The organism is Rhizobium metallidurans, assembly GCF_014196505.1.
In the GTDB taxonomy this organism is placed as follows: Bacteria; Pseudomonadota; Alphaproteobacteria; order Rhizobiales; family Rhizobiaceae; genus Rhizobium; species Rhizobium metallidurans.
Genome location: NZ_JACIDW010000002.1, coordinates 55,220 through 167,287 on the forward strand (window position 1 = coordinate 55,220; position 112,068 = coordinate 167,287).

At 62.4% G+C, this 112,068-nt stretch carries 110 protein-coding genes, 4 tRNA genes, 1 pseudogene and 2 riboswitches (2 of these 117 only partly in view); of the genes and pseudogenes, 34 read left to right on the forward strand and 81 right to left on the reverse strand.

The window, feature by feature from the left end; all coding sequences use genetic code 11:
* A protein-coding gene (locus GGQ67_RS04155) for a fumarylacetoacetate hydrolase family protein (RefSeq protein WP_183898942.1) crosses the window boundary here: on the forward strand, positions 1-672 show its 3' portion. Its footprint begins 48 nt before the window's first position; only the last 672 of its 720 coding nucleotides appear in the window; the start codon falls outside the window, past its left edge; the stop codon is at positions 670-672.
* Positions 673-684: 12 nt separating this feature from the next.
* Positions 685-1,215 carry a gamma carbonic anhydrase family protein gene (locus GGQ67_RS04160; protein ID WP_183898943.1) on the forward strand — a complete coding sequence of 177 codons (531 nt, stop codon included), beginning with the start codon at positions 685-687 and terminating at the stop codon, positions 1,213-1,215.
* 4 nt (positions 1,216-1,219) lie between these two features.
* Here GGQ67_RS04160 and GGQ67_RS04165 read toward each other — a convergent pair whose 3' ends face one another.
* The 3 genes from GGQ67_RS04165 to GGQ67_RS04175 are packed head-to-tail and all read right to left on the reverse strand — an operon-like array spanning position 1,220 to position 3,382.
* Positions 1,220-1,618: a Fur family transcriptional regulator gene (locus GGQ67_RS04165; RefSeq protein WP_183898944.1), complete on the reverse strand. Its 399-nt coding sequence runs from the start codon at positions 1,616-1,618 to the stop codon at positions 1,220-1,222.
* Complete coding sequence (locus GGQ67_RS04170) at positions 1,615-2,433, reverse strand: metal ABC transporter permease (RefSeq protein WP_183898945.1); 819 nt, start codon at positions 2,431-2,433, stop codon at positions 1,615-1,617. Before GGQ67_RS04170 ends, GGQ67_RS04165 begins: the two co-directional genes overlap by 4 nt.
* Entirely contained in the window at positions 2,426-3,382 is a 957-nt protein-coding gene (locus GGQ67_RS04175) for an ATP-binding cassette domain-containing protein (RefSeq protein ID WP_183898946.1), read from the reverse strand. The genes GGQ67_RS04170 and GGQ67_RS04175 overlap by 8 nt, the downstream gene beginning before the upstream one ends.
* 101 nt (positions 3,383-3,483) lie before the next feature.
* Here GGQ67_RS04175 and GGQ67_RS04180 point away from each other — a divergent pair, with 101 nt between their 5' ends.
* The gene (locus tag GGQ67_RS04180) at positions 3,484-4,440 is read left to right on the forward strand and encodes a zinc ABC transporter substrate-binding protein (RefSeq protein WP_183898947.1); all 957 of its coding nucleotides are present in this window, start codon (positions 3,484-3,486) and stop codon (positions 4,438-4,440) included.
* Between the two features lie 144 nt (positions 4,441-4,584).
* Here the strand turns inward: GGQ67_RS04180 and GGQ67_RS04185 are convergent, their stop codons facing one another.
* The 12 genes from GGQ67_RS04185 to GGQ67_RS04240 all read right to left on the reverse strand — a co-directional run bounded on the left by GGQ67_RS04185 (position 4,585) and on the right by GGQ67_RS04240 (position 18,835).
* Positions 4,585-5,955: an IS1182 family transposase gene (locus GGQ67_RS04185; protein WP_183898948.1), complete on the reverse strand. Its 1,371-nt coding sequence runs from the start codon at positions 5,953-5,955 to the stop codon at positions 4,585-4,587.
* Between the two features lie 108 nt (positions 5,956-6,063).
* Complete coding sequence (locus GGQ67_RS04190) at positions 6,064-6,432, reverse strand: RcnB family protein (protein WP_183898949.1); 369 nt, start codon at positions 6,430-6,432, stop codon at positions 6,064-6,066.
* Positions 6,433-6,541: 109 nt separating this feature from the next.
* A complete protein-coding gene (locus GGQ67_RS04195) occupies positions 6,542-7,045 on the reverse strand; it encodes a GNAT family N-acetyltransferase (protein WP_183898950.1) in 504 nt (167 codons plus the stop codon).
* A gap of 10 nt (positions 7,046-7,055) precedes the next feature.
* Positions 7,056-8,669, reverse strand: a complete 1,614-nt coding sequence (locus GGQ67_RS04200) for a glycoside hydrolase family 43 protein (protein WP_183898951.1) — start codon at positions 8,667-8,669, stop codon at positions 7,056-7,058.
* 94 nt (positions 8,670-8,763) lie between these two features.
* Complete coding sequence (gene mgrA, locus GGQ67_RS04205; RefSeq protein WP_183898952.1) at positions 8,764-9,795, reverse strand: L-glyceraldehyde 3-phosphate reductase; 1,032 nt, start codon at positions 9,793-9,795, stop codon at positions 8,764-8,766.
* Between the two features lie 122 nt (positions 9,796-9,917).
* The gene (locus tag GGQ67_RS04210) at positions 9,918-11,051 is read right to left on the reverse strand and encodes a Gfo/Idh/MocA family protein (protein WP_183898953.1); all 1,134 of its coding nucleotides are present in this window, start codon (positions 11,049-11,051) and stop codon (positions 9,918-9,920) included.
* Positions 11,052-11,059: 8 nt separating this feature from the next.
* Entirely contained in the window at positions 11,060-11,821 is a 762-nt protein-coding gene (locus tag GGQ67_RS04215) for a sugar phosphate isomerase/epimerase family protein (protein WP_183898954.1), read from the reverse strand.
* A gap of 42 nt (positions 11,822-11,863) precedes the next feature.
* Positions 11,864-14,329: a beta-mannosidase gene (locus tag GGQ67_RS04220; protein ID WP_183898955.1), complete on the reverse strand. Its 2,466-nt coding sequence runs from the start codon at positions 14,327-14,329 to the stop codon at positions 11,864-11,866.
* 126 nt (positions 14,330-14,455) lie between these two features.
* Entirely contained in the window at positions 14,456-15,541 is a 1,086-nt protein-coding gene (locus tag GGQ67_RS04225) for an ABC transporter ATP-binding protein (RefSeq protein ID WP_183898956.1), read from the reverse strand.
* A 3-nt stretch (positions 15,542-15,544) separates the two neighbouring features.
* A complete protein-coding gene (locus tag GGQ67_RS04230; RefSeq protein ID WP_183898957.1) occupies positions 15,545-16,483 on the reverse strand; it encodes a carbohydrate ABC transporter permease in 939 nt (312 codons plus the stop codon).
* Entirely contained in the window at positions 16,476-17,381 is a 906-nt protein-coding gene (locus tag GGQ67_RS04235) for a carbohydrate ABC transporter permease (RefSeq protein ID WP_183898958.1), read from the reverse strand. The genes GGQ67_RS04230 and GGQ67_RS04235 overlap by 8 nt, the downstream gene beginning before the upstream one ends.
* 218 nt (positions 17,382-17,599) lie before the next feature.
* Positions 17,600-18,835, reverse strand: coding sequence for an ABC transporter substrate-binding protein (locus GGQ67_RS04240; protein WP_183898959.1), 1,236 nt, complete (start codon positions 18,833-18,835; stop codon positions 17,600-17,602).
* Positions 18,836-19,288: 453 nt separating this feature from the next.
* Between GGQ67_RS04240 and GGQ67_RS04245 the strand changes: the two genes are divergently transcribed.
* The gene (locus tag GGQ67_RS04245; protein WP_183898960.1) at positions 19,289-20,320 is read left to right on the forward strand and encodes a LacI family transcriptional regulator; all 1,032 of its coding nucleotides are present in this window, start codon (positions 19,289-19,291) and stop codon (positions 20,318-20,320) included.
* Between the two features lie 111 nt (positions 20,321-20,431).
* On the opposite strand, the gene gndA is transcribed toward GGQ67_RS04245, so the two are convergent.
* The gene (gndA, locus tag GGQ67_RS04250; RefSeq protein ID WP_183898961.1) at positions 20,432-21,862 is read right to left on the reverse strand and encodes an NADP-dependent phosphogluconate dehydrogenase; all 1,431 of its coding nucleotides are present in this window, start codon (positions 21,860-21,862) and stop codon (positions 20,432-20,434) included.
* Positions 21,863-22,197: 335 nt separating this feature from the next.
* Here gndA and GGQ67_RS04255 point away from each other — a divergent pair, with 335 nt between their 5' ends.
* Together GGQ67_RS04255 and GGQ67_RS04260 are read left to right on the forward strand one after the other, a co-directional pair.
* The gene (locus GGQ67_RS04255) at positions 22,198-22,596 is read left to right on the forward strand and encodes an SRPBCC family protein (protein WP_183898962.1); all 399 of its coding nucleotides are present in this window, start codon (positions 22,198-22,200) and stop codon (positions 22,594-22,596) included.
* A gap of 13 nt (positions 22,597-22,609) precedes the next feature.
* On the forward strand, positions 22,610-22,963 hold the full coding sequence (locus tag GGQ67_RS04260; protein WP_183898963.1) for a VOC family protein: 354 nt from the start codon (positions 22,610-22,612) through the stop codon (positions 22,961-22,963).
* Here the strand turns inward: GGQ67_RS04260 and GGQ67_RS04265 are convergent, their stop codons facing one another.
* From GGQ67_RS04265 to GGQ67_RS04325, 13 genes are all read right to left on the reverse strand, one after another.
* Positions 22,964-23,692, reverse strand: a complete 729-nt coding sequence (locus GGQ67_RS04265) for a PAS domain-containing protein (RefSeq protein WP_183898964.1) — start codon at positions 23,690-23,692, stop codon at positions 22,964-22,966.
* Positions 23,693-23,861: 169 nt separating this feature from the next.
* Positions 23,862-24,794, reverse strand: coding sequence for a lipid A biosynthesis lauroyl acyltransferase (locus GGQ67_RS04270; RefSeq protein WP_183898965.1), 933 nt, complete (start codon positions 24,792-24,794; stop codon positions 23,862-23,864).
* A 4-nt stretch (positions 24,795-24,798) separates the two neighbouring features.
* Positions 24,799-25,827, reverse strand: a complete 1,029-nt coding sequence (locus tag GGQ67_RS04275) for a zinc-binding dehydrogenase (RefSeq protein ID WP_183898966.1) — start codon at positions 25,825-25,827, stop codon at positions 24,799-24,801.
* Between the two features lie 171 nt (positions 25,828-25,998).
* On the reverse strand, positions 25,999-27,285 hold the full coding sequence (locus tag GGQ67_RS04280; protein WP_047505454.1) for a beta-ketoacyl-ACP synthase: 1,287 nt from the start codon (positions 27,283-27,285) through the stop codon (positions 25,999-26,001).
* A gap of 11 nt (positions 27,286-27,296) precedes the next feature.
* Complete coding sequence (locus GGQ67_RS04285) at positions 27,297-28,493, reverse strand: beta-ketoacyl-ACP synthase (protein WP_183898967.1); 1,197 nt, start codon at positions 28,491-28,493, stop codon at positions 27,297-27,299.
* Positions 28,490-28,972: a 3-hydroxyacyl-ACP dehydratase FabZ family protein gene (locus GGQ67_RS04290; RefSeq protein WP_183898968.1), complete on the reverse strand. Its 483-nt coding sequence runs from the start codon at positions 28,970-28,972 to the stop codon at positions 28,490-28,492. The genes GGQ67_RS04285 and GGQ67_RS04290 overlap by 4 nt, the downstream gene beginning before the upstream one ends.
* 222 nt (positions 28,973-29,194) lie before the next feature.
* Entirely contained in the window at positions 29,195-29,473 is a 279-nt protein-coding gene (locus GGQ67_RS04295) for an acyl carrier protein (protein WP_018900650.1), read from the reverse strand.
* 273 nt (positions 29,474-29,746) lie between these two features.
* The gene (gene cbiB, locus GGQ67_RS04300; protein WP_183898969.1) at positions 29,747-30,727 is read right to left on the reverse strand and encodes an adenosylcobinamide-phosphate synthase CbiB; all 981 of its coding nucleotides are present in this window, start codon (positions 30,725-30,727) and stop codon (positions 29,747-29,749) included.
* On the reverse strand, positions 30,724-31,725 hold the full coding sequence (gene cobD / locus GGQ67_RS04305; protein WP_183898970.1) for a threonine-phosphate decarboxylase CobD: 1,002 nt from the start codon (positions 31,723-31,725) through the stop codon (positions 30,724-30,726). Before cobD ends, cbiB begins: the two co-directional genes overlap by 4 nt.
* Positions 31,722-33,062, reverse strand: a complete 1,341-nt coding sequence (locus tag GGQ67_RS04310) for a cobyrinic acid a,c-diamide synthase CobB (protein ID WP_183898971.1) — start codon at positions 33,060-33,062, stop codon at positions 31,722-31,724. Before GGQ67_RS04310 ends, cobD begins: the two co-directional genes overlap by 4 nt.
* On the reverse strand, positions 33,059-33,901 hold the full coding sequence (cobA, locus tag GGQ67_RS04315) for a uroporphyrinogen-III C-methyltransferase (RefSeq protein ID WP_183898972.1): 843 nt from the start codon (positions 33,899-33,901) through the stop codon (positions 33,059-33,061). Before cobA ends, GGQ67_RS04310 begins: the two co-directional genes overlap by 4 nt.
* Positions 33,902-34,078: 177 nt before the next feature.
* Entirely contained in the window at positions 34,079-35,029 is a 951-nt protein-coding gene (locus tag GGQ67_RS04320) for a nucleoside hydrolase (RefSeq protein ID WP_183898973.1), read from the reverse strand.
* Between the two features lie 54 nt (positions 35,030-35,083).
* On the reverse strand, positions 35,084-35,503 hold the full coding sequence (locus GGQ67_RS04325; RefSeq protein WP_183898974.1) for a cobalamin biosynthesis protein: 420 nt from the start codon (positions 35,501-35,503) through the stop codon (positions 35,084-35,086).
* Between the two features lie 107 nt (positions 35,504-35,610).
* Between GGQ67_RS04325 and GGQ67_RS04330 the strand changes: the two genes are divergently transcribed.
* Positions 35,611-36,396 carry a TSUP family transporter gene (locus tag GGQ67_RS04330; protein WP_183898975.1) on the forward strand — a complete coding sequence of 262 codons (786 nt, stop codon included), beginning with the start codon at positions 35,611-35,613 and terminating at the stop codon, positions 36,394-36,396.
* A 3-nt stretch (positions 36,397-36,399) separates the two neighbouring features.
* On the opposite strand, the gene GGQ67_RS04335 is transcribed toward GGQ67_RS04330, so the two are convergent.
* From GGQ67_RS04335 to GGQ67_RS25645, 6 genes and pseudogenes are all read right to left on the reverse strand, one after another.
* A complete protein-coding gene (locus tag GGQ67_RS04335; protein ID WP_183898976.1) occupies positions 36,400-36,825 on the reverse strand; it encodes an EamA family transporter in 426 nt (141 codons plus the stop codon).
* Positions 36,825-37,469 (reverse strand): cob(I)yrinic acid a,c-diamide adenosyltransferase, encoded by a 645-nt coding sequence (gene cobO / locus GGQ67_RS04340; protein WP_183898977.1) that lies wholly within the window; start codon positions 37,467-37,469, stop codon positions 36,825-36,827. The genes GGQ67_RS04335 and cobO overlap by 1 nt, the downstream gene beginning before the upstream one ends.
* Before the next feature lie 4 nt (positions 37,470-37,473).
* Entirely contained in the window at positions 37,474-41,460 is a 3,987-nt protein-coding gene (gene cobN / locus GGQ67_RS04345; protein WP_183898978.1) for a cobaltochelatase subunit CobN, read from the reverse strand.
* A 223-nt stretch (positions 41,461-41,683) separates the two neighbouring features.
* Entirely contained in the window at positions 41,684-42,733 is a 1,050-nt protein-coding gene (gene cobW / locus GGQ67_RS04350; RefSeq protein WP_183898979.1) for a cobalamin biosynthesis protein CobW, read from the reverse strand.
* Positions 42,734-42,738: 5 nt separating this feature from the next.
* Positions 42,739-43,257 (reverse strand): bifunctional adenosylcobinamide kinase/adenosylcobinamide-phosphate guanylyltransferase, encoded by a 519-nt coding sequence (cobU, locus tag GGQ67_RS04355; protein ID WP_183898980.1) that lies wholly within the window; start codon positions 43,255-43,257, stop codon positions 42,739-42,741.
* A gap of 35 nt (positions 43,258-43,292) precedes the next feature.
* A pseudogene (locus tag GGQ67_RS25645) lies at positions 43,293-43,463 on the reverse strand (tRNA lysidine(34) synthetase TilS); the annotation flags it as partial.
* Positions 43,464-43,568: 105 nt separating this feature from the next.
* Positions 43,569-43,961, reverse strand: a riboswitch (cobalamin riboswitch).
* Between the two features lie 244 nt (positions 43,962-44,205).
* Between GGQ67_RS25645 and GGQ67_RS04360 the strand changes: the two are divergent.
* The gene (locus tag GGQ67_RS04360; RefSeq protein ID WP_183898981.1) at positions 44,206-45,996 is read left to right on the forward strand and encodes a chloride channel protein; all 1,791 of its coding nucleotides are present in this window, start codon (positions 44,206-44,208) and stop codon (positions 45,994-45,996) included.
* On the opposite strand, the gene GGQ67_RS04365 is transcribed toward GGQ67_RS04360, so the two are convergent.
* Positions 45,993-47,456 (reverse strand): cobyric acid synthase, encoded by a 1,464-nt coding sequence (locus GGQ67_RS04365; RefSeq protein ID WP_183898982.1) that lies wholly within the window; start codon positions 47,454-47,456, stop codon positions 45,993-45,995. The genes GGQ67_RS04360 and GGQ67_RS04365 overlap by 4 nt on opposite strands.
* A gap of 424 nt (positions 47,457-47,880) precedes the next feature.
* Here GGQ67_RS04365 and GGQ67_RS04370 point away from each other — a divergent pair, with 424 nt between their 5' ends.
* Positions 47,881-48,228 carry a hypothetical protein gene (locus GGQ67_RS04370; RefSeq protein ID WP_183898983.1) on the forward strand — a complete coding sequence of 116 codons (348 nt, stop codon included), beginning with the start codon at positions 47,881-47,883 and terminating at the stop codon, positions 48,226-48,228.
* A gap of 6 nt (positions 48,229-48,234) precedes the next feature.
* Here GGQ67_RS04370 and GGQ67_RS04375 read toward each other — a convergent pair whose 3' ends face one another.
* Both GGQ67_RS04375 and GGQ67_RS04380 read right to left on the reverse strand, forming a co-directional pair.
* Positions 48,235-48,390: an entericidin domain-containing protein gene (locus tag GGQ67_RS04375; RefSeq protein WP_183898984.1), complete on the reverse strand. Its 156-nt coding sequence runs from the start codon at positions 48,388-48,390 to the stop codon at positions 48,235-48,237.
* Between the two features lie 150 nt (positions 48,391-48,540).
* Complete coding sequence (locus tag GGQ67_RS04380; RefSeq protein ID WP_183898985.1) at positions 48,541-49,482, reverse strand: LysR family transcriptional regulator; 942 nt, start codon at positions 49,480-49,482, stop codon at positions 48,541-48,543.
* Positions 49,483-49,552: 70 nt separating this feature from the next.
* Here GGQ67_RS04380 and GGQ67_RS04385 point away from each other — a divergent pair, with 70 nt between their 5' ends.
* A complete protein-coding gene (locus GGQ67_RS04385) occupies positions 49,553-49,807 on the forward strand; it encodes a hypothetical protein (protein ID WP_183898986.1) in 255 nt (84 codons plus the stop codon).
* 78 nt (positions 49,808-49,885) lie between these two features.
* Positions 49,886-50,086: a hypothetical protein gene (locus GGQ67_RS04390; protein WP_183898987.1), complete on the forward strand. Its 201-nt coding sequence runs from the start codon at positions 49,886-49,888 to the stop codon at positions 50,084-50,086.
* Positions 50,087-50,167: 81 nt separating this feature from the next.
* Here GGQ67_RS04390 and GGQ67_RS04395 read toward each other — a convergent pair whose 3' ends face one another.
* Positions 50,168-50,368 (reverse strand): hypothetical protein, encoded by a 201-nt coding sequence (locus tag GGQ67_RS04395; RefSeq protein ID WP_183898988.1) that lies wholly within the window; start codon positions 50,366-50,368, stop codon positions 50,168-50,170.
* Positions 50,369-50,379: 11 nt separating this feature from the next.
* Between GGQ67_RS04395 and GGQ67_RS04400 the strand changes: the two genes are divergently transcribed.
* Entirely contained in the window at positions 50,380-51,399 is a 1,020-nt protein-coding gene (locus GGQ67_RS04400; RefSeq protein WP_183898989.1) for a GlxA family transcriptional regulator, read from the forward strand.
* Positions 51,400-51,463: 64 nt separating this feature from the next.
* Here the strand turns inward: GGQ67_RS04400 and GGQ67_RS04405 are convergent, their stop codons facing one another.
* The 5 genes from GGQ67_RS04405 to GGQ67_RS04425 all read right to left on the reverse strand — a co-directional run bounded on the left by GGQ67_RS04405 (position 51,464) and on the right by GGQ67_RS04425 (position 59,530).
* Entirely contained in the window at positions 51,464-52,792 is a 1,329-nt protein-coding gene (locus GGQ67_RS04405) for a diguanylate cyclase (protein ID WP_183898990.1), read from the reverse strand.
* Between the two features lie 189 nt (positions 52,793-52,981).
* Positions 52,982-53,812: a response regulator gene (locus GGQ67_RS04410; RefSeq protein WP_183898991.1), complete on the reverse strand. Its 831-nt coding sequence runs from the start codon at positions 53,810-53,812 to the stop codon at positions 52,982-52,984.
* Between the two features lie 196 nt (positions 53,813-54,008).
* The gene (locus GGQ67_RS04415; protein WP_183898992.1) at positions 54,009-56,558 is read right to left on the reverse strand and encodes a mechanosensitive ion channel family protein; all 2,550 of its coding nucleotides are present in this window, start codon (positions 56,556-56,558) and stop codon (positions 54,009-54,011) included.
* 205 nt (positions 56,559-56,763) lie between these two features.
* Positions 56,764-58,203: an MFS transporter gene (locus GGQ67_RS04420; protein ID WP_183898993.1), complete on the reverse strand. Its 1,440-nt coding sequence runs from the start codon at positions 58,201-58,203 to the stop codon at positions 56,764-56,766.
* 172 nt (positions 58,204-58,375) lie between these two features.
* Positions 58,376-59,530 carry an amidohydrolase gene (locus GGQ67_RS04425; RefSeq protein WP_183898994.1) on the reverse strand — a complete coding sequence of 385 codons (1,155 nt, stop codon included), beginning with the start codon at positions 59,528-59,530 and terminating at the stop codon, positions 58,376-58,378.
* Between the two features lie 167 nt (positions 59,531-59,697).
* On the opposite strand from GGQ67_RS04425, the gene GGQ67_RS04430 reads away from it, so the two are divergent.
* Positions 59,698-60,483 carry an IclR family transcriptional regulator gene (locus GGQ67_RS04430; RefSeq protein ID WP_183898995.1) on the forward strand — a complete coding sequence of 262 codons (786 nt, stop codon included), beginning with the start codon at positions 59,698-59,700 and terminating at the stop codon, positions 60,481-60,483.
* 33 nt (positions 60,484-60,516) lie between these two features.
* On the opposite strand, the gene glpD is transcribed toward GGQ67_RS04430, so the two are convergent.
* Positions 60,517-62,043: a glycerol-3-phosphate dehydrogenase gene (gene glpD / locus GGQ67_RS04435; RefSeq protein WP_183898996.1), complete on the reverse strand. Its 1,527-nt coding sequence runs from the start codon at positions 62,041-62,043 to the stop codon at positions 60,517-60,519.
* 169 nt (positions 62,044-62,212) lie between these two features.
* Positions 62,213-63,034: an AraC family transcriptional regulator gene (locus GGQ67_RS04440; protein ID WP_183898997.1), complete on the reverse strand. Its 822-nt coding sequence runs from the start codon at positions 63,032-63,034 to the stop codon at positions 62,213-62,215.
* A gap of 159 nt (positions 63,035-63,193) precedes the next feature.
* On the opposite strand from GGQ67_RS04440, the gene GGQ67_RS04445 reads away from it, so the two are divergent.
* Positions 63,194-64,354 (forward strand): MFS transporter, encoded by a 1,161-nt coding sequence (locus GGQ67_RS04445; RefSeq protein ID WP_210279549.1) that lies wholly within the window; start codon positions 63,194-63,196, stop codon positions 64,352-64,354.
* Between the two features lie 402 nt (positions 64,355-64,756).
* Here GGQ67_RS04445 and GGQ67_RS04450 read toward each other — a convergent pair.
* Together GGQ67_RS04450 and GGQ67_RS04455 are read right to left on the reverse strand one after the other, a co-directional pair.
* A tRNA-Arg gene (locus GGQ67_RS04450) sits at positions 64,757-64,833 on the reverse strand.
* Positions 64,834-64,894: 61 nt separating this feature from the next.
* Entirely contained in the window at positions 64,895-65,200 is a 306-nt protein-coding gene (locus tag GGQ67_RS04455; RefSeq protein ID WP_183898998.1) for an ETC complex I subunit, read from the reverse strand.
* Between the two features lie 360 nt (positions 65,201-65,560).
* Here GGQ67_RS04455 and GGQ67_RS04460 point away from each other — a divergent pair.
* Positions 65,561-65,637: transfer RNA gene (locus tag GGQ67_RS04460), tRNA-Pro, on the forward strand.
* Positions 65,638-65,811: 174 nt separating this feature from the next.
* Here the strand turns inward: GGQ67_RS04460 and GGQ67_RS04465 are convergent.
* Positions 65,812-66,378: a manganese efflux pump MntP gene (locus GGQ67_RS04465; protein WP_183898999.1), complete on the reverse strand. Its 567-nt coding sequence runs from the start codon at positions 66,376-66,378 to the stop codon at positions 65,812-65,814.
* A gap of 76 nt (positions 66,379-66,454) precedes the next feature.
* Positions 66,455-66,552, reverse strand: a riboswitch (yybP-ykoY riboswitch).
* A gap of 137 nt (positions 66,553-66,689) precedes the next feature.
* The gene (locus GGQ67_RS04470; RefSeq protein ID WP_183899000.1) at positions 66,690-66,887 is read right to left on the reverse strand and encodes a hypothetical protein; all 198 of its coding nucleotides are present in this window, start codon (positions 66,885-66,887) and stop codon (positions 66,690-66,692) included.
* Between the two features lie 197 nt (positions 66,888-67,084).
* Here GGQ67_RS04470 and GGQ67_RS04475 point away from each other — a divergent pair, with 197 nt between their 5' ends.
* Positions 67,085-67,429, forward strand: coding sequence for a TFIIB-type zinc ribbon-containing protein (locus GGQ67_RS04475; RefSeq protein ID WP_183899001.1), 345 nt, complete (start codon positions 67,085-67,087; stop codon positions 67,427-67,429).
* Between the two features lie 106 nt (positions 67,430-67,535).
* Here the strand turns inward: GGQ67_RS04475 and GGQ67_RS04480 are convergent, their stop codons facing one another.
* The 3 genes from GGQ67_RS04480 to GGQ67_RS04490 form a co-directional block, all read right to left on the reverse strand.
* Positions 67,536-67,775: a DUF2171 domain-containing protein gene (locus GGQ67_RS04480; protein ID WP_183899002.1), complete on the reverse strand. Its 240-nt coding sequence runs from the start codon at positions 67,773-67,775 to the stop codon at positions 67,536-67,538.
* 252 nt (positions 67,776-68,027) lie between these two features.
* Complete coding sequence (locus GGQ67_RS04485; RefSeq protein WP_183899003.1) at positions 68,028-68,450, reverse strand: MerR family transcriptional regulator; 423 nt, start codon at positions 68,448-68,450, stop codon at positions 68,028-68,030.
* Positions 68,451-68,523: 73 nt separating this feature from the next.
* Positions 68,524-68,709, reverse strand: coding sequence for a hypothetical protein (locus GGQ67_RS04490; RefSeq protein ID WP_183899004.1), 186 nt, complete (start codon positions 68,707-68,709; stop codon positions 68,524-68,526).
* A 267-nt stretch (positions 68,710-68,976) separates the two neighbouring features.
* Between GGQ67_RS04490 and GGQ67_RS04495 the strand changes: the two genes are divergently transcribed.
* Positions 68,977-69,330, forward strand: coding sequence for a peptidylprolyl isomerase (locus GGQ67_RS04495; protein WP_183899005.1), 354 nt, complete (start codon positions 68,977-68,979; stop codon positions 69,328-69,330).
* A 114-nt stretch (positions 69,331-69,444) separates the two neighbouring features.
* Positions 69,445-70,476: a L,D-transpeptidase family protein gene (locus GGQ67_RS04500; protein ID WP_183899006.1), complete on the forward strand. Its 1,032-nt coding sequence runs from the start codon at positions 69,445-69,447 to the stop codon at positions 70,474-70,476.
* Between the two features lie 25 nt (positions 70,477-70,501).
* Here GGQ67_RS04500 and GGQ67_RS04505 read toward each other — a convergent pair whose 3' ends face one another.
* Complete coding sequence (locus tag GGQ67_RS04505) at positions 70,502-71,107, reverse strand: transglutaminase-like cysteine peptidase (protein ID WP_183899007.1); 606 nt, start codon at positions 71,105-71,107, stop codon at positions 70,502-70,504.
* 256 nt (positions 71,108-71,363) lie between these two features.
* Positions 71,364-72,236: a flagellar motor stator protein MotA gene (gene motA / locus GGQ67_RS04510; RefSeq protein WP_183899008.1), complete on the reverse strand. Its 873-nt coding sequence runs from the start codon at positions 72,234-72,236 to the stop codon at positions 71,364-71,366.
* A 228-nt stretch (positions 72,237-72,464) separates the two neighbouring features.
* Here motA and GGQ67_RS04515 point away from each other — a divergent pair, with 228 nt between their 5' ends.
* Positions 72,465-72,749 carry a hypothetical protein gene (locus GGQ67_RS04515; RefSeq protein ID WP_183899009.1) on the forward strand — a complete coding sequence of 95 codons (285 nt, stop codon included), beginning with the start codon at positions 72,465-72,467 and terminating at the stop codon, positions 72,747-72,749.
* A gap of 120 nt (positions 72,750-72,869) precedes the next feature.
* On the opposite strand, the gene GGQ67_RS04520 is transcribed toward GGQ67_RS04515, so the two are convergent.
* A complete protein-coding gene (locus GGQ67_RS04520; protein ID WP_183899010.1) occupies positions 72,870-73,184 on the reverse strand; it encodes a hypothetical protein in 315 nt (104 codons plus the stop codon).
* Positions 73,185-73,209: 25 nt separating this feature from the next.
* Entirely contained in the window at positions 73,210-73,521 is a 312-nt protein-coding gene (locus tag GGQ67_RS04525; protein WP_343056470.1) for a hypothetical protein, read from the reverse strand.
* A 75-nt stretch (positions 73,522-73,596) separates the two neighbouring features.
* Between GGQ67_RS04525 and GGQ67_RS04530 the strand changes: the two genes are divergently transcribed.
* From GGQ67_RS04530 to GGQ67_RS04545, 4 genes are all read left to right on the forward strand, one after another.
* Positions 73,597-74,289 (forward strand): response regulator transcription factor, encoded by a 693-nt coding sequence (locus tag GGQ67_RS04530; protein ID WP_183899011.1) that lies wholly within the window; start codon positions 73,597-73,599, stop codon positions 74,287-74,289.
* Complete coding sequence (locus GGQ67_RS04535) at positions 74,276-75,583, forward strand: sensor histidine kinase (RefSeq protein WP_183899012.1); 1,308 nt, start codon at positions 74,276-74,278, stop codon at positions 75,581-75,583. Before GGQ67_RS04530 ends, GGQ67_RS04535 begins: the two co-directional genes overlap by 14 nt.
* A 511-nt stretch (positions 75,584-76,094) precedes the next feature.
* Positions 76,095-76,556 carry a signal peptidase II gene (gene lspA, locus GGQ67_RS04540; RefSeq protein WP_183899013.1) on the forward strand — a complete coding sequence of 154 codons (462 nt, stop codon included), beginning with the start codon at positions 76,095-76,097 and terminating at the stop codon, positions 76,554-76,556.
* A 10-nt stretch (positions 76,557-76,566) separates the two neighbouring features.
* Positions 76,567-76,743 carry a hypothetical protein gene (locus GGQ67_RS04545; protein ID WP_183899014.1) on the forward strand — a complete coding sequence of 59 codons (177 nt, stop codon included), beginning with the start codon at positions 76,567-76,569 and terminating at the stop codon, positions 76,741-76,743.
* Between the two features lie 243 nt (positions 76,744-76,986).
* Here the strand turns inward: GGQ67_RS04545 and GGQ67_RS04550 are convergent, their stop codons facing one another.
* The 4 genes from GGQ67_RS04550 to GGQ67_RS04565 form a co-directional block, all read right to left on the reverse strand.
* Complete coding sequence (locus GGQ67_RS04550; RefSeq protein ID WP_183899394.1) at positions 76,987-77,838, reverse strand: cation diffusion facilitator family transporter; 852 nt, start codon at positions 77,836-77,838, stop codon at positions 76,987-76,989.
* Positions 77,839-77,918: 80 nt separating this feature from the next.
* The gene (locus tag GGQ67_RS04555; RefSeq protein WP_183899015.1) at positions 77,919-79,832 is read right to left on the reverse strand and encodes a peptidoglycan DD-metalloendopeptidase family protein; all 1,914 of its coding nucleotides are present in this window, start codon (positions 79,830-79,832) and stop codon (positions 77,919-77,921) included.
* 72 nt (positions 79,833-79,904) lie between these two features.
* Entirely contained in the window at positions 79,905-80,618 is a 714-nt protein-coding gene (locus GGQ67_RS04560) for a L,D-transpeptidase (RefSeq protein WP_183899016.1), read from the reverse strand.
* Between the two features lie 101 nt (positions 80,619-80,719).
* Positions 80,720-83,539, reverse strand: coding sequence for a heavy metal translocating P-type ATPase (locus GGQ67_RS04565; protein WP_183899017.1), 2,820 nt, complete (start codon positions 83,537-83,539; stop codon positions 80,720-80,722).
* A gap of 176 nt (positions 83,540-83,715) precedes the next feature.
* On the opposite strand from GGQ67_RS04565, the gene GGQ67_RS04570 reads away from it, so the two are divergent.
* Positions 83,716-83,991 (forward strand): metal-sensing transcriptional repressor, encoded by a 276-nt coding sequence (locus GGQ67_RS04570; RefSeq protein WP_183899018.1) that lies wholly within the window; start codon positions 83,716-83,718, stop codon positions 83,989-83,991.
* Positions 83,992-84,008: 17 nt separating this feature from the next.
* Entirely contained in the window at positions 84,009-85,331 is a 1,323-nt protein-coding gene (locus GGQ67_RS04575) for an MFS transporter (RefSeq protein ID WP_183899019.1), read from the forward strand.
* A gap of 121 nt (positions 85,332-85,452) precedes the next feature.
* Here the strand turns inward: GGQ67_RS04575 and fdhD are convergent, their stop codons facing one another.
* Both fdhD and msrA read right to left on the reverse strand, forming a co-directional pair.
* Positions 85,453-86,274, reverse strand: coding sequence for a formate dehydrogenase accessory sulfurtransferase FdhD (fdhD, locus tag GGQ67_RS04580; protein ID WP_183899020.1), 822 nt, complete (start codon positions 86,272-86,274; stop codon positions 85,453-85,455).
* Between the two features lie 157 nt (positions 86,275-86,431).
* Positions 86,432-86,944, reverse strand: coding sequence for a peptide-methionine (S)-S-oxide reductase MsrA (gene msrA, locus GGQ67_RS04585; protein WP_183899021.1), 513 nt, complete (start codon positions 86,942-86,944; stop codon positions 86,432-86,434).
* Positions 86,945-87,342: 398 nt separating this feature from the next.
* On the opposite strand from msrA, the gene GGQ67_RS04590 reads away from it, so the two are divergent.
* Entirely contained in the window at positions 87,343-87,567 is a 225-nt protein-coding gene (locus GGQ67_RS04590) for an alkylphosphonate utilization protein (protein ID WP_183899022.1), read from the forward strand.
* Between the two features lie 187 nt (positions 87,568-87,754).
* On the opposite strand, the gene GGQ67_RS04595 is transcribed toward GGQ67_RS04590, so the two are convergent.
* Complete coding sequence (locus GGQ67_RS04595; protein ID WP_183899023.1) at positions 87,755-88,234, reverse strand: DUF192 domain-containing protein; 480 nt, start codon at positions 88,232-88,234, stop codon at positions 87,755-87,757.
* Positions 88,234-88,812: a cold-shock protein gene (locus GGQ67_RS04600; protein WP_183899024.1), complete on the reverse strand. Its 579-nt coding sequence runs from the start codon at positions 88,810-88,812 to the stop codon at positions 88,234-88,236. The genes GGQ67_RS04595 and GGQ67_RS04600 overlap by 1 nt, the downstream gene beginning before the upstream one ends.
* A 193-nt stretch (positions 88,813-89,005) precedes the next feature.
* Here GGQ67_RS04600 and GGQ67_RS04605 point away from each other — a divergent pair, with 193 nt between their 5' ends.
* The 3 genes from GGQ67_RS04605 (at position 89,006) to GGQ67_RS04615 (ending at position 90,971) form a co-directional block, all read left to right on the forward strand.
* Entirely contained in the window at positions 89,006-89,446 is a 441-nt protein-coding gene (locus tag GGQ67_RS04605) for a VOC family protein (RefSeq protein WP_183899025.1), read from the forward strand.
* Positions 89,447-89,602: 156 nt separating this feature from the next.
* On the forward strand, positions 89,603-90,700 hold the full coding sequence (locus GGQ67_RS04610; RefSeq protein WP_183899026.1) for a YcbK family protein: 1,098 nt from the start codon (positions 89,603-89,605) through the stop codon (positions 90,698-90,700).
* Positions 90,701-90,896: 196 nt separating this feature from the next.
* Positions 90,897-90,971 (forward strand) — tRNA-Glu (locus tag GGQ67_RS04615).
* Positions 90,972-91,100: 129 nt separating this feature from the next.
* On the opposite strand, the gene GGQ67_RS04620 is transcribed toward GGQ67_RS04615, so the two are convergent.
* The 4 genes from GGQ67_RS04620 to GGQ67_RS04635 form a co-directional block, all read right to left on the reverse strand.
* Positions 91,101-91,505, reverse strand: a complete 405-nt coding sequence (locus GGQ67_RS04620; protein WP_183899027.1) for a hypothetical protein — start codon at positions 91,503-91,505, stop codon at positions 91,101-91,103.
* A gap of 144 nt (positions 91,506-91,649) precedes the next feature.
* On the reverse strand, positions 91,650-92,981 hold the full coding sequence (locus GGQ67_RS04625; RefSeq protein ID WP_183899028.1) for an NAD(P)/FAD-dependent oxidoreductase: 1,332 nt from the start codon (positions 92,979-92,981) through the stop codon (positions 91,650-91,652).
* Between the two features lie 164 nt (positions 92,982-93,145).
* Positions 93,146-94,372 carry an adenylate/guanylate cyclase domain-containing protein gene (locus GGQ67_RS04630; RefSeq protein ID WP_183899029.1) on the reverse strand — a complete coding sequence of 409 codons (1,227 nt, stop codon included), beginning with the start codon at positions 94,370-94,372 and terminating at the stop codon, positions 93,146-93,148.
* A gap of 145 nt (positions 94,373-94,517) precedes the next feature.
* Positions 94,518-95,282: a TIM barrel protein gene (locus GGQ67_RS04635; RefSeq protein WP_183899030.1), complete on the reverse strand. Its 765-nt coding sequence runs from the start codon at positions 95,280-95,282 to the stop codon at positions 94,518-94,520.
* A 253-nt stretch (positions 95,283-95,535) separates the two neighbouring features.
* Here GGQ67_RS04635 and GGQ67_RS04640 point away from each other — a divergent pair, with 253 nt between their 5' ends.
* A complete protein-coding gene (locus GGQ67_RS04640; RefSeq protein ID WP_183899031.1) occupies positions 95,536-96,720 on the forward strand; it encodes an MFS transporter in 1,185 nt (394 codons plus the stop codon).
* A gap of 279 nt (positions 96,721-96,999) precedes the next feature.
* Here GGQ67_RS04640 and GGQ67_RS04645 read toward each other — a convergent pair.
* The 7 genes from GGQ67_RS04645 to GGQ67_RS04675 all read right to left on the reverse strand — a co-directional run bounded on the left by GGQ67_RS04645 (position 97,000) and on the right by GGQ67_RS04675 (position 103,811).
* Positions 97,000-97,075 (reverse strand) — tRNA-Lys (locus tag GGQ67_RS04645).
* A gap of 123 nt (positions 97,076-97,198) precedes the next feature.
* Positions 97,199-98,110, reverse strand: coding sequence for a PhzF family phenazine biosynthesis isomerase (locus tag GGQ67_RS04650; protein ID WP_183899032.1), 912 nt, complete (start codon positions 98,108-98,110; stop codon positions 97,199-97,201).
* A 65-nt stretch (positions 98,111-98,175) separates the two neighbouring features.
* A complete protein-coding gene (locus GGQ67_RS04655) occupies positions 98,176-98,916 on the reverse strand; it encodes an NUDIX hydrolase (protein ID WP_425503752.1) in 741 nt (246 codons plus the stop codon).
* An 11-nt stretch (positions 98,917-98,927) separates the two neighbouring features.
* Complete coding sequence (locus GGQ67_RS04660) at positions 98,928-100,037, reverse strand: endonuclease/exonuclease/phosphatase family protein (RefSeq protein ID WP_183899034.1); 1,110 nt, start codon at positions 100,035-100,037, stop codon at positions 98,928-98,930.
* 70 nt (positions 100,038-100,107) lie between these two features.
* Positions 100,108-101,136, reverse strand: a complete 1,029-nt coding sequence (locus GGQ67_RS04665; protein WP_183899035.1) for an ATP-binding cassette domain-containing protein — start codon at positions 101,134-101,136, stop codon at positions 100,108-100,110.
* On the reverse strand, positions 101,124-102,818 hold the full coding sequence (locus GGQ67_RS04670; RefSeq protein ID WP_183899036.1) for an ABC transporter permease: 1,695 nt from the start codon (positions 102,816-102,818) through the stop codon (positions 101,124-101,126). The genes GGQ67_RS04665 and GGQ67_RS04670 overlap by 13 nt, the downstream gene beginning before the upstream one ends.
* Before the next feature lie 15 nt (positions 102,819-102,833).
* A complete protein-coding gene (locus GGQ67_RS04675) occupies positions 102,834-103,811 on the reverse strand; it encodes an ABC transporter substrate-binding protein (protein WP_183899037.1) in 978 nt (325 codons plus the stop codon).
* A 168-nt stretch (positions 103,812-103,979) separates the two neighbouring features.
* On the opposite strand from GGQ67_RS04675, the gene GGQ67_RS04680 reads away from it, so the two are divergent.
* Complete coding sequence (locus tag GGQ67_RS04680) at positions 103,980-105,038, forward strand: aldo/keto reductase (RefSeq protein ID WP_183899038.1); 1,059 nt, start codon at positions 103,980-103,982, stop codon at positions 105,036-105,038.
* A 20-nt stretch (positions 105,039-105,058) separates the two neighbouring features.
* Here the strand turns inward: GGQ67_RS04680 and GGQ67_RS04685 are convergent, their stop codons facing one another.
* Complete coding sequence (locus GGQ67_RS04685; RefSeq protein ID WP_183899039.1) at positions 105,059-106,282, reverse strand: aminotransferase-like domain-containing protein; 1,224 nt, start codon at positions 106,280-106,282, stop codon at positions 105,059-105,061.
* A 206-nt stretch (positions 106,283-106,488) separates the two neighbouring features.
* On the opposite strand from GGQ67_RS04685, the gene GGQ67_RS04690 reads away from it, so the two are divergent.
* A complete protein-coding gene (locus tag GGQ67_RS04690) occupies positions 106,489-107,589 on the forward strand; it encodes a branched-chain amino acid aminotransferase (protein WP_183899040.1) in 1,101 nt (366 codons plus the stop codon).
* Between the two features lie 75 nt (positions 107,590-107,664).
* Here the strand turns inward: GGQ67_RS04690 and GGQ67_RS04695 are convergent, their stop codons facing one another.
* Positions 107,665-108,156 carry a YidB family protein gene (locus tag GGQ67_RS04695; protein ID WP_183899041.1) on the reverse strand — a complete coding sequence of 164 codons (492 nt, stop codon included), beginning with the start codon at positions 108,154-108,156 and terminating at the stop codon, positions 107,665-107,667.
* 143 nt (positions 108,157-108,299) lie between these two features.
* On the opposite strand from GGQ67_RS04695, the gene GGQ67_RS04700 reads away from it, so the two are divergent.
* A complete protein-coding gene (locus GGQ67_RS04700) occupies positions 108,300-108,557 on the forward strand; it encodes a GlsB/YeaQ/YmgE family stress response membrane protein (protein ID WP_183899042.1) in 258 nt (85 codons plus the stop codon).
* A 74-nt stretch (positions 108,558-108,631) separates the two neighbouring features.
* On the opposite strand, the gene ilvC is transcribed toward GGQ67_RS04700, so the two are convergent.
* From ilvC to GGQ67_RS04715, 3 genes are all read right to left on the reverse strand, one after another.
* Positions 108,632-109,651 carry a ketol-acid reductoisomerase gene (gene ilvC / locus GGQ67_RS04705; RefSeq protein ID WP_018900336.1) on the reverse strand — a complete coding sequence of 340 codons (1,020 nt, stop codon included), beginning with the start codon at positions 109,649-109,651 and terminating at the stop codon, positions 108,632-108,634.
* 57 nt (positions 109,652-109,708) lie between these two features.
* A complete protein-coding gene (locus tag GGQ67_RS04710; RefSeq protein ID WP_183899043.1) occupies positions 109,709-110,362 on the reverse strand; it encodes a TetR/AcrR family transcriptional regulator C-terminal domain-containing protein in 654 nt (217 codons plus the stop codon).
* Between the two features lie 118 nt (positions 110,363-110,480).
* On the reverse strand, positions 110,481-111,383 hold the full coding sequence (locus GGQ67_RS04715) for an AraC family transcriptional regulator (RefSeq protein ID WP_183899044.1): 903 nt from the start codon (positions 111,381-111,383) through the stop codon (positions 110,481-110,483).
* A 219-nt stretch (positions 111,384-111,602) separates the two neighbouring features.
* On the opposite strand from GGQ67_RS04715, the gene GGQ67_RS04720 reads away from it, so the two are divergent.
* A protein-coding gene (locus tag GGQ67_RS04720; protein WP_183899045.1) for an NAD(P)-dependent alcohol dehydrogenase crosses the window boundary here: on the forward strand, positions 111,603-112,068 show its 5' end (the start). It continues 581 nt past the right edge of the window; the window shows 466 of its 1,047 coding nt (coding positions 1-466); the start codon lies at positions 111,603-111,605; the stop codon falls past the right edge of the window.

Genomic DNA, 112,068 nt, shown 5'->3' on the forward strand with positions numbered 1-112,068 from the left:
CCGCTTCCCGCGCCCGTCCTCATCCCCGTCGAAGGCACGTCCGATCGATTTCCGGTCCGCCGCGTTTATTGCGTCGGCCGCAACTATGCCGACCATGCCATCGAGATGGGCCATGATCCGAGCCGCGAGCCGCCCTTCTTCTTCCAGAAGAACGCCGACAATCTGCTCGCCGACGGCAAGGACTTCCCCTACCCGCCGCTGTCGAACGACGTCCATTTCGAGGTCGAATGCGTGCTGACGCTGAAGGCGGGCGGCAAGGATATCGCGATCGAGAACGCGCTCGATTGCGTCTACGGCTATGCCGTCGGCATCGATTTCACCCGCCGCGACCTGCAGGCGGAAGCCAAGAAGCTCGGCCGCCCGTGGGAACTGGCGAAGGCTTTCGAACATTCCGCTCCCGTCTCGGCGATCGTCCCGGCGGCAAAGCTCGGCCACCCCGACGCCGGCCGCGTGTGGCTCGATCTCAATAACAAGCGCGTGCAGGATGGCGATCTCAACCAGATGATCTGGAAGGTGCCTGAAATCATCGCCGAACTGTCGAAGCTGTTCGAACTCGCGCCCGGCGATGTGATCATGACCGGCACGCCTGCCGGAGTCGGCGCGGTGAAGCGCGGCGACCATATCGATTGCGGCATCGACGGCATCGCCAAGCTGTCCATCGACGTCGCCTAAGGAGAAACGACCATGCCGATCTATGCGCTCTCGGGCCACGAACCGGATTTGCCACCGTCAGGCACATACTGGATCGCGCCGGATGCGCATGTGATCGGCAAGGTCACACTCGGCACCGATGTCGGCGTCTGGTTCGGCGCGGTGCTGCGTGGAGACAACGAGCCGATCACGGTCGGCGCGGCGACCAATATCCAGGAAGGCGCCATGCTGCATACCGATCCCAGTTATCCCCTCACCATCGGCGAAGGCTGCACTATCGGCCATCATGCCATTGTCCACGGCTGCTCAATCGGAAACAATTCGCTTGTTGGCATGGGCGCCACGGTGCTGAACAGCGCCAGGATCGGCAACAACTGCCTCGTCGGCGCCAATGCTCTGGTGACGGAAGGCAAGGAATTCCCCGACAACTCCCTGATCGTCGGCTCCCCCGCCCGCGCCATCCGCACCCTCGACGACAATGCGATCGAGGCGCTCAGGCGCTCTGCGGAAAAATACGTCGCCAACTGGCAGCGTTTCGCCCGCGATCTCAAGCGGCTGGATTAATGGATCAAGCCGCGCAGGCCTCGCAAAGCCCGCGCATCTCGATCGTCGTCTTCTCGGCCTTGAACTTCCTGGCCTTGGTCCAGTCCGTCAGGCGATTGTCGACCTCGTGGTCGTGGAACTCCATCACCTGGCCGCAGCTCTCGCAGATGGCGAAGGCGACGATGCCGTGCTTGTGGCAGTTCTCGCCGGGATGGGCACAGGCGACGAAGGAATTGATGCTCTCCAGCCGGTGCACGACGCCGTATTCGAGCAGCTTTTCCAAAGCCCGGTAGACCTGCAGCGGCGCACGAAAGCCGTGGTCGCGCAGCTTGTCGAGAATGGTATAGGCGCTGAGCGGGCCGTCGGCCTTTTCGAGGACGTCGAAGACAAGCGCCTGATTCTTGGTCAATGCGGGTGCGCTCATGAGCCTTGTCCTTCCGTGACCGCTTGGCCCCGCCCGAGCTTGGGCAGCAGGCTGAAAATGAAGAGAATGAGAGCCGCGACCACGATCGACGGGCCAGAAGGCGTATCGTAAGTCAGTGAGCCGAACAACCCGCCGACGACGGCAATCGCCCCGATCAGCGAGGCGAAAACCGCCATGACCTCCGGCGTCGAGGCAAAGCGACGGGCGGCGGCGGCCGGAATGATCAAAAGCGATGTGATCAGCATGATACCGACGATCTTCATGGCGATGGCGATGACGACGGCCATCAGGAGCATGAAGAACAGCCGTGCCCGCTCCGGCTTCAGCCCTTCGGCCTCGGCAAGCTCGGGATTGACGGTCGAGGCGAGCAGCGGCCGCCACAGCCATGCGATCGCACCAAGCACCAGAATGCCGCCGCCCCAGATGAAGGCGATATCGGCCTTGGAGACCGCGAGGATATCGCCGAACAGGAAGGCGATGAGGTCGATGCGCACCCACGTCATGAAGGCGACCATCACCAGTCCGATCGCCAGCGTCGCGTGCGAGAGAATGCCGAGCAGCGCATCGGCCGACAGCGCCTGCCGCTTCTGCAGCAGGAGCAGCAGGATCGAGACACCGGCCGCCACCACGAACACCGAGAGCGTCAGGTTGAACTGCATCAGCAGCGACAGCGCCACGCCGAGCAGCGCCGAATGCGAGATCGTATCGCCGAAATAGGCCATGCGCCGCCAGATGATGAAGCAGCCGAGCGGCCCCGTGGTCAGCGCCAGACCGATACCGGCAATGATGGCGCGTATGAAGAAATCGTCAAACATGGCGCGCTCCCGCCGGATGCTTATGCCCGTGCCCGTCATCGGCCGTATGATGGTGAGCGTGGTCATGGCCAGCATGCTCGTGATCATGATGGGCATGATCACGTGAGTGGCTTGAATGATCATGACCAGCGTGATCATGGCCATAGTGATGGCCATCTTCAGGGTGGCAATGATCCGTCACCGAGCCATCCGCATGCAGAACGCGGCCGTCGGGGAGATGCGTATGATCGTGATCGTGACTATAGACGGCAAGCGACTGCGCCGCGCGGCTGCCGAAGAGGCGCACATATTCGGCACTCTGCGTCACCGCCTGCGGCGTGCCCCGGCAGCAGATATGGCCGTTGAGGCAGATGACGGTATCGGTCGCCGCCATCACCACATGCAGGTCGTGCGAAATCAGCAGGATGCCGCATCCCGTCGTGTTGCGGATCGTCTTCATCAGGTCGTAGATGGCGATCTCGCCGGAAAAATCGACGCCCTGCACCGGCTCGTCGAGAACCAGCAGATCGGGCTTGCGGGCCATGGCGCGCGCCATCAGCGCTCGCTGGAACTCGCCGCCGGAGAGATGCTGCACCTCGGCGTCGCGCATATGGGAGAGACCGACGGCACCGAGCGCCTCCTTCATGTCGCTGTCCGACAGCGGTCCCGTCAGCGTCATCAGCCGGCGAACGGTGAGCGGCAGCGTCCAGTCGATAGCGAGCTTCTGCGGGACGTAGCCGACCTTCAGGCCGGATGCGCGCGTCACCTTGCCCTCGTCGGGCCTGATCACGCCGATCGCGGTCTTCACCGTCGTCGACTTGCCGGACCCATTGGGGCCGATCAGCGTCACGATCTCGCCGCGCGAGACCGAAAAGTCGACGCCGCGAACCAGCCAGCGGCCGCTTCTGCGGACACCGACATTGGAAAGCGAGACAAGCGGCCTCGCCTCGGAAGTTGCGGGTAATGGCATCGTTTTTCCGAAAGTGCTGTTGGGGGTTGCTATCGCACACGTTATAGCATAACGCAATTGATGTAATAACATTACACATGTAAATCAAGCGGAGCAGATACATGAAGCTTTCAAGCGCCCTTGGCCTGACACTCCCGGCCCTCCTCCTTGCCGGCACGGCGCACGGCGCGGACGCGCCCGTCGTCGTCACCTCGATCAAACCGGTGCATTCGCTCGTCTCCGCCATCATGCAGGGCGTCGGCACGCCGGAGCTGATCGTCGATGGCGCCGCCTCCCCGCACACCTATTCGATGAAGCCGTCCAACGCGCGCGCGCTGCAGAACGCCAAGGTCGTCTTCTGGGTCGGCCCGGGCCTCGAGGTCTTCCTGGCAAAGCCGCTGGAAGCGCTCGGCACCGATGCCAGCATTGTCGAACTCGACAAGGCGCCGGGCCTGACCAGGCTCGCGTTCCGTCAAGGCGGCGCCTTCGAGGCTCATGACGATGGCGACGACGATGATGGCGATGAGAGCGGAACCGACCATGATCACGGCCATGGCGGCTTCGACACCCATCTCTGGCTCGACCCCGTCAATGCCAAGGCGATGGCCGCCGAGATCACCACGACGCTCGTCGCCGCCGATCCCGCCAATGCCCTTGCCTACCAGGGCAATGCCGAGGCGCTGAACGCCAGGCTCGATGCGCTCGACAAGGAAATTTCAGGCATCGTGTCACCAGTGAAGGATAAGCCCTTCATCGTCTTCCACGACGCCTATCAGTATTTCGAGCACCGCTATCATGTGCGCGTCGCGGGCTCGATCACCGTCAGCCCGGAAACCATTCCCGGTGCGGAGCGGATCGCCAAGATCCACAAGAAGGTGGCCGACCTCGGCGCCACCTGCGTCTTCGCCGAACCGCAGTTTCAGCCGCGCCTCGTCGACGTCGTGCTCGAGGGCACGAAGGCCAAGGCTGGTGTGCTCGATCCCGAAGCCGGTACGCTCGATGCCGGCCCGGACCTCTATTTCACGCTCATGCGCGCGATCGCCAACAATCTGAAGGATTGCCTGTCACGCGAAAGCTGAGACCGGCCCACCGCATAGGAAAAGGGCGGCCGAAGCCGCCCTCAGACTGCTGACAAACCCCGTCATTTTTTGGCGGGGTTTATTTTGTTCTGAGTTGCGCGCTGGATCGGCTGTTTTGAACGAGGCTTTCGGATGGCCGCTTGCTCATGCTGGGCTCGGTTGGCTGGCCTTGGTGAGGGCGATTGCGATCTTCTTGATGTTCTGGGCGGTTGCGGCCATCAGGCACTGGCATTGGACCCGAACGAGACTTCGGAACCGTGCGTAGCGGTGGCCATGCAGTTGTTTGGCGTCGGCGAAGGATCGCTCGACCGTCTCCTTGCGCCGTTTATAGACCGCCTTGCCCCAGGGCTTGAGCCGGTTGGCATCGGTGCGCTCGCGGGCATCGGCCCAGACATGGCGGGTGATAGTGCGCACCGCCTTGCCGTTTGTGGTGCACGACGCCAGTAGCGGGCAATCGCGGCAGATCGCCGGGTCTGACGTGTAGTGGCGATAGCCGTTGCGGTCGGTGGTGGCGTAGGTAAGCAACTGGCCTTCGGGGCAACGGTAGCCATCCACCTCGGCGTCATGGACGAACTTCGACTTGCGCATCATGCCGGCTTTCGGCGGGGTCGGATTGCGGTAGCCGGTGACGCCGAGGATGGCGCGATCCTCCAGGCCGTTGGCGATGCCTGAAGTCGCATATCCGGCATCCAGGCCCACCGCCTTCACATCGAATGAGAAGCGCTCGCGCTGGCGGTCCAGCCGGTCGAGGTAGACGATGCTGTCATGCACGTTGGCCGGCGTCGCATGGGTGTCGGTGATGATCGCATGACGGCCATCGACGGTGCGATGATCGAGATAGAAGAAGCCCTTGGGCTTGCCGTCGCGCACCATGTAGCCGCTGTCGGGATCGGTGCGGCTGACCTTGGTCTGCTTGATCTCGGGCTCGCGCTCCTTCTCCTTCAAGGGCTTCTGGCCATGCAGCGCCCGCTCGGCCTCGATCGCCCTGTCGAGATCGGCCCAGTAGTCGGAACGCGACTTGGCGACCATCTCGAGATCGTACTTGCCCTTGTTGGCATTGGCCTTCAGATGCGTGCTGTCGGTATAAAGAACGGTGCCGTCGACCAGGCCATGGCCGATCGCCTGCTCAACGATGTGGTCGAAGATGTCCTGGGCGACCGACGTATCGTTGAAGCGCCGCCGCCGATTCTGGCTGAGCGTCGAGGCATCGAACACCCCGTCCGTCAGCTTCATCCGCAGAAACCAGCGATAGGCGACATTGACCTCGATCTCGCGCACCAGCTGACGCTCCGAGCGGATGCCGAACAGGTAGCCGATGAACAGCGCCTTGAACATCAAGGTCGGATCGAGCGGCGGTCGGCCGTTGTCGGCGCAATAAAGCCCGGCAACGCGATCATGGATAAAGGTGAAGTCGATCACCGCATCGATCTTGCGAAGCAGGTGATCCTTGGGAACCAGACTGTCGAGCGTCACCATCTCGAGAGCCGTCTGTTCGGGAGCAGGTTTCTTCAACATGTCCCAGTGAATCACAAACCCCCAGCCAGAGCCAGGGGTTTGTCAGCAGTCTGAGGGCGGCCGAAGCCGCCCTTTCCCGATCAATACCCGATCAAGCCCATCGGCCGATCAGCGGCCGCTGATGATGTTCGAGATCACATTGCCGGCAATGCTGATCATCAGATAGTCGTTGTCGACCCGGACCCAGCGATAGCCGCGCGGCGGCGCCGACAGGCGGTAGCGGCGATAATCACGCACGTCCTGCATCCTGCGGCGCTCCGCAGCGCTCATGCGCTGGCCACGGTTCCACTTGTACTTGGTGACCCTGACCTCGCGCTCCACGACGACGGGACGACGGTAGTCCTGCCCGACGGCCGGTCGGCGGTGATCCTGCGTGGCGGCTGGTCGGCGGTGATCCTGCGCACTCGCCTGCGTGGCGGCCACCAGCGGCGCGGCCAGGAAAGAAGCGGACAGGAGAACGGCGAAGATCTTTTTCATTGGGGGTTCCTCGTGTTGAACACACCCCATACCTAGCCCCGAAATAATGAACCGAAACTGAAAGTTTGATTAAATTCCCGTAATCCTCACAATGCCTTATTAAAATATCCTAATATTCGTATAGAACGAACGCCATCGCAATCACATCAAGGAAACGCCCGTCGATGCGTACCGCTTGCCTGCCAATTCCTTCGCGAGCGAAACCGACACGTTCATAGAGACGAATGGCGCGGGCGTTATCGGCGTGAACGCTGAGCTCGATACGAACCAGTCCCTTTGCCAATGCATCGTCGATTGTCACCCTGATCAGTCGCTCCCCCAGCCCCTGCCCACGAAAGCTCGGAAGAATGCCCATGCCGAGCGCGCCGCCATGCGCATGAACCGGCTGAGAGTGCCGGCGAATGTCGCACCAGCCGACGACCGCGCCTTTCGTCGTCGCCACGAACTGCGAGTGTCCATGGGCAATCATGTCCCGGACGAAGTCACGCGTGCTCTCGAGCGGCGGCGCTTCCAGAAAGGTCAGGTAGCGGCGCTCGCGGGCAACCGTGTCGAGCGCGTGGTGAAAGCTCTCGATGTGCCGATCCGCGATCGGCTCGATGATGATCTCGCTCATGCCACTCCGCTTAAAGCTCCTCGTAGTTGAACCAGTCGAAATCGGCCGTCTTTGCTCGACCCGACGTGTCGAAGGCGAAGACGCCGGTGAATGCGCCAGTAAACGAGCCATGCTCGCCGCGCCCGCCTTCGTCCGAAACCACGCCGGCGTCGAGCACCGGCCCGATTGGCCGCCAAGCGCCCATGCCTTCCGTCTGCCAGAAGAATTGCAGGTCGTTGTCGCGGATTTCCATGGAGAGCTGGACACGGCCGCTGGCGGGAAGCGCCTCGCCGCTGCCGGCGGGAAAGCTCAGCCGGCCGTTCGGATAGTCGCCTTCGCAGGACAGGATCGTCACGCAGCGTCCGAGCGTTTCGTGCAGCGTCACCGCCACCGCATGGAACTTGTGCCTGTTGTAATAATGCGTCAGCCCCGCCACCTGCTGGTAGGTGGCGGGATCGAATTCGACGACCGTCTCGGCCCGGAAGCTGTGATGCTCCTGCCGCCGCGCCACCAGCGCCTGCTCGAACCAGGAGCCGATGCTCTCGCGGGCGATCAGCCTGATATGGCCGGGCCGTTCCGTGAGGTTGAATATCCGCTCCGGCCTCGGCGTGCGCAGCCACTGAAAGGCGGAGGGAAGCGCGTCGCCGTCGAAGCTGTATTCGCTGCGCGTCGGCTTCTCGACCGGCACCGCGCCATCAAGTCCCGGAACGCTGACATCCGGAACCACCGTGCCGTTTTCGAGATAGAGCCAGCCGTCGTCCTTCCACACACATTTCTGCAGGCTGGTTTCGCGCCCCAGCGTGCAGCGTCGCTTCGGCGGCATCGGCCGGCCGCAGAGATGGGTGTGATAGACCTGACCGTCGGGCGTTTCGACATATTGCCCATGCCCTGCCCGCTGCAGAATGGCTTCCGGATGATCCTTCGAGGTGATCAGGTGCGTGTTCGGGTGCATCTCGTAGGGGCCGCCTATGTCGCGCGACCGCGCCATCGTCACCGCGTGATTGTAGCCGGTGCCGCCCTCGGCGGTCGTCAGATAATAATAGCCGTTGCGCTTGAAGAGATGTGGCCCCTCGACGAGCCCGAGCGAACTGCCGGCGAAGATGTTCCTGATCGGCCCCTTCAGCGATTGCGTTTCAGCATCCCACTCCTGCAACAGGATGCCGTCGAAAGCCGGAGACTTCGGCGCGCCGCCGAAGCTCTCGGTGCGGTGGTTCCACTGCATGTTGAGAAACCATTTGCGGCCGTCCTCGTCATGAAACAGCGATGGGTCGAAGCCGGAGGAATTGACGTAGACGGGCTCCGACCATTCGCCTTCGATCGTTGGCGAGGTCACGATGTAGTTATGCGCATCCTTGAAGTTGCCATCGAAGCGCTTCACGTCGGTATAGACAAGCCAGAAAAGCCCGTCGGAATGGGAGAGACAGGGCGCCCAGACGCCGCAACTATCGGGATTGCCACGCATGTCGAGCTGCGAGGCCCGCTCCAGCGGCCGCCGTACCAGCGTCCAGTTCACCAGATCGCGCGAGTGGTGGATCTGCACGCCGGGATACCACTCGAAGGTCGAGGTCGCGATATAGTAATCGTCGCCGACACGGCAGATCGACGGGTCCGGATTGAAGCCCGGCAGGATCGGATTGCGGATCATGGTGACGTCTCCTCCCAGACGCGCGCACTTTCTGCGGCACGTACATCACATCGGACATGAAAAACGCCCGGAAGATCGTTCCGGGCGCCTCTGCTTATTCGCGTTCGGCGGACTTCGCCCAGAGATTGATGTCGGCCTCGCGGGCGTAGCCATCGATCTCCTTCAGCTCCTCGGCGGTAAACTCCAGATTGTCGAGCGCCTTGACGCAATCGACGATCTGCGACGAGCGGCTGGCGCCGATCAGCGCCGAGGTCACGCGGTCGCCGCGCAGCACCCAGGCAATCGCCATCTGCGCCAGCGTCTGGCCGCGGCGTTCGGCGATCTCGTTGAGCTTGCGGATGTTGTCGATGATCTGCGGGCGGATGAAGTCCTTCTTCAGGAAGTGGTTCTGCGCCGCGCGGCTATCCTCGGGGATACCGCCGAGATACTTCGTCGTCAGCATGCCCTGTGCCAGCGGCGAGAACACGATCGAGCCCATGCCGACCTCGTCGAGCGTATCGAGCAGCTTGTCGTCCTCGACCCAGCGGTTGAGCATGGAATAGCTCGGCTGGTGGATCAGGCACGGCGTGCCGAGATCCTTGAGGATGGCGGCGGCTTCGCGGGTGCGCTGCGAATTGTAGGACGAGATGCCGACATAGAGCGCGCGGCCGGAGCGCACGATATGGTCGAGCGCGCCGCAGGTCTCCTCCAGCGGCGTATCCGGGTCGAAGCGGTGCGAATAGAAGATATCGACATAGTCGAGACCCATGCGCTTCAGACTCTGGTCGCAGGAGGCGATCAGATACTTGCGGCTGCCCCACTCGCCGTAAGGACCCGGCCACATGTCGTAGCCGGCCTTGGACGAAATGATCAGCTCGTCGCGCAGTCCGGAAAATTCGGTGCGCATGATCTCGCCGAAGGCGGTCTCGGCGCTGCCGGGAGGCGGGCCGTAATTGTTGGCGAGGTCGAAATGGGTGATGCCGAGATCAAACGCCGTGCGGCACATGTCGATCTTGCGGTCATGCGGCGTGTCGCCGCCGAAATTGTGCCAGAGGCCGAGCGAAACGGCCGGAAGCTTCAGGCCGGAACGGCCCGTGCGGTTGTACTTCATCTTCGAATAGCGGTCGGAAGCCGGTTGCCAGCTCATATGTCCTCATCCTCATGTAGAAACGGCGCGGGTTGGTCGCCCGCGCCGGACCATAGACCTTTAGGCACGTACTTCAAGAGCGCCTGTCACGTCATAAGTGCCAATCACTTCAAGAGAGCCAATCACTTCAGAAGCGCTTGGGCCTCTTCGATGCCGAGTGCGGCCGGCTGCGTGCAGGTCGTCGTCAGCTCGATGAAGCGACCTTCGTCACCCGACTTCAGGATCGAGGTCATGACATCGACGCCATGCAGCGTGCGATCGAGCGAGCAGCGCGCGTCGCGTCCCTCGATGATCGCCATCGCCATGTCGGCCAGACCCGCCGTGCGGTAGTTGGCGCGCGGTCCCTGCGGGCTCTCCTGGTTGAAGATACCGAAGGGATGCTCCCAGCCGTCGAGCGGCTTGATGTCCTTGTCGCGGCCGCTGGCCTCGACGACGCCGCCGAAGAAGTTCGGATCCGGCACGTAGAGCGAGCCCTCGGTGCCGTAGAGTTCCATGTTGGCGTGGCGATGCGACCAGACGTCCCAGCTGGCGGTCAGCGTGACTGTCGCGCCGTTGACGAATTCCAGGATCGCCTGGATCGTCGTCGGCGTTCTGACCGGGATAACCTCGCCGTTGCGCGGTTCGCTGGTGATCGTGCGGGTCGGCGATGCCATGGAGGTCATCGCGCCGACACGCTTCACCGGTCCGATCAGGTTGATCAGGTTGGCGATATAGTAGGGGCCGAGATCGAGGATAGGGCCGCCGCCGGGCAGGAAGAAGAAATCCGGGTTCGGATGCCACATCTCCATGCCCGGGCTCATGACGTAGCACGCGCCCGAGGTGACGCGGCCGATGCCCCCCTCGTCGATATACTTGCGGGCGAGCTGATGCGCGCCGCCGAGGAAAGTGTCGGGCGCGCAACCGACGGAGAGGTTCTTCTCCTTGGCGATGCGGCGCAGCTCCTCACCCTGCTCGAGGGTGAGGACCAGCGGCTTTTCCGAATAGACGTGCTTGCCGGAGAGAAGGATCGCCTTCGATACGGGGAAATGCGCATCCGGGATGGTCAGGTTGACGACGACGTCGACCTCCTCATCGGCGAGCAGTTCCTCGATCGTCTGCGCCTTGACGCCATATTCGGCGGCACGCGCCTCGGCCGCCTGCATGTTGAGGTCGGCGCAGGCGACGATCTTGAGCCCCTTGAAGAGCGGCGCCAGCGAAAAGTAGGTGGTGGAGATGTTGCCGCATCCGATGATGCCGACGCCAAGTTCCTTGGTCATGATAATCCTCAGTAGGTCTTGAAGGATGCGATCGAGCGGGTGATCAGGCGATCGATATCGGCAGGATTGTCATGCTCGACGACGTAGTGTCTGGTCTTGGTGCCCTTCAGCGCCGCGACGAGCTTCGCCCAATCGAGCGTGCCATGGCCGACATCCGCCCAGCCGTCCTCGTTCTTGTTTTCGCCAGCTGGCGCGATGTCCTTGACGTGCGCCGAGGTGATGCGCGAACCGAGCTTCTCGATCCATGCGAAAGGATCGGCGCCGCCGCGAACGACCCAGGCGATATCCGCTTCCCAGGAAATATCGGGCGCGCCTTCGAAGATGCGCTCGATCGGCAGCGAACCGTCGGCGAGCTCGACGAATTCGAAGTCGTGGTTGTGCCAGCCGAACTCGTAGCCCGCATCCTTGTAGGGCTTGCTCATTTCCTGCAGGCGCTTGCCGAAGGCCAGCCAGCCGGCGCCATCGGTCGGACGCTCATAGGCGGCAAGATGCGGCGCATAGATGGAATCCATGCCGAGGATCTTGGCAATGTTCAAAGACTTCTGCACTTCGCCATCGAGGAAGTCCGGGCTGAAATGGCCGCTCGCCATCGTGAGGCCGTTCTTGTCGAGCTCGGCGCGCAGGCTCTTCAGACCGGCATCGTCGAGATCGGCATAAATGCCGCCGAAGCCTTCGACTTCCTGATAGCCGGCCTTGCCGAGCTTTTCGAAGATCGCCGAATAGGGCTGGAAGTTGCGGGCGCTATAAAGCTGGAAGCTCAGTTTCGTCATAATATCCTCCTCGGGCCTCGTGCCCATTCATTTCAATCAGGATCAATCCACGGACTGGCAGGACTGCAGGTCGTAGAAACGGAATTCCGGCAGGGCGCCATCAGCAAGCGGCGCTGCCGGGGTGAAGGTGATGCGGCGCGTCTCGCCCGCCGCCAGATCGAAGGCATTGTCGGAATACTTGCCGTCGGCCTCGGTCTCGATCATCACGAAGAGCGCAAGTCCCCTCGCGGTGACGTTGAGGCAGACGGAACCGTCCTCCTCGACATATTCGTGCGTGACCATCAGGCCCGCGGGCTCGAGCTCCAGCGTTTTGTAGGTGCCGTGCACGTAATGTCCCTCGCCGCCCATGCCGTTCGACGCCGTGAAGCGCCAGGCAAGCAGCGTGCCCGAGGGAATCTCGGAGACCTCGATGCTAGCAGCCGTCACCGCCGCGTCAGGCGTGCAGACCGCCTGCACATCCTTCAGGTGCCTGCGCTCGCCCTTCATGTCAAGGACCGAGACCGACAGGTCGATACTGACGTCAACAAGGGTGTCGTTGACCAGCGAGAAGCGGATCTGCTTGCCGTCGTCGGATGGGATGGCGGCGACCGCGACCGGTTGGAAGAAGCGCTTGACCAGATAATGCATCGCCTTCCAGCGACCGCCGTAATCGAGGCTCGACCACGAGGCCACCGGCCAGGTGTCGTTGAGCTGCCAGTAGATCGTGCCCATGCAATGCGGCTTCAGCGACCGCCAGTATTCCACCGCCGTCTTGATCGCGAGACCCTGCTGGATCTGGCTGAGATAGACGAAATTCGGGAAATCCTTCGGGAAGCGGAAATAGCGGAACATCGTGCCGGCGATGCGCTCGTTGCCACCAGCATTCTTCTGGTGCAGCTCCATGACCGGTGACGCGACGTTCATGTCCTTGGCCTCGGCATAGGTCTTGATAACGGGCAGCGAGGTGTAGGACTGGAAACCGAATTCCGAGCAGAAGCGCGGGCGCACCGAGCGGTAATTGTCGAACGACTTGTTCTCGTGCCAGACCGACCAGTAGTGCATGTCGCCGGAGCCATCGGCATGCCAGGCATCGCCGAAATCGAGATAGCCCGACGCCGGGCTCGACGGCCACCAGATCGCATCCGGCGCCGCCTTCTTCATCGCCTGCTCGATCACCCGGTTTAGGCGATCGTAGGAGACGAGATAACGGTCGCGGTCCTTGCGCGATTCCTCGAACCATGTGAGCGCGCCCACCAGCTCGTTGTCGCCGCACCAGAGCGCGATCGAGGGGTGCGAATTCAGGCGACGAACCTGGTAGTCGACTTCGAGCGCGACATTGTCGAGGAAGTCCTCTGTCGAGGGATAAAGATTGCAGGCGAACATGAAGTCCTGCCAGACCATCAGGCCGAGCCGGTCGCAGAGGTCGTAGAAATGATCATGCTCGTAGAACCCGCCGCCCCAGACGCGGATCATGTTCATGTTGGCGGACTTGGCCGATTGCAGCAGGTCCTCGGTCTTCTCGGGTGACGACAGCGAAAACAGCGCGTCGGCCGGGATCCAGTTGGCGCCGCGGCAGAAGATTTCGCGGCCGTTGACCTTCAGCGCGAAGCGCGCGCCGGCGGCATCAGGCGTGGTGATGAGCTCGACCGTGCGCAGACCGATCTGCTTGGTGACGGCATCGGAAGGCAGATCGACGGTGAGCGCATAGAGCGCCTGCTCGCCGCTTCCCGCCGGCCACCAGAGGCGCGGCTTGGAGATCTCGAAGACATGATTGACGACGGTCTCACCGGCGCCGACGCCGACATCGAGACGCACCCGCTCGCCATCGAGCGAGAAATGCACGGGAACGATGCCGGGGTTCTTCGCAAACAGCGTCGCTGAGACCTTGAGATCGACGGAGCCGTCGAGATTGTGCACCTGCTGCGTCGTCACATGCTCGATACGGGCGGTGTCGAGCCGACGCAGCGCGATCGTGCCGTAAAGCCCGAGCGGCGCGATCGCGATGTTCCAGTCCCAGCCGAAATGGCACTGCGGCTTGCGCAGCATGTTGCCGTTGGGGATCGGCGAATTGCCGGTCGAATAGGGAATGTAGAAGGGCTGCTTGCCCTGCCGGTCGGCGCCCGCCGCGATGCTCGAATGAAGCACGATGCGGATGACGTTCTCGCCGGATTTCAGATGGCTGCTGACATCCGGCCGGTAGCGGCGGAAGCTGTTGTCGGCGACGAGCGCCGGCGCGCCGTTGATGAAGACGGCGGCCACCGTGTCGAGATAATCGATATCGAGGTACCAGTCGCCATCGGGCTCCGACACCGTGAAGCTGCGCTCGATCGACCAGTCGCGATGCGCCACCCACTGCACGACCTCTTCGTTGCGGCCGAAATAGGGGTCGGGGATCAGCCTGGCGGCATGCAGCGCCGAATGCACGTCGCCGGGAAGCGTGATCGGCGCGGTGATTTCACCATCCGTGGAGGTGAGCTTCCACGAGCCTGAGAGGTCGAGGTTGAACCCGTTGGTGGGCAAGGATGTCATAGCACTGTCCGATCAGGCCGCTCTTGGGAGAACCCGTCACCGGGCTGCGACCGAATGTGGTTGGCCGACAAGGCCGATTGTAAGAACGGGCGGAACCGCTGTAAGCCCCGCCCGCAGCGTAGTCGTCTAGAGGCGCAGTTCCGTTTCGGCGTCGAAGATCGATGCCAGCGACATGTCGAAGCCGAGCTTGACGGCGGTGCCGGGATTGAAGCGGCGGGCGCCGTTGATGCGCACCGACATCGTATGTCCGGCATGCTTCAGCCAGAGCAGGTTGTCGGCGCCCATCGGCTCCTCGATATCGACGGTCGCGTCATGAACCTCGGCGCCGAGGTTCTCGTTGACCTTGATATGCTCCGGCCGCACGCCGAGCGTCACCTTCCGGCCCGCCTGCAGCGGCGCGCTCGCCTCATAGGCATCGACGTTGAAATCGACGCCGTTGGCGGTGAACACGGTGGCATCGCCCCGCTTGGCGATCTCGCCGCGCAGGAAGTTCATCGACGGCGAGCCGATGAAGCCGGCGACGAACAGGCTGCCCGGCTTGTTATAGATGGTCGTCGGATCGGCAAGCTGCTGGATCTCGCCGTTCTTCATGATCGCGATGCGGTCGGCGAGCGTCAGCGCCTCGATCTGGTCGTGGGTGACGTAGATCATCGTGTTCTTCAGCGACTGGTGCAGCCGCTTGATCTCGACGCGCAGTTCCGAACGCAGCTTGGCGTCGAGGTTGGAGAGCGGCTCGTCGAACAGGAACACGTCGACATCGCGCACCAGCGCACGGCCGATCGCCACGCGCTGCCGCTGGCCGCCGGATAGCTCCGCCGGCTTGCGCTTCAGGAGCGGCTGGATCTGCAGGATCTCCGAGGCGCGGGCCACGCGCTTCTCGATATCGGCCTGCGGAATCTTGGCCACCTGCAGGCCGAAGGAGAGGTTCTTCTCCACGGTCATCTGCGGGTAGAGCGCGTAGGACTGGAACACCATGCCGATGCCGCGGTCCTTGGGTTCTTCCCAGGTGACGTTGCGGCCCTTGATGTGGATCTGTCCCTCGCTGATGTCGAGCAGGCCGGCAATGCAGTTGAGCAGGGTCGACTTGCCGCAGCCGGAAGAGCCGAGCAGCACGAGGAACTCGCCGTCGTTGATCTCGAGGTTGAGATCCTTGAGCACGCTGACCGCACCGAAGTTCAGCGAAAGGTCTTTGATGGAAACGCTTGAATTCATGGATCAGCCTTTCACTGCGCCTGCGGCGATACCGCGGACGAACAGACGTCCCGACACGAAATACACGATGAGCGGCACCAGACCCGTGAGGATGGTTGCGGCCATGTTGACGTTGTATTCCTTCACGCCCTGGACGGAATTGACGATGTTGTTGAGCTGCACGGTCATCGGATAGTATTCCGGCCGGGTGAAGACGACGCCGAACAGGAAGTCGTTCCAGATGCCGGTGACCTGCAGGATCATGGCGACGACGAAGATCGGCAGCGACATTGGCACCATGATCTTCAGGAATATCTGCCAGAAGCCGGCACCATCGACGCGGGCGGCCTTGAACAGCTCCTGCGGCAGCGATGCGAAATAGTTGCGGAAGAGCAGCGTCAGGATCGGCATGCCGAAGATCGAGTGCACGATGATCAGCCCCGTCAGCGTGCCGTAGATCCCCATTTCCCTGAGCACGATGACGATGGGATAGATCATCACCTGGTAGGGAATGAAGGCACCGATGACGAGGATCGAGAAGAACAGCTCCGAGCCCTTGAAGCGCCAGTTGGCGAGTGCGTAGCCGTTGACCGAGGCAATCGCGATGGAGACGATCACGGATGGCACGGTGATCCGCACCGAATTCCAGAAGCCGCGGGAAAGACCGTCGCAGTTGAGGCCCGTGCAGGCTGTCGCCCAGGCCTTCACCCAAGGCTCGAAGGTGATTTCCATCGGCGGCGAGAAGATGTTGCCCATGCGGATTTCGGGCATCCCCTTCAGCGACGTGACGATCATCACGTAGAGCGGCAGCAGGTAGTAGGCGGCGGCGACGAACAGCGTGCCGTAGAGCATGATGTTGCGTGGCGAGAGCACCCGCTTCGGCTTCGAGCCATTCGGTCCGTCGAAGGACTTTGCGGGTCCTAGTGCGACCTCGGCGGTCTTGAGAGCGATGGTATCAGGCACGTTTACGCCCTCCCCCGAATTCCAGATAAGCCCATGGAATGATGATGATCGCGACCGTGATCAGCATCATGGTCGAGGCGGCGAAGCCCTGCCCCAGGTTCTGCGCCTGAAACATGTAGTCGTAGACATATTTGGCCGGCACTTCCGACGAGATTCCGGGTCCACCGGACGTCTGCGCCACCACGAGGTCGTAGACCTTGACGATGCCGGACGCGATGATGACGAGCGTGGTGATGAAGACGGGACGCATCATCGGGATGACGATGAAGAGATAGGTCTTCCACATCGGAATGCCGTCGACGCGCGATGCCTTCCAGATGTCCTCGTCGATCCCGCGCAGGCCGGCGAGCATCAGGCACATGACGAGGCCCGTTCCCTGCCAGAGCGCTGCGATCAGCACGCCGTAGATCACGATGCTCGGCGTATAAAGCGGATCGAAGGTGAAGCTCGTCCAGCCGAGCGAACGCACCACCGACTGCACGCCGAATTCCGGATTGAGCACCCATTGCCAGACGAGGCCGGTGACGATGAAGGACAGCGCGAAGGGATAGAGAAAGATCGTCCGGAACGCATTCTCGAACCGGATCTTCTGATCCATCAGCGCCGCCAGCGTAAAGCCGATCACCAGGCTGAAGATCAGGGAAAAGATGCCGTAAAGGGCGAGGTTCTCGATGGACACGATCCATCGCGGCGCGGCCCAGAGCCGCTTGTACTGGTCGAAACCAACGAAGCTCATCCTTGGCAGGAGCTTCGAGTTGGTGAAGGAATAGAACACCGTCCAGAGCGTTCCGCCGAGAAAGATGACCACGGCGGTAAGGATCATCGGGATGGATGCGATTTTGGAATTCAGATTGCGCAGCAACTGATTTGGCCGGCCGGCTTTCGCTGGACCCGTCATTGTGTTTCCTCCTGACACGTACTTGCTTCTGTGACCGAGAGCAGCGGCCGTTGCCGGACACCGCTCCCGTCTCTTGCCCCGGATGGTTCCAGCCGCATTCTCGCGGCGGGAACGCATCGGGAAAGCACTGCCGCGAGCCCGCCGCCATCAGCGGCTAGGGCACATCCGGCTCTCCGTTCCTGGGCGGAAAGCCGGATCGCGGCAGCACGAGCAGACGATCAGTCGGCGGAGCCGATGATTTCAGCGAAACGCTTCTGCGCGTCTTCAGGCGTCATCGAGGCATTGGAGAAGAACTCCGAGAAGAGGTCTTCCTTCTGCTTCTGGCTGTCGGCCGAAAGCAGCTGGTCGGTGCCTTCGACCACATTGCCCTTGGCAAGGATGTCGAGACCCTTCTTCATGCAGTCGTTGGCGGCCGCGAGATCGACGTCACCGCGAACCGGCAGCGAGCCCTTCTTCAGGTTGAAGGCAACCTGGGTCTTGGGATCGAGAAGCGTCTTGGCGAGAACGTCCTGGGCCTTCGTCTTCTCGGCATCCTTGAGCACCGGGAAGTAGAACGCATCACCACCGGTGGAGATGATTTCGTTCACGCCCAGCCCCGGAAGGCAGGTGTAGTCGGTACCGGCTTTCTGGCCAGCCAGAGCGAATTCGCCCTGCGCCCAGTCACCCATGATCTGACCGCCGGCCTTGCCGGTGATGACGAGGTTGGTTGCCTGGTTCCAATCCTGGACATTGCTGCCCTTGGACATCTTGCGGGCGTCGTCGGCCGCCTTGAAGACCTTGGCGATCTCGGGACCGGCCGCGGTTTCCGCATCCTTGTCCTTGAACACCTTCAGGAACGTGTCCTTGCCGGCGATCGCCACCATCAGCGTATCGAAGGCGCCTGCAGCCTGCCATGGCTGGCCGCCGACGGCGAGCGGCACGATGCCGGCCTTTTCAAGCGCAGGAGCCGCCGCGACGAATTCATTCCAGTTCTTCGGCACTTCGATGCCGGCCTTCTTGAAGGCGGCATTGGAAAGCCACAGCCACTGCCAGGAATGGATGTTCACAGGTGCGCAATAGATCTTGCCGTCGATCGTGCAGCTGTCGAGCAGGCTCGCCGGACGGACGATGTCCTTCCAGCGCTCGGCGGTCGCGACATCGGTCAGGTCGCGCATAAGGCCGGACTGCACCAGTTCCTCGGCCTGGCGGCCGTGGTTGAACTGGGTGGCGCCCATCGGATCGCCGCCGGTGATACGGCTGACCATGATCGGACGCGCCGTGCCGCCGGACCCGGCGATAGCGCCGTCGACCCACTTGTTGCCGGTCGCGTCGAATGCCTTGGCGAGTTCCGCCACGGCGGCGGCTTCGCCACCCGAGGTCCACCAGTGCGTGACTTCGAGATCGGTGGCCTGTGCCGCACCGAGCGGCAGGGCGACGGATGCGCACAGCGCTGCCGCCATCAAACGAATATTCATGAGTTCTCCTCCCTCACTGAAACGTTGCCGGAAAAACTTAGTTCAATCGATATTGCCGCGCAACAGCCACCCCTTAAAATTTTCTTTTCGACCCTGCTTTGCTACCATTGCCTGTCTTTAAAGACCCTTCCCCGCAAGGCGCCGCAAGACCAACATCCGGCGATGTGCAATCGCACACACGCACTATCACTATGTTTAATAACGATATATTATACTGGTATCGTCACATGACTTCCGATTTTCGTTCGCAGGTGCAAAAAATTCGTGCAAAAACCATCGATTCAACCATTGAGAGCACACGAACCAGAACGATCGGAAAAATCGCTCGACATTTCTACTGCAACGTTACAGATTTTAAGGCCCGTGGGAGGGAACGACATTTGTGTATTCGTGCTTACAGCGCTGCGAAAAGCATCTATAAGCGAACCAAATCGCGTAGGACGGCCTAGAGGGATGAAAAACAAAGCGAATTTCGGGGCGACGGTGACCGAGCCATCTCGGGAGAGACCGACACTGAAGACGATTGCCTTCATGACCGGCCTCGGCATCACCACGGTTTCCCGAGCATTGAAGGATGCGCCTGATATCGGCGCGGAGACCAAGGAACGCGTGCGCATGGTGGCCAGCCAGCTCGGCTACCAGCCGAACCGCGCCGGCGTGCGTCTCAGGACCGGCAAGACCAACGTCATCGCTCTGGTTCTGAGCATTGACGAGGAGATCATGGGCTTCTCGAGCCAGCTGGTCTTCGGCATCTCCGAGGTCCTGACCGGCACACCCTACCACATCGTCGTCACCCCCCACTCGCACAGCAAGGACCCGATGCTGCCCGTCCGCTACATCCTGGAGACAGGTTCGGCCGACGGCGTCATCATCTCCCGCATCGAGCCCGACGATCCCCGTGTGCGGCTACTCAGCGAGCGCAACATGCCCTTCGCGACGCACGGACGCACCGATGCCGGGCTGATGCATCCCTTCCACGATTTCGACAACGAGGCTTTCGCCCACCAGGCGGTCGCCAAACTCGTCGCGCGCGGTCGCAGGCGCATCGCCCTCCTCCAGCCTCCGAGCAAGCTCACCTATTACACGCACACCCGCATCGGCTTCCAGACAGGCCTCCACGACTATGGCGCCGAGGAAGTGCCGCTGCGCGTCACCATCGACACGCCGCTGGACGAGATCCGCAACGCCGTCGAAACCATGATGCGCTCAGGCAACGCGCCCGATGGCATCGTCTGTCTCGCAGGCAGCGCCGCCATCGCCGTCAATGCCGGCATCGAAGCCGCCGGCAAGCGCCTCGGCCGGGACGTCGACATGGCCTCGAAGGAATCGGCTCCGATCCTCAACTGGATTCGTCCGGAGATCATCACCGCCTATGAAGACGTCCGCCATGCCGGGCGCGAGATGGCCAAGGCCGTCATCGCCCGCATCGACGGCGTCGAGCCCGAGTTGCTGCAGAGCATCAGCCAGCCCGTGTGGAAGGCGTAAGCCAGGCATTATTGGACGGCTGGCGAACCGGCCGTATCGACGCACCACATCAAGCAAAACAGCCGGGCATGGACCCGGCTGCTTATCGTCATGTCACTTCTTGTCCGCCGTTTAGAACGTCGCGGCGCCACTGCCCCACGGGCCGTGGTGGAAGTCCTTGCCGTCGAGACGATCGAAGCCGTGGGCGCCGAAGAAGTCGCGCTGTGCCTGGATCAGGTTGGCGGTGCCGCGGCCCTGGCGGTAAGCGTCGAAGTAGGTGAGCGCCGAGGTGAGCGCCGGAACCGGCAGGCCGGCCTGAAGAGCCGCACCAACGACGCGGCGAAGCGCCGGCAGCGATTCCTTGACCATATCCGAGAAGGCCGGCGTCACGATCAGGTTGGCCGCATCCGGCGCCTTGGTGAAGGCGGAGGTGATCTCGTCGAGGAACTGCGAACGGATGATGCAGCCGTCACGCCAGATCCTGGCAATGGTTGGCATCGGCAGCGACCACTTGAACTCGCGCGAGGCTTCCGCCATCACCGCGAAGCCCTGTGCGTAGGCACCGATCTTGGCGGCGAAGAGCGCCAGTTCCAGATCCTTGACGAGTTCGGGGCCGTAGGCGACCGGGAATTTGTACTCCGGCTTGCCGAAGATCTTCTCGGCGGCTTCGCGCTCGGTCTTCATCGACGACAGGCTACGGGCGGCAACGGCCGCTTCGATCGCCGTTGCCGGAATGCCCATGTTCTGCGCTTCGATCGCCGACCACTTGCCGGTGCCCTTCTGGCCGGCCTTGTCGAGGATCATGTCCACCATCGCGCCGCCGGAGATCGGATCGGTGGCGGCCAGCACCTTCTCGGAGATCTCGATGAGATAGGAGTTCAGGCGGCCCTTGTTCCAGTCGCCGAAGATGCCGGAGATGTCCTTGGCGTTCTTGCCGAGGCCGTCGCGCAGGATGCCGTAGATTTCGGCGATCATCTGCATGTCGGCATATTCGATGCCGTTGTGGATCGTCTTGACGAAGTGGCCGGCGCCGTCATTGCCGAGCCAGGCAACACAGGGGTCGCCCTTGTACTTGGCGGCGATCGAGGTCAACACCGGCTCGACCCGCTTCCAGCTATCCTCCGTGCCGCCGACCATGATCGACGGGCCGTGGCGCGCACCTTCCTCGCCACCGGAAACACCCATGCCGATGAAGGTCAGGTCGGTGTCCTTGAGGCGGTCGAAGCGGGCGATCGTGTCGCGGAAGTTGGCGTTGCCGGCATCGATCATGATATCGCCCTTGGAGAGATGCGGACGCAGCAGCTCCATCTGCTGATCGACCGGCTCACCGGCCTTGATCATGATGATGATCGGGCGTGGCGGGCGGATCGCTTCGACGAACTCCTCGATCGTCTTGCATGGAATGATCTGCTTCTTCAGATCGCCGGCGCTCTCGTAGAACTCGTCGGTCTTGTCGGGCGTACGGTTGAACACCGCAATCTTGTTGCCCTTTTCCGCGATGTTCAGAGCGAGGTTGGAACCCATGACCGCAAGGCCGATCAGCCCGATTTCTGCCTTTTCCACGTTAACTCTCCGGTTAGAGCATGTCGCGCAAAAATGTGAAGCGGCTTTGCGATAACGACATGCGGTAAAACAAAGATCTAGAGCGCAACGGGTGAATCTGGAAGATCGCGAGGCGCTTTAGCCAAATTGGACCGATGTTGTGGCACTCTCTGGCTCATCCGGCAAGTTCGATTCGCCCCGGATCGGTCGCGTATTGTTTCTGTCCCGAGCCGAACCCATATTGCCGACGAGGCCGCTCTGCGGGTGGCTTTGATGCCGCTGGCATCGTTGCGACAATGAGACAGGTCGGAAGACGACGTTAAGCCGCCCACGAACAGCGAAGGAGGCGCAAGCCCATGGCGACAATGCCGGCAAGAATCATTCATCGGTCGATCGAGAGAAACTGGCGGGACGTCTGGGCCTTCGCCGGCGCGCCCGAGAATATGCCGCTCTGGGCATCGGGTCTCGCCTCCGGCCTTGAAAAAAGTGGCGACGACTGGATCGCCAAGGGTGTCCTCGGCACGGTTCGCGTGAGCTTCGCACCCGACAACGAATTCGGTGTTCTCGACCATACCGTCACGATCGCGAACGGGTTGCGGGTCTATAACGCGCTCCGGATCATCACGAATGGCGACGGCTGCGAGGTGATGTTCACTTTGCTGCGGCTGCCGGATATGACCGACGCGCAGTTCGAGGCCGACGCGGCGCATGTGGCACGCGATCTCGAGGCGCTGAAGAAACTGATGGAAATCTAGAGGGGGGGGACCGATGACATCTACGAAAACCGAGCTCCGCATCGACTATGTCGAATTCAACGTCGCCGATATCGAGCGCTCCAAGGCGTTCTACGGCAAGGCTTTCGGTTGGCGCTTCACCGACTATGGCCCCAATTACTGCGAATTCGACGACGGACGTCTGAAGGGCGGCTTCACCAACGTCAAGGCACCTCGCCCCGGCGGCCCTCTCGTCATCCTCTATGCCGACGACCTGTCGGCGGCCTTGCAGGCGGTTGAAGGCGCCGGCGGCAAGATCGTTCGCCCGATCTTCGGCTTTCCGGGCGGCAGCCGTTTTCATTTCGCCGATCCCGATGGATACGAACTGGCGGTCTGGACAAAGGCCTGATCAGGCGGCGAGATTGGCCGCCGATGATCCGGCATCCTGCGAGACGACCAGCGCGCCGATGATATAGCCGGACGAATCACGCAGCGGCGACATGCGATATCGCGTCCTCTGCACGACGTTGTCCTCGCGACGTTCATAGGTGTGATCGCATGTCTCGCCCGCGAAACATGCGTCGAGCATGCCCTTCATGCAATCCACGAACCGCTTCTCGCCGAGAACCTCCTTCACATGCCGCCCGACCATCTCGAACGGCTTGCGCTTGGCGTAAGCGGAACTGGCGGCGTTGGCGTAGAGGTAGCGATAGTCCTTGGTCAGCACCGCCACCCGATCCGGCAGCGATTCGAGGATAGCCGAGTTCAGGAAATTGCCGTTATCGGTGTTGGGCACGTAGGCCGCGGGCGCGGACACGCGTTCGCGATCCATGCGCTCCAGCGGCGGCATCTGCCAGCGCGGCACCGTCGAACCCAGATACTGCTCCATCATGTAGGAGAGCAGCTTCACATGCTCGCGCACCGATTCGCTGTCTTCGGCATACTGATCGATCAGGCAGCCGACGAACTGCATCTGCATGTGCGCATAGAACAGATTGGTGGCGCGGTAGCCGAGAATCGTTTCGATAAGCGCGTCGATCGACCCGTCGAGGCTGCTCACCCGCGCATCGTCACCAAGCCTTATAGCCTCATCAATTTGCGAACACCGCAACGAGAATGCCTGAAAAAGCCCGAGCACCACGCCTCCCATGCCCATTCAGTGAGGGAATTGCTATGTTATACCGGATCATGAGCAGGCGACCATCGCCCCGTCATCCCGACTGTCAGAAATCGGTAACATGACGTCACTTCATGTTCAATGATGAAGCCATCCTGTTTTTCAATGACAAGATGTAATGGCAGGCATTCTAGATGAGCTGGCGCTTGATCTCCCACCGGTCATGATACCAGAGCCACTGTTCCGGATATTCCCGCACCCAGCTTTCCACCTTGTCGTTCAGCAGCTGCGCCGTGGCTGTCAGGTCGAGATTGCCGTTCGCATCGCGCGGCAATTCCACCTTCGGCTCGATTTCCAGCCGGTAGCGGTTGCCGGGGAGACGGATGCAGCGGGCCGGGTAGACCTCGCAGTTGAACTGGCGCACCAGCTTGCCGAGCAACGGGTTGGTCTTCACCGGCCGGCCGAAGAATTCGGTCTTCAATCCGCGGCCGAATTTCTGGTCGACAAGCACGCCGACCCCCTGCTCCGCTTCCAGCTGGCGGGCGAGCGCGAAGGACGATCCGGCATGCGACGGCACCAGCTTGCCCATGCGGGCGCTACGGAAGTCGAACACCTTCTGCGCCACGTAGGGATTGTTCGGCGGTCGGAAGAGAACGCTGACATAGAGCCCGAAGGCGGCGCCCGCCACGGGCAGCAGCTCGAAATTGCCGGTGTGGCCGGTAAAGACGATGAAGGGACGCGGGTTTTCCAGAAGATCGAGGAAGATCGGGATACCCGACACCTCCACCCTGCCCGGCTCGCTCTTTTCGGGATCGAAATCGAACAGACGGTCGAGAAACACGTATTCCGCCGCAAGCCGGCCCATGTTGGCCCAGCTCCCAAGCGCGATCTGGTTGATCTCCTCGTCGCTCTTTTCGGGAAAGGCGTTGCGGAGATTGGCAAGCATCAGCTTGTGGCGCTTCATCTTCGGGCCGATCTTGCGCATCAGCCAGTCGATGAAGTTGATCGCTCCGTCGGCCGGAAAGATCTTCAGGAAGTTCAGGAAGCCGAACATCACCTGCGCGATCAGCCACTGGCGAAAATGGTCCAGTTTCAGGACGATCCGGGTAATGAACAGCTCCAAGGGATCAATCCATCTTCAGGATGATCTTGCCGAAGATCTGGCGCGATTCCATGCGCTCCAGCGCCCGGTCGATATCGTCGAAGCCGACCTCGGTGTCGATGACGGGATGCACGAGACCGCGACCCATCTTCTGCATGGCGTCGGCCATGTTCTCCATGCGGCAGCCGAAGGAGCCGAGCAGCTTCAGTTGCTGTTGGAACAGCATCATCAGGTTCATGTCGGTCGAGACACCCGATGTCGAGCCGCAGGTGACGAGACGCCCGCCGCGCTTCAGGCAGAGCATCGAGCCCGCCCAGGTGTCCTTGCCCACATGTTCGAAGACGACGTCGACGCCCTTCTTCTTGGTGAGCTTGCGCACCACGCCCTCGAAACGGTCGGTGCGGTAGTTGATGACGTGATCGGCGCCGAGCGCCTTGGCCTTCTCGATCTTGTCGTCGGAGCCGACAGTGGTGATGACGGTGCAGCCGATCTTCTTGGCAAGCTGGATCGCAGCCGAGCCGATGCCGGACCCGCCGGCATGTACAAGGATGGTTTCGCCCGGCTCAAGTTTGGCGTTGTCGAACAGCATGTGCTCGACGGTGCCGAAAGTAACCGGTGCTACGGCGGCGCCAACGGCATCGACGCCGGGAGGTGCGGGAACGAGCAGGCGTGCCGGAAGGTTGACCTTCTCCTGCGCGAAGCCATCAAGATGGAAGCCGTGCACGCCCGAGACGTGTTCGCACAGATTGTCGCGACCCTCGCGGCACGGACGGCAGAGGCCGCAGGTACGCGCGCCATAGACGGCGACCAGCTGGCCCGGAAGCACGTTGGACACGCCGGGACCGATCGCCTCGACGACACCGGATGCTTCCGCACCGATGACGAGCGGCATCTTGCGCTTGGCGAACGCCATGCCGCGCCAGCCCCAGACATCGATATGGTTGAGCGCGACCGCCTTGACGCGCAGCGTCACTTCGCCGGCGCCGGGCGCATCGGGTTCAGGCAGATCGGTGATCTCGAGCTTGCGGTCGTCGATCAGTTGCAGAGCGCGCATAATGGATTTTCCTTTGGTCAGATACCTCATTCCTGTGCTCGTCACAGGAATCCAGCCACGCGAAGTCTTTCGCGTGAAAAGACTCGTCCGCGCTGCGGACGCAGCGCTGCTGGATCCCTGTGACATCGCCCGGACGAGTCTGGGCACAGGGATGAGGAGCAAGGCGGTTCTCTAAGCCGGTTCCAGCGCCATGACAAGGCTGGCGTTCTGGCCGCCGAAGCCGAAGGAGTTGGAAAGCACGGCATTCACCTGCGCATCCCGCTTCACATTCGGCACCACGTCGAGAACGATGGCGGGATCCGGGTTGGTGTAGTTGATGGTCGGCGGCAGCGTGCCGGTGCGCATCGTCTGCAGCGAGAACACCGCTTCCACGGCACCAGCCGCCGTCAGCGTATGGCCGATCATCGACTTGTTCGACGACAGCGGAATAGAGGCCATGCGATCACCGAAAACGGCGAGCATCGAGCCATATTCCATCTTGTCGTTCTCAGGCGTCGAGGTGCCGTGCGCGTTGATGTAGCCGATATCGCCTTCATCCATGCCGGCATCGGCAAGCGCCGCGCGGATCGTCGCGATCGCCGGGCCGCCATCGGGCGAGGACCGGGTGCGATGGAAGCTGTCGGCCTTTTCGCCAGCACCCTTCATGATGCCGAGAACCTTGGCGCCGCGCGCAATCGCCGATTCCAGCGATTCCAGCACCAGCGTCGCAGCGCCTTCGGCGATGACAAAGCCGTCGCGGTCCTTGCTGAACGGCTTGGAAGCCTTGGTCGGGTTGTCGTTCTGCGTCGACAGGGCCGAGAGCAGCGAGAAGCGGATCAGCGCCTCGGCACTGACCGAGCCGTCGGTCGCAACGGCAAGCGCCCGGTTCGTGCGGCCCTGGCGGATCGCCTCGATGCCGAGCTGGATCGCGGTCGCGCCCGAGGCACAGGCCGTCGATAGTGTCACCGGCAGGCCGCGCGTGCCAAAACGATCGGCAAGACGCTCCGAGATGGCGCCGAACAGCGCCGCCTCGTGGAAGGCCGGATCGGGACGCTGGCGCATCGCAGTCAGGAAGCGGTCGTAGGCATCGCCCGGCTGCGAGGGCGGCGGTGAACGATCGCCGAGTTCGAAGCGGGCAATCCACTCCGGCTCGATCGGCGGTGCGGCGAGAAACAGCGGGCCGTTGAAGTCGCCTGATATGTCGGCGTCAGCCAGTGCCTCGATCGTCGTCTCGCGAGCGAATGCGTAGGAGCGCTCGACGGCGTTCGGTGCTGGAACGTCGATGAAATCGACAGTGCCGGCGATGCGCGTCGAAAGACCGTCCGTCGGAAAGCGATTGATGTCGTGGATACCGGATTTGCCTGATATCAGCGCCGACCAGTTGTCCTTGAGGCCCTGCCCCAGCGAGGTCATGATGCCGACGCCGGTAACAGCCACGATCGGGCGGCCGAGATGATCCTTGTAAGCTTGATCCGTCATGTGCCTGCTCCTCACGCGTCCGCCGACAAAACGGCGACGCCTTCGCCACGCTGATGCCCGACCGTCGTGACGACCGCGGCCTTCGTGCCTGAACTCATGGATTTCTCATGTGCGCCGTCGAATGCCGGCACCTTGGCCTCACCGTCGATGGCAAGGGCGGCCAGCGCCAGCCCGAGGGTGAAGTGCGCTTCCAGCCCATGGCCGGTCACGCCGCCGAAGCCGCGGATGGCAGCACCGGGCAGCTGATGCTCCAGAACCGCCTTCTCGCGAGACGCGAGCTCAGGCATGCCCGAGGAGCCGGAAAAGATCGCGGTGCTTTCGGCAGGCAGGCCCTTGGCGGGCTCGAGCAGCCGCTCAAGGCGCTTTTCGAGATTGCCGGCGCCGCGATTGCCGCGATCGCCTTCGATGGACGAGATCGTGGAATAGATATGGGCGCCGCGCGCTTCGGCATGCGCCCGCGATTCGAGCACCAGGAACGCGCCGAGCGAACCGCTTGTGATGCCGCCATCCTTGCGCGACCACAAAGGCTGCCACTCGCCGCGCGAATGCGAGCCGATCGCCTCGAACAGCAGAACCATGTCGAGACGCTCGGCCGAAAACGCGCCGCCAACCAGCGCATGCGAGGATTCGCCCGACTTGATGCGGTAGAACGCGGTCTCGACGGCGGAAATGCCGGCCGATTCCTCACCCATGAAGGTGCGCGACGAGCCAGTGACCTTGTGGACGATCGAGATATTGCCGGCGAGCAGGTTGGAGAGCTGCGCAAGGAAGAGCGTCGGGCGAAGCTCGGTCGTCAGCTTCTCGTTCAAGAGCACTTCGCGGTCGTTGCGCTTCAGGCCTTCGTCGACGATCAGCGTGTCGACATTGATGTCGCGCTCGCCACCACCAGCCGCCACGATCATGTCCATCGTGCCGCAGGCTTCGACATTGTCCTTCAGGCCGGCGTCGTCGAGCGCAAGGCCCGCCGCGAACACGCCGATGCGCTGCCAGTTTTCCATCTGCCGCTGATCGCCTCGCTTGGCGATCTGCAGCGACCAGTCCACCTCGGGCAGCGGATGGATCGGATAGGGCTTGAACTTCTCGGTCTCGACAACTGTCTTCGGCGCGTCGGCTGCGTTGAGCAGCGCGATATGCGGCTCCTTGCCGACGCCCTGACAGGTTACGATACCGACGCCCGTGATGACGACATCATTCTGAGCCTTGCTCATCCATTCACTCCCTGCGCGGCGATTGCATCCATCAGGCCGATTTCGCTGGCGCGTTTCTTGACGATATCACCGAGCGGAATTTCGCTGAAAGGCATGGTGCGCAACTTCAGCTGCGCGTCGCAAACCTTCTTGCCGCCACTGGTGATCTTCGCCTTGGTGACCGCGAAGCCCGAGCCGTCATGCTCCAGAAACGCCTCGATATCGAGGACTGCCTCCGGCTCGACGAAGGTGCGCATCTTCGCGCCGTCGACCGACATCAGGAACGGCATGGCCGCGAAATCGGTCGCCGCCAGCACCAGCATGCCGGATGCCTGCGCCATGGTTTCAATGAGAAGCACGCCCGGGACAAGGGGCATGTCGGGAAAATGACCTTCGAACACCGGGCTTTTCGCCGGCACGACGGAACGTGCCTTGAGTGTCTTGGTCTGAAGGTCGACCGCCTCGACGCGATCGATCATCTGGAAGTATTCCAGGAGCATCGGATCCTCCGGCCGCACAGGCAACATGCCGTCGGCTAGAGCGCCGTGCGTCCGATTGGACGCACAAAGGACGCTCTATCATTTTTTAATCGACAGGACCGAGCCTTGCGAAAATCGGAGACGATTTCGCAAAGCGCGACCCTGTGGGCCTACTTAGTAACAAAACCGCCCGGCCGCCATGGTGAATGGCGACAGGGCGGAGAAAAAAATTGTGCGTATCGATCAGGCCTTGGCGGCGCGCAGTTCGTCGATCTTGGCGCAGAGGTTCTTCAGCACGAAGTATTCCGACGTGGAGACCTTGCCCTCGTTGACTTCCTGCGTCCACTTTTCGAGTGGGATCTTGATGCCGAATTCCTTGTCGATGGCGAACACGATATCGAGGAAGTCGAGGCTGTCGATACCGAGGTCGTCGATCGTATGGCTTTCCGGCGTGATCGTGTCACGATCGATCTCGCTGGTTTCTGCAATGATGTCGGCAACTTTATCGAATGTAGCGGTCACGCCTGTACCTCTTGGAAATGATAGTTTTCCCCCTCATAGGCAAATCCATTTCAAAAGCCAATGCTTTCGTCCAGCCCGACGCGCAATTTGCGACGGCACTGTTGCTTAAACAGCATGGAAGGAAAGGCAGCCGGCAACCGTTTCCGCGACCTTTCGTCCCGCTCGGCTGGTGACGGCGACCCTCGTGTTGACCAGCCTCATCATGTCGAAGAACCGCGCGGCATTGCCGGGAGGAGAATGGTAGTCAATGCCAATACTGGTATCGACGCTGATCTACAGAAGAAACAGGAAGACCACCAGAACGACGAAGGCAAGAACCGAGCAACTGGCGTTAAAGACGGACACGGCACTGTCGATATCCTCGATCACGGCGGTCTCCCTGCCGCCGCCATTGATCATCGGCTCCATGACCACCACGCCGGAATAGACGCGCGGCCCCGCGAGCTGCACGTTGAGCGCGCCCGCCATCGCCGCTTCCGGGCGTCCCGAGTTCGGCGAGCGATGCATGCCGCCGTCGCGCATCGCGATCTTGAACGCCTCGCGGCAGGCATCGCCGCCGCGTCTAAGCCACGCACCCGCCGCGATCAGCGCGATCGAAAGCCGCGCCGCCGGCCAGTTTGCGAGATCGTCGAGCTTCGCCGACGCCCAGCCGAAGTCGACATAGCGTTCCGACTTGTGGCCGATCATCGAATCCGCCGTGTTCAGCATCTTGTAGGCAAGCAGCCCCGGCAGGCCGAACACCAGATACCAAAGCGCCGGCGCGACGACGCCGTCGGAAAAATTCTCGGCAAGGCTCTCGATCGCCGCCCGGCAGACGGCCGGCTCGTCCAGTGTTTCCGGGTCGCGCCCGACGATCATCGACACCGCCTTCCGCCCGCCATCGAGACCACCCTGCCGAAGACCGGTCGCGACCGCCTCGACGTGATCGGCAAGGCTCTTCTGCGCCAGGAATACCGTGACGATGAGAACCTCGAGCAGAATGCCGGCGAGCCCGAAAAGCGTGAAGAAGAGATGCAGCGCAACGCCGGCGACGATGGCGACCAGAAGCAGGGCGGCGATGACGAGCATGCCGTTGCGCCTGCGGCTTTCGCCCGCCAGCTCAGTCCGGTTGAACAGCGTCTCCATCCGCGAGATCGCCTTGCCGAACAGGACGATCGGATGCGGCAGCCGCGCCCAGAGCACATCGGGATCACCGACGATCCTGTCGAGCATCAGGGCAAGCACCAGCACGAGAAGGTTCAGTTCAAAAATCATCGATCGAAGCTCAACAGGGCATCGGCGAGCCTGAGGTCGCCATTGGCATCCGCGGTCACGCCGAAGCGCAGCCAGGAAGGGGCATAATCGAACTTGCGGACCAGAATATGATGCACGCACAGATGTGCCTGCAACGCATCCGCCGCCTCGTCTTCGACCAGCAAGAACAGCGCGGTGCCGCCGCGAATGCGAAGCCCGCCCTTGGTCAGGACGTTACGCATCGCCTCGCTACGCTCAGCGATCGCGCGACGCAGCGGCTCGGTATCCGTGCGCAACAGGGACGCGGCGATCGACAGCGCCGGCCCGGAAACGGCCCAGGGGCCGAGCAGGCTCTCGATCCGATCGAGAATTTCCCTCGCCGCGATGACGAAGCCGAGCCGCAGACCGGCAAGACCGAAGAACTTGCCGAAGGAGCGAAAGACGATGAGATTGGCATGGTCCGCGACATGGGCGGCGACGCTGGCCTCGCGAACGGTGTCGCCGAATGCCTCGTCGACCACGAGAAGCCCGCCCCGCGCTGCCAGCCGGCGCGCAAGATCAAGCAGCGTCCCGGGCTGGTAAACCCGGCCATCGGGATTGTTGGGATTGACGATGACGACAAGCGCGTGATGGTCGCCGACCTCGTCGATCCCATCAAGCCGATCGACAGCCGCTCCCGCCATCACGAAGGCCCGCTCGTATTCACCGTAAGTCGGCCCGAGAACCGCGGCGCGCCCGCCCGCCGCGATCAAGCGCGGCAGAAGCTGAATGACGGATTGCGTGCCGGGCACCGGCAACGGGAGGCTGTTGCCGCTTCCATAATAATGCCGCGCCGCCTCCCGCGCCGCCTGCACAAGATGCTGGTCCGGCAAGCGGTGCCAGGCGCGTATGGGGATATCAGGCAGGACCGCCGGAAACGGACTGATACCGGTGGAAAGATCGAGCCAGTCCTCGGGCTTGCCGCCATAAAGTGCCGCGGCGGCCGTTATGCCACCGCCATGGATGATCGGCGCATTCATCGTGCCGGTCCGCCCGCGCCACCTGCCGGCCCAGACAGCTGAGCCGCCACATCGATGAGATGCATGTAGGACCCGGCCACCTGCCAGCGCTGCAGGCCGGCCGTGCCGAGATCGTTGTTCAATGCGTCGGTCACCTTGAAAAGCCGGTCCGCCTCGCCCTCTGACACCACCGACGAATAGTGAAACTCGTGCGCCGTCATCGGCTGCGCGAAGAACGAGCCGTTGATGGGATAGACCCGCCGATAACCCAGGTGACGCCTGCGCTCCTCGTAGCTGGTGACCAGCGGCAGCAGTCCGAGCATCTCGTGGCGCTCGCCGCTGGCGTCCACCAGCCCGTCGCCCATCACCATGTAACCGCCGCACTCCCCGTAGATCCGCACCCCGCCTTCGGCCGCCTGGCGCATGGCCGCCCGAAAGGTCGAGGCGGCGGCTATGCGTCCGGCGTGCAATTCCGGATAGCCGCCGGGGAGATAGATGGCGTCGGCGGTGCGCTCCGGCGGCTCGTCGGCGAGCGGCGAGAAAAACGAGATATCGGCGCCGCGACGCCGCCAGCCGAGCAGCATGTGCTCGTAGCAGAAGGCAAAGGCGATATCGCGCGCCACCGCGATCCGGCTGCCGAGTGGCGGCAGGCGGTCGATGTTGGCGGTCGAGGGGCGTGCGAAACCCTGTCTCGCGACCCGCATCAGGAAGTCGAAATTGCAGTTCTGCGAGACCGCCTGGGCTGCATGCTCGACGAATTTCTCCAGCGCCTCATGTTCGCCCGCCTGCACCAGACCAAGATGCCGCTCCGGCAGCGCGATCTCGGCGTCACGACGCACGACCGCGATCACGGGCATGCGGCTCGCCTCGAGCGCCTGGCGCAGCATCATCTCATGCCGATCGCCGCCGACCTTGTTCAAGATGACGCCGGCGATCCGCACATCGGCGCGGAACCCGGCAAACCCGGCCACGAGTGCGGCGACGGACTGCGACATATGCGAGGCGTCAACGACGAGAACGACCGAAAGACCAAGCATCGCCGCCAGATCAGCCGCCGTACCCTTGCCATCAGCCGCACCATCGAAGAGGCCCATCATCGCCTCGATGACAAGCAGCCGGTCGCCCGAGCGATGCAGCGTCGCGTTGGCGGCGATCAGTTCGGGACGCATCGCCCAGGGATCGAAATTGAGACAGGCGACACCGCTGGCAGCGGCGTGAAAGGCAGGATCGATATAGTCAGGCCCCGCCTTCCCGGGCGCGACCTCCACCCCACGCTTGCGAAGCGCCCTGAGGAGCCCAAGCGTCACCGTCGTCTTTCCCGACCCGGAGGACGGGGCTGCAATCAACAGACCACTCATGCCGTCTCCTTACTGCCGGACCTCCGGAACGGATCGGGATGCAACCGTCGTCCGGCCAGCGCACCCAGCCAATCGAGAGAACCACGCAACCGCACCACCTCGCCGACAACCACGATCGCCGGCGGCTCGATACCCGACGTCAGCGCCGCGGCCGGCGCCTCGCCGAGCGTCGTTTCCAGAACCTCTTGCGCGTTCGTCGACGCGTTGCAGACGAAGGCGACCGGTTCGTTGCGGGAGCGCCCCGCGGCAATCAGGTTGGCACTGATCTCGGCAATATGCTTCATCGCCATATACATGACGATGACGGGCGAGCCCTTGCCTATAGCATCCCAGTTTATCGCGTCCGGCACCAGCCCCGATGAATTGTGGCCGGTCAAAAACGTCACCGCATGATTGATGTCGCGGTGGGTCACGGGGATACCCGCATAGGCGAGCCCGCCGATCCCCGCGGAAATCCCCGGCACGATGCGAAACGGCACGTTGTATTCGACCAGCGTCAGCGCCTCTTCGCCGCCACGCCCGAAGACGAAGGGATCGCCGCCCTTAAGCCTCAGAACGCGATTTCCCGCCTGCGCGAGCTCGACGAGACGAAGCGAGATGTCGCGCTGCTTGGCGGACGGCTTGCCGCCGCGCTTTCCCGCATATTCGAGAACGGCGCCCGGCCGCGCGAGCTTCAGGCACTCGGCATCGACCAACGCATCATGCACGATGACATCGGCTTCCATCAGCCCCTTGACCGCAAGCAGCGTCAAAAGGCCCGGATCGCCGGGCCCCGCGCCGACGAGCCAGACACTGCCGGGGTCCATCGCCGGGAGGTGAGAAAGTACCGTTTCGATCATGACGATGATCTATGCCCGGCGGCGGACGACGTCAACGCCGCAAACGCGGCGAAAATACAGGTCACGATCACGCCAATTGCAGCCCGCCAAACGGACTCAGATTATGAAGATATCGGCGCAAGCGGCTGAATGGATTCGCCAATGCGCTTGCGCCGAAACAACGATGACGATTGCCGACTAAGCGTTGAGCAGCGTATCACGAATCAGGTCGATGACCTCTTGCGACTGGATGCCGGTGCAGGCGATCTGGCTCGGCAGATCGTCCCAGTCGCCCGGCGGGAAGCGACGGCCGTCCTGCTTGACGATCGTCTGGCCATCGGCGATGCCTCCACACACCACGCGCATGGCGCCCGAGATCGTGGTGAAAAGCTCCGGCGCCACGACGTAGACGCAGGCGCAACTGTCATGCACCATCATCCCGTCCTCGACGGCATGCTTGTAGAAGTCGATGTAGAACTGCGAGAGCTTGTCGAGCAGCTGCACGGCCTTGTCGCCCCTGGCCGCCATCTCTCCGAGATAGCCACGGCTCATCGTGGTGATGGCGGTGACATCGAGACCGATGACGACAACCTGCCACGGCGCCGTCAGCACGATATCGGCAGCCTCGGGGTCGCCATGGATGTTGGCTTCAGCCACAGGCGTCACATTGCCAGGCACATAGAAGTTGCCGCCCATAATGACGACCTGCTTCACAAGGCCGGCGATGTCCGGGTCTTCCTTCAGCGCCAGCGCAAGGTTGGTCATGCGCCCGACGGCCACCAGCGTCACCTCGCCCGGATTGGCGCGCACGGTGTCGATGATGAACTTGTAGGCCGGTCGCGGATCGAGCGGCACGTCGACGACTTCGGGCACGTCGATGTTGCCGAGCCCGTCATCGCCATGCACGAAGGTCGGCCAGGCGCCTTCCTTGCGCGACGGATCGATCGTCACGCTGGCACCCTTGGCGACGGGTGCAGGAATATTCCATTCGCGCTTGAGGAACAGCGCATTGCGCGTCGTCGTCTCGATCGAGGCGTTGCCGAACACGGTCGTGATGCCGATCAGATCGATGTCGGCATGACGGTGCAGGAAAAGCAGCGCCATCGCATCGTCAACACCCGGATCCGTATCGTAAATCACCTTATGCATAGTCGTCCCTCTTGCATGGTCTCTGGCATGTATTGGCGGCCACCATAGCGAGCGCTACTCTTTCCGCAACAGGGCGCGTGCGATCGCGGCGGTCGCATGCGCCGATTTGATTTTCGCAAGCGCAAGCTCGGCATCGGGCCCGATCGCCGCGAGTGCGGCGGATTCCGCGACACCATGACAGCCCACCCGCGCGAAGACGACATCGGAGGGGTTCTTGATCCTCGGCGTCTCCTTCTCGAGCGTCGCGGCGTCGAAGAACAGCATCGGGATGGCCAGGCGCGCGGCGACCACCGCCATCGCCGGCTCGCCTCGACGCGAATCGATGGACGCCAGCCCGGCGACCTGCGCAGGCACGATACCGGCCATCTCCAAGGCCGAGAAGACCAGCGCCATCACCTCGTCGGGCGAGGTGCCCCGCTCGCAGCCGAGGCCGAGCACGTAGCGGCGTGTGGTATTGAACTCGAGTGCGGTCATGGGACGGAAATGCCGGTTGCCTGTGTCGCCCAAGCCATTGCAGCACCGGCCGGTAAATGCAACATGCGCGCCGACACAGTGCCTTCGCAGTCCCACGGGTTTCCACATTGTACGACCTTGCCCCTCACCTCGTTCTTCTCCTTGCCGCGGCTGCCTTCTTTGCCGGTTTCGTCGATGCGATTGCCGGCGGCGGCGGACTGATCACCGTCCCCGCGATGCTGATCGCCGGCATCCCGCCGCTTCAGACGTTGGGCACCAACAAGGTGCAATCCCTGTTCGGCGCCGGATCGGCGACGATCGCCTATGCCCGCAAGGGGCATGTCAATCTGCGTCAACAGCTGCCGATGGCGCTGATGGCGGTCATGGGCGGCTCGCTTGGCGCGGCGCTCGCAACCATCGTCCCCGGCGACGTGCTGCGTGCGATCATGCCGGTCCTGCTCGTGGTGATCGCGCTCTATTTCGCGCTGAAGCCCAATCTCGACGATGTCGACAAGCACCGCCGCATCACGCCCTTCGTCTTCGGACTGACGCTCGTACCGGCGATCGGCTTCTACGACGGCGTGTTCGGTCCGGGCACCGGCTCGTTCTTTATGCTGGGATTCGTCTCGCTGGCCGGTTTTGGCATGCTGAAGGCCACCGCCCACACCAAGCTCCTGAACTTCGGCTCGAACCTCGGCGCCCTGATCGTCTTCGCCTCCTTCGGCGCCACGCTCTGGAAACTCGGCCTGATGATGGGTGTCTGCCAGTTTCTCGGCGCGCAGCTCGGCTCCCGGCTTGCCATGCGCATCGGCGCCAGGCTGATCAAGCCGCTGCTCGTGCTCGTGTGCATCGCGTTCACGATCAAGCTCTTGTCCGACCCAGCCAATCCGCTACGCGTCTGGCTGGGGGTCTGAGGTTCAGAAAAGCGCGAGAAGCAGCGCTCCTGAGGCGATAAGGCTGACACCGAGCCAGTTCATCATGTTGAGCTTCTCGCCGAGAAAAACGACGCCGAAGATGGCGACGAGAACGATCGACAGCTTGTCGATCGGCGCAACACGCGCCGCGTCGCCGATCTTCAAGGCGCGGAAATAGGCAAGCCACGACGCGCCGGTCGCCGCGCCCGACAGGCAGAGAAACAGCCAGGTCTTCGCCGATATGCTGGAGAAGGGCTGCCACTGCCCGCTTGCCAGCACGATCGCGCTGATGATCGCGAGGATCACCACGGTGCGGATCAGCGTCGCGAAATCGGAATTGACGCCCGCAACGCCGATCTTCGCGAAGATCGCCGTCAGCGCCGCGAAGGCAGCCGACAGGACGGCCCAGAAGACCCAGCTTTGCGTCATCAGAACTCCACGCCCGCCTGTCCCTTGATGCCCGAGCGGAACGGATGCTTGATCAGCTCCATCTCGGTTACCAGATCGGCGATCTCGATCAGCTCATCCTTGGCATTGCGCCCGGTGAGAACGACGTGAGTCATATAGGGCTTTTCCGTTTTCAGGAACGCCACGACATCGTTGATATCGATATAGTCGTAGCGCAGCGCGATATTGATCTCGTCGAGCAGCACCATCGAATTGCGCTCGTCGCGGATCAGTTCCTTCGCCTTCTCCCAGGCAGCGCCGGCGGCCGCGACGTCACGGGCGCGGTCCTGCGTTTCCCAGGTGAAGCCCTCGCCCATCGTGTGGAACTGGCAGACATCGGAGAAATGCTTCTCGATCAGGTCGCGCTCGCCTGTCCACATCGCCCCCTTGATGAACTGCACCACCGCCGATGGCTTGCCATGCGCGATATGGCGGAAAATCATGCCGAAGGCCGAGGACGACTTGCCCTTGCCCTTGCCGGTGTGGACGATGATCAGGCCCTTCTCGCCCGTCTTCGTCGCCATGATCTTGTCGCGCGCGGCCTTCTTCTTGGCCATCTTCTCGCTGTGGCGGGCATCGTCGTGGCCAGTGGCCTCCGTCGTGGTCTCGGTCGTTTCCTCGGTCATGTCGCTATTCCCCGGATGCAAGCTTCAATCGATCGGCGGCATCGCCGCCGCCTGATCTGTCGTGTGTTTTGTCTGTCGCGGTAAGATCGAACCGCGCGGAATTGCTGCGCGGCGTCCAGAGCCGCCGCTCGATCGCCTCCAGCAGCCGTTCCTTCATTTCCTCGTAGGCGGCCGGGTTCTTCTCGAGCATGAAATCGCGCACCTTCTGATCCACGACGAATGCCTGATAGACCGCCTCGAAATGATGGTTGCCGACCGCGCCCGTGGTCGCCGCGAAGGCGAAGAGATAATCGACCGTGGCGGCGATCTCGAACGCGCCCTTGTAGCCATGGCGCATGACGCCATCGATCCACTTCGGATTGACGACTCGCCCGCGCACAACGCGGGCGATCTCCTCTTCCAGCGACCGTATGACGGGCTTCTCCGGCATCGAGTGATCATTGTGATAGATCGATGGCCTGATGCCGCCGAGCGTCTCCGCCGCCGCCGCCATGCCGCCTTCGAACTGGTAATAGTCGTCGCTGTCGAGCAGGTCGTGCTCGCGATTGTCCTGGTTCTGCACGACAGCCTGGATGGAGCGCAGCCGCTCCTCGAAGACGCCGCGCTCGGCCCGGCCCTCTTCGCCGGCGCCATAGGCGTAGCTGCCCCAGACCAGATAGGCCTCCGCCAGATCGGCGCGCCGCTCCCAGCCCTTCTCGTCGATCAGCGCCTGCAGCCCCGCGCCATAAGCACCCGGCTTCGACCCGAAAATCCGATACCCCGCCCGCCGCTTTGCCTGCGCCGCGTCGAGCCCAGCCTCTTCCAGCCGTGTCGCCTCGCCCCGCATGCGTGCCGCGATCGGGTTATCCTGCTCGTCCTCATCCAGCGCGCCGACAGCCCGGATCGCCTTGTCGAGCAAAGCGATCTGCTCGGGAAAAGCATCGCGGAAAAAGCCTGAAATGCGCAGCGTCACATCCACGCGCGGCCTTCTCAACATGGCCTGCGGAATGATCTCATACCCGGTGACCCGCCGCGATGTCATGTCCCACACCGGCTTGACGCCGATCAGCGCCAGCGCCTGGGCGATATCGTCGCCGCCGGTGCGCATGTTCGATGTCCCCCAGGCCGTCAGCCCGAACGACACCGGCCATTCGCCGTGATCCTGCACATAGCGACGCACCAGAAGCTCCGCCGATTTCTTCCCCAATTCGTAGGCCGCCGGCGTCGGCACCGCGCGGCTGTCCACGGAGTAGAAGTTCCGCCCGGTCGGCAAAACATCTGGCCGCCCCCGCGTCGGTGCGCCGGAGGGACCTGGCGGAACGAAGCAGCCGTCGAGGCCGCGGAGCAGCCCTTCGATCTCGGCGTCGCCGCAGGCGAGGATGGCGGGTTTCAGGCGGGTTTCGATCTCGTGGAGGACGGCTCTGGTCCGGGACCAGAGGGGTGGGCATGGCAATTCACCGGACACGAATTTGGCGGCGAGCAGTTCGACGCGCTCGACGGCATCGCCCTGGGTGCGCCAAGGATCGGACGAGACGTCCGCTAGGATCTCGGGGCGTGGCCCGGTCCATGCGGCGGCCATGTCGCAGTTCAGGGGGTCGAAGGAAGCCCCCTCCCCAACCCCTCCCCACAAGGGGGAGGGACTTTCCGCCGAGCCTGCCTCGCCCCCTCGATCCACCGCAGCCTTTTCAGATGTTGTGGGTTGAAACGGCGGCAAAGAGTTAAGCTCCTCCCCCTTGTGGGGAGGGGTTGGGGAGGGGTTTTTCCCATTCACCAAGACGTCGAAAACATCCCCGGCAATCGCCCGCTGCAAACTCCGGTCGCCGCCCTCGCCCAGCCCGCGCGGCACCCGCGCCAGCGCCACCGTCAGATCTGTCAGCAACCGCCCCTCAGGCGACACCCCGAAGACATGCAGCCCGTCGCGTATCTGCATCTCCTTGAGATCACAGAGATAGGCGTCGAGCTTCTTCAGCGCCTCGGTCTCGCTTTCTCCCTTCGATATCCCCGCATCCTGATCGAGCCCGATATCGGCGACCAGATCGAGGATCTGCTTGCTGAGCAGCCGGATACGCCGCGGATCGCCGCCCGACGCCTCGTAATACTCGTCGACAAGCGCCTCCAGATCCTTCAGCGGCCCGTAGCTCTCGGCACGCGTCAGCGGTGGCGTCAGATGGTCGATGATGACGGCGGCCGTGCGGCGCTTGGCCTGCGTTCCCTCGCCGGGATCATTGACGATGAAGGGGTAGAGATGCGGCAGCTGCCCGAGGATCGCCTCCGGATAGCAGCTTTCCGAAAGCGCCAGCGCCTTGCCGGGCAGCCATTCGAGATTGCCGTGCTTGCCCATGTGGATCACCGCATGCGCGCCGAATTCATGGCGCAGGAAGGCGTAGAAGGCCAGGTAGCCGTGCGGCGGCACAAGATCCGGCGAATGGTAGCTTTCCTTCGGATCGATATTGTAACCGCGCGCCGGCTGGATGCCGACGAGCACATCGCCGAAGCGCGTGAACGGCAGCGCGAAGACGCCATCCACGACATAGGGATCGGCCTCCGGCCCGCCCCAGCGCGCGCCGATTTCGTCTTGAATCTTTTTCGGAAGAGTTGCGAGGAAATCCCTGTAACGACTCATGGAAAGCGTCTCGCGGACGACCTTCCCGTCGCGACCGGAATTGGTGGGCCCGTCCATGATGTGGCGCATCAGCGCATCGCCACTCTCGGGGATGTCACCAACGGGATAGCCGGCCTTGCGCATCGCCTGGAGCACCTCGATCGTTCCGGCCGGCGTATCCAGACCGACGCCGTTTCCGAGCCTGCCGTCGCGGTTCGGATAGTTCGCCATCACAAGCGCCACCCGCCGCTCCGCCGGTCTGGCATGGCGAAGCCGCGCCCAGTTGGCGGCCAGACGCGCGGTGTAAGCCATGCGTCCCAGATCCGGCTCGCTGGCAACGATATTGGCCTCGACCAGCGCATCATAGCGCGCCGCCGACTTGAACGAGACCGCTCGCGAGAGAACCCGGCCATCGACCTCCGGCAGCGCCACGTTCATGCCGAGATCGCGCGCCGACAGCCCTTGCGAGGAACTCTCCCACACCTCCTTCGAGGACGCAGAAAAGATCGCCTGCAGCACCACGGCATCGCTGGCTTCCAGCACAGTCGGCTGCCGTTCCGCACCCGGCGCCGAGACGGCGAAGCCGGTGGTGTTGATGACGACGTCAGGCTTCGTGGCCGCGAACACGCTTTCGAGGATGCCCTTCGAGACGGGATCCTTGAGGCTGTAGGCGAAGACCGGCAGCGGCCGAATTCCCTCGGCGATCAGGGTCTCGATCAGCGCCTCGACAGGCCGGGTTTCACCGCTCTGCACGAGGGCACGGTAGAAGGAGATGGCGATGGTGGGGCGGTCTGTAGCCGCCGGCGTCTCGCCCGTGGCGCCACCCGCCGACAACAGCCGCCATTCCTCGACCCCAACGACACCCCGCCCCGGCCACCATATCCCGGCCTTCATCAAGGGTGCCGCCGCCTCCGGCTTCTCCGCCCCGGACAGCATCGCCTCCGCATAGTCAAGAAACGCATGCGTATTCGCGTCACCGCCCTCGATCAGATAGGCCCAGAGCGCATTCAGATCCTCCAGCGGTACATTCGAAAACGGCGTCAAGCCCGCGTCCGGTTTCGAATCTCCCGGCACCACCGCGATCAGCGCGCCGTGGCGCGCCGCCGCCGCATGCAGCGCCTCCAGCGCGTAATGGAAATAGCTGGCGCCGCCCAGCGCCCTGACGATGATCAGCTTGGCATGCCGCGCCGTGCGCTCGACATAGGCATCGACGGACATCGGATGCTTGAAGTTCATCAGGCTGGCGATGCGCAGCGACCGCGCGCCGGCACGCCGGCCCTGCGAGACCGCCACCGCCGCCAGTTCCGTGTCGGCGGCGGAGAGGAACAGGATGTCGGCGGGAGACTGACCAAGATCGATCGCCTCCTCGCCGTCGCTGATCGTTCCCTGCTGGGCTAGAAGAAGGTGCATGGCGTTAGGTCTTTACGGGAAATATTGGTCGCAGGCGTAGAGTGCGCGGCCCCCTCATCCGCCCTACGGGCACCTTCTCCCCGCTGGGGAGAAGAGGAAACGAGACGTTGCGGCATATCCCTTCTCCCCCACGGGGAGAAGGTGCCGGCAGGCGGATGAGGGGGCCACACCGCACCAGTCAAGCTATCCTCAAAGCGACAACCGCGCATCCCAGCCATCAACCTTAAACCAGACCCTCGATCGCCTTGCGCACCGCGCCCTCGTCCATCTCGTGCAGCCCGATCACCACCAGCCGCGTGCGGCGCGTCTCGCCGGATGCCCAGGCGCGGTCGAAATAGTGGTCGATGCGGCTCCCCACTGCCTGCAGCTGCAGGCGCATCGGCTTGCCGGGGACGTCGACGAAGCCCTTGAGGCGCAGAACGTCGTGTTCGGCGATGATGCCCTTCAGGCTCTCGACGAAGGCGACGGGATCGGCGACCGGGCCGAGATCGACGACGAAGCTGTCGAATTCGTCGTGGTCGTGCGGCGTACCGTCCTCGTGCTCGAGTTCGTGATGGGACTTGCGGTTGCCGATATCCTCCTCGGTGCCGATGCCGAGCCCGAGCAGCACGCTCGTCGGCACCACGCCGTTTTTAGCCTCGATGATCACCGGTTTGCGCGCCGTGCGCGAGGCAACCTCTTCACGCACACGAGCAAGGCCGGCGCCGTCGATGAGGTCGGTCTTGTTGAGGACGATCATGTCGGCGCAGGTGAGCTGGTCCTCGAACAGTTCCTCGATCGGGCTTTCGTGATCGAGCGTGTCGTCCTCGACACGGCGGGCTTCGACGGCATCGTGATCGTCCGCGAAACGGCCGGCGGCGACGGCGGCGCTGTCGACCACGGTGATCACGCCATCGACGGTCACCTGCGTGCGGATGTCAGGCCAGTTGAAGGCGGCGACCAGCGGCTGCGGCAGGGCAAGACCGGAGGTTTCGATGACGATATGATCAGGCCGGTTTTCGCGCTCCAGCAGCTTGCTCATCGTCGGAATGAAGTCGTCGGCGACCGTGCAGCAGATGCAGCCATTGGTGAGCTCGATGATATCGTCCTCGGTGCAGTTTTCCGCCCCGCAGCCCTTCAGCACCTCGCCGTCGACGCCGAGGTCGCCGAACTCGTTGATGATGAGCGCGATCTTCTTGCCATTGGTGTTGGAAAGCAGGTTGCGGATCATCGTCGTCTTGCCGGCGCCGAGGAAGCCGGTGATGACGGTGGCGGGGATCTTCTGCTGGCTCATAAAATTCAACCCTTCATTTTCAGCGGCAGTCCCGCCGCGATAAAATACACGTCCGCGGCGACGGCCGCGATCATCTGGTGCAGCCGGCCGGCATGATCGCGAAACTCGCGCGCCATGCGATTGTCCGGCACGATGCCGAGGCCGACTTCGTTGGAAACGATGACGAGGCGCGCCTTGGCGCGCGGCACGTGGGCGGCAAGCGCCGCGAATTCCGCGGTCATGTCGCGCTCCTCCATCATCAGATTGGTAACCCAGAGCGTCAGGCAGTCGACAAGCACCGCCCGCCCCTCGCCGTCGATCGCGGCTAGCTGGCCGACAAGATCGAGCGGCTTCTCATGCGTGGTCCACAGGTCGCCGCGATCGGCCTTGTGCTGGTCGATCCGCGCGCGCATCTCCTCGTCCCAGGCGCGCCCGGTGGCGACGTAGTGGCGTTCAAGGCCGCTGTCGATGACGCGTTGTTCGGCGAAGCGAGACTTGCCGGAGCGGGCGCCGCCGAGGATGAGGGTGGAGGAAGCCGTGGTCATGCCGGAACGGCTTCCATTGTCGAGTGCCGCGATCCGCCAAGATCGCCCTCATTCCTGTGCCCAAGCTTGGCTCGGGCGATGTCACAGGAATCCAGTGCGCCCAAGTCCTTGGGCGCGAGAGACCACCGACCCAGCAGAAAAGAGTCATTCACCGCGCGGACGCGCGGTGGCTGAATTCCTGTGACAAGCACAGGAATGAGGGAGCTTATAGCGAACATCGCAAGCGTCCGGCCTGACGCCGACGCCAAAATCTCATTGTCTGCCATGACAACCTCCGTGCTGGCATCGGGCAAAGCGCCCAGGGTTGGGCTTTGCGCCCGGCACGAGTGGCAGGTCTCCTGGCTCGCGGGTCCAGGCGACGATCGGGATAGCCACGCAGGCCATCCCGATCGTGCCATCGGATCTTCCTCGCCTTCCCGGCTGCAATCATGAAAAGGCGGACGATTCGTAGATAAGGAGGCGTCCAACCCCGGTTGATCATGGCTTGCATCGCCAGTGGCTTTTCCGCCGCCTTCAGCCCCTCGTCCGCCTGCACCACGCAGGCATCAGGCAAGAGCGCATCCGACGCCGGACGGAAGACCCTGACCGCTCTACAGTCGCGGGGTCGGCTGTGATGAAGGCGCCCTGGTTGGGTCCACCCCGTCACATTCCCTTTTCATCCGCATCGCTTTTGGCGATCCGGAACCATCCGTTATCGATCCATCGTTAGGCAAGCGCGGCCGCGAAGTCAATCGATCGCCAAACGCCGCCACCAGCCAAATTGGCGAGACGCATTCCAAAGACGACCATCTCTACCAGATTTATCGTCTATAATCATGGACTTAATGTCAAAAAAACTTGTTGTGCCGGCCGGGTTTTTGCCGCATTTGCAGCGCAAGCGGCCAGCACCGCTTCATCCCCCTTCCCGCACAACCTTGAACGGGCCGCCGCCCGCCCAATTTTCCCAACATGCACCTGAAAATCAAACTCCGACAGCTCGGCCCGATCCACACGCTTCTCGATGTCGGGCGCATGCGCGCGCTCTTGCGGCGCAGCGAAATGGGCATGGTGCTTGCCGGCGCGCTGGTCGGCGTCACCTCGGGCCTCGCGGTGACCGCGATGAGCCTGATTTCGCGTGAAATGCACAGCCTTATCTTCGGCATCAGCGACGTCGAACGCCTGAGTTCGTCCGAGATCAACGACAAGTTCCTGCTGATGGCGGCCCCGGTCGCCGGCGGCGTCCTGCTCGGCCTCCTGATATACGTGCTGGCCAAGACCCGCAAGAAGCCGATGGTCGACCCGATCGAGGCCAACGCACTGCATGGCGGCCGCCTGTCGCTGACCGACAGTATCATCGTCGCGATCCAGAATCTGATCTCCAACGGCTTCGGCGCCTCGGTGGGCCTGGAGGCCGGCTATACCCAGCTGGCCTCGGGTATCGCCTCAAAGCTCGGCTACAAGCTGCAACTGCGCCGCGCCGATCTGCGCGTGCTCGTCGGTTGCGGCGCGGCGGGCGCCATCGCGGCCGCGTTCAATGCGCCGCTCACGGGCGCCTTCTATGCGTTCGAGCTGATCATCGGCACCTACACGATCGTCTCGCTGACACCGGTCGTCGTCTCGGCGCTCGTCTCCACGCTGATCGCCCGCTGGCTGGGCGGCAGCGATTTCATCATCGATATCGGCGATTTCGGCACCGTCATGCCCGCCGATTACATACCCGCCATCCTGCTCGGCGCTTTCTGCGCCGGCATCGGCATCCTGATCATGCAGGGCGTCGCCTTCGTCGAGGAGCTTGCCCGCCGCAGCTCGATCGCGCTCCCGTTTCGCCCGGCGCTCGGCGGCATCGTCGTCGGCCTGCTCGCACTGGTGACCCCCCAGGTGCTGTCGGCCGGACACGGTGCCCTGCAACTCAATCTCGCCCGCGACGTTGCCATTCCGGCGCTGGTGGGTCTGTTTCTGCTGAAGGCGTTTGCGTCGGCGATCTCGATCGGCTCCGGCTTCAGAGGCGGTCTTTTCTTCGCCTCGCTGTTCATGGGCGCGCTGCTCGGCAAGTTCTTCGCCTACTCGGCCCCCTATTTCGCCCAGGCGTCGCTGACGCCGATCATCTATGCCGTCGTCGGCATGAGCTCGCTTGCCGTTGCCGTCATCGGCGGGCCGCTGACCATGACCTTCCTGGCACTCGAGATCACCGGCGACTTTCCGATCACCGTGCTGGTTCTCGCCGCCGTCATCACCTCCTCGCTGGTCGTACGCAGCACCTTCGGCTACTCCTTCGCCACATGGCGCTTCCACCTGCGTGGCGAAAGTATCCGCAGCGCCCACGACGTCGGCTGGATCCGCAATCTGACGGTGAACAAGCTGATGCGCGCCGACGTCAAGACGGCCAAGGTTGGCATCAGCATCGAAGCCTTCAAGGAAAGCTTCCCGATCGGCTCGGCGCAGCGCGTCATCCTGGTCGAGGACAGCGGCAAATATGCCGGCCTCGTGCTCGTTCCCGATATCTACGCCAACCTCACCGACACCGCCGACGAGAGCAAGGGCCTGGACGAATTCGTACGCTACCGCAACGACTTCCTGACGCCGCAGATGAACGCCAAGCAGGCCGCCGCGATTTTCGACAAGACCGAGAGCGAAGCGCTCGCCGTCGTCAACAATCTCGTCGAACGCACCGTGGTCGGCCAGCTCAGCGAAGCCCACACGCTACGTCGCTACAGCGAAGAACTGGACCGCCGCCGCCGCGAGGTCTCGGGCGAAATCTAGTCTTGCGGGCTGAGCAGGCTATCCAGCCAGCGCTTGTCCAGATGGGTTTCGAGCTCGGCGGCAACCTCGTCGAGCGCCTGCTCGACGCCGGCACGATAATTATGGCTCCGGCCGGTCAGGCCGAGGCTTGCGAGCAGCCTGGCCCGGTAGCCGTCACTGGCGAACAGCCCATGCAGATAAGTGCCGGCGATCCGCCCATCGCCCGAGATCGCTCCGTCGGGCTCGCCATCGACGATCGCGAAGGGCCGCACCCGATCGGCGCCTTCGGTCATTCCGAGATGTATCTGATAGCCCGAAAGAGGCTCGCCGGTCTCGGCCGAAACCGCCACGCTGTTGCGGACCGTCTTCTCTGCGTCCATGACGGTCTCGACCTCGAGCAACCCGAGCCCCTCGATCTCGTGCACGCTCCCTTCGATCCCCATCGGATCACGGACCATCCGGCCCAGCATCTGATAGCCGCCGCAAATGCCGATGACCCGTCCGCCGCGCCTGACATGCGCGGAAAGATCCGCGTCCCAGCCCTGCGCCCTGAAATCGGCGAGATCGGAAATGGTGGATTTCGAGCCCGGAAGGACGATCAGCTGCGCATCGACAGGCAACCGTTCGCCGGCGCGCACGAAAACCAGCTCCACATCCGGCTCCGCCAGCAGAGGATCGAGATCGTCGAAGTTCGCAATCCGCGGCAACACCGGAACGGCGATCTTGAGCGCCCCGGCCTTGCCCCGCGCCAGCCGCTCCAGCGCCACCGAATCCTCGGCCGGCAACCGCGCCGTCGCCTTCAGCCACGGCACCACCCCGAAGCAGGACCAGCCGGTGAACCGGCCGACCGCGGCGATCCCGTCGTCGAACAGCGACACGTCGCCGCGAAACTTGTTGATGATATAGCCCGAGATCATGCCGCGATCCTCGTCGGACAGGATCGTGTGCGTCCCGACGAGAGAGGCGATCACGCCGCCGCGATCGATATCGCCGACGAGAACGACGGGCACGCCGGCCCGCGTCGCGAACCCCATGTTGGCGATATCGCCGGGTCGCAGGTTGATCTCGGCCGGCGACCCCGCCCCCTCCACGATGACGAGATCGGCGCCGCGCGCGATCCTGTGAAAGCTTTCGGTGACATAGTCGAGCAGCTGCGGCTTGAGCCTCTGGTAGTCGCGCCCCTTGGCCTGCCCCCAGACCTTGCCCTGCACGATGATCTGGCTGCCGACATCCGATTGCGGCTTCAAGAGCACCGGGTTCATATGCACGGATGACGGCACCCGCGCGGCCATCGACTGCAGCCACTGCGCCCGCCCGATCTCGCCGCCATCATCGGCGACGGCGGCGTTGTTCGACATGTTCTGCGGCTTGAACGGACGCACTTGAAGACCGCGATTGGCCGCCAGCCGGCACAGGCCGGCAACGAGCACCGTCTTTCCGACATCCGAGCCGGTTCCTTGCAGCATGATGGCTTTGGTCATTGGCGCGGCGCTCCGAAAAACTGGGAGACGGCGTACAACGACGGTTCGGTACCGGTCAATCGCAACCCGCCGATCGCAAGCGCCCTGAATGCGAAAGCCGCGCAGACCTGAGGTCGCGCGGCTTGCCGAAATACGCTGGCGCTTTGCCCATACGCGGCGAAGCTCACGTTCCCCGGGACGCAATACCTGATCCGGGAAAGCAGCGGTTGTCCCCCGCCACGCCGCTATTCTTAGCGCCACATCGTTACCGGATGGTTAGTGAGCACTTAACCAAATATGAATTGTGGCGGTTTTGACGATTTTGTTTCGGCAACGATATGAGCCGGCGGGACAGGTTGCCGCAAGCAAGCGATTGCATAAACGCGCCGAACACGGATCGCCACCACCGGCGACGCACGACAGACTGACGACATGGAGAATGACGATGACCTCAGCCCCGTTTCCCGATCCCGAGACGATCGCGGCCAGGCTTTCCGCGCTGGGCGAGCAGGACAAGTCCTATGTTGCGCTTGTCATGGAAAATCCGGCGCAGGACGACAGCCTGCTCGACGGCATTCACCGTTACCTCGACCATGCCTCGCGCGCGCCGTTCCTGAACTCGCTGAAGCTCGAGGCATTCGGAAAATGGATTGGAGACGCAGCACCGCCGCGTCTCCAGATTCGCTTGATGGAGGCTTCCAAGTCCAGCCAGCATCCTGCGTATAGCGCCTTCCGCAAAGGCCTGACGGCATCCGGCGGGCTGGACAAAGCCTATCCGCAGGCGAAAATCTGAGCCGGCTTACCGCTTGGCCGCGTGATCGACGCTGCGACCGGCATCCTGCGTGGCGTTGACGGCGTTCGCCGTGTCGCGACCGACGCCACGGATGGTATTGGCGCACGAGGCCAGGGTGAACAGAAGCATGATGGCAGCACCAATCTTTACCGTGGTGGTCATTGTCAGAAATCCCTTGTTAAAAACCGCTCTCCGCAGACAGTCGCGCGACTGCTGCGCGGTGATAACGCACTGAACCCAAAAAGGTTTCAGGCCGACGTCCGTTTTTTTGACCGCCATTAGCCGGGCACAGGTCACGGGGCCCGGAAGGCTTCAGGCGGCGATCGCCTTGGCCTTTTCGCTGAATGCGAGCCGGATACTTTCGGCCACCGTTTTCATCGGCGCGGTCATCTGCGAGATGGTCAACAGGCGGATATCGAAGGAGCCGAGCTCGGGCAGCCCGTCCTGCGCGCCCAGGATGACCATGTCCTCACCGACATAGGAGCGCGGCAGCGGCGCGATCGCCAGATCGGAGACCACGGCGGCGCGCTGCGCCATCGTGTGACCGCTGAGAAACGCCACGCGAAAATCCCGCTTCATCCGTTCGAGCTGCGCAAGCGCCTCGAGCCGCCAGATGCACCCCTCTTCCCAGATGGAGATCGGCAGCGGCTCGCGCCGATGCGCGGTGCCGCACTTGGCGCCAGCCCACACCAGCCGCTCGCGATAGACGATCTCGCCATCGGTCGGCAACGGGCGCGTGGCGCAGTTGATCAGCGCCAGATCTAGCCTCTGCTCCTCCATGCGCTTTCTAAGCCCGAGGCTCATGTCTATGGTCACGTCGACCATGATGCCTGGAAAACTCTCGCTGAAGTTCTTCAGGATACCCGGCAGGATGCGCTCGCCGATATCCTCCGGCGCCCCCAGCCGCACGACGCCGCTGAGCTCGGGCATGATGAAGCGCGATACCGCCTCATTCGACAGAGCCAGCATGTTGCGCGCGTAGGACAGAAGAACCTCGCCATGCTGGGTCAGCGAAACGGAGCGCGCGTCGCGCAGAAACAGCGTGGCGCCGAGTTGCTCCTCGAGTTTCTTGATCTGCATCGAGACGGCCGATGGCGTTCGGAAAACAGCCTCGGCCGCGGTCGAAAAATTGCCGGTCTCCGCGATCGCCACGAAGGTGCGCAACACATCGTTGTCGAGGAGCGGAATGGGACGGCGAAGCGGAGCTGTCATCATCTCATCTTTCAATTTTCCTGATACATAACACAATATCATTTTGTTTGATTGAAAGTCAATCGCGGTTCAATCTGGTTGTCATCGGAGCACTTCGGAAGGAGACAAACCGATGACCATCGCGATCCTGATAGACACACTGCGCAATTTCATCGGCCGTCGCCGGGTTCTCAAAACGCGGCGCGCCGCCATCGAACAGATCGCGCGCCAGCCCGTCCACCTAGCAGCCGACGTGGACATGCCGCGCCGATACGCGCCAGCAGGCATCACCGTCGTCATCATCACCGCCATCGGCTGCCCGATCCGGATTGTCGGCCAATCATTCAAAATCCTTGATGATAGCCATAAAATCTATTCGTTTGATTGATGGACCATGTGGGGTCATATCAGTGACAACGAATTCACAACCGAAAGACGTCGGTCGATACGCGAAAGGACATTCGACATGACCACGATCACCTTCAGAGACAACAAGCTGCCCGGTGCGGCGCATCATGATCACTCCTTGTCCGCCTACGCCCGCAAGCTTGCCCGCGCATGGCATCAGTGGCAGGCTGCGCGCGAAATCGAAGCCATGCCGATCGACATGCGCAAGGATTTCGGCTGGCCGTCGGCCGATAATGTGGACGACCACAAGGCGATGTAATGGATGCGACATACCTCCCCGCATGAGAGCGGCGCCTGCCTCCAAGCAGCGCCGCTTTCGTCGTTTCAGGACCTTCCGGATTTAATCTTGAATTTCAGGAACATGTATTTCGCAGGCGGCGTTTGGCGAACATTTGTTCTTGTCAAAAGCCAATTGATCGCCGTCAATTATAGCCATGTCGCAATTTTGCTCTTTGCGGCCGCATTTTTCCATGAGAATGTCGCTTTCTGAATATCGAAGCGGCGCAATCCAAGCACCAATAGCGCATTGGCCCTCCATCATGGATTTCTCACATGAGCAAGATGTCGCATAAGAAACGCTCCATCGTCTTCTTCATGGTTCCGCAGTTTACGATGCTGCCCTTTTCGGCCGCGATCGATACACTGCGTATCGCCAACCGCATGCTGGGCTACCAGGCCTATACCTGGCGCCTGACCTCGGTGGATGGCGAAAAGGTCTATTCCTCCTGCGGCATCGGCGTCGAGGCCAACACGTCGCTGGCCGACGAGCGCCGCAATCTGGGCGGCGAGAACCGCCCGAGCATGGTGCTGGTCTGTTCCGGCATCGACGTCGAGGAATTCAACAACAAGTCCGTCAATGCGTGGTTGCGCGAATCCTACAATCGCGGCGTCGCCGTCGGCAGTCTCTGTACGGGCGCGCATGTCCTTGCCCAGGCCGGTCTCCTGAATGGCAAGCGCTGCGCGATCCACTGGGAAAACCTGCCGGGCTTCTCCGAGGCCTTCCCGCAGGCCGAGGTCTATGCCGATCTCTACGAGGTGGACAGCAATCTCTACACCTGCGCCGGCGGCACCGCTTCGCTCGACATGATGCTAAACCTGATCGGCGAGGATTTCGGCGAGACGCTGGTCAACCGCGTCTGCGAGCAGCACCTCACCGACCGCGTGCGCAGCCCTCACGACCGCCAGCGCCTGCCGCTGCGAGCGCGCCTCGGCGTCCAGAACGGCAAGGTGCTGTCGATCATCGAATTGATGGAAGGCAATCTCGCCGAGCCGCTGTCGCTGCTGGAGATCGCCGATGGCGCCGGCCTGTCGCGCCGCCAGATCGAGCGTCTGTTCCGCCAGGAAATGGGTCGCTCCCCTGCCCGCTACTATCTCGAGATCAGGCTCGACCGCGCCCGTCACCTTCTGGTGCAATCGTCGATGCCGGTCGTCGAAGTGGCCGTCGCCTGCGGCTTCGTCTCCGCCTCGCACTTCTCCAAGTGTTATCGCGAACTCTACCACCGCTCACCGCAGCAGGAGCGCGCCGAGCGGAAGATGACGATGGCGACCGCACGCCACGCGATCGCCGCCTGAGCCTTAGGCCTCGCCGACAATCATTTCACGACAGCGGCCGCGAAACGCTGTCGTGAACGCGTCGTTATTCCGCCGCCGTCGTCACCACGCGCGCATCGGAGTAAACCTGATTGCGCCCGGAACGCTTGGCCATGTAGAGATACTGGTCCGCGGCGTTGAGATAGTTTTCGAATGTCTCGTAACCGCAGATTTCGGCCACGCCGATCGAAACGGTGACCGAGATGTCCTCGTCGTCCTCGGCAACGATCTTCAGCGACTGGATATCCTCGCGCACCCGATCGCAAAGGGCTGTGGTGGCAGCCGAGTCCAGTCCGGCGAACAGCATGGCGAACTCCTCGCCGCCGACGCGCGACAAGAGGTTGTCGCTGCCGATGAACTCGTTCTGCAGCCGCGTGGCGACCGCCTTCAACACCCTGTCGCCGATTTCGTGGCCATGGGTATCGTTCAGCCGCTTGAAATGATCGATATCGAGAACGGCGACCGAGGCGGGCCGGGCGCCACGCAGGCATTCCGTGACGATCCGCGGTCCTTGATCGTAGAAGTAGCGCCTGTTGTAGAGCCCGGTGAGATAGTCGCTCGCCGCCGCCGCCCGCAGTTGCCTGATCTGCGTCAGCGTCTCGATATTGTTCGAGATACGGCATTGCAGTTCTTCCGGCACGAAGGGGCGGTAGACGAAATCGCTGGCGCCGGCCTTCAGGAAGCTCGCCGACAACAACCTGTCACCCGACGAGGATATGCCGATCACCCGGATGCGCTCGGTGCTGTAGCGGTTGCGGATCCGTCGTGTCAGCTCGTATCCGTCCATGTCGGGCATATGATGGTCGGTCAGAACGAGTTCGATGTCGGGGTGCCTTTCCAGCACCTCCAGCGCTTCGATCCCCGTCCCCGCCTGGCACACCTTGAACTGCTGCGCTTCCAGGAGTTCGACCAGCGCGCTTCGGGCGGAAACCACGTCATCGACGACCAGAACCCGGGTTCTGCGGTTCGAGATCGCGCGGCGCACGGCGGCGATCAGGTTGTCGAGCGCGAACTCGTTATCCTTCACGACGTAGTCGACGACGTTACGCGATGTGATCCGGTTGCGCACGTCGACATTGAACGACGCCGTGAAGACGACGGCGGGGATATCCTGTGCAAGGATCTGGTCAAGGGCCTCGCCATCCCTGGAGCCCGGCAGATTGAGACCGACGACCGCCATGGTGAAACCGTCTGACGCATCCTTGAGCGCCGCGTCGAGCGCCTCCTGAGACGCGCAATGCGTCACCGTCAGCCCGAGCTCCGTCTCGAAACGGTGTGACAACACGGACGAGAACATTCGCGAATCCTCGACCAGAAGCAATGTGCGGCCTTCGCGCTGCGATGCCTGCTTCTCACGCAGAATATCTGATTTCATGACAGTCACTTGCCTCTATGCGGCGTTGCCTGGCGAACAAACTCCACCGCGCGTGGCCGGCCGGACGTCGGCGTGCGAGGCTGCAGATTGAACGGTGGGTATGGAGCGATCCCCGTCACCCCGGTGCATGGATTGCACCCCCGTGCATGGATTGCACCCCGGTGCATGGATTGGCGAACGCAGCCGAACTCAGGCGCTCTTGCGCATCGGCTGCATCGATTGGATCTGAAGAAGCGTGTCGAGGTTCTGGTTGACGCGGCAATAGAACTCTTCGTCGATGAACGGCCGCAGCATGAAGTCGTTGCCGCCGGCTTTCAGGAAGCGTGCCGACAGCAAGCGGTTGGAGGACGACGACACGCCGATGATCCGCAACTGGTGTGAGCCGATGCTGCCGCGAATGCGGCGCGTCAGTTCGAAGCCATCGATATCGGGCATGTTGTAATCGGTGATCATCAAACCGATGTCGCGGTTGGCCTTGAGGATTTCGAGCGCCTTGGCGCCGCTGTCGGCGGTGCTCACACGGAAATTGTAACGCTTCAGGCGGCTCGACAGAAGCGCGCGCGCCGTAGGGCTGTCATCGACGATCAGCACGTGGTGGCGATGATTGGTCAGGAAGCGGCAAATGGATTCGGCCAGCAGATCGACGGCGAAGACGTTGTCCTTGAGGATGTAGTCGACGATATCCTTCGACAGCAGCTTGTCGCGCATGCCTTCATGGAAGGTGCCGGTGAAGACGATCGTCGGAATGCTGAGATCGACGAGATACTCGAGCGCCTCGCCGTTCTCGGCGCCCGGCAGGTTGATGTTGGAAATTGCGAGGGTGATTTCCTGGGACGACTTGTCGTAGCAAAGCTGAAGATCCTCGAAGTTCCGGCAGATCTCGACGTCGATATTGAAGAGTTCCTTCAAACGCTTGCCGATCATCGACGTAAAGACGTTTGAATCCTCCGCCAGAACAATACGAACATCATTAAACGCGTCACCGGAATACTGCATCCCGGAAATCCCTAAAAACGCCATGTCAAAACCCCGAACTGAAATATGTCTCCCTGCGTCAAAGCGGTACATCGGGCGGTTTGAATAAGTATTAAACGAAAAGCTTACTTGCGGCACAAACGGCCGCAAGCACACGCGCTGGCGCTTTTCTTCGCAACATGATTAAAGGACGGTTGGCAGCCCGCTATTCTATCGCCTAGTGACCAGCCGAAGCACGGCGTCAGCCGTCCGCGGCCTTGCCGCGCAACTGGCTAACACGACCCGCGTCCTGATCGATCGTCTCGTCGCCGGCGGCTTCGCCGGCCACCGGTTCCTGGTCAAGGACCTCGTCGTCGATCGGCGTGACCGGATCGAGCTGGCGATGGAACACCACGTCGCTCTGCGGCAGCGGTATCTCGATCCCTTCTTCGCGGAAACGCTTCAGGATGGCGACGCGCAAGTCATTACGCACCTTCAATCCGTCGCCCAGATCGCCGAGCATGAAGCGCAGCTCGAAATCCAGTGAATATGGCCCGAAGCGCAGGAACTCCACATGGGGTTCGGGGTTGCGTAGGACGATCGGCAGCGCGTTCGCCATTTCGAGCAGGATATTCATGACCTTCTGCGGATCGGAACCGTAGCTCACCGAAACCGGGATCTCGGACCGCCCGATCTTGTTGCGGTGCGTCCAGTTGCCGACATTGGCGTTGATCAGGTCCGAATTCGGAACGATGATCGTCTGCTTGCGGAAGGTCTCGATCTCCGTCGCGCGCACGGAGATGCGCTTGACGATCCCTTCCACCGTGCCCGTCACCACGTGGTCGCCGACCTTGAATGGCCGCTCGACGAGCAGGATCAGCCCGGACACGAAGTTCGACACGATATTCTGCAGGCCGAAACCGATACCGACAGACAGAGCCGAGGCAACGAGAGCGAAGCTCGACAGATTGATGCCGGCCGCCGACACGCCGATCAGCACCGCGACGCCGACGCCGAGATAGCCGATGCCGGTCTTGACCGAGTTGCGCACACCGAGATCCACATGGCTGCGGGCCATGACATTGTTGTCGAGCCAGCGCTGCACCCAGCGCGTCAGCAGGTAGCAGCCGGCGAAGAGCAGGATGCCGGTGAGTATCCCGACCAGCGATATGCTGATGCCGCCGAGCCGGACTTCCGTGAACAGCCGATAGGCGATCAGCTGCAGGTCCTGGATGCGGAAGCCCCACAAGAGCAGGATAAGCGGAATGCCGGTCGCCAGTGCCACGCCGTAGATGCAGAAACCGGCCAGCAGGCCGACCTGATCGACAGCGACGGGACCGAGCTTGAAGCGCGAAGCCAGATATCGGCCCGGCCGCGTGTCGCCAAAGGTCTCGGTGCGCGAAATCGCCTTGCCGGAAAGCAGCCCGATATAGGTGGTCACACCGATCGCGCCGGTGAAGATCAGCTGCGAAGCGATGAACCGCGCAAGACCGACATAGCCGGTAACGGCGGCGAAGATCAGGCCCGCGCCAAGCACGCGCAGGACGATGGCAAGCCCCTTCGGCCAATGCCGCCCGGGCGCATCCGGGTCGCGGCTCTTGGCCATCATCGGTCGCCCGAACGATGCCGCGATGAGGATCAGGCCGATGATCAGCGCAGCGATCCAGCTCCGGACGACGGTCAGCACCAGCGGCGAACCCATCGATTCGCTGATGCTGCCGAAGAAGAAATCGAGCGCGTGAACGACCGCCATCGCCATCAGGCAGGCGCTGATCGAGCGCGCGCCGCGATTGGACAGCCTGACGAGACGCCATTGAGGATCGCGCGGCGCGAACACGGCGTTGGTGAAGCGTCGAACGAAATAGATGACGCCGATCGTTGAAAACAGCGCGGCGACGACGGGGGCGATGTCGGGCCTGAGAACGTTGAAACTGTCGAGGAAGAGATAGGACGTGACCAGAAGCGTCGCCAGCGACAGCGTCCTGATCAGCGTCGACCAGAAGGCGATCGACAACCGGCTGATATAGGAGGGCTGCTCATCGCTCTCCTTGCGCTGCAGATAATGCCCGAACAGCCGGTAGCTGCCGGAAAGAAGGATCAGGGCCGTCGCGAGCGACATGAAGATCGCCGCGGCGAAGGCGAATGCCTTGAATTTTAACACGAAGCCGAGCCAGCTCGTCAGCGCCTGCTGGAACGCCCCCACCTCCTGAACGAAAGCGGTCCCGGCATCGCCGAGCACGGACGCGGAAATTTCGCTGCGTCGAAGAAGCGTCGCGGCGAAAAGCTTGCGGCGCATTTCCGCGATCTGGTTGCTCATCCTGCCGATCGAGGCGGTCAGGCTCTCGGCGTCGCCCTGCAGGACGTTGAGTTGCACGCGCTCCGCCGTCAATGCGTTTCGCTCGTTGGTGACGATCTCCGCCTCGGGCGGTTGCCCCGCCTTTGGCGGGTCGCCAAGCTCGGTCAGACGGGCCTTGATCTGGTCGAGGCGCGGCGTGATACCGCCGGCGATACCGGCAACGCCGCGATTGAGCTCATCAGCCTTTCCGGCAAGCGCGACGAGCCCGTCATCGTCGTCGACGCTCTGCTTGACGCTCGCCTGAAGTGCCGCGAAATCGGACTTTGCCGTGGCCATGTTCTTGGCGGCCTGATCGCCCGGCCCGCTCGGTGCGGCGGCGCTCTGCTCGGCGGCGGCGGGCGGTGCGCTCTGCGCAGGCGCGGCGGGCGCCGGTGTCTGCGCTTGGAGTGACCCCGCGCCGGCCACCGCCAGCGAGACGAACAATAGGCTCTGGAGCAGAAAACGTGTCAGCCTCAAGGTATCCCCGCCAGGTTCGATAGTGAGAAAGAGCGCCCGCTTTTCATAAGAAAGAAAGGCGACAGAAAGGCGACGCTGCGCGAAGCAATCGTGTGCGCCAACCGCGTTCGCCAATCATGCATGATCGACGCGCAGCCCTCGCTAGCACATCGCGGCCCGCGCGGCGACGGGGAAATCGGCCACACCCCAAATCACGGTTCACGGCCTATCGCCGACGCTTGTGCCCGGACACCTCGGCGCCGGCATCGGCGGGCAGTTGCAGAAAGCGCAGCGACGAGACCACACCGATCGCACCGATGACGATAAAGGCCCAGCGGAAATCGACAAGCCCGGGATCGCCAAGCCCGCGCACCGCCGCCGAAACGTTGAGAACGGCAGCCGCGATCGCGACACCGAGCAACATCGACACCTGCTGCAGCATGCTCGACAACGTCGAAGCCGAGCTTCTCTGCGCGCCGCTGATATCGGCGAAAGCGAGCGTGTTCAGCGCCGTGAATTCCATCGAGCGCGACAGGCCGGCGATGAACAGCAGGGCATAGATGACCACGCGCGGCGTCTCCGGCGCGAGAAAGCCGCAGCCGACGATCGACAGCGACGCGATCAGCCCGTTGAAGCACAGCACCGTCCGGAAGCCCAGCCGCGCAAGCAACGGCGTCGTCACCGTCTTCATGCTCAGATTGCCGAGGAAGTAGATCAGCAGATAGGCACCCGCTTCGATCGAGCTGAGCCCGAAGCCGAGCTGGAACAAAAGCGGCAGCAGAAATGGCGTGGCGTTGACGGCGACGCGGCTCGCGGTCCCGGCCGACAACGTGGCGATGGCGAAGGTCTGCACCTTGAACGACGACAGATCGAGCAACGGATTGTCGACGCGCATGAAATGCCGATACGCCATGACGGATAGCACGATACCGGCAACCAGCATGGCGCCGACGGGAACGATGCCACCATGCCATTTCACCGACAGCTCGAGCGCCGCCAGAAGCAGCGTCAGCCCGGCGCCGCTCAGGATGAAGCCGCGCAGGTCGAGCCGTCCGGCATTCTCCTCGCGCTGTTCCGGCACGAAACGCCAGACAAGCGCCATGCCGAGCGCGCCGATCGGCAGATTGATCAGGAAGTTCCAGTGCCAGCTTGCATAGGTGGTGATGACGCTGCCGAGCAGCGGTCCGATGACCGGCGCCGTCAGAGCCGGCCATGTAATCAGCGCGATCGCCTGCACCAGTTCGGATTTGCGCGCATTCTTCAAGACGATGATCCGGCCCACCGGCGTCATCAGCGCGCTGCCGGCGCCCTGGAGCGCGCGGGCAAGCACGAATTCGGTGAGGCTGCCGGAAAGGCCGCAGAGCAGCGAGGCGAAGGTGAACACGCCGATCGACGCCATGAAGACGCGGCGCGCGCCGTAGCGGTCGCCGAGCCAGCCCGACAGCGGAATGAACGCCGCCATCGTCAGCATGTAGACGGTGATGCCGATGCTCATCGACACCGTGGGAACACCGAAGCTCGCCGCCATCTGCGGCAGCGAGGTGGTGACGATCGTGCCGTCGAGGATCTGCATGAAGAAGGATACGGCGACGACAAGCGCCACAATTTTCGAACGGCGCGCGCTGCCCGCGTCACCATCCGCCTCGACCGTCTCAACTGCTGTCATCACTCTGCCAATGTGAAATCTGGATCAAACGGCCGGCAACAGCACATGCGACGTGGGGCGTCGGTCGAACCCGATTGTAGATAGGCCCATCCCACGAAGCGGGAAAGAGAAAAACGACCAGGGCGGGCAATTTCCATGCGCCAGCGCCTGCTGTTGCCGTAACGACGGAGGATCAGCCGAGGATATTGCTGATCGCCCGCAGGAACACTCCGGCGCCGACCGGGATCAAGGCCTCGGGAAAATCATAGTCAGGATTGTGCAATTGCGGATGCGTTTCGCCTGACCCGAGAAAGAACATGGCCGACGGCGCGACGGTTCGAAACAGCCCGAAATCCTCCGAGCCCTTCATCGGCAGCAGGCGGCCGTCGCTCCGGTGACTGACGCCCTCGTCATCCAGCGCCCGCCGCAGCACATCGACGGCCTCCGGCGAATTGAAGCACTGGCGGAACACATCCTCGTAGGTGATCTCGATCCCGAGCCCCGCGGCATCCGCCTCGCTCTTCGCCAGCATCTCGGCGGCCTGAACCAGCCCGGCCATCCGCTCGTCGGTGAGCGTCCTGAGCGTCGCCCATATCTCGGCCCGTCCGGGGCTGATGCCGAAGGCGGGCTCGCCGAGCCGGGCATGGGTGACGGTCACCAGCGCGAAATCGGGACCGACGGGCGCGACACTTCCGAGCGCGGTCAATCCGCCAAGCAGGCTGGCGAGCGCGAATGTCGGCGCAACGCCATCCTCCGGGCAGGAAGCATGGGAGGTCTTGCCGCTGAGAACGATCTTCATCCCGCGCGAGGCGCAGTTGACCGGACCTTCGCGCAAAAGGACATGCCCCAGCGGCATGCCGGGAAGATTATGCAGCGAAAGCGCCATGTCGGGCTTCAGCGTCGCGAACTCGGGATCGGCGAGCACCGCGGCCGCACCCGCGCCATTCTCCTCGGCCGGCTGGAACAGGAGGATCACCCTGCCCTTGTTCGGCCGCTTCTGCCCGAGCGCGGTCGCGACCGCCATCACGATCGACATGTGGCCGTCGTGGCCGCAAAGATGTCCCTTGCCGGGGATGGTCGACCGGTACTCCTCGTTCGATATCTCCTCGATCGGCAGGCCATCCAGCTCGCAGCGGATGAGCACCGTCGGCCCCGGAATAGCCCCGTCATAGACCGCAGCGACGCCATGCCCTCCAAGGTTCGACACGATTCGATCGGGTTTTGCCAGCAGCAGCGCCTCCTGCACCCGGCGCGCGGTCTCGACCTCTTCGCCCGACACCTCGGGATAGCGGTGAAGCTCCCGGCGAAACGCGGTGATATGGGAAAGCTCTTCCTGTGTCAGAAACATCGGTCTCATCCTGCAAATCAAGTTGCATGCTATGTGCGCCTGATATGGGTAGCAAGCGGCTTGATGGAACGGGCAAATCATTCGGCACAGCTCGAAGCGCCGCCGAACTTTCTCTTTTCGGCTCGGCTGTATTTGTATATGTAATGGCATATTCACAGGAGAAAAGCATGGAAGCGGATGAAGCCGACCGGTACCGGGCGCCTGCCTTGGACAAGGGGCTTGATATCCTCGAGCTTCTGGCAAGCGTCGAAGAGGGTCTCACCCAGGCGGAAATCGCCAAGCGCCTCGACCGCAGCCCCAACGAATTCTACCGCATGCTCGACCGTCTCGTGCGTCGCGGATATGTCACCAAGCTCGAGGGCGACCGGTTCACGCTGACGCTCAAGCTCTTCGGCCTCTCGCAGCTTCACGCCCCTGCCCGTCGCCTCGCCTCCTTCGCCATGCCGCTGATGCGCGACCTCGCGCAGCGCACCCGCCAGGCGAACCACCTCGTGGTCTTCGATCGCGGTTCCGCCGTCGTCATCGCCCAGCACGAGGCGCCGAACTACTGGGGCATCTCGATCCGCGTCGGCTCGCATATGAGCCTGCTCGAAACGGGCTCGGGCCATGTCCTTCTCGCCTTCCGCACCGACGAGGAACGCGAGATGATGATCGCGGAACATGCCCGCGACCCGAAGACCAGGCGGCCGGGAGCGGAGCTTTATGAGCGCCTGACCGAAATCCGAAAACGCGGTTACGAGATGATGCCGAGCGCCCAGACGGCCGGCGTCCACAACCTCTCCGCCCCGATCCTCGGCCCCGATGGCCGCGTCATCGCAGCCCTGACCTGCCCCTATATAGGCCTCGTCAACGCATCCGACGCGCCCGATATCGAGCAGACGATCGTCATGCTGCAGCAGGCCGCGCGCGACCTCTCGCTGCTTGCGGGATCGGATGTGAAGATCTCGGGGTGACGCGACGAACAGGATCGTCGCGCCTGTCGCCGTCTATACGGCGATCCGAGCCGGCACGGCGGCCATGTACTCTTCCAGCATGGCGGCTTGCTCCCGCGTCAGGCGCAGGCCCTCCTTGGTTCTTCTCCAGAGCACGTCATCGGCATGTGTCGCCCATTCGTGCTCGATCAGATAGCGAACCTCCGCCTCATAAAGGTCGCTCCCGAACAGGCGCCCGAGATCCTCGATGCCGCGCGCCTGCCCGAGAAGCACCGCGGCCTTCGTGCCGTAGCGGCGAACGAGGCGGCGAACATGTGTTTCGGCAAGAAACGGATAGCCGCTCTTCAGCTTGCGAACTTCCGCCTCGTAGCCCGTCGCCGGAAAATCGCCGCCGGGCAGATGGCTTTTGGCCGTCCAGGGGATTCCCTTGATCCCGATCGCCGCGCCGATCTTCTCAAGCGCATGCTCGGACAGCCGGCGATAGGTGGTGAGCTTGCCGCCGAACACGTTGAGCAACGGCGCCTGTGCGCCCTCGCCTTCGAGCTTCAGCACGTAATCGCGCGTCGCCTCCTGCGCCTTGGACGCGCCGTCGTCGAACAACGGACGCACGGCCGAATAGGTCCAGACGATATCCTCGGGCCGCACCGGCTCGTTGAAATACTCGCTGGCGGCCTTGCAGAGATAGGTCGTCTCCTCGTCGGAGATCTTCACATCGCGGGGATCGGCCTTGTAATCGCGATCGGTGGTGCCGATCAGCGTGAAATCCTGCTCGTAGGGGATCGCGAAGATGATGCGATTGTCGGGGTTCTGGAAGAAATAGGCCCGGGGATCGCTGAACTTCTTCTTCACGACGATGTGGCTGCCCTGCACCAGACGCACATGCCGCGCCTCGTTCTGACCGAAGGCGGCGCGAATGACGTGATCGACCCACGGCCCCGCCGCGTTGACCAGCATCCGCGCCTGGAAATGACGCGTCTCGCCGGTCACCGTATCCACGCTCTCGATCGCCCAGACGCCGTTCTCGCGGCGCGCGGAGACGACCTTGGTGCGCGGCATGATCAGCGCCCCCTTGTCGGCGGCGTCGCGGGCGTTCAGGACCACCATGCGGGCGTCATCGACCCAGCCGTCGGAATATTCGAACGCCTTGGAGAACAGCGACTTCAGCGGCTTTCCCGCCGGATCGCGGCGCATGTCGAGCACCCTGGTCGGCGGCAGAAGCTTGCGGCCGCCGAGGTGATCGTAGAGGAACAGCCCGAGCCGGATCAGCCAAGCCGGTCGGATCCCGCCCTTGTGATAGGGCAAAACGAAGCGCATCGGCCAGATGATATGCGGCGCCATCGCCCACAGGATCTCGCGCTCCATCAGCGATTCCCGCACCAGGCGAAACTCGTAATGCTCGAGATAGCGCAAGCCGCCATGGATGAGCTTGGTGGCGCCCGAGGAGGTGCCGGAGGCGAAATCGTTCATCTCGGCCAGCGCCACGGAATAGCCGCGCCCGACCGCGTCACGCGCGATCCCGCATCCATTGATACCGCCACCGATAACGAAAAGATCGTGTACCTGACCGCTCACGCGTCCCATGCCCCCAGAAATTGCCGCAACGCAAACAAGATAGCGCAATTGCGAAAGTCAATACAGTTAAAGCGAAACACATTCGAATGTCAAACGAATGCCTCGCACACTTATGCCCGGCGCCGATGTCGGACGTGTGACAGCGCGGCAGGCCTATGTTCCAGATTGGCGAGGAATTTCAATTGGGCTCGGCGACCCGGAAATAGGCGCGCGGTGGCGCGCCGAGCATGCGCTTGAACATGGTGGTGAACGCCGCGACGCTTTCATATCCGAGATCGAAAGCCACCGATGTTACCGCTTCGCCCGCGGCCAGTCGCGGCAGCGCCGTGAACAGGGCCGCCTGCTGCCGCCAGGTCGAAAGGCTGATTCCGGTCTCGCGGCGGAAGGCCCGGGTGAACGCCCGCCGGCTCATGTTGAGCCGCTCGGCCCAATCGTCGATCAGGAGCCGCGCGGTCGGGTTCGCCAGAAACGCCCGGCAAAGCCCGGCAAGCCTCGCATCACCGGGAATGGGCAGGCCGAGCGACCGGTCCGGAAGCCGCGAAATCTCCTCGAGCAGCAGCGCGACGACCAGCCTCTGGCGCCGCGAATTCCTGATGTCTCCACCCGGGGATACCGCCTCGATGATCAGCGCCCGCGCGAGATCCGTCAGCCCGACGACGCGAATGGCCTCGGGGAGAGCGACCAGCGCATCGGAACTGATATAGGCCGAGAGCATGGTCACCTCGCCCAGCATGTCCACCGAGTGATCCAGCCCCGCCGGTATCCACAGCGCATGTTCCGGCGGCACCATCCAGCGCCCCTGCCGCGACGACACCATCAGCACACCGGTCCGGGCATAGACGAACTGCGCGCGGCTATGGCGATGCGCCGCCACGTGATAGCCCGACGGGTACTGCGACGGGATCGTGTGAACCGGCTCGGCCGCCGCCTCTATGGCCGCCAGCCGCTCGACATGCAGCCTCGCCAGTTCCGCCGACGTTATATTTTGCAGCGCTTTCATAAGCCTTGGCCCGATCGCGAAAGAATGAGACCAAAACACGAAAGCGGGACTGCCGCAAGGAGACTATGCGGATAGTAGGTTCGACGGAGGAACATCGTGACGACAGGTATAGAAACGGCGGACAAACACGCCGCGGAACAGACGGTATTCAGCATCATCATGGCGGTCAGCTTCAGTCATCTGCTGAACGATACGATGCAGTCGCTGATCCCGGCCCTCTATCCGATGATCAAGACCGGCTACGGTCTCGACTTCACCCAGATCGGCCTGCTCGGCCTCGTCTTCCAGGTCACGGCATCGCTGCTGCAGCCGCTGATCGGGATTTACACCGACAAGCGTCCGCTGCCCTATTCACTGGCGGCGGGCATGGGCTTCACGCTGATCGGTCTGCTGCTTCTCGCCTATGCGCACGCCTATTGGGTGCTGCTGCTCGGCGCCGGCGTCGTCGGCCTCGGCTCGGCGGTCTTCCATCCGGAATCCTCGCGCGTCGCCCGCCTCGCCTCGGGCGGACGCCACGGGCTGGCACAGTCGCTGTTCCAGGTCGGCGGCAACTTCGGCTCGGCCATCGGCCCGCTGGCCGCCGCCTTCATCGTGCTGCCGCGCGGACAGACCAGTGTCGCATGGTTTTCGGTTGCCGCGCTGACGGGCATGATCATCCTGTGGCGCGTCGGCGTCTGGTACTCCAATCACCGCCGCACCACCGCCGGCCGCAAGGTCAAGCACCAGGCAGTGGTGCTGCCGCGCGCCAAGGTGATCCTTTCGATCGCCGTCCTCGCCATGCTGGTCTTCTCGAAATACGTCTACATGACCAGTCTTTCGAGCTATTACACCTTCTACATGATCGAGCGCTTCCAGGTGTCGGTCCAAGAGGCGCAGATCCTGTTGTTCGTCTTCCTCGGCGCGGTCGCCATCGGCACGGTCGCCGGCGGCCCGATCGTCGACTGGTTCGGCACCAAGTTCACGATCTGGTTCTCGATCCTCGGCGCCCTGCCCTTCACCCTGGCGCTGCCCTATGCCGGCTACACCTGGACGATCGTGCTCACCTTCGTGATCGGCATCATCCTGGCGTCCGCCTTCTCGGCCATCGTCGTCTTTGCGCAAGAACTGGTCCCCGGACGCGTGGGCATGATCGCCGGCCTGTTCTTCGGCTTCGCCTTCGGCGTCGGCGGCATCGGCGCCGCGGGCCTGGGCATGGTGGCGGACCGCATGGGCATCGTCTTCGTCTATCAGCTTTGCTCATATCTGCCGCTGCTCGGGCTTCTCACCGTCTTCCTTCCCGATCTCGGCAAGGGCCGGCGCCACGCAACGGCAACGAAATAGCCGCGGCGAAGCCCACGAGACGGCATCAAAACCACAAAAGGCCGAAGCACCCGCTTCGGCCTTTTGTCTTCAAACTTCACACGATGCCCCGGGGCGCCCTGATTGCGGACAATAAAAAAGGCCGGGGCGAAACCGCACCGACCTTCCTATTCGCATCTCACACCAGTGCCAGTACATCCGTGGTCAAAAGCATAAAAGCGATACCGGCAACCGCGAGCGTCCGCTGTGTGGAACACTGACCAGCAATGCCGATGAACCTCATATGGGAGGTCAATATGGCGAATTCAAGTCCGGGAGGGAAATAGCTGGAAAATGACGCTCCCGGCAACCGGATGAAACACGCTGCTTATAAGCCGCATACGAGATTCCACCCCAAGATTCACCCTAAGTCATTGAAATGATTGGCGACCCCTGCAGGATTCGAACCTGCGACCACCTGCTTAGAAGGCAGGTGCTCTATCCAGCTGAGCTAAGGGGCCACACTGCCGATGCGCCGCCGGCGCATCGAAGGCATGGGGCTCTGGAAGCGATCGATACCGATCAGTGCGTCCAGGGCTGCGTGCGCGTATAGCGGAAATTATCCGGATACGCCACCGTCTGACGCTGCGGATCCTTCGGCGCGATCACCCGGTACTCGATGCCGTTGCGCTTGGCATAGGCTTCGGCCAGTTCCTGCGTTTCGAAATTGAGCTTCACCTGCTGGCGCATGTCCGACGACGAGGTGTAGCCCATGATCGGGTCGATCGTGCGCGGCGTTTCCTGATCGAACTCCAGCACCCACAGGTGAGTCTTGGCCTTGCCGGACTGCATGGCGGTCTTTGCTGGACGATAGATCTTGGCAGACATAGCTGCACGCCTCCAAATTATGGCTTTCGCAATCAATGGACTGGCCCCTTGCGGGGCATCTTCATGCACGATCGCACGGATAGATGAATTTTGCTTAGCGACGAATCCCTCCCTTTTCAAGCGAAAAGCCACGCGCGTTGCGTGCCAACGGTCCACAGCTTCGACACGGCCCGAACACCCTGCCCGGCGCCATCGGACAGCTCGGAAACTGGCCGGGCTTCGGGTCGTGCGACCAAGGCACGTCCGTGACGCGGCAATCGAGACCTTGCTGAATGAACCGGCAGGCGCCCATCCCTGTGAAAAGACCATTTTAGTTATTGCGGCGCATGATCGAACCGTGTATTGCGCTCCTCGTCGGCACGGAGTGTAGCGCAGTCTGGTAGCGCATCTGGTTTGGGACCAGAGGGTCGGGAGTTCGAATCTCTCCACTCCGACCACTTTTATTCGCGGATCTCGCGCTTCATCCCATAAAATATGCAGATCGGCGCCTCTGAACGCCATCGTCTCTTCGGTTCTTCCGATGCGATTGGCGCAACCTCGTCCGACGCTCCAATGTGGATATCGTCAAGGACAGTGCTGGATCACCAGGCCGACGGCCGCCGGAGCGTCAATCAGACCGCCGTCAGATGCTCGAAAAGGATCGAGACGCCAAACCCGAGCAAGACAAGGCCGGCCACGCCTTCCGCGATGCGCCCGAAACGGGCGCCGATCAGGCGCCCGACCAGCATTCCACTCGAAGAGAGCAGGAACGTCGCCGCACCGATTGCGATCGCAACGACGAGGATGTTCACCTGCATGAATGCGAGCGATACACCGACCGCCATCGCGTCGAGGCTCGTGCCGATGGCGGTTGCCACGAGGATCAGGAAGGAAGAACTCTTGATGCCGACGGCATCGTCCTCGCCTCCCCGTGCGGCGGCGTACAGCATGTTCAAGCCGACGAAGCCCAGGAGCGCGAAGGCGATCCAATGATCGACGGCCGAAATGTAGGATGCCGCGGCAAAGCCAGCGGCCCAACCGATCAGCGGTGTGATGGCCTCGACGACGCCGAACACGACGCCAGTTCGCAGCGCCTCACTGAAGCGCGGGCGGCCAAGAGCGGCGCCCCGTCCGACGGACACGGCAAACGCGTCCATCGACATGCTGAAGGCGAGCAGGATGATTGCCCAGTATGACATGAAAATTCCTCGCGGACGTACAGGCCGGGCGTCCCAAGCTCTGTCCGATCCGAGCTGGCGTCGCCACGGTCTTGTCGAGCCGGTTAAATCCGGCCAAACGCGCCACGTGCTGCTGCACGAGTATGTTGACGCGCTTCCGCTGGGTGGCGGTGACTACTCCCCGATGCGCTGGAGATAATCGAGCAGGTTGATCGAGTCAACCTTCGCGGCGATTTTATTCCGGGAATTTTCCGTAATAACAATGAGTTGCAACTGCAAAACCGCCAGTTCGAATGCGTCTGCGAAGCGTTCTCAATCAAGCATGCTCAAGGTCAGGAGATGACCACGCGGCCGGTGATGAAACCGAGAACCAGGATGGCCAGGATCGCCACGCGACAGAGAACGCTTACCGACGCGGCGCTAGGCCACGCGAAGACAACAAGCTTGCCGCCGTCGCCCTGAGCGCGCGACGTCTCGTGCCTGAGGCCACGAACCTTCATCCTCGTCGACAGTTGACCAACCGAAATCATTCTCGCCAACACCTTTCAGCTAGCATCAGGCCAGCCACCATGAAGGCAACATCGCATTATTGAGAATGACTTGCAATAGCGGATGAGTCCGATTTGGTCGCCCTGCGCCCGATCACGGATATTTCAACGTCTCGCCATTGAACCTCAAGCCAGTTGAGATCCTACATTGCTGTCATCAATGACGATTGGAGTCTTCAATGGGTGATCTAGTACAGACAAACGGAATGTCCTGCCCTCGGTGCGGCGTCGGCCTTCTGATGACGGATCGGCAGGGAATCGAGATCGATTACTGCCCGACCTGCCGCGGCGTTTGGCTGGACCGTGGCGAGCTCGACAAGATCATCGAGCGGAGCGCCGCGCCGCAGGCTGTAGCCGGAAGCGACTATCAGGACAACTATCAAGGAAACAACCAGGGCAACTACCAGGGCGGTCACGGCGGCCATGGTGGCTATTCGAGCCATGGCGGCCATGGCGGCCACAATAGTCACGGACAGCGCGGCGGCCACGGTGGCAGATCGTTCCTGTCGAGAATCTTCGACTGACCGACATTTTCTAGCGTGAAGCTCCGTCTCCCTCAGGCTACTCCCCAAGTGACGGAGCCAACGCGGAAGGAGGTCCGCGGTTCAGCACGACCGCGGACCTCGCGACTTAGTTCGGCAGGTGCGTCCATTTGGACCGCACATCCGCCGCGTTCATCGACAAATGAACATGCGCATCGACGTGATCGACCCATTCCAGCGGGATGAGGTGGTGATGCTGGCCATCGGACGAGTCGGATTTCGTCAGCTTAATACGGTCACTGCCATCGAGATGATCGACGGTTCCGACATGCTGACCATCCGCCGACCTGACTTCCATATGATCTTTGATTTCATTTGCAGCGATCATTTCCGTTCTCCATGTTTGGGGGACGACCATCCTCAAACCTACAGAACCAGCGTTAGTTCCCTCTGGAATGAGAGCCACTGACGCTTTTGCCGCTGCATCCGGCGCTCTCATGCATATTCAGCCCGCTCCGCGGCCCCCCGTTCCGGCATGCGGCATCGCCGCAATGCAGTGATACACTGCCGTCGGCCGCCCCTTGTCGGGACAAGGGGCGGCCGAGTTTTTATGAAGCGCGGCTATCCCTGCCGTCGCTCCTTACTGCTCGCTGACACCCTCTTCCGGAAGGTTCAGGTTGGCGAGCGCCTGGATGACGTAGCAATCCCGGATGGAGCCCTCATGTCGGTGGGTGGCGATGCGATCGAGTTCGGCCTCGAGCTTTCTCAGGCGTTCGATCTTGTGCCTCACCGTGGCGAGCTGGCTTGCGGCGATCCGGTCGATCTCGGAACAGGGCATATCGGGATGCTGGCTCATCTCGATCAGGTCGCGGATCGCTTCGATCGTCATGCCAAGTTCGCGCGCATGCCTGATGAACGACAGCCGTTCGCGCTCCTGCTTCGTGTAACGCCGCTGGTTTCCCTCGGACCGCTCCGCGTGAGACAGAAGCCCCATCTGCTCGTAGTACCGAATGGTCGGAATCTTAACGCCTGTTCTCCGTGATAGGTCGCCAATCGTCAGCATCCTGCATCTCCATATCTCTAGTCGATAGAGAGCGTATGCCTCAGGCTTCCTGACGGGCACCTGACCACATTCTTTATTTCCAGACGCGAAGGAATGCTTCCGTGGCAACCGCGATGGTGAGAATTGCCATCGCCCAACCACTCCAGAGCGCTTCCTCCGTGTTATGCCCGATGTAGTTGCACGTCACGGAGAACGCGAGATACATCACGGCGATCGCCGCTCCGACGATGACGGCAACCAAAGCGGCCTTAAGCAACATTTTTCGCCTCTGCATTCATGAATAGCAAACTAGCGATCTTTCCGATCAGGCAAAAATCAACATTGTTTGATGCACGGGCCGCTCGGGCCAGTTCCAAAAGGACTTGAAGCTCAAGCTCCTTGAGGTCGTACGGTCCGTGCGATTTGCCCATCGGGAAGAATCAAAATGAAGCGGCGGGACGTGTTGCTGTTGCAACCGCTTCAATCCCGCTGACCGTTGCGCCGGCAACCTTCGCCACCGCCACCGGTGACGCTCGGACAAAACCGGATGCCGGTCGGCCCGACACGAGATCAAGAAGGGACAAAGTCCTTTGAAGACGAGGCAAAAACCTCCTCCCAGGACGCGTCTTCAAGGGCCAATGGTGGTGATCTTGGCTTCCTCGCCGAGGATCCGATCCCACCAGAGTTTATCAAGGCCGCCGCCGTCGCGGCGCCAGGAGAAGTCGTTGCTCTCCCGCGGAGGCCGTGGTGGGGTCCACTTGCTGAATTCGATGACCTACGCGGCAACCCCGTACCCTGTATTCGACAAGGTTTCGTGAGAGATTCGACATTCGCACGAAGGTTCGGTAGCAAGGGAAGTCGCGAGTATCCTCAAGGCCAAGGCCGAGATCGAAGTTCTTGACAATGGGGCTTCTCAGCCGGAGGCGGAATCGGGTACCAATTACCTGGGAACAATCACGATCGCGAACGCCGCGCGGTCTTCTCTGACGTCGGCCGAGAAACGGAAAGACATTGAATGACTGAGCGCAAACCGCGGTCGTGGAAACGTTTCGGCGCCTTGAGCGCAACGATTGTCGGGCTGGGGCTGGCATTGAGCGGTTGCGTTCAGCTTGCCCTCGATGACCTTGGCGCCGCCTCCCCGGAAATTTCGCAAAAGACGCTCGTCGACATAAAGAAGAAGGGCATGACCGTGCAGGCGCCGGTCCTCGTGCGTCTTTTCAAGGAGGAAAGCGAGCTGGAAGTCTGGAAACAGGACGCATCCGGCCGTTACGCCCTGCTGAAGACCTACCCGATATGCCGGTGGTCCGGAAAACTGGGGCCGAAGAAGAACGATGGCGACCGCCAGGCCCCCGAAGGATTCTATTCCGTCACGAAGGGAATGCTGAACCCGCAGTCGCAATATTATCTCTCGTTCAATCTCGGCTATCCAAACCGCCTGGAAGCGGCGCTTGGCTACACCGGAACCGCGCTGATGGTTCACGGCGCCTGCTCGTCGTCAGGCTGCTACGCCATGACGGACCAGGGCGTCGGCGAGATCTACGCTCTGGTCAAGGCATCCCTGGAGGCCGGACAGAACGCGTTCCAGGTTCAGGCCTTTCCGTTCAGGATGACGGCCCAGAACATGGCTTCCCATCGGGAAGATCCGAATTTCGAGTTCTGGCGGACCATGAAAGCGGGCTACGACTCGTTCGAGGCGACGCGCACGCAGCCCAAGATTTCCACCTGCGGCGGGAAGTACGTCGTCAACGCGGAATTCGAAGGCGGCGAGCCAAAGAACCCGCTGGCGGCCTGCCCGGCGCGGATCGACACGCTGAACCCCGCTATCGCCGCCAAATTCAAGGTCGAAGACACGCAGCTTTCAGCGCTCGTCGAAAAGGACGGCCCGTTGCATGCCAATGCCTACGTGGACGGCGGCATGCATCCGAGTTTCCGGGCGCTTCTGAAGCAGAACGGGGCGGAGAAGCTCGCAGCCCGGATCTCGACGATCAAGTACCCCGTCAGCCGCCCGGAAGCGGCATTGGCCGACCCCTATGATGGCGCCAAGTAATCAGTTTAATTGCAAGTAGCCTGGGCTACTTGACGGCTGCCGCGATGCTGTTTTCGTCGTGAGCGGAAATGGCGACCCATCGTCCGGAATCCTGTTCCGACTGCCTCTTGAGGAAGGTGTAGTTCGTCTCGGACCAGAGCTTCACGTCGGTTGCGAGATTGTCCAACAGATAGTCGCCCTTGTCGGTTCTGACCGTCAGCACGGCGTGGCCTTCGCCATCGGGCTTTTTCAGCACGGTAATCAACAGATTGGATGCCGGAACGCCCATTCCCAAAAGTATCCGCTGCTTCTCGATAGCGTAATCCTCGCAATCGCCTTCGCCATCGGGAAAGGCCCAGACCTCGACCTTGCCGTAGTGGTCCTCGTCGGTCTTCGGCGCCACGCGCGCATTCACCTCGGCGTTGACCCTGATCAGGTCACCCCACTGCGCCTCGGTCAGCGTCAGCGGTGCAAGATCGGTTGAACGGCGGCTGCATTCTTCGACATTGGCCTTGCAGAACTCGAAGTGCCCGATTGGTTGCGACGTGAACGTCCCCGTCTTCATCACCGTATCGAGATCACCCGAGCCCGCGAAAGCAGTTCCCGCGCAGCCAACCAACGAAAAAACAACCGCAAAACCAAAACGCAACATGAGCAATCCTCATCGACCCCGCCACCAGGGTTAACAAACGGTAAAGCCCATCGAAGGTCAAGGATCGCCATTCCAATAGTTAATTGATGGTTAACGACGCCGGCCGAATGGCCCGTATTCTCGCCTCCGAGTTCCTACAGGTGCCTCGAGTCGGCTACCCCTCTGAAATGACGGTTCAGCGCCCTCCTTGCGGAGGACGCTGACAGGCCGGGATCGATATGGAGCTCAGGACCGCGGACGCGCGGCGGTTGTCTTACTAGGCAGCCTTGTCGACCGAGCCGCCGCTGATCATCTCCTGCTCCACGGCGTCGATCGTCGGACGATCGCTTTCGGAGATGGTCTTGCGGCCATATTCCAGGGCGACCTGAGGTACCGATCCGTTCATGTAGGCAAGCAGCGTCTGCTTGACGATGACGTACAGCCGGTGCTGCTTCGTTCTCACGGTCTTGATCTGCGCGGTGATCGGGGCACACACCGAGTAGGACAGCAGAATCCCCAGGAACGTACCGACGAGCGCGGCGCCGATCAGATGCCCGAGAACCTCCGGCGGTTCGTTGATCGCGGCCATGGCCTTGATAACCCCGAGAACGGCGGCGACGATGCCGATAGCCGGAAAGGAGTCGCCCATGGTCGTCAGAGCGTGATAGGGCTTGAGCCGGTCGCTGAGGATCGTATTGAGTTCCTCGTCCATCAGAGCCTCGATCTCGTGCGATCGAGCATTTCCGATGATGATAAGGCGAACATAGTCGCAGATGAAATTGACCAGCGACTTGTTCTTGAGCAGCGTCGGAGCGGCTTGGAAGATCGGCGACTCCGCAGGGTTGTCGATATGCGCTTCGATTTCGTTACGGCTCTTGGTCCTCAGGTCGCGCATGAGGGAGTAGAGGACACTCAGGACGTCCAGGTATTCCCGCTCCTTCGGGACCGCGTATTTGAAAGCCTCGCCGATCGACTTGAGCGAATCCTTGATGACTTTCATGGAGTTAGCCATCACGAAGCCGCCGATGCCGGCGCCGCCGATGATGACAAGCTCGAACGGCTGGAACAGGGCTCCGACTTTGCCGCCCATGGCCATGAAGCTGCCGATAATGCACCCAGTGGTGATCACCAGTCCAATAATAATGTTCATATTCTAAGCTCGTCCGTTGGCCGCACCGACAGCTGACTGAATGTCTGGCCTGGTGCCGCGAATATCGATCAATGTGACTCGAGATGAGGCGACTCGAATCGGGGGGCGGAACAGTGACGTCTGGTTGGTCGGCCGCAGCCTCGGGTGCAGGGCCCCGACCCTGAACCCGACAACGACAGGCCGGTTTGCCTGCAAGCTATAGGTCACGACACAGTTGTGAAGCGAACAGTGATCGCCGTGGCCGGAACGCATACTGGTGTCGGCACGAGAAAGGTCGACGCCCGCGGTGGGAACGGTGAACTCGACGGTACTGGAGAAAGTCTCGATGGTGTCGGCCTGCGAATGACCGACCAAATTGCAGACAAGAATCGTCGCGAGAAAAAGCACCACCGCGGCAACTCTTCTGTTCGACGTTCTACGCATATTGTTTCCAGACTTTTCGATCGTCCGATTGATTGCACCGTGAACTTGTCCGGGGCTTGTGCCGAGGCTGGCACGGACATCATTCCATAAGTCAGGAATGGGATTGTTCGCTGGAACGCGTCGTCCGGCGGACAGCGCCATGCGGCGCGGACCGCGCACACCAAATATATTCTTGGGAACGGAGGTAGTTCGTCGCGCCCGAGCGCTAGACTAGGAAGCGTCGCGGATCATGGTCTTCGCCTGCGTGTCGGCGACGATCCGAAGCGCCCGGATCATCTCGGCCGCATCGAGAAGCGCCCTCGCCCAATCGCTTCGGGTGAAGCGTTCCGCTCTCGTCGCCACGTTCATCAGAACGATGATTTCATCCGAAGGCGTTCCGCTTCCGGTGATGCCCACGAATTCGCGCTGGTCGCGGATGCACACGATCGCGCGATGGAGTAGCCTTCTGACCTCTGGCGGCCCAAGCCTTTCGACATCGTTCGCCGCGCGAAGCAACTCGGACACAAAAGCAGACTTGTCGTTCATACCCGTCTCCTAGATGCCCGGCAGATCATGGATCGACATGCGCGTCTGCTTGTCGGGCCCTGTCGGCCCTTCGCTGAAACCGGGCACGCAACACGAAAGGAAGAAAGAACGCACCGATGATCAACGCCCCGCCGAGGAAGCCAAGCCAGGGCGAAATGCCGCCAAGCCAAAGGACGATCGTCGGCATTGCCCAGAACAGACAAAATGACGCGGCGATTATCAGTGCTGCGGCAACAGCGGAACGGCCATCTTCTCTCGTCATCGGCATTATCTCACCACCACGTTGTGTTAAGGCTAATAGCGCAACATTCCTGACCGGAAGCTGATAGCCCGACATAATCGCCCTTCTGTCGGAACTGTCAGCAAGTCGTCAGGGTCGCCGTGCTCAATGCGGCGAGAAAACGGGGTGCGAATGAAGATATTGCTCGTAGAAGATCATGACGCTCTGGGAAGTCTCGTTCAAGAACATCTGAACCAGTCCGGGTTCATAATCGATCGAGTGCAGGATGGCCCGGAAGCCTTGGAGGCTTTGCGGACCGTCGAATACGATGGGATGATCCTCGACCTCGGCCTGCCGACGCTAGACGGGCTCGATGTGCTGAAACGCCAGAGGATGCAGAAGGGCCGCTCGCTGCCCGTCATCATTCTCACAGCCCGCGACCAGATCAGCGACAGACTGACCGGCCTGAATTCCGGCGCCGACGATTATCTCGTCAAACCCTTCGACATCCTTGAGCTCGAAGCGCGGCTGCGCGCCGTTCTCCGCCGGCCCGGAGCGCGGATTGACGAGGTGCTGACGGTCGGCAATGTCTCGGTCGACGTCGCGCGATGGGACGTCCGGATCGACGGCAACACGGTCGAACTCGCCCGGCGGGAATTCGTCCTGCTGGAAGAACTGGCACGCGTCTATCCCGGCGTGATGGCCAAGGACCGGCTCGAGGATCGACTTTACTCATTCGACGAAATCGTCACGCCGAATGCCACCGAGGCGGTCGTGTCGCGCCTTCGCCGCAAATTGATCGCCGCCCACGCCACTGCTCGGATCGCCACCGTGCGAGGCATCGGATATCGCCTGCTGCCCGGAGAAGACGTTGAGGTGGACTAAAAGCCTTCGTGGCAGACTTGCCGCGGCGATGGCGGTGGTGTTCACCATTGGCGCGGCGGACGTCGTTATATACATCTGGGACGTCGATCAGGATTTGCGCACCCATATATTGGACAAGCAGATCGACGCGATCCTGGCGACCGTCGGAACGAATCCTGGCGTTGACGCGATCGGCCGCCTTCCAACCCGCTTCGGAGAAGCCGATTGGCGCTTTGCGATATATGACCCAACAGGTGCCCTCCTCCTGTCTCGCCCGGACGACGGTCGCCCACCTCCGCTCCTGACCGGTGGCAAGGAACTGAAAGAGGCACGCTCCTCTGTCATTTCCCGCCCCCTTGGTCCCAATACGCTTGTCGTACGCAAGGACGATTGGCAGGAGCGGCAGGAACTCCAAACTCTGCTGCGGATTGAACTCGCGGGAAGCACCTTTGTTATCGCCGCCTTGGGCGCGCTCTCGTTTCTCGTTGTGCTGACGCTCGCGGCCTGGGTGCTTCGGTCCGTGAACAAGGCCGCGGCTCTCGCCAGGCATATTGACGCGGACGATCCCGGCAAGCGCATACCCGTCGACGACCTCCCGATGGAAATACGCCCGCTCGCCGTTGCAGCCAATGGCGCGCTCGAAAGGCTTGCCCGCGCCTATGCATCGGAGCGGCGTTTCACCGCCGAGGCGGCCCACGAACTGCGCACGCCGCTGGCCGTATTGAGTCTGCGTCTTCAGAAGGCTCGCGCGGACAACAGCGTGGACTGGGAGTCCATCGATCGCGAAATGGGGCAAATGACTCATCTCGTTGGCCAGCTCACCGCCTTGGCCCGCGCGGAAAGCCATGCGGCGCTTCCGCCCGACCGCGAAGTGCTTTCCATGTCTCGGGTCGTGCGCGAAGCCGTGGCGGACATGATGCTTCTGTTCGAGAATGCCGAAAGGGAAGTTCACGTCGAAGTCGCCGACGGGCTCTACACGCGCGGCAACAGCGGGCAAATGAGGCAGGCCGTTCAAAACCTCCTGGAGAACGCCCTGGTGCACGGCACCGGTCACACGACGATTACGTTGAGCGAAGTCTCGACCAGTTTGCGGCTCGAGGTATCCGATGAAGGTTCGGCGCCTGCCTTGAACGAGGTGGAAGAGCTGTTCGACAGGTTTCACAAGCGACGGCAGACGGGGCCCGGCTCTGGACTTGGACTGGCTATCGTTCGACAGATCGCTCGAAATTCGGGGGGCGACGTCGCCATAGCGAGCCTGGACAGGTTCACGGTCGTGATGACGTTGCCCTCGATCAAGGCGAGCACCGGCAGATGATGGTGACCACGCCCGATGCCCTGTTGCCGATCCCGGTCCCAGCCGGTTGGCCGGATGCCGCGGACCGCCGCAACGAAGAATGGCGTCAGCGCCCGATGGTCCAGAAACCACTTGTAGCTCAACCTGCTAGAGGCCCTAAATCACGGGTCACGGAGCCCCTGATGAAACATGTCGTCTTGCATCCGTTTTGCCGTTGGCCGCGATCCGGAAGCTGTTCAAGCCAACCAGTCCGGAATCGGCGGACGTGACGATCCCCGCCACTCTCGGATGCGAGAAGCCGGGGAACGCGACTGTTCAAATCGCGGCCCCCAAGTCCCGGCCGACAGGCAAGACTAACAACTGAGAAGCGTAATGAAGCGCACAATTGCTTTCGCAATTCTGATAACAACAATGATGACATCGGTCGTATTCAGCGCAATCGGCGTCCTCGCAGTATGGAATCCGTTCACGAATGCCTGACCAACAGACTATTGACCGCCCTAAGAACCGCGTTGGCATTCGCCTTCTGACCATGGCATCCATCGTTGCCTCGGCTCTGGCCATCGACCAGATCGTCAAGTTCGTCATGGTCGAATTCGTGATGCAACCCCCGCGCATCATCGAAGTCACCTCATTCTTCGACCTTGTCCTCGTCTTCAACAGCGGCATCAGCTTTGGCATGTTCAGCGGACAGATCGGCCTCTATCCGGTCGTGTTCGCGCTGGTGAAGACAGCAATCGCGACCGCCCTGATCGTATGGGGCTGCATGACGAACTCGAGGCGTGAAAGACTTGCATTGGCCGTTATGGCCGGAGGCGCGGCCGGAAACATTGTCGACAGGTTCCGCGATGGCGCGGTCACCGACTACCTCTCGCTGCATGCTGGTGCATGGGCGTGGCCATCGTTCAATCTGGCCGATGTCTTCGTGGTGACGGGTGCCATCGCGCTGGTGGCTTGCTCCATGGTCAAGCCGCGGCCGAAAGCCGACATTTAGGGAGACTGGAATGAAACTCGACGAAGAAGCAGAGCGGGCACGTCAAAAGACCGTCAAGCGAAGAAATGTGATCGTGCTGGTCATACTGTCGGGCTTCGCCCTGGCGGTGTTCACGGTCACGTTCTTCCATATTCCCCAGGAAGGTCGCTCCGCGTCACGTGCCCTGGGCGAAGTCCAGGGCCAGTAAGCCGGTTCGCATCGACTCGTGCGGCAGGACCGGCGTCGTCGGTCGGCTGATCTCATGAACGGGTTGGCACCCTCGGTGACTGGACCATATCGCCTCGTAGTCCCCGCATAAGTCGTCATCATGCCTGATGACGTTGATACGGGGCCTCTTCGAATGAAAAGAGGCCCCGCGCAAGCTTGAGCGCCGATCGTGTCCGATCACGCGGTGATCATGCACGCCAAGCCCGTCAAGAGCCTGTGCTTGTCACGCATGGAACTCGTGACCGGCATGTTGTTCGCCTTCGGCCTCGACCTGGATCGTCGAATGAACGATGCCGAACTTTTCGCTGAGCATCGTCTCGACAGCCTTGCGTGCCACTGCCTGGTTCTCGCCGTCCTTGACGGAGATGTGCGAGGTGAAGCTGATCTGATCGTTCGAAGTCGACCACAGGTGGACATCGTGTACGTCGACGATGCCGGGAACGTCCTTGATCGCCTTGCGGATCTCATTCAGGCTCATTCCGGACGGAACGCCCTCCAGGAGAACGTTCGTCGTATCCCGCAGGAGAATCCATGTCCGTGGCAGCACCCAGACGCCGATCGCCACCGCGACCACCGGATCGACCCATGTCCAGCCCGTGAACTTGATTGCGAGAGCACCCGCCACGACGCCGACGGAGCCGAGCATGTCCGCCCAGACTTCGAGATAGGCGCCCTTGACGTTGAAGCTGGCATCGCGCCCGGAGGCAAGCAGTCTCATCGAAATGAGATTGACGATCAAACCCAGCACCGCGATGATCATCATCCCCGTGGATTCGACCTGCTGCGGCTCCTGGAACCGTCCTATGGCTTCAACGAAGACATAGATCGCCACCACGAAAAGCAGCATCGCGTTGAACGTCGCGGCGAGGATCTCAAGCCGTCTATATCCGAAAGTCCGCCGCTCGTCTGCCGGACGGTTTCCGACCTTGATCGCCAGAAGAGCGATCGCGAGCGCCGCGACGTCGGTCATCATGTGCGCGGCGTCGGACAGAAGCGCGAGGCTGTTGTAGACAATCCCGCCAACGACTTCCGCCACGAGGAAGGTCGCCGTGAGCACAAGTGCCACGGTCAGCATTTTTGAATTGGCGCCAGCCGTGTGGTCGTGGGCGTGGCCTTCTCCCGCATCGTGAGAATGCGACATTCAGTAGTCCTCCGTTAAGTATCCGGCGCGCTCGGCGGCGGCGGGGTGTCGAGAAGTGTATCGATGCGTTTGCGCTCTTTTTGAAAGGTGAGAAGCCGATCATCCTTGAGGGATTCGTCGGTTGGCAGGCGGACTTTGAGCGGGTCGACTCGCCGTCCGTTTACCAGCAATTCATAATGCAAGTGCGAACCGGTCACCATCCCGGTAGCACCAATGTAGCCGATCACCTGGCCCTGCTTCACCTTTCCCCCGGCGACGACGTTTTTGGCGATCGCGCTCTGGTGGCTGTAGGAGGAAACATATCCATTCGCGTGGCGGATCAGGGTCTGGTTGCCATATCCGCCCGTATCCCATCCCGCCTTGATGACGTCGCCGTCTCCCGCGGCAATGATCGGCGTTCCTGTAGGCGCGGGGTAATCGACGCCGGTATGCATGCGCACGAATCCGAGAACCGGGTGTCGACGCATGCCAAAGCTCGAATTCGGCGGAACACTCGGGACCGGACTGCGAAGCAGGAATTGACGCAGACTTTTTCCATTCTCGTCGAAGTAGCCGATGCTGCCGTCCACGGGATCACGAAACTTGTAGAACCGGGCTTCGCGATCACCGAGACGCGCGCTGAAATAGAGAAGCTCCGAGTTCTCCTCGGCCTTCCCGTCGCTTCCGGACGAATAGAAGGCCTCCAGACTGTCCGACGATTTCAGCGGCGCCTGCAGGTCGAAGGACGACGCCATGATACCGACGATCGTCTTGGCCATGCCGAGCGTCATGCCATAATTGAGCGCGCTCCGGTAAATGCCGTCATAGACCTTTGGCAGGTCCAGAGGAGCCGCCCGTCCGATCGTGACGCCCCCTTCGCCGACGGCACCGAACCGCTCAGGCTCGGCCCCGGTGACGAACCTGCCGGCATCGTCGACGGCGATGCTGGCCTGGTGCCGCTGCGACCGGTACAGGCTCGCCCGCACGACCTTCAGATCCTGTCCACGCTGGATGACGCCCATGCGGACCGTATCACCGACATCGACGTTCTGGCCCGCGCCGGCCGCAAGCAGGTTTCCGACCATTCCCGCCTGCCCGGCCGGATAGCCGGCGGATTTCAGGGCCTCGGTCACGGTGGTTTTTCCGCCGACATTGATCACGTCCTCGGCGAACTGTTCCGTGTTGGCCGTGATCGCCGCCGCCGTCGAATAGGAGACATTCTGCTCAAGCACCTTCGCGGTGCTGCCCATGGGCGGCAGGTCGTCGCTATCCGAGAAGCGTTCGGGATCGACATAGACCGCCGAGACGGTCGCCCCTTCCAGAAGCGCCATGCCATCGGCGCGGACGGAGGCCTCGATCTCCTCGAAGCTCAATCCCGGCGCCACCGGCCACTTGCCGGAAGCCGAGTAGTTGCCTGTCTTCAAGGCTATCTCGGTCTCGACCTTCGCGCCGTAAAGCGCTCCCTCCTCGGACGGTTCAGCCTCGCTTCCCGAGACCCCCGAGAGAACCGCCGTCGGGTCGAACTTGGGATAATTCGTTCCCGAGGCGCCACCAGCGGCCAACTGCATCTGGACGTGGGTATAAGGCTGACTTCTGACGACCTCGCGATCGCCTTCCTTGACGATCGAAGAGAGCTCCATGACCCTGCGATCGGACGCGCGCGCGGCCTTCAGCGTCCCGACGATTCTGGCCCCGCGCAGCACGCTTTCGTCGGCATGGCTCGCTTCCGTGGGCAGGCTGACGGCTTCCGCGGGTGTCGCCAGCTGCTGTCTGCCGTCCATTGCCGCGAATAGCGCGACCCCCATCAACAGGGTCGACGTCGCTCCCGTGAGCGCGATGCCCGTCAGCCACCGGCTCGACACCTGTCTGCGGTCGGGCTGGCGTCGCCCGTCCGCGGGGATCGCGGCAGCGTTTCCGAGAGATCTTTGGATCGCTTCTTTGTTCACCACATGCCGTCTCAATTACGGGATTGTACCGGTTTCAGGCACGGTCCGCGCAAAGGTTAATCTCGAACTGCCCGCCTACTGGCGGACAATGACGCGCGCCTTGATCGGAACGCGCGTATACAAATCGATCACGTCCTGGTTCAAAAGTCGAACACATCCTGACGATACGGCCTTGCCGATCGACCGCCAGTCATTGGTACCGTGGAGGCGATAGAGCGTGTCCTTGCCGTCGGAGAAAATGTAAAGAGCGCGAGCGCCGAGCGGATTGTCGATGCCGCCCTCCATTCCCCCGTTCTCGATCGAATATTTCGCGAGTTCGGGCTGGCGAGCGACCATCTCATTCGGCGGCTTCCAGCGCGGCCACTTTTGACGCCACTGTATCACTCCCTCACCTGCCCATGCGAAACCTTCGCGGCCGATACCGACACCGTAACGCATCGCGGTGCCACCCGGCTCAACGACGTATAGGAATCTGGCCGGGGTATCAACGATTACCGTTCCAGGCGCTTCTCCCGTCGGGTCCATGACGCGCTGCCGGTAGAAGCTGGGGTCGATCTTGTCATAGGGAACGGCGGCCATCGTCTGATTTTCATCGACGGCCTCCGCGTACATCGACGCGAGATCGGCAGCACTCGGTGGTCCGACGGGACGGCTGGCCCGCGGTTGTTCGAAAGGAATCGGCACCGTCCTCGGCAGCCCGCCGGTCGCGCAACCTGCAAGCTGCGTCGCCCCGATCATGGCGGAGAAAGCCATCAAGCGGCGGCGCGTCAAAACGACCGATTTGGCCATGCGGGGTCATTCTCCGTGGAATTCAATGTGCGCGGAACCAAAAGACGTAGAAGGCTCCGGCGCCCAGATGGGCGCCGGAGCCGTTATCCGACAAGTCGATGTCAGCCGTCCTTCGGCACCTTAAGCAGGCGCAAGGCGTTCATCGTGACGAGCACCGTCGCGCCGGTATCGGCGAGAATTGCCGGCCACAAGCCCGTGAGGCCGATGACGGTCGTGACCAGGAACACGGCCTTCAGCGCGAGCGACATGAAGATGTTCTGGTAGATGTTTCGCATCGTCCGCTTGGACAGATCGATCATCCTCGAAATGTCCGACACGCGACCATGAAGAATGGCGGCGTCGGCCGTTTCAAGCGCCACGTCGGTGCCCCCACCCATGGCGATACCAACGTTTGCCGCGGCCAGAGCCGGAGCGTCGTTGATACCATCGCCAACCTTGGCGACCACGAGGCCGAGCTTCTGCATCTCGCCGACGATCTTCTGCTTGTCTTCCGGCAGGAGCTGGGCCTTCACCGAAATGCCCAGTTGCTTTCCGATCGCCGAAGCGGTCCGGTTGTTGTCGCCGGTCAGCATGACGGTCTTCACGCCGATCTGTTCCAGCTGCTTCAAACCATCACGAGCATCGGCCCGCGGTTCGTCACGCATGGCGATCGCGCCGGCGAGCTTTCCGCCCACGATGAGGACCGACACGGTCTTGCCTTCGTCGTTGAGCTTGGTGATCGTCGCCTGCTGCTCATCCGAGAGGCCGACACGGTCCGCGGCAGCCGACGGCGAGCCGAAGAATACGTCGTGGCTTTCGACCGTTGCCGTAACCCCCTTGCCGCCGATCGCTTTCGCATCGATCGCAGCGGGAATGTTGACTTGATCCTCCTCGGCCTTCTTCAGAATGGCGATGGCGAGCGGATGGCTTGAGCCGGTCTCGAGCGCGGCCGACATTCTGAGCACCTCGGAAGGAGCCATGCCGAAATCGAGGATGTCGGTAACCTTCGGCTTGCCTTCGGTGAGCGTACCCGTCTTGTCGAGGGCGACCGCGGTGATCTTGCCAAGGGTCTCGAGCACGGCTCCGCCCTTCATCAGCAGTCCGCGACGTGCGCCCGATGACAGCGATGCAGCGATCGCGGCAGGCGTCGAAATAACCAGGGCGCACGGGCACCCGATCAGAAGCAGCGCCAGTCCCTTGTAGATCCACTCGTTCCAGTCACCACCAGCAAGGAGAGGCGGCAGGGTCGCGACCAGAGCAGCCACGACGACGACACCAGGGGTGTAATAGAAAGAGAAGCGGTCGATGAACCGTTCGGTCGGAGCCTTGGATTCCTGAGCCTCTTCCACCAGCTTGACGACGCGAGCGATCGTGTTGTCGGCGGCAGCGGCCGTAACCCGAACGCGCAGGGCGGCATCACCGTTGACGGTGCCCGCGAATACCTTGTCGTCGACGCCCTTTCTCACCGGCACGCTCTCACCGGTCACGGGCGCTTCGTCGATCGAGCTCTCGCCGGCAATGATCACGCCGTCGGCGGACACGCGGTCACCGGGGCGGACCAGGATGATCGCGTCCACCTCGACGTCCTCGGCCGGAACTTCGCGCGTGCGTCCGTTCTCTTCGACCAGCGCCATCTTTGGCACGAGGTTGGCCAGGGACTGGATGCTCGCACGGGCCTTGCCCGCCGCGACACCCTCGAGAAGTTCGCCTACGAGGAACAGGAAGACAACCGCGGCGGCTTCCTCGCTCGCGTCGATGATGACCGCTCCAGCGGCGGCGATCGTCATCAGCATTTCGATGGAGAACGGCGTACCCGCGCGGGCAGCCATGAACGCGCGGCGAGCGATCGGCATCAGGCCGACGAGCATCGCCACGACGAAGGCGTAGGAACCGGTCTGCGGGAAGAGGTGGCCAATGCCATAGGCCGCGACCAGCGCCGCGCCCGCCATGATCGTCAGGCGACCCTTGCGGCTTTTCCACCATGGCCCATTCGTCGGTCCATGGTCATGGCCATGCAGCCCCGAGGTTTCACTGCCGTGGGAATGGCTTCCGCCGGCATTGGCCGGTTGCGCCGCTTCGATCGAATAGCCGAGACCGCGCACCTGCTTTTCGATCGCGGGAACGTCGATGGCATCCTTGTGACGAACGGTCATCGTACCCGCGGTGACGGAGACGGAGACCGTGTCGACGCCGCTGAGACGGCGGACGGCGGTATCGATCTTCGCCGCGCAGGACGCGCAGTCCATGCCGCCGATGCGAAAGCGTGTCATGCCCTGATCCGGGCCAACGTTGCCGTCCGCTTTTTCATGATCATGGTCGTGACCGGAATGATCGTGGCCGGAATGGTCGTGGCCAGAGTGATCATGGCCGGAATGGTCGTGTCCGGCGTGATCGTGGTCATGCTTGTGACCGGAGTGGTCGTGATCGTGGCCGCAAGACGCGTGGTCGTGGCCGGCATGATCATGGCCAGCGTGATCGTGGTCACCATGCTTGTGACCAGCATGATCGTGGTCATGGCCGCAGGACGCGTGGTCGTGACCCGCGTGATCGTGGTCCTTATGGTCATGACCCGAGTGATCGTGACCCTTGTGGTCGTGGCCCTTGTGGTCGTGGCCAGAGTGGTCATGGTCCTTGTGATCATGGCCGGCGTGATCATGGCCTGCGTGATCGTGTTTTTCGTGCTTGTGCTCGGCCTTGGCGGCGGCCGCCGGCTTGGCTGGCGTCGAAATACGGGAAACCGGATAGCCGAGGCCACTGACCTTCTTTTCGATTTTCGCGAGATCGGCGGAGAGAAGATGACTAATGGTCATCGTCCCCGCGGTCACGGAAACCGATACATCCTCGATGCCTGTTGAGCGCCTTACGGCGGTGTCGATCTTGGATGCGCAAGAGGCGCAATCCATACCGCTCACCCGGTACTTGGTCTTGATGATTTCATTCATTGCGGTAAACCTCGATAGCTTCGAGATATGTACCTACAACCTCATGTCACTATAGGTTCAAGTGGAAAAAAACGGCTAGGAAAGAAACTCGTAATCGATGGTTTTCGCGAGCATTCCAATCCGCTTCGACAAGGTCGACGCTTGAAATATCCTATCCAGGGGGATAGGTTGCGGACATGGAAGAACATCGGCACGAAACCCATCCCGACATCGTCAAGCGGCTCAAGCGGGCCGAAGGGCATCTGAAAAGCGTGATCGCCATGATCGAGGGCGGACGGCCCTGCCTCGACATCGCTCAGCAACTCCATGCCGTGGAGAAGGCGATCATCAACGCCAAGCGAACATTGATCCAGGATCACCTCGATCATTGCCTCGAGGACACGATCGGGGTTCTGCCCCGCGATCAACGCCAGTCGATCGACGAGTTCAAGGCCATCACCAAGTACCTTTGAGCATAACGGGATCGAACATGCTGAACGTCCTCGCAAACCGCACCTACCGTCATCTGTTTCTCGCCCAGGTCATCGCGCTGGTCGGGACCGGGCTCGCCACGGTGGCGCTCGGCCTCCTGGCCTACAGTCTCGCCGGCGCCGATGCGGGCGCGGTTCTCGGGACGGCCCTGGCGATCAAGATGATCGCCTATGTCGGCGTCGCGCCGGTCGCGGCCGCCTTCGCCGAGCGGCTGCCCAGGCGCACGATGCTGGTGTCTCTCGACCTCATCCGGGCGGCGGTGGCTCTGTTGCTGCCCTTTGTCACCGAGGTCTGGCAGGTCTATGTCCTGATTTTCGTGCTTCAGTCGGCATCGGCGGCCTTCACGCCGACCTTTCAGGCCACCATCCCCGACGTGCTTCCCGAAGAAAAGGAGTATACGCGGGCGCTCTCGCTCTCGCGTCTCGCCTACGATCTGGAGAGTGTCGTCAGTCCGATGCTGGCGGCGGCCTTGCTGACGGTCATCAGTTTCCACAGCCTGTTCGCCGGAACCGTCATCGGCTTCCTCGCCTCGGCCGCGCTCGTCGTCTCCGTTGTCCTTCCCTCCCCCAAGGCCACCGAGCGGCGCGGCATTTACGACAGGACGACCCGGGGCCTGCGCATCTATCTGGCGACGCCTCGCCTCAGGGGTCTGCTCGCCATCAACCTTGCCGTCGCGTCGGCAAGCGCGATGGTGATCGTCAACACCGTGGTTCTGGTACAGGCGGAGTTCTCCCTGACGCAGAGAGCGACGGCATTGGCGCTGGCGGCCTTCGGCGGCGGCTCCATGCTCGCGGCGCTGGCTCTTCCGCGATTGCTCGATCGCCTGCCCGACCGACAGGCAATGCTTTGCGGCGCGGCGATCCTCGTCGTCGGGGTCGGCCTTGGAATGTTCGTGGGGAACTACGCGATGCTGCTCCCCTTGTGGTTCGCCCTCGGCATCGGCTACTCGCTGGCTCAGACCCCATCCGGCCGACTGCTGCGCCGGTCGTCCCGGCCCGAGGATCGGCCGGCGCTTTTCGCCGCGCAGTTCGCGCTCTCCCATGCCTGCTGGCTGATCACCTATCCGATCGCGGGCTGGCTAGGCGCGCGCGCCGGTCTCCCCTTCACCTTCGCATCGCTCTCGCTGCTCGGCGCGGTCGCCGTATTGATCGCCGTCCGGGTGTGGCCGGCGGACGATCCGCAGGAACTGGAACACACCCACGGCGATCTGGACGCCAACCACCCGCACATCGCTGGTGCCGAACGCTTCGCCGGCGGCCACCGTCATTCGCATGCCTATGTGATCGACAACGACCACACGCAATGGCCGCGCGCGGGATGAGTATCTTGGCCCCCATGCCAGGCCGGCCTCGATAGACCTCGCTCCCACACTTTATATACGGGCATGTACAGGCCGGCATCGAAACAGCGGCGCCCGGCCAGCCGGGCCCGCGAACCGTGCTCTAGAAGACCACCCGATGCGGATGCGTGAAGATCTCGAAATCCTCTCCGCGCGCGACGGCGATCATGGTAATTCCCGCCTCCTCGGCCGTGCGAATGGCATAGGCGGTCGGTGCCGAGATCGCGATCAGGATCGGACTGCCGAGAAACCCGGCCTTCTGGATCATCTCGATCGAAAGCCGGCTGGTCACCGTCACCGCGCCGCTGCCGCCGGAGACGCCCGATGCGACGACGGCGCCGCAGAGCTTGTCGAGCGCGTTGTGCCGGCCGACGTCCTCGCGCAACGCCACCAGCCCGCTGCCCGGCACGAAGAACCCGGCGCCATGGACCGCGCGGGTCTTGTGGTTGAGTTGCTGCTGATCCGCGAGGCTCGCCACCGCGCGCGCGATGTCGTGAGGCGTCACCGTGAGATCGCGGGACAGGACGGGACGCACGCTGCGGACGGCCTGCTCCAGCGATTCGATACCGCACAGGCCGCAGCCGACCGGACCCATCATGTGTCGCCGGCGCGCGCGCAGCTTCTCCTCGACGTCTTCAACCAGCGCGATCTGCACGTCGATGCCCATCTCGTCCTGAACGATCTCGATCGCCTCGATCTGCGAGACGGCGTCGATCAAACCCTCGGTAAGGCTGAAGCCGACGGCGAAATCGACCAGATCGGCGGGCGTCGCCATCATCACCGCATGCGAACTGCCGCCATAGGAGAAGGCGATTGCCACCTCCTCGGGAACGCTGCGCGTCGCCGGAGCGGCAACCCCGCCATGAAAGGCGATGGTGTGCACGGCCTCGTGGCTCGCTCGGTTATCGACGAAACTGATGTTCACCCTGCTCTTCCCTGAACGATGCGGCCCAGCCCGCGAATGCGCCTGCCAATCTCCACTATAGGCCCGGACCGACACGTCTGTCCCCGTGAAAGAACGGTACTTGTCACGCAAAACGCCAGGTCTTTCGACCTGGCGCCGTGAAGACGTGGCTGTGTTTTCAAGCCGCGGAGGACTGCCGCTTCGGCAGCTTCCAGCTGGGACGGACGAAGTGGCAGGTATAGCCGTTCGGAATCCGTTCCAGATAGTCCTGATGCTCGGGCTCCGCCTCCCAAAAATCGCCGACCGGGGCAAGCTCCGTGACGACCTTTCCCGGCCAGAGACCGGATGCGTCCACATCGGCGATCGTATCCTCAGCCACGCGCTTCTGCTCGTCACTCGCGTAAAAGATGGCCGAGCGGTAGCTGGGGCCGAGATCGTTGCCCTGGCGATTGGGCGTCGACGGATCGTGGATCTGGAAGAAGAATTCCAGGATGTCGCGATAGCTGGTCTTGGCGGGATCGAAGAGGATCTCGATCGCCTCGGCGTGGTTCCCGTGATTGCGGTAGGTCGCGTTGGCAACCTCGCCGCCGGTGTAGCCCACTCGCGTCGTCTCGACACCCGGCAGGCGTCTGATCAGATCCTGCATTCCCCAGAAACAACCGCCTGCGAGCACTGCGCGTTCGATAGTCATCGAATATCTCCATTCCCTGACGTTCGTTACGAGATCTTCATCGGCTGACAAGCTGGAAGCCTGCGCCCAACCTGCCCGAGCCGCCTGGAAGGCAGCTCCGCCGCGTGCCCTACAGATAGGGATTCCACGCCGTGTTTGCCAGTGCGACTTTATCGGGGCGGAAATGCCTGACAACGTCATATCAACACCGAGACAATCAGCGATACCTGATGAGCGGCAATATCCAACCAATTGATTTTACTTTGACGGCGTCAGCCTCTAGGGAAGCATCAGTGGTTGCGTGGCGCAGGCGCGATAACCAAGCGTGAGCTGCATCACGTTAGGTGAACCGCAGGGACGTCATATTCTTCATATCCACTTTTCCATATCCACCAGGCAATTTGAAAAACGAGATCACAATGACCGACGAACCAATCGTAAGAGACAGCAACGGCGCGCAGCTCAGCGACGGTGATTCCGTCACGCTCATCAAGGACCTGAAGGTCAAGGGCACATCGGAGACCATCAAGCGCGGAACGCTCGTGAAGAACATCCGGCTCAACGGAAACCCAGGCGAAGTGGAATGCAACACCAAGCAGGTCAAGGGCCTGGTGCTGAAGACGGAGTTCGTCAAAAAGGCGTAGGTCGCCGCGACATCTGTGCCGGATCGAAACACCGGACCCGGATCAACGTAGCGACGAACGCCGGCGCTGTCATCCGTCATGAGCGCCTTTCACGTCGCTCATGACTGCGGAATCTGGCTCGTCCCGGCGACAATCGCGAACGGGCCTTTTTCATGAGGGAACGGGGAAACAGCCGCCCTGCCGGTGGCTACATGTATTTCGTGATGCTCGGGCTGACCACCCTGTCGCCCGGCTTGATGCCGAGCTTGGCCGTGGCGCCGGCGTTGAGCTCCAGCACGTACTTCACCTCGGTCACGGAATCGATGATGTCGCGGGAATAGGGCACCGCATTCTGCTTGATGCCGCGCACGATGCCCGCCCGATCTATGAACAGCATGTCGAGTGGCAGCACCGTGTTTTCCATCCACATCTGCACCCGTCTCGACGTCCCGAAGTCGAAGATCATGCCGGCATCCGCGGCCATCTCCTTGCGGTACATCAGGCCGCGCTGTCGCTGTTCGTTGGTATCGGCGATCTCGACGGTAAAGTTGTATTTCTGCCCTGATGCCGTCTGGATGACCAGTTGCTCCTTGTCGAACTTGACGACGGACTGGGCGAGCGCCGGCAGCGCCAGCATGAAAAAAAGCGCCAAAAAGGCGCTTCTGATTCGGTATGAAACCATGGTCATCAGTGCGCCCTGCTCACGGGGGTCGGCGCGTCCGGATGGATTTCGGCCGCCATCAGCCCCTTGTCGCCATCGCCGAAGCGCACGAGCACAACCTGGCCGGGACGAAGCTCGGTAAGGCCGAAACGACGCAGCGTTTCCATGTGAACGAAGATATCCTCTGTCCCCTCGCCGCGCGTCAGGAAGCCGAAGCCCTTGGTGCGGTTGAACCACTTGACCAGCGCGCGCTCCAGACCGCTCGTCGCCGTGACCTGCACATGCGTGCGCACCGGCGGCAGCTGCGACGGATGAACCGCCGTCGACTGGTCCATGGAGAGTATCTTGAAAGCCTGGTATCCGCGATCCCGGCGCTGGATGAGAGCGACGATGCGGGTGCCTTCGAGAATGGTCTGGTAGCCGTCGCGGCGCAGGCAGGTCACGTGCAGCAGAACGTCCTGCATGCCGTTGTCCGGAACGATGAAACCGAAGCCTTTCGCGACGTCGAACCACTTCACGACGCCGGTGATTTCGATGAGGTCGACCGCATCGCCCGCGAGTTGATCGAGGTCAGTGAATTCCGTCGATGAAATCCTGTCAGCCATTTCGCCAGCCCCTCAATACGCGTCACACTGTTACGGTTAACTGATTCTTGAGATCAAGATTAACATGTTGGTAACGGATTAGCGCAAGCCCTACTTTTCGTTTATTCGCAACTGCCAATCTTACCCCCTAGTCTTGCCTGAACCTGACGTTCCGCCACATAAGAGGCACGCCAGTATTTAGAGAGGAAACAGAATGCGTTATCTCCACACCATGGTCCGCGTGAAGGATCTGGATGCATCGCTCCATTTCTACGCGACGCTTTTCGGGCTCGAGGAAACCCGCCGCATCGACAACGAAAAGGGTCGGTTTACCCTCGTCTTCCTCGCCGCTCCCGGCGACAAGGCCGACGCCACCGCCAAGGGCGCGCCATGCCTGGAACTGACCTACAACTGGGACCCCGAGGATTACACCGGCGGACGCAACTTCGGCCACCTCGCCTACGAGGTCGACGACATCTACGCGACCTGCCAGAAGCTGATGGACAACGGCATCACCATCAACCGCCCGCCGCGCGACGGACACATGGCCTTCGTACGCTCTCCCGACGGCATCTCGATCGAGATTTTGCAGAAGGGCGGCAACCTTCAGGCGGCCGAGCCATGGGCATCGATGGGCAACACCGGCGCCTGGTAAGCCGAGGCTTTTGCGAGGCTTGCGGCTTTTTCGATTTCCGGCCACTGCGTCCGGATCGTCCTTGCCGCGCAACTTTGCTGCGGGCAATCTCCAGATGACTCGAGGCGGATCGTGCGTTCTGCGCGCCCCTCGCCTTCATATTTGGAGAATGCTCGCTTGCTCGCTGTTGAAATGCGCACGCCTGTCAGGGCGGCACTTCTGATCGCCGCCTCCGCATGGGCGCTGTCGGGCTGCGTGTCCAACAAGCCCGCCGTCGATGCGCTCGCCTCCGCGGCCGCCGAATCGGTACCCGCGCAAGAGCAGCAGGCGGCGGCAAGCGCCGCGCCGATGGCCGGCTCCGCGCAACAGCAGGCCGGCTACCGCGACCCCAGGATGACCAACGTCGCCGGGATGACGAACGTCTCCGGTATGGAGAATACTTCCGGCGTGCAAGCCGCCGGCATGGCGCAGGCACCGGGCCAGCCGGCATCGGCGATGCCGGAGCAGACGGCCCCCGCCAATATCGGCGGCCTCGCGATGCAATCGACCGGCATCAACGCCCAGGCGATGAGCATCTTCTCGGTCAAGCAGAGGATCCAGAACAACCCGACATCGACCACGCTGCAGCCGTCGGGCGGCGTCGGCGCCACGCGCTCGAGCGTCTATTCCAGTCAGATGCCGGTCGACCCGGCGCCGCAGCAGCCGACACTCGCGCCGCAGCAGTCCTCGCAAAACACCAGCACCACGATCGACCCGATGCAAACCGCCTCTTTGGCGACGAGCGCCCTTCCCGGCCAGAGCATGAATGCGCTCTACAGCGCGCCCAGGCAGAACCTTCTCACCAGCCTGTCCGGCCTGCTGCAGAAGGCGTCCCTTCCCGGAGCGACCCGCGTCGCGCCGAACGGATTGCGGCTGCAGAACGACAAGGTCGAGGTCGGCTGTTTCAAGCCGGATCTCCTGAAGGTGATCAAGGCGGTCGAAGGCCGTTTCGGCAGGCCGGCGACCATCACGTCGGGCTATCGCGACCCCGAGCGCAACCGCATGGTCGGTGGCGCCGAGGAATCGATGCACATGAGCTGCGAGGCGGCCGATTTTCAGATCGACGGCGTGTCGAAGTGGGATATCGCCAACTATATCCGCTCGCTTCCCGACCGCGGCGGTGTCGGCACCTATTGCCACACCGACTCCATCCACCTCGACACGGGCCGCAACCGCGACTGGAACTGGGGTTGCGGCCGCAAGCCGGCAACCGCCACGCTCGCCCGCGCCCTCTGATATCACCCCTTCATTTCGCTCATCGCCGCCCGGTGCCGCCACGGCAGCGGGCGACGCGCGTTTAGACGTTTGATTTCAAGGCAATAGCGAGGTTTTTCCACACGCTGACATTTCTTGTCATTTTTTTGCAAAAAATCACTTCTTGCCGCTTGCGGGAATCCGAGTGCCTGATTATAAGGGCGCCACCACGAAGGAAGCGCCCTTCGTCTATCGGTTAGGACACCAGATTTTCATTCTGGGAAGAGGGGTTCGACTCCCCTAGGGCGTGCCATCATGGTTGATTTCATTGCATTTTTTTGATTTTCGACCGAAGTGATCCTGAACAACTGGATCGCTCGGCCGCGGTGGCATTTGGCGCCAACCAGCCGTCCGACCAGGTCGGCTATCGGGCTTGAAGCAGTCATGCCCTCCGATTTTTGGACTTGTGCTCGACCCGCTCTAGGATGATCTTGTATTCCGTGGAGCCACCTCCATCCTTCGGCGCTACAAGCAGATGCAGCCGGTCGTTACGATATCCTACAGTGACGCGCACGTTCGCAGGGGGGCTGTTGGCGGTGATCGACCATCTACCCTCTCCTGATGCCAGCACGCCGCCAGTCTCGGGCTGTAGAGACGCCATCGCCCATCCTGCTTTACTGAAAATCGCAGCAGTCTCACCGTACTGGATGATCCCGATTGTCTCCGGCGCTCCTTCGGATGTTTGCCACTGCCCTTCAAGCAATCGGTCAGCCGCATTGCCGGAGAGTGGGACTGCGAAGGACGCAAGTAGGACGACGAAGATTATCTTCCCGTAAAGGCGCGGCATGAGCTATTTTCCGTTGAAGCGGCAGTCAGCCCGACGTTTCCTCCTGATTGCGTTTTTATCATGGACAACCACCGGGCAATGCGCGAACTGGTTTTATGTTGACGACCGCGCTTGGCGCAAAGCCGTCGACCAACCGCGCCCCCATCAAACCCCGCTGATCAACTCGATCTTCGACCCATCGCTGAACCGTGACAGCCTAAACGCCCTGGGGTCGACGATCGGCGCCCTGCCCGTGACGATATCGGCCATCAGCCGCCCGGCGGCCGGGCCGATGCCGAAGCCGTGGCCGGAAAAGCCGGTCGCGATGTGAAAGCCGGGAATGGCCTCGACATCGGAGATGACAGGCACGGCATCGGGCGTCACGTCGATATAGCCCGCCCAGCGCTGCGCGATCTCGGCCTTTTCGAAGACGGGAAACGCGGCCTTCAGGTCCGCCAGCGCCTTGTCCTGCTTGCGCCTGGATGGGACGGGATCGAGCACCCGGTTATATTCGAAGGGGCTCGCCTCATCGAGCGACCACTGGCGCGGGATGCGGGCTTCGTCGAGGAAGCGCAGACCGAGCCGGAAGGAGAGCGCCTTCCATTCGGACCTGAGCGCCGGCAGAAAATCCATCGCATGGCGAAACGACGCCGGCACGATATCGACGATATTGTCGTAGCCCGAGGCAACCGTATAACCGCCGTCCTGGCGCTTGCGGATGGCGAAGTCGTTGGCCCAGATCGTCTGCTCCGGCCCACCCTCGAGCGGCTTCGTCCTGAGCACACTGTTCATCACCTTCAACTGCGGAAGATCGATCCCGAAGCGGCCCGAAAACAGGCTGGACCAGGCCCCGCCGGCCAGCACCACGGCCTGGCAGGCGATCGACCCGCGTTCCGTCACCACGCCGCGTACGGCGCCGGCAGCCAGTTCGATACCACGCACCGCGCATGCGGTGAGGATCGTTGCGCCCTTGTCGCGCGCGGCTTCGGCAATCGCGGGGGCCGCCTTCTGCGGCTCGGCGCGGCCGTCGGCCGGTGTGTAGAGCGCGCCGGCCATGGGTAACCTCGAGCCGGGAAGGAGATCGCCGAACTCGCGGGCGCTCAGCATCCTGGTGTCGATCTGGTAATCGCGGAGGTTGGCCCGCCAGCGGTCGTGAGCCGACAGCTCCTTCTCGTTGGCGCAGGTAAAGATGATGCCGGCGCGCTTGAAGCCAGTATCGCGGCCAGTGCGGGCGTCGAGCGTATCCCACAGACGCAGCGCTTCGGCCATGAGCGGCACCTCGCGCGGATCGCGCATCGAGATGCGCACCCAGCCCCAGTTGCGGCTGGACTGCTCCTGCCCGATCCCGCCCTTCTCGCACAAGACGACCTTCAGCCCGCGCTCGGCAAGCTCCAGCGCCGTCGAGCAACCGACGATCCCGCCCCCGATCACCACCACATCGCAGGCATCGGGAAGCGTTTCATCACCGTGAACGGGAACGACATGGGGACCGGGCATGAATTATCTCGCGGATGGTGGTTGTCTTGCGAGATGGTCTAGCGCCCGCGACACGCGCTAGAAACAGCAAATCCGCTACAACCGCGAATTTCCCGCGGATAAGAACAACTTACGATGAGCGAGGGGTCAAGCAACGCGCGCCGCGGCCGCCAAACGCCCCCCAGTTATTTCAATGGAAACGCGAACACGTCCACCGGTTCGCCAAGCCCGCGTAGCGGAAACGCGCCCAGGCTGTCCATCTCGTCTTCTTGGCCCGCCATCTCCACGAACGCCCTGGAGAGAAGCACCGGCCGCTTGATCTCCTTCGTCAGGCTTTCCAGCCGCGAAGCGACATTCACCGCCGGACCGATCACGGTAAAATCGAGCCGCCTGCGCGATCCGATATTCCCGTACATCACCTCTCCGACGTGCACGCCGATGCCATAGCGAAGAACCTCGCGGCCCTTGCGCTTGTTCTCGGCGTTCAGCTCGACCATCAGCGCTTCCGCGGTCTTGATCGCCTGCAGCAGGTTTTCGCAGGCCTCGGGGTTGCTGAGCGGGAAGATCGCCAGCATGCCGTCGCCCATGAATTTCAGGATCTCGCCGCCATGCTTCTCGATCGGCTCCGACATCGCGTCGAAATAGCCATTGAGCAGCTCGATCACGTCGTCGCGCGGCCAATGGTCGGAAATCGTCGTGAAATCGCGAAGGTCGCAGATCAGGATGGCGGCCTCCACGGTCGCGCCGCTGCCGCGCGTCGTTGCCCCGGCCAGGATCTGCTCGCTGGCATGCGGTCCCACATAGGTCTGCAACAGCGTGCGCGCCATGATGTTCTTCAGCCGGATTTCGGTCACCAGCGTCAGCGCCGGCAGCAGGTCCTTGAGATAATTGACATGCTCTTCCAGAAACCCGCCGGGACGATCGCTTGCGAAGGTCACGATATGGCGCTTGCCCAGCGTATGCTCCATCGGCCAGGCGATATATTCGGTCACGCCTTCGCGCTTGAGGTCGTCATAGAATTCGGCGTGCCCGTCGCCGGGACGCAGCGCCTCGATATCCTTGCGCACCTCGGTCGCGCCGCTGAAGATTTCGTTGACGGGGCTTCGCAGGAACTGCGGCGTGTTTTCGGTGCCGTAGTCGAAGGTGGTGATCTTCGCCTCGGTCATCCCCGTCCTCCAGAGAAGCCGCGCGCCCAGCCATTGCGGATGATGCGTCCGGAAATGCATCGTGGCGCGGCTGACGGGAATACCCTCGTCGCGCAGCCGGTCGCAGAGCTGAACCAGCAGATTGTCGATATAGCGCTCGTTGCGTGTCTCGTTGACCAGCCAGTCAAGGCTGGTTGTCCTGTGCCTCGGCCACTGGCCGACGCTCAGCTCGGAAGGCTCTGGAGCCGGGTTTGATAAGGATTGCATCGCCCTACACTCCGCGAGAGATCGCGGCCTTCTCAACATGAAAACAAAAAATCATTCCTACGCCAGCTAAATGGGGTGGCCGATCGTGGAATGGAATGCCTGCCTGGCAACATCTGGCGGAAAAAGTTTCATCCGGCCCGCTTGATCAGCCCAGCAGCCGCCGTGTCTGCTCGATCGTTTGCGCACTCGGCCGTGTCGGCCGATACTCCAGTCCAAGAGCGCCGCGATAGCCCTGCGCCACGAGCCAGTCGGCGCGCGCTTTCAGATCGATCGAGCCGCTGCCCGGCTCGTTGCGGCCGGGATGATCGGCGACATGAACGTGGAAGACCTTGTCGATATCGCCACCGATCACCGTCGCCGTCTCCTCGCCCATGACGGCGGAGTGGTAGATATCGTAGATGATCCCGATCTCCGTCCTCCCCGTCTCCCTGGCGATATCGAGCCCTTCCCGGGTCGAACCGAGGAAATAGCCGACATGATCGATCAGCGTGTTCAACGGCTCGACGCCGAGGCGAACGCCGCTGTCGGCGAGCGTTTCGCCGGCGCGCGTCAGCGTTTCGGTGAGCGCCGCCCGCTGCTCCTCGCGGGTCTTGCCGGCAAGGTCGTCGCCCGCCTGCGCGATCAACGTCTTCGCGCCAAGCCGCCGCGCCACCTCGATCGACCGTTTCAGCCCCTCGATAAACGCCGCCTGGTTGGCGCGGTCCGTGAGCGGGATCATCGGCTCGGCGACGAAGCTCGCGAGCTCGATCCCGGTCTCGTTCAGCGCCCATTCGAGGCTGCCGATGTCCTTGTTGGTCCACCGCCAGAACTCGACGGCCTCGACACCGTGACGATGCGCGAGCCTGATACGATCGGCGAAAGTCTCGGCTTCATCGGCGAAAAGCCATTCGATACAGGCAGACAGCTTCATGACATCCCACTTCGTTTCGGCAAGGCAAACGACACGAGCCGCTCGATGATCGCGATCGAACGGCAGGTAAGTGCCTGACTGTAAGCGCGCCGGCCCATCGGCGCCAGCACTAGACTTCCTAGCGTGAAATTACAAACCACAGCGATAGTTTTCACGCAAAATACACGCATCGTGTTTATTTTGGATTGTATCGGCAAAATCCCAAACTAGGATATTGCCGGCGCCGATCTGCGCATACCACCTGGAGACACCAATGCAGCTCGCGCCGCAGCACCGAATCTATGTCTGCTTCTTCCTGTTCGCCGTGTCGATGGGCGCGCTGCTTGCCCGCCTGCCGGACCTGCAGCAGGCGCTCGGCGTCGATCGCTCGCAACTGGGATTGACGCTGATCGGCGCGGCCGTGGGGGCGCTGACGGCGCTGACCTTCGCCTCCCCCATCATCGAGCGTCTCGGCGCCCGCACGACGGCCTTCATCACCGTGCTCGGCACATCGGCGCTGATCGCGACGGTGCCGTGGATGGCAAGCGCGCCGCTGGTCTTCTGCATCCTCATTCTCGAGGGATTGCTGGCCGGCTCGCTGGAAATCAACCTCAATGTCGAGATCGACCGTATCGAGGCGCAGCTCGGCCGCGGTGTGATGAACCGGGCGCACGGCTTCTGGAGCCTCGGCTTCTTCCTCACCGCGCTCGTTGCATCGGGCATTCGCCAGGCCGGCGTGCCGATGTATATCCATCTCGGCCTGACCTTCACCTTCGTTCTCATTGTCGGAACATGGGTGATCTCGGGCATGCGCAACGCGCCGGCGCGCGTCACGCACCACGAGGAGACGAAGGCGCCGTTGATCGCGCTGCCGACGATGAGCCTGCTGCCGCTCTGCGGCATCGGTGTCGCCGCCTTCCTGATCGAGGGTGCCGGCATCGACTGGTCTGCGATCTACATGCGCGACGTCTTCGCCTCCGAACCCTTCATCGGCGGACTTGGTCTCACCTCGTTCACCTTCTTCATGGCAGCCGCCCGCCTGCTCGTCGATCCGCAGGTCGATCGCTTCGGCGCACGCGCGGTGGCGACGGTGCTGCTGGTGCTGGCGGCGGCTGGCGTCATTGCCGTCTGGGCCGCCCCGCATCCCTTCGTGGCGCTGCTCGGCTTCGGACTGATGGGCGCCGGCTGCAGCGCCGTCTATCCGCTCAGCGTCTCGGCCGCCGCGCAGCGCACCGACCGCCCGTCCCACGTCAATGTCGCGGCCGTCGCGCAGATGTCCTTCGTGGTCTTCTTCCTGGCGCCGCCGCTGCTCGGCTTCATCGCCGACCACGCCGGCATGCGCATCGCCTACCTCATCTGCCTGCCGCTGATCATCTACGCGCTGTTGTCGATCAAGTCGCTGCCCAGCCGCAGACGTGCCGACCAGCCGACCGATGCGAGCGCCGGAAGCGCGGCCTAATCAACAGCGGCAAAGACCGAAAAGAGCTCCTGCGACCGTCGCTGGCATTCGCGAGGACACGGCGAATCGCTGAGCCGGCAAATCATGCACCGCGAAAAAATCTCGCTTTCAGGTGCCCGGGCGCCCGCTTTTCAGCATCGTCGGCCCGCACATGGCCGAACTGATTCGCGTGCTGGAACGACCGTCGGAAATAGACGGGAAAGATGCGTACCCCGCCTCACCGGCGGCACTCGCCTGAGCGAGTGTTGCATCTGCAATACTTTGATTTCTCTGAGAGAATGGTGGGTGATGTAGGGCTCGAACCTACGACCCGCTGATTAAGAGTCAGCTGCTCTACCAACTGAGCTAATCACCCGTCCGCGCTGTGTTGCGTGGTGTGAGAGGGCGTATAAACAGGATCGTTCAGCTTGTCTAGCGCCCTTCCTAAAATTCTTTCGACAAACGCGATTTTTTTGTGCGTTGCCGAAATCCAATGAAATCAAAGGTCCAGCGTACCGGTCGCGAGCCGCACCGCCTGGCCGCCGATCCGGGCGTTCGAGATCGACCCGCCTTCGACATCCATATGCAGGTGGATAAAGGAGGGGCGTCCCATCTCCACGCCCTGCTCGATCATGACGTCGTGATGACCATCCGGCAGCCGGTCGAAATGATGGATCGCGCCTGATAGAGCCGCCGCCGCCGATCCCGTCGCCGGGTCCTCGACGATCCCCATGCCGCTCGCGAACATCCGCGTATGGAATTTCGCGACGTGGTTCACGCCACCACGGCAGTAGATATAGGCGGAGGCCAGCGCCCCGTCGACGAAAGGCACGGTCGCTTCCCAAAGCTGCGGATCGAAGTCCAGCCGCTCGGCCACGCCGATGTCGCGCACCGGCACCAGAAGGAACGGCACACCCGCCGACCACAGCGAGGGAACGTGATTCTCGAAGCCGATCTCGCTCGTCTTCAGCGACAGCGCCTTGCCGATGCCGATCCGGTCGAGCGGCATGGCGATCTGCTGCGATTTGCGCGGCAGGTCGAATTCCGCGAAGCTCGCCTCCCCCTCATTCAGCCGCACCGCGCAGCGCACCGGCCCGATGTTTTCCTCCAGCACCGAGACCAGATCGATGGTCGAACCGCCATGGATGCGCTCCGCGAGCGCGATCGCGGTTCCAACCGTCGGATGCCCGGCGAAGGGCAGCTCCCGGCCCGGCGTGAAGATGCGGATCTTGGCGACATGGGCGGGATTGCCGGATGCCTGCACGAAGACCGTCTCTGAAAGGTTCAATTCCTTGGCGATCGATTGCATCGCCTCGTCGCTCAGATCGTCGCCATCGAAGATGACCGCCAGCGGGTTGCCCGTCAGCTTGCGATTGGTGAACACGTCATAGACGCTGTAGCTGCGCGCCACATCGACCTCCTTGTATCGATCCTCGTTGCGCCAACCTGCCCGACCGCTTGAGCGAGCGCAAGGCGTTAGGTGAGCGAAGACTTATGGAAGTACCAGTCGATGACGGGCAGCATCGCGAAGTTATAGGAATAGGCCTCGGGATCAGCCGAACGGATGGCGACGGCGCCCGCGATTTCCTTGTCCTCGGCAACCAGCATGTGCGCGTGGATCCTCTCGACGATCTCGTCGGCCGTCAGGTCGAATCGGTACATCTTGAGCACGGTGACTGTGCGTCGGTGATAGGTCGCGAAATATCCTTCGCCGGCCTGCGCATCACGCAGATCGAAACCCGTTTCCTCCAGCACCTCGCGCCGCATGTTGTATTCCAGGTCGCAGCGCCCGTCGAAAATATCATCCGGCTCCAGCGATCCGGCCGCGAAATAGACCTGTCCGGGATTGGCCGTATGCGCGCCCATGCGGATCGCCACCAGCGCGCCGTCGCTGCTTTCGATGACGGGATAGGCGAAGAGATGGATGCCGCCCTGCCGCTCCGGCTGCCGACGCCAGTACATGAAGGTGGAAAAGGGAATGACATGCCCCTCGCCCGCAAGGCCTTCGCTCGTCAGCGCCAGCCGCTTCTGGAAAATCATCCGGCCGTCGAAAAGATGCGGGTTCGCCGCCGTTTCGCTGACCCAGTTCTCGGCGATCGCATCGCCATTCGCGCTGTAAAACGGATGGTCATCAGGCAGAACGCGGAGATCAACGCCCGCGATCGGAAACACCGTGCGCGGCTCCGGCCAGCCGGCGAAATCCTCTGAAAAGTCCATCTCAAATCCCCTCATGTCAAATCGAGTTCCATGACGACGGGGCAATGGTCCGACGCCTTCGGCCGATCCCAGCCGGTGCGCGGATAGCGCTCGACCTCCTGGCCCGGCGGAAACACCGTGCGAAAGGGCTGGCCGCTGCGAATGATCTCCGGCAGCCGTCCGGCATTGGTCCTAGCAAGTGCCGGCGACAGCCAGATGTAGCCGAGCTGGCACAGCCACTGCTCTTCCGGCCCGCGCGCGTGATAGAGCGTCCAACGGTCGAGCGGATCGCGGCGGCGCACCACGTTCTCCGCGAATCCGTCGCGGCTGAATTCGTCGAGCGCGCTTTCGCTTTCGTCCTCGTGTTTGAACGAATAGCCCGTCCGCCGCCGCCCGATCACGTCGACGCGCTCCTGATAGTCGTTCATGTCGCCGCAGATGACGAAGCGCTTGTCGTCGGTGTTTCCCGCGCCGAACCGGCCTTCGATGATCCGGCGCACGGCGCTCGCCTCGGCGCGGCGGATCGGCATCGTGTAGCGCCGCCCGTCCAGGCCCTCGCGCGGCCCGCCCATCGACTTGAAATGCACGACGTAGAGCGTCATCGGCACGCCGCCGATCCTGAGATCGAGCTCCAGGCAATCGCGCTTGAAGATCTTGTCGTCGATACGGGCGTTCTGGGCGAGATCGTCGTTGAAGAGATTAAGATCGCGATAGGTGGTCATCGCGTGGCTCTTGATCTCGACAAGCTCGATCTTCTGTCCGTCGCGCGTTTCCTCGCGCATCAGGACGGCGACGTCGATGCCGCGGCTGTCATTGCCCTCGACCAGATATTTCTGCCGGTAGCCGTTGCCGACCATGCGGAAGAGATAGCCGTATTCGAAGGCCTGCAGCGCCTCCATGTTGTCGATCTCCTGCAGGCAGAGGATATCGGCATCCGCGTCGGCGATCGCCAGCGCCGTCATCTGCCTGGTATCATCCGTGGACGCGATCACCCGCGCCTGCTCCAGCTGCTGGTAGACGCCCTCGCTTCTGATATCGAAGAGCTTGATCACCCGGTCCTGGCGCAGCTGGTTTCGAAATCCGGTGAAGTCGAACCGCGTCATGAGGTTTTCGACGTTGAAGGTGGCAATGCGTAAAGACATCAGGCACTTCCGGTTGGCTTTGCACCAACACTAGAGAGCAAATGCCGCTTCGGAAAGCCCGCTTCGCCGATCATAGCCGCCATGCACCCCGGATCATCGCCCGGACGTCATCGCCGACGGCAAGCTTCGACCGGCTGAAGGCCCTCAGGATCTGCCCATCCGCCAGCCTGAGCCGGGCCGCGTAGCGCTCGCCTTCGTAGAGCACGGATTCGACCGTCGCCGCGATTCCTTCGCCGCCGAGAACGACATCCTCCTGTCGCACCAGAACATCCGCTCGCGACGCCGAACCGCCCTCACCCGAGAACAACGGCTCGACCGCCGCCCAATCGAGTTGCCTGACGTCACCATCAGGAGACCTCAGCGAAACGATCGCCCCCCGACCGATCAGCCCGCCGACGACGCGCCCCTCCGGCCGCGCATAGATCTCATCCGGCGGCGCCACCTGCAGTAGCTGCCCTTCCGACATCACCGCGACGTCGGTCGCCAGCGCCATCGCCTCGCTCTGGTCATGCGTGACATAGACCATCGTCGCGCCGGAGCGCTGGTGGAACTCGCGAAACGTCTCCTCCATCTCCTGCTTCAGGTGACGGTCGAGGTTGGCAAGCGGTTCGTCGAGCAGCACCACGTCGGGCGATGTCACGAGGCAGCGCGCCAAAGCCACGCGCTGCCGCTGTCCGCCCGAGAGATCGGCGGGCCGCCGCTCCGCATAGGCCTCGAGCCTGACGGTCGCGAGCGCCTCGCCCACCTTTCTGCGATAGGCCTCGCCCGAGACCCCGCGCACCTTTAAGGGATAGCCGACATTGTCGGCGACGCTCATGTGCGGCCACAGCGCGTAGGACTGGAACACCATCGCCATGTTGCGCCTTTCCGGCGGCAGCGATTGCGAGGCGTCGGCGAGCAGCCGTTCGCCGAGGTGCAGCGACCCGTCCGTCGGCGTCTCGAAGCCGGCGATCATGCGAAGCACCGTTGTCTTCCCACAGCCGGATGGCCCGAGCAGCGCCAGGAAGCCACCCTCGCGCACGTCGATCGAAAGGTTCGAGACGGCGGCGCGTCCGGTGCCGAAATCCTTGGCGACACGATTGAGGATCAATTTCGCCACGGCACCACTCCCTTCGGCAGCCGCTTTGCCATCAGTTCCAGAAGCAGCATCATGAAAACGACCATGAGAACGACGAGCACCGACAGCGCCGAGGCGAGATCGGAGCTGCCGCTGTCATCGAGATTGTAGATGGCGACGCCAAGCGTCTGCGTCCCCGCCGACCAGAGCAGCGCCGAGATGGTCAGCTCGTTGCAGGCGATCAGGAAGACGAGGATGACCGAGGCCCCGGCCGCCGGCGCGATCAGCGGCACGATGATATCCTTCAGCCGCCGGAAGAACCCCGCCCCCGACAGCCGCGCCGCCTCTTCCAGTGCCGGATCGAGCTGGTGGAAGGCGCTGACGACAGGCTTGAGGCTGACGGCGAAGAAGCTCGAGAGATAGGCGATCAGGATGATCCACACGGTCCCGTAGATCGTCACGTTGATCAGCGGAATGGGTGCCGCGAAGACGAGGATGAACGACACCGCGACGACGATCCCCGGCAGCGAATACGGGATCTCGATGACGCTGGCGACGATACGCCCCAGCAGGTCCTTGCGCCGCGTCAGCGCATAGGCGGCAAGCACGGTCACCATGAGGAGACACAAGGCGGTGCCCGCCGCCAGCGACAGCGAATTGACGAAGGCCGTCCGCGTCACCGCCTGCGTGAAGAGGATCTCGGAGAAGGCCTGGAACGTCATCGTCTTGAAGGTCAAGGGCACGCCATAGGCCGGCACCAGGGCACCGGCGACCAGCGCGAAGAAGGGTGCCGCCAGCATGAAGAAGATCAGGATCCAGAGCACCGGCGCGAACAGGAGCTTCCAATATCCGAGCTCGAAGGTGGCCGTCGCGCCCGAGAGACCGAGCACGCGGTAATCGCGCCCGCGCAGCGCCCGGTCCTGGATGGCGAGCCCGGCCACCGAGATGATCGCGATGATCGCCGAGAGCAGCGCGACGTCGCCGAAGGTGCGGCTGGTGAAGGCCGAGAACTTGGTGAAGATCAGCGTCGGCAGCGTGTAGATCGAGGCCGGAATGCCGAGAATGGCGGGAATGCCGAAATTGCCGGTGCTGGAGACGAAGGAGATCGCCGCGCCCGCGATGATCCCAGGTAGCGACAGCGGCAGGATGATATCGCGAAACACCCGGAAGCTCGATGCGCCCGAGAGGCGCGCCGCCTCGACGCCATCGCGCGGCAGCGACATCAGGCTGGCGCGCAGCGCCAGATAGACCAGCGGCGCATGCTGCACGCCATAAAGCAGCGCGATGCCGCCGACCGAGTAGAGCGGCTGCGGCGAGCCCAAAGGCGGCGCGATATGCAGCGCCTTCAGAAGCGGGCTCGACGGCCCCGACATCTGCACCCAGGCAAGTGCCGTCACCTGCGGCGGGATCATCATCGGCAGCACGAAGAGGAAGCTGATCACCCCCTTCGCCCTGATATCGGTCAGCGTCAGCAGAAAGGCGAAGGCGCAGCCGATGATGAGCGAGATGATCGTGCCGAGGACGGCGGTGACCAGCGTGTAATAGGTCGCCGACCAGAGCGCCGGATCGGAGAGAACAGCGATCGCGCCGCCATTGGCGAACGCCGCGACACCCGTCATCGCCAGCCGCGCAAGCGGCAGCACGCTGAGGATGAGAACGATCAGGACGATAAAAGGAAACAGCCAGGCGGGCTGGCTGTTTCCGGGACGCACATATCCGTACATGGACGCTGTCGGCTATCAGTTCGAGCCGTAGATGCCCGAGAAGGTCTTCAGGTCGGCATCGGTGTTCTTGAGCGCGGAGGCGGCGTTGATCGGCAGCACCTTGATGCTGTCGCGTGCCGGGAAGCCTTCCGGAAGCTTCATGCCGTTACGAGCAGGGATGTAGCCGAGCTTGACGAAGCCTTCCTGGCCCTTTTCGGAGAGCACGTAATCGACGAACTTCTTGGCGGCGTCTGCGTTCTTGGCGCTGGCGAGGATACCGACCGGCTCGGTCACGGCGGATACGCCTTCCGTCGGGAAGACGAACTCGACGGGAGCACCCTTCGCCTTTTCGCGGATCGGCATGTAGTCGACGATCATGCCATAGGCCTTCTCGCCCGAGGCGACGGCCTTGAGGATGCCGCCGTTACCGCCGGCAGCGGTTGCGCCGTTTGCGGCCAGACCCTTGTAGAAGTCCCAGCCGAGGCCATCGACGCCGGCAAGCGTCTGCGCGTGGATGAGGGCCGCACCCGAGGTCAGCGGGCTCGGCATGGTGACGAGGCCCTTGGCTTCCGGCTTCGTCAGGTCCTTCCAGCTCGTCGGCTTCAGCGAGGCGGACGTGTTGTAGATGATGCCTGTCGTGATCAGCTTGGTCGAATAGTAGTAGCCGTCGGCGTCATAAAGCGAGGCGTCGTAGTTGGTGGCCTCGGGCGACTTGTAGGCCATCAGCTTGCCGGCTTCCTTGAGGCGCTCGAGCGTCACCGTGTCGGCGATCAGGAGAACGTCGGCAACCGGATTGCCGGCCTCGATCTCGGCCTGCAGCTTGGCCATGATCTTCGGCGTGCCGTCGCGCACCCAGTCGACCTTGATGTCGGGGTTGGCGGCCATGAAGCCATCAACGGTTGCCTGCGCATCCTCGTTCGGCTGGCTGGTGTAGAGCACCAGGTTGGCGGCGGATGCGGGAACGGCAAACAGGCTTGCGGCGAGAAGCGCCGCGGCGGAAACGATGGTCTTCATTGGATAATGCCCTCGGTGATGGAAGGCCCGTTCATTAGACATCTGGATTAACACGATTGTGACAGTTGACGTGCGCCGATCATCAATGCGCCGCCCTTGACCCGATCACCTCACCCCTATCTTCTAGCCCGCGTTTTCATTTTCGATTTCGGGACAGGAGGAAGTCTTATGGAATATCGTCAATTGGGCCGTTCGGGCCTCAGGGTTTCCAGACTCACCATGGGCACCATGACCTTCGGCGGCAAGGGCTGGGCCAAGACCGTGGGCGATCTCGGCGTCTCGGAAGCCCGCCGCCTCGTCGACATGTGCATCGACGCCGGCGTCAACCTGATCGACACGGCCGACGTCTATTCGGCCGGCGCCTCGGAAGAGATCATCGGCGAGATCCTCGGCGGCGTCAGAAAGAACGGCACGCTGATCGCCACCAAGGCACGCTTCCCGATGGGCGAAGGCCCCAACGACGCCGGCAATTCGCGCTACCACCTCATCAGCGCCTGCGAAGCCAGCCTCAAGCGCATGAAGACCGATGTCATCGATCTCTACCAGGTGCACGAATGGGACGGCCAGACGCCGCTCGAGGAAACCCTGGAAGCGCTGGATACGCTCGTGAAGCACGGCAAGGTCCGCTACGTCGGCTGCTCCAATTTCTCCGGCTGGCACATCATGAAGGCGCTTGGCATCAGCGAGCGCGAACACCGCGAACGCTTCGTCAGCCAGCAGATCCACTACACGCTGGAAGCCCGCGACGCCGAATTCGAGCTGCTGCCGATCAGCCTCGATCAGGGGCTGGGCGTGCTCGTCTGGAGCCCGCTCGCCGGCGGTCTTCTGTCGGGCAAGCACCGCCGCAACCAGGCCGCCCCCGAAGGCACCCGCCAGTTCGCCGGCTGGACCGAGCCGCCGATCCGCGACGAGGACCGCCTGTGGAATATCGTGGAAACGCTGGTATCGGTCGCCGAAAGCCGCAACGTCTCGGCGGCCCAGGTGGCGCTCGCCTGGCTGCTTGGTCGCCAGGCGGTGACGTCGGTCATCATCGGCGGGCGCACCGAAGCGCAGTTCAAGGACAATCTGGCGGCGGCCGAGCTGAAACTCTCGGCCGAAGAGCGCAAGCGGCTCGACGATGTCAGCCTTCCACAGCTGCTCTATCCCTACTGGCACCAGCGCAACACCGCCAGCGACAGGCTTGGCGAGGCCGATCTATCCCTGCTCGGCCCGCACCTCAATCAATAAGACGGAAACGGTCGGCGGCGCTACGCGCCGCCGATCTCGCCCGCGATCAGCTTTCCAAGCCGCGCGATGCCTTCCTCGATCTTCTCCTCGTTGCTCGACGAAAAGCTCATGCGCAAAGTGTTCTCGCCCGAGCCATCGGCGAAGAAGGCGCGGCCCGGCACGAAGGCGACCTTGACGGTCTCTATCGATTTCGCCAGCAGCTTCGCCCCGTCCATCCCCTTTGGCAGCGTCACCCAGACGAACATCCCGCCCTCGGGCTTCGTCCAGCTGACACCCTCGGGCATGTGCTTTGCGAGCGCAGCCAGCATCACGTCGCGACGCTTGCTGTAGGCGGCCTTGATCTTGGCGACCTGGGCGTCGAAGCCCTTGCGGGCGACCTCGGCGATGGCGATCTGATTGATCGTCGAGGAATGCAGGTCGGCCGCCTGCTTCATCAGCACCAGCTTGCGGATGACAGGCGCGTTGGCGACGATGAAGCCGACACGCAGGCCGGGCGCCAGCGTCTTCGAGAACGATCCGCAATAGATCGTCCTTGTCTTGTCGATATCGCCCTTCTCGGCGATCTCGAGCGACAGGATCGGCGCGATCGCCTCGCCGTCATAGCGCAGCGACTGATAGGCCGCGTCCTCGATGATGGCGATGTCCATCTCGTCGGCGAGCTTGATCAGTTTTTCACGCGCCTCGAGATCGACGCTCTCGCCGGTCGGGTTCGAGAAGTCGGCGGAGAGATAGGCGAACTTCACCTTGCCGCCGGCTTCCTTGGCCTGCGCCTGATAGGAGGCGGGCGTGCGGTTGCCGTTGGGCGTCAGCTGGTCGTAGGCCGGCTCATAGGCGTTGAACGCCTGCAACGCGCCGAGATAGGTCGGCAAAGTCACCAGCGCCGTGTCGTTGGGCGACAGGAACAGCTTGCCGAGATAATCGAGACCCTGCTGCGAGCCGGAGACGATGAAGACGTTGTCGAGGCCGCAGGCAATGCCGAGCTTGCCCATCTCGCCCACCAGCCATTCGCGCAACGGCTTGTAGCCTTCGCTCACCGAATACTGCAGGGCCGAGTTGACCGCCGTGCTGTCGAAAATATTCGAATAGGCCTGCTTGAACTCCCTGTCGGGAAACAGCGCCGGATCAGGAATTCCGCCCGCGAAGGAAATGATGTCGGGCTGATCGAGAAGCTTCAGGAGTTCGCGGATCTCAGAGGCGCGCATGCGCGACGAGCGCGTTGCAAAGATGTTGTCCCAGTTCAGCATCGGGGAGCTTCCTCGTAATTTTTTGTCTTTACTGGACAAGACCACGCAATAAATGATAAGTCAACATTACTGACCTATTTGTTTGCTACCGTGACAATTTTCAGGTCTTTTAATGCGAAAGCCAGTGAAATCGGCCTTTGCAAAGCATAGGTTGCGGCAGTAGTGTCGCGACCGAAATCCAACAGGCTTATGAAGGTGCCCGGACAATGACCGCGTCGTCGAACACTCCCGAAATCAAGATCGAATTCCATACCTCGCCGGTCTCCGACGCCGACCGCATCAAGGCACTGGAAACGCCCGGCTTCGGCAAGGTCTTCACCGATCACATGGTGCTGGCGAAATGGACATCGGACAAGGGCTGGCACGATGCCAAGGTCACGCCGCGCCGCCCGCTGGAACTCGATCCGGCAAGCGCCGTCCTGCACTACGCCCAGGAAATCTTCGAAGGCATGAAGGCCTACAAGGCCGATGACGGCCGCATCCTGCTCTTCCGCCCGGAACAGAACGCCAGCCGCTTTAACCAGTCGGCCGAGCGCATGGCCATGCCGCCGGTTCCCGAGGAACTCTTCCTCAAGGCGGTCGAGGAGCTCGTCCGTATCGACCGGAACTGGATACCGTCGGGTGATGGCAGCCTCTATCTGCGTCCCTTCATGTTCGCCAACGAGGCCTTCCTCGGCGTTCGTCCGGCGCAGGAATATATCTTCTGCGTCATCGCCTCGCCCGTCGGCGCCTATTTCAAGGGCGGCGCCAAGGCCGTATCGCTCTGGGTCGAGACCGAATACACGCGCGCCGCCGCCGGCGGCACGGGAGCCGCCAAATGCGGCGGCAACTATGCCGCCAGCCTCGTGGCGCAGGCTCAGGCCGCCAAGAAGGAATGCGATCAGGTCGTGTTCCTCGATGCGGCCGAACACCGCTGGGTCGAGGAGCTCGGCGGCATGAACGTCTTCTTCGTGATGAATGACGGCACCGTCGTCACCCCGCCGCTCGGCGGCACGATCCTGCCGGGCATCACCCGTGCCTCGGTCATCGTTCTCGCGCAGGAAAAAGGCCTCAAGGTCGAGCAGCGCCCCTACTCCTTCGCGGAGTGGCAGGCTGACGCGGCAAGCGGCAAGCTGGTCGAAGCCTTCGCCTGCGGCACCGCAGCCGTCCTCGCCGGCATCGGCCTCGTGCGCCACGCCGGCGGCGAATTCAAGGTCGGCAGCGGTGAGACAGGCAAGCTGACGACGGAACTGCGCAACGAACTGGTCGGCCTGCAGAAGGGCGTCACCAACGACCAGCGCGGCTGGACCCGCCGCATCATGGCGTAAACCACCGGATAGATCCGATCACGACGAAAGGCCGGCAAGGTTTCCACCTTGGCCGGCCTTTTCCATTGCAGGTCGTCAGGACCGCAGAAGTGCTGCGATCTGCGCCTGGCTCGGGATCTGCCCCTGCGGCGTCAGCTTGTCGACGACACCAGGCAGAACCTTGGAAAGCTGATTGAGCAGCTCCTGTTCGCTGATCCCGGCCTGGCGCGCCAGATCGCTGATCGTCTGCGAGCCGAGCGCGCTTTCCAGATTGCCGGGCGCGATCGGCTGGTTCTGCCCGGGCTTCACCCAGGAATCGGCCACCGACCCCTGCCCGGCTTCCGCGAGCTTGCCGAGCAATCCGCCCAACCCGCCGAGCCCGCCAAGCCCGCCGGCAAGGCCACCGAGATTGCCGAGCAGCCCGCCATCGTCGGCGCCGGCATTCGCTTGCTGGTTCGGCTGCTGTGGTTGTTCCGGCTCGCTCTTGCCACCGGCGCCAAGCAGCTTGCCGACGAGAAGCGCGCCGAGCGCGATCATGATCGGCTTCGAGATGTTCCCACCGGGAACGGCATCATCAAACAATCCCATGTCATTCTCCTTCGGTGTTGTTTTGAAACGAACAGCAAAAACACAACATGAGGCCCGGCCGAGCCTTGAATTCCGCCATGACAACTTTAGCTGATGCTGAAAGATGGTCGGATTGTCCGCCCATTCAAGGAGGGGAAAACAAGATGTCTGTCATCGGGTGGATTATTCTCGGGCTGATCGCCGGCTTCATCGGCAGCAAGATCGTCAACAAGACCGGCTCAGGCATGCTGATGGACATCGTTCTGGGGATCGTCGGCGCCATCGTCGGCGGCGTCATCTTCAGCTTCTTCGGCGCCTCCGGCGTCACCGGCTTCAACATCTACAGCCTCGTCGTCGCCGTCATCGGCGCGGTCGTGGTGCTGTGGCTGTATCACGCGGTGAATGGCCGGCGTTCGATCTAGCCTCCTGACATCGCACCAAACGCATAAGGCCGGCGCTTTCGCACCGGCCTCCATATCTGCGATAGCAGAAGAGCTTAGTTGACGGCCTTGTCGACCAGCTTGTTCTTGCCGATCCAAGGCATCATGCCGCGCAGCTTGGCGCCGACTTCTTCGATCGGATGCTCGTCGTTGACGCGGCGGATACCCTTGAAGCGGGCAGCGCCGGCACGGTATTCCTGCATCCAGTCCGAGGTGAACTTGCCGGTCTGGATGTCCTTGAGGACACGCTTCATTTCGGCCTTGGTCTCTTCGGTGATGATGCGCGGGCCGGTAACGTATTCGCCCCACTCAGCGGTGTTCGAGATCGAGTAGTTCATGTTGGCGATACCGCCTTCATAGATCAGGTCGACGATGAGCTTCACTTCGTGCAGGCATTCGAAATAGGCCATTTCAGGCGCGTAGCCAGCTTCCGTCAGCGTTTCGAAACCGGCGCGGATCAGTTCGACGAGACCGCCGCACAGAACGACCTGTTCGCCGAAGAGGTCGGTTTCGCACTCTTCGCGGAAGTTGGTTTCGATGATGCCCGACCGGCCGCCGCCGACGCCGCAGGCGTAGGAGAGAGCAAGTTCAAGAGCGTTGCCCGAAGCGTTCTGGTGAACGGCAACGAGGCAGGGAACGCCGCCGCCCTTCTGGTATTCGCCGCGAACCGTGTGGCCAGGGCCCTTCGGTGCGATCATGACGACGTCGAGCGAAGCCTTCGGCTCGATCAGGCCGAAGTGAACGTTGAGGCCGTGCGCGAATGCGATGGCAGCGCCGTCGCGGATGTTGCCGGCGATGTCGGCCTTGTAGATGTCGGCCTGCAGTTCGTCGGGCGTCGCCATCATGATGAGGTCGCCCCACTTGGCGGCGTCGGCGACGGTCATGACCTTGAAGCCGTCGGCTTCGGCCTTCTTGATGGTCGGCGAACCGGCCTTCAGCGCGATGGCGACGTTGGCAGCACCGCTGTCCTTCAGGTTCAGCGCGTGGGCGCGACCCTGCGAACCGTAGCCGACGATGACGACGTTCTTGGACTTGATGAGGTTGAGGTCTGCATCACGATCGTAATAGACGCGCATTTGATTGTCCTTCCCTTTGCTTGTCTTGTAGACTGTCAGTATTCGGTAAATCTGTCGTCAGACGACGGCCGGCATGTCGGCCAGCGCCTTCTCCGTCCCGTAGAGCCGGAGGAAGGCGGTCACCGCCTTTTCCGCCTGGCGCGCGGTATCCGTAACGCCCGTGGTATCGCCCAGCAGCATGCGCACATGCAGGTCGGAAACGATCAGGCCATAGAGCGTGTGATAGGCTTCGTCGGCATCGTTGAAGCGCAGCAGCCCTGCCCGCTTGCCGGAATCGATGAGCGCCATGGCGCGGCGGTCGATCTGTCGGCGGCCGCGCTCCAGCAAAAGCTTGCCGAGCTTCGAGCCGTCGCGCGGCGACTGGCCGATCGCCAGACGGTTCAAAGCCAGCGACACGTCGCCCGCCAGAACCTCGAGCAGATCGCGCGAGAAGATCACGAGATGGTCGTGCAGGCTGGCCGAGGTCAGCCGCTCGCCGTTGCGCTCGAACGTGCGCACCTTGCTCGCCTGATAGGCGATCATCGCCGACAGCAGGCCGTCGCGGTCGCCAAACCATTTGTAGAGGCTTTCCTTGGAGCAATTGGCCGCACGCGCGACGCCCGACGTGGTCAGCGCCTTTTCGCCGCCGTCCACGAGCAACCGCAGCGCCTGCTCCAGAACCGCGTTCTGGCGCGGCGAGAATTCGCTGGGCTCCAAGTTTTCGACAGACACGGCATTCGCTCCCGATAAGTACCGTACGGTACGGTTCGTGAGCGTTTATTGCGCAGAAGGCCCGTCCCGTCAAGAGGTCGCAACGGTCGCCAGGATAATTTTTCAGCGCGGTGCCGGTTTATTCGGCAGCGTTCAGCACGGCATCGACATCGCGCGACGGCGACATGCCGTATAGACGGCTATATTCGCGGCTGAACTGTGACGGGCTCTGGTATCCGACGCGGTGGCCGGCGGTGCCGGCATCCAGCCGCTCGATCAGCATCAGCCGCCGCGCTTCGTGCAGTCGGATCTGCTTCTGATACTGCACCGGCGTCATCGCCGTGATCGACTTGAAGTGATGATGGAAGGACGAGACGCTCATGTTGACCTGCTCGGCCAGTTCCTCGATGCGCAGCGTCCTGGCGAAATTCTCGCGCAGCCAGGCGATCGCCCGGGCGATCCGGTTGCCCTGGCTGTCGGCCATCGCGATATCGATCAGCTGGTCGCCCGCTGGCCCGGTGAGGATGCGATAGAGGATTTCCTGCTCGATCAGCGGCGCCATCGCCGCGATGTCCGCTGGACTATCGAGCAAGCGCAGGAGCCTGACCGCCGCATCGAGAAGCTCCGGCGTCGCCACGTTGACGACGATGCCGCGCTGACCGGATGGCGGCGCCGCACTGCGCTGTATCGTCGAGCGGCTGAGCAGGTGGAGCAGCTTCTCGCTGTTGATGGCAAGCGTGATGCAGAGATGCGGCACCTCGCGGCTTGCCTCGACCACCCGCCACGCGACGGGCAGATCGACGGACGTCAGGAGATAGTCGCCCGCCCCGTAATTGATCGTATCGCTACCGAGCTGCACGCTTTTCGCGCCCTGGATAACCATGGCGAAACAAGGCCGGTAACTGCCGTGACAGGGCGCGCTCGGCGTCGTGCGGCGGCTGATCCCGAGCCCCTCGATCCCCGTCTGCACCTCCCCCTCGTCGAGCGCGAAGCGTCCCGCGATCGACGCGATCTCCTGGTATCGGTTGAACAGCATTGTCATCAGGCGCACTTTCCGGTGAGAACGGCTTGCCTGCCGTCTGGACTGCTTATCTAGGATGGATTTGCGTGACCGCAAATACCGTCCTCCCTCACTTTTGCAGGCTCCGCCCACTTTTGCAGGATCGTGCAAGAACGCGAGAGGATCGCTCTAACGCTGCGTGCCGGCTTTGGCGCATAAGAGCACCACCCCTTTCCACCCCGCCAAAGAAGGATACTTCCCATGCCAATCGCAAGAGGCTACGCCGCTACCGATGCATCCAAGCCGCTGACGCCGTTCACCTTCGAGCGTCGGGAACCGAACGCCGACGACGTCGTCATCGACATCAAGTTCGCCGGCATCTGCCATTCCGACATTCACACCGTTCGCAACGAATGGAAGAATGCCGTCTACCCGATCGTACCGGGCCACGAGATCGCCGGCATCGTTTCGGCCGTTGGCGCCAACGTCACCAAGTTCAAGGTCGGCGACCGTGTCGGCGTTGGCTGCTTCGTCGACAGCTGCGTCGGCTGCGCCACCCGCGACGTCGATAACGAGCATTACATGCCGGGCCTCGTCCAGACCTACAACAGCGTCGAAGCCGACGGCAAGACGGCGACCCAGGGCGGCTATTCCGACTCGATCGTGGTCAAGGAAGGCTATGTCCTGTCGATCCCCGACAACCTGCCGCTCGACGCTTCCGCACCGC

Bases quoted from the DNA above. Each gene is read 5' to 3' on its own strand.
- cobA (WP_183898972.1), bottom strand. From the start codon at position 33,901: ATGATCGAAACGGTACTTTCTCACCTCCCGGCGATGGACCCCGGCAGT.
- GGQ67_RS04380 (WP_183898985.1), bottom strand. From the start codon at position 49,482: ATGATATTGTGTTATGTATCAGGAAAATTGAAAGATGAGATGATGACA.
- GGQ67_RS04420 (WP_183898993.1), bottom strand. From the start codon at position 58,203: ATGACAGCAGTTGAGACGGTCGAGGCGGATGGTGACGCGGGCAGCGCG.
- GGQ67_RS04600 (WP_183899024.1), bottom strand. From the start codon at position 88,812: ATGGCTGACAGGATTTCATCGACGGAATTCACTGACCTCGATCAACTC.
- GGQ67_RS04465 (WP_183898999.1), bottom strand. From the start codon at position 66,378: ATGTCATACTGGGCAATCATCCTGCTCGCCTTCAGCATGTCGATGGAC.
- GGQ67_RS04565 (WP_183899017.1), bottom strand. From the start codon at position 83,539: ATGAATGAAATCATCAAGACCAAGTACCGGGTGAGCGGTATGGATTGC.
- GGQ67_RS04410 (WP_183898991.1), bottom strand. From the start codon at position 53,812: ATGGCGTTTTTAGGGATTTCCGGGATGCAGTATTCCGGTGACGCGTTT.
- GGQ67_RS04620 (WP_183899027.1), bottom strand. From the start codon at position 91,505: ATGCCGCGCCTTTACGGGAAGATAATCTTCGTCGTCCTACTTGCGTCC.
- GGQ67_RS04625 (WP_183899028.1), bottom strand. From the start codon at position 92,981: ATGCCCGGTCCCCATGTCGTTCCCGTTCACGGTGATGAAACGCTTCCC.
- GGQ67_RS04545 (WP_183899014.1), top strand. From the start codon at position 76,567: ATGAAACTCGACGAAGAAGCAGAGCGGGCACGTCAAAAGACCGTCAAG.
- GGQ67_RS04225 (WP_183898956.1), bottom strand. From the start codon at position 15,541: ATGAATTCAAGCGTTTCCATCAAAGACCTTTCGCTGAACTTCGGTGCG.
- GGQ67_RS04700 (WP_183899042.1), top strand. From the start codon at position 108,300: ATGTCTGTCATCGGGTGGATTATTCTCGGGCTGATCGCCGGCTTCATC.
- GGQ67_RS04500 (WP_183899006.1), top strand. From the start codon at position 69,445: ATGACTGAGCGCAAACCGCGGTCGTGGAAACGTTTCGGCGCCTTGAGC.
- GGQ67_RS04630 (WP_183899029.1), bottom strand. From the start codon at position 94,372: ATGCAATCCTTATCAAACCCGGCTCCAGAGCCTTCCGAGCTGAGCGTC.
- ilvC (WP_018900336.1), bottom strand. From the start codon at position 109,651: ATGCGCGTCTATTACGATCGTGATGCAGACCTCAACCTCATCAAGTCC.
- cobN (WP_183898978.1), bottom strand. From the start codon at position 41,460: ATGCACCTTCTTCTAGCCCAGCAGGGAACGATCAGCGACGGCGAGGAG.
- GGQ67_RS04425 (WP_183898994.1), bottom strand. From the start codon at position 59,530: ATGTTTCTGACACAGGAAGAGCTTTCCCATATCACCGCGTTTCGCCGG.
- GGQ67_RS04275 (WP_183898966.1), bottom strand. From the start codon at position 25,827: ATGCGCGCTCTGCAACTGATCGACGACCGCAAGCTCGAGATCACCGAT.
- GGQ67_RS04520 (WP_183899010.1), bottom strand. From the start codon at position 73,184: ATGAACGACAAGTCTGCTTTTGTGTCCGAGTTGCTTCGCGCGGCGAAC.
- GGQ67_RS04640 (WP_183899031.1), top strand. From the start codon at position 95,536: ATGCAGCTCGCGCCGCAGCACCGAATCTATGTCTGCTTCTTCCTGTTC.
- GGQ67_RS04255 (WP_183898962.1), top strand. From the start codon at position 22,198: ATGGCGACAATGCCGGCAAGAATCATTCATCGGTCGATCGAGAGAAAC.
- GGQ67_RS04525 (WP_343056470.1), bottom strand. From the start codon at position 73,521: ATGTCGGGCTATCAGCTTCCGGTCAGGAATGTTGCGCTATTAGCCTTA.
- cobO (WP_183898977.1), bottom strand. From the start codon at position 37,469: ATGACCGAGGAAACGACCGAGACCACGACGGAGGCCACTGGCCACGAC.
- GGQ67_RS04280 (WP_047505454.1), bottom strand. From the start codon at position 27,285: ATGACGGATCAAGCTTACAAGGATCATCTCGGCCGCCCGATCGTGGCT.
- GGQ67_RS04685 (WP_183899039.1), bottom strand. From the start codon at position 106,282: ATGCTGAACTGGGACAACATCTTTGCAACGCGCTCGTCGCGCATGCGC.
- GGQ67_RS04505 (WP_183899007.1), bottom strand. From the start codon at position 71,107: ATGTTGCGTTTTGGTTTTGCGGTTGTTTTTTCGTTGGTTGGCTGCGCG.
- cobU (WP_183898980.1), bottom strand. From the start codon at position 43,257: ATGACCACGGCTTCCTCCACCCTCATCCTCGGCGGCGCCCGCTCCGGC.
- GGQ67_RS04195 (WP_183898950.1), bottom strand. From the start codon at position 7,045: ATGAGCGAGATCATCATCGAGCCGATCGCGGATCGGCACATCGAGAGC.
- GGQ67_RS04160 (WP_183898943.1), top strand. From the start codon at position 685: ATGCCGATCTATGCGCTCTCGGGCCACGAACCGGATTTGCCACCGTCA.
- GGQ67_RS04475 (WP_183899001.1), top strand. From the start codon at position 67,085: ATGGGTGATCTAGTACAGACAAACGGAATGTCCTGCCCTCGGTGCGGC.
- GGQ67_RS04695 (WP_183899041.1), bottom strand. From the start codon at position 108,156: ATGGGATTGTTTGATGATGCCGTTCCCGGTGGGAACATCTCGAAGCCG.
- GGQ67_RS04245 (WP_183898960.1), top strand. From the start codon at position 19,289: ATGAAAAACAAAGCGAATTTCGGGGCGACGGTGACCGAGCCATCTCGG.
- GGQ67_RS04605 (WP_183899025.1), top strand. From the start codon at position 89,006: ATGCGTTATCTCCACACCATGGTCCGCGTGAAGGATCTGGATGCATCG.
- GGQ67_RS04190 (WP_183898949.1), bottom strand. From the start codon at position 6,432: ATGAAAAAGATCTTCGCCGTTCTCCTGTCCGCTTCTTTCCTGGCCGCG.
- GGQ67_RS04370 (WP_183898983.1), top strand. From the start codon at position 47,881: ATGACCTCAGCCCCGTTTCCCGATCCCGAGACGATCGCGGCCAGGCTT.
- GGQ67_RS04715 (WP_183899044.1), bottom strand. From the start codon at position 111,383: ATGACAATGCTGTTCAACCGATACCAGGAGATCGCGTCGATCGCGGGA.
- GGQ67_RS04680 (WP_183899038.1), top strand. From the start codon at position 103,980: ATGGAATATCGTCAATTGGGCCGTTCGGGCCTCAGGGTTTCCAGACTC.
- mgrA (WP_183898952.1), bottom strand. From the start codon at position 9,795: ATGAGCTGGCAACCGGCTTCCGACCGCTATTCGAAGATGAAGTACAAC.
- GGQ67_RS04570 (WP_183899018.1), top strand. From the start codon at position 83,716: ATGGAAGAACATCGGCACGAAACCCATCCCGACATCGTCAAGCGGCTC.
- GGQ67_RS04235 (WP_183898958.1), bottom strand. From the start codon at position 17,381: ATGACGGGTCCAGCGAAAGCCGGCCGGCCAAATCAGTTGCTGCGCAAT.
- GGQ67_RS04595 (WP_183899023.1), bottom strand. From the start codon at position 88,234: ATGACCATGGTTTCATACCGAATCAGAAGCGCCTTTTTGGCGCTTTTT.
- cbiB (WP_183898969.1), bottom strand. From the start codon at position 30,727: ATGATTTTTGAACTGAACCTTCTCGTGCTGGTGCTTGCCCTGATGCTC.
- GGQ67_RS04325 (WP_183898974.1), bottom strand. From the start codon at position 35,503: ATGACCGCACTCGAGTTCAATACCACACGCCGCTACGTGCTCGGCCTC.
- GGQ67_RS04560 (WP_183899016.1), bottom strand. From the start codon at position 80,618: ATGGCCAAATCGGTCGTTTTGACGCGCCGCCGCTTGATGGCTTTCTCC.
- GGQ67_RS04550 (WP_183899394.1), bottom strand. From the start codon at position 77,838: ATGCTGACCGTGGCACTTGTGCTCACGGCGACCTTCCTCGTGGCGGAA.
- GGQ67_RS04360 (WP_183898981.1), top strand. From the start codon at position 44,206: ATGCACCTGAAAATCAAACTCCGACAGCTCGGCCCGATCCACACGCTT.
- GGQ67_RS04495 (WP_183899005.1), top strand. From the start codon at position 68,977: ATGCCGGTCGGCCCGACACGAGATCAAGAAGGGACAAAGTCCTTTGAA.
- motA (WP_183899008.1), bottom strand. From the start codon at position 72,236: ATGAACATTATTATTGGACTGGTGATCACCACTGGGTGCATTATCGGC.
- GGQ67_RS04670 (WP_183899036.1), bottom strand. From the start codon at position 102,818: ATGTACGGATATGTGCGTCCCGGAAACAGCCAGCCCGCCTGGCTGTTT.
- GGQ67_RS04200 (WP_183898951.1), bottom strand. From the start codon at position 8,669: ATGATCCGCAATCCGATCCTGCCGGGCTTCAATCCGGACCCGTCGATC.
- GGQ67_RS04655 (WP_425503752.1), bottom strand. From the start codon at position 98,916: ATGGACTTTTCAGAGGATTTCGCCGGCTGGCCGGAGCCGCGCACGGTG.
- GGQ67_RS04240 (WP_183898959.1), bottom strand. From the start codon at position 18,835: ATGAATATTCGTTTGATGGCGGCAGCGCTGTGCGCATCCGTCGCCCTG.
- GGQ67_RS04675 (WP_183899037.1), bottom strand. From the start codon at position 103,811: ATGAAGACCATCGTTTCCGCCGCGGCGCTTCTCGCCGCAAGCCTGTTT.
- GGQ67_RS04290 (WP_183898968.1), bottom strand. From the start codon at position 28,972: ATGCTCCTGGAATACTTCCAGATGATCGATCGCGTCGAGGCGGTCGAC.
- GGQ67_RS04490 (WP_183899004.1), bottom strand. From the start codon at position 68,709: ATGTTGCTTAAGGCCGCTTTGGTTGCCGTCATCGTCGGAGCGGCGATC.
- GGQ67_RS04170 (WP_183898945.1), bottom strand. From the start codon at position 2,433: ATGTTTGACGATTTCTTCATACGCGCCATCATTGCCGGTATCGGTCTG.
- GGQ67_RS04165 (WP_183898944.1), bottom strand. From the start codon at position 1,618: ATGAGCGCACCCGCATTGACCAAGAATCAGGCGCTTGTCTTCGACGTC.
- GGQ67_RS04175 (WP_183898946.1), bottom strand. From the start codon at position 3,382: ATGCCATTACCCGCAACTTCCGAGGCGAGGCCGCTTGTCTCGCTTTCC.
- GGQ67_RS04590 (WP_183899022.1), top strand. From the start codon at position 87,343: ATGACCGACGAACCAATCGTAAGAGACAGCAACGGCGCGCAGCTCAGC.
- GGQ67_RS04485 (WP_183899003.1), bottom strand. From the start codon at position 68,450: ATGCTGACGATTGGCGACCTATCACGGAGAACAGGCGTTAAGATTCCG.
- GGQ67_RS04690 (WP_183899040.1), top strand. From the start codon at position 106,489: ATGACCGCGTCGTCGAACACTCCCGAAATCAAGATCGAATTCCATACC.
- GGQ67_RS04375 (WP_183898984.1), bottom strand. From the start codon at position 48,390: ATGACCACCACGGTAAAGATTGGTGCTGCCATCATGCTTCTGTTCACC.
- GGQ67_RS04635 (WP_183899030.1), bottom strand. From the start codon at position 95,282: ATGAAGCTGTCTGCCTGTATCGAATGGCTTTTCGCCGATGAAGCCGAG.
- GGQ67_RS04445 (WP_210279549.1), top strand. From the start codon at position 63,194: ATGGCGGTCAGCTTCAGTCATCTGCTGAACGATACGATGCAGTCGCTG.
- GGQ67_RS04320 (WP_183898973.1), bottom strand. From the start codon at position 35,029: ATGCATAAGGTGATTTACGATACGGATCCGGGTGTTGACGATGCGATG.
- GGQ67_RS04470 (WP_183899000.1), bottom strand. From the start codon at position 66,887: ATGATTTCGGTTGGTCAACTGTCGACGAGGATGAAGGTTCGTGGCCTC.
- GGQ67_RS04180 (WP_183898947.1), top strand. From the start codon at position 3,484: ATGAAGCTTTCAAGCGCCCTTGGCCTGACACTCCCGGCCCTCCTCCTT.
- GGQ67_RS04335 (WP_183898976.1), bottom strand. From the start codon at position 36,825: ATGACGCAAAGCTGGGTCTTCTGGGCCGTCCTGTCGGCTGCCTTCGCG.
- GGQ67_RS04530 (WP_183899011.1), top strand. From the start codon at position 73,597: ATGAAGATATTGCTCGTAGAAGATCATGACGCTCTGGGAAGTCTCGTT.
- GGQ67_RS04440 (WP_183898997.1), bottom strand. From the start codon at position 63,034: ATGAAAGCGCTGCAAAATATAACGTCGGCGGAACTGGCGAGGCTGCAT.
- cobD (WP_183898970.1), bottom strand. From the start codon at position 31,725: ATGAATGCGCCGATCATCCATGGCGGTGGCATAACGGCCGCCGCGGCA.
- glpD (WP_183898996.1), bottom strand. From the start codon at position 62,043: ATGGGACGCGTGAGCGGTCAGGTACACGATCTTTTCGTTATCGGTGGC.
- GGQ67_RS04455 (WP_183898998.1), bottom strand. From the start codon at position 65,200: ATGTCTGCCAAGATCTATCGTCCAGCAAAGACCGCCATGCAGTCCGGC.
- GGQ67_RS04185 (WP_183898948.1), bottom strand. From the start codon at position 5,955: ATGTTGAAGAAACCTGCTCCCGAACAGACGGCTCTCGAGATGGTGACG.
- GGQ67_RS04480 (WP_183899002.1), bottom strand. From the start codon at position 67,775: ATGATCGCTGCAAATGAAATCAAAGATCATATGGAAGTCAGGTCGGCG.
- GGQ67_RS04575 (WP_183899019.1), top strand. From the start codon at position 84,009: ATGCTGAACGTCCTCGCAAACCGCACCTACCGTCATCTGTTTCTCGCC.
- GGQ67_RS04405 (WP_183898990.1), bottom strand. From the start codon at position 52,792: ATGAAATCAGATATTCTGCGTGAGAAGCAGGCATCGCAGCGCGAAGGC.
- GGQ67_RS04660 (WP_183899034.1), bottom strand. From the start codon at position 100,037: ATGTCTTTACGCATTGCCACCTTCAACGTCGAAAACCTCATGACGCGG.
- GGQ67_RS04385 (WP_183898986.1), top strand. From the start codon at position 49,553: ATGACCATCGCGATCCTGATAGACACACTGCGCAATTTCATCGGCCGT.
- GGQ67_RS04210 (WP_183898953.1), bottom strand. From the start codon at position 11,051: ATGACCAAGGAACTTGGCGTCGGCATCATCGGATGCGGCAACATCTCC.
- GGQ67_RS04310 (WP_183898971.1), bottom strand. From the start codon at position 33,062: ATGAGTGGTCTGTTGATTGCAGCCCCGTCCTCCGGGTCGGGAAAGACG.
- GGQ67_RS04400 (WP_183898989.1), top strand. From the start codon at position 50,380: ATGAGCAAGATGTCGCATAAGAAACGCTCCATCGTCTTCTTCATGGTT.
- GGQ67_RS04220 (WP_183898955.1), bottom strand. From the start codon at position 14,329: ATGACATCCTTGCCCACCAACGGGTTCAACCTCGACCTCTCAGGCTCG.
- GGQ67_RS04260 (WP_183898963.1), top strand. From the start codon at position 22,610: ATGACATCTACGAAAACCGAGCTCCGCATCGACTATGTCGAATTCAAC.
- cobW (WP_183898979.1), bottom strand. From the start codon at position 42,733: ATGAGCCAGCAGAAGATCCCCGCCACCGTCATCACCGGCTTCCTCGGC.
- GGQ67_RS04365 (WP_183898982.1), bottom strand. From the start codon at position 47,456: ATGACCAAAGCCATCATGCTGCAAGGAACCGGCTCGGATGTCGGAAAG.
- msrA (WP_183899021.1), bottom strand. From the start codon at position 86,944: ATGACTATCGAACGCGCAGTGCTCGCAGGCGGTTGTTTCTGGGGAATG.
- GGQ67_RS04430 (WP_183898995.1), top strand. From the start codon at position 59,698: ATGGAAGCGGATGAAGCCGACCGGTACCGGGCGCCTGCCTTGGACAAG.
- GGQ67_RS04215 (WP_183898954.1), bottom strand. From the start codon at position 11,821: ATGACGAAACTGAGCTTCCAGCTTTATAGCGCCCGCAACTTCCAGCCC.
- GGQ67_RS04395 (WP_183898988.1), bottom strand. From the start codon at position 50,368: ATGATGGAGGGCCAATGCGCTATTGGTGCTTGGATTGCGCCGCTTCGA.
- lspA (WP_183899013.1), top strand. From the start codon at position 76,095: ATGGCATCCATCGTTGCCTCGGCTCTGGCCATCGACCAGATCGTCAAG.
- GGQ67_RS04390 (WP_183898987.1), top strand. From the start codon at position 49,886: ATGACCACGATCACCTTCAGAGACAACAAGCTGCCCGGTGCGGCGCAT.
- GGQ67_RS04285 (WP_183898967.1), bottom strand. From the start codon at position 28,493: ATGAGCAAGGCTCAGAATGATGTCGTCATCACGGGCGTCGGTATCGTA.